The sequence below is a fragment of the Streptococcus sp. M143 genome, from assembly GCF_000162495.1.
GTDB lineage: Bacteria > Bacillota > Bacilli > Lactobacillales > Streptococcaceae > Streptococcus > Streptococcus dentisani.
The window spans coordinates 409825-525167 of sequence record NZ_GG730097.1 but is presented as its reverse complement, the minus strand read 5'-3'; the positions used below and the strand labels follow the sequence as shown (position 1 = coordinate 525167).

Annotated in this window: 107 protein-coding genes and 1 pseudogene (2 of these 108 only partly in view); 56 read left to right on the top strand and 52 right to left on the bottom strand. The window is 39.5% G+C overall.

Annotated elements, in window-relative coordinates:
- The 3 genes from zwf to HMPREF0850_RS09160 form a co-directional block, all read right to left on the bottom strand.
- Positions 1-1259 carry the 5' portion of a glucose-6-phosphate dehydrogenase gene (gene zwf, locus HMPREF0850_RS09170; RefSeq protein ID WP_000096099.1) on the bottom strand. The gene continues 229 nt to the left of window position 1, outside the view, so only the first 1259 of its 1488 coding nucleotides appear in the window; it begins with the start codon at positions 1257-1259; its stop codon lies beyond the left edge, outside the window.
- 149 nt (positions 1260-1408) lie between these two features.
- On the bottom strand, positions 1409-2149 hold the full coding sequence (locus HMPREF0850_RS09165; RefSeq protein WP_001096338.1) for an amino acid ABC transporter ATP-binding protein: 741 nt from the start codon (positions 2147-2149) through the stop codon (positions 1409-1411).
- Positions 2149-3597, bottom strand: a complete 1449-nt coding sequence (locus tag HMPREF0850_RS09160; protein WP_009013994.1) for an amino acid ABC transporter substrate-binding protein/permease — start codon at positions 3595-3597, stop codon at positions 2149-2151. Before HMPREF0850_RS09160 ends, HMPREF0850_RS09165 begins: the two co-directional genes overlap by 1 nt.
- Positions 3598-3776: 179 nt before the next feature.
- Between HMPREF0850_RS09160 and uvrB the strand changes: the two genes are divergently transcribed.
- From uvrB to HMPREF0850_RS09130, 7 genes and pseudogenes are all read left to right on the top strand, one after another.
- A complete protein-coding gene (gene uvrB / locus HMPREF0850_RS09155) occupies positions 3777-5765 on the top strand; it encodes an excinuclease ABC subunit UvrB (RefSeq protein WP_000610428.1) in 1989 nt (662 codons plus the stop codon).
- Positions 5766-5806: 41 nt separating this feature from the next.
- Positions 5807-6844, top strand: a complete 1038-nt coding sequence (locus HMPREF0850_RS09150) for an acyltransferase (protein ID WP_000125534.1) — start codon at positions 5807-5809, stop codon at positions 6842-6844.
- 80 nt (positions 6845-6924) lie between these two features.
- A pseudogene (locus HMPREF0850_RS13280) lies at positions 6925-7124 on the top strand (UvrB/UvrC motif-containing protein); the annotation flags it as partial.
- Between the two features lie 14 nt (positions 7125-7138).
- Positions 7139-7765 (top strand): NAD(P)H-dependent oxidoreductase, encoded by a 627-nt coding sequence (locus HMPREF0850_RS09140; protein ID WP_000699279.1) that lies wholly within the window; start codon positions 7139-7141, stop codon positions 7763-7765.
- A 40-nt stretch (positions 7766-7805) separates the two neighbouring features.
- Positions 7806-8669, top strand: coding sequence for a hypothetical protein (locus tag HMPREF0850_RS09135; RefSeq protein WP_000722316.1), 864 nt, complete (start codon positions 7806-7808; stop codon positions 8667-8669).
- Between the two features lie 105 nt (positions 8670-8774).
- On the top strand, positions 8775-9317 hold the full coding sequence (locus HMPREF0850_RS0103350) for a hypothetical protein (RefSeq protein WP_000798528.1): 543 nt from the start codon (positions 8775-8777) through the stop codon (positions 9315-9317).
- Positions 9318-9340: 23 nt separating this feature from the next.
- Positions 9341-9808, top strand: coding sequence for an 8-oxo-dGTP diphosphatase (locus tag HMPREF0850_RS09130; protein ID WP_000091555.1), 468 nt, complete (start codon positions 9341-9343; stop codon positions 9806-9808).
- On the opposite strand, the gene HMPREF0850_RS09125 is transcribed toward HMPREF0850_RS09130, so the two are convergent.
- The 5 genes from HMPREF0850_RS09125 to coaB all read right to left on the bottom strand — a co-directional run bounded on the left by HMPREF0850_RS09125 (position 9805) and on the right by coaB (position 12902).
- Positions 9805-10320 (bottom strand): transcription repressor NadR, encoded by a 516-nt coding sequence (locus tag HMPREF0850_RS09125; RefSeq protein WP_000159165.1) that lies wholly within the window; start codon positions 10318-10320, stop codon positions 9805-9807. The two genes, HMPREF0850_RS09130 and HMPREF0850_RS09125, sit on opposite strands and share 4 nt — an antisense overlap.
- 11 nt (positions 10321-10331) lie before the next feature.
- Positions 10332-10859, bottom strand: a complete 528-nt coding sequence (locus tag HMPREF0850_RS09120; protein ID WP_000354642.1) for an ECF transporter S component — start codon at positions 10857-10859, stop codon at positions 10332-10334.
- Positions 10860-11102: 243 nt separating this feature from the next.
- Positions 11103-11666: an ECF transporter S component gene (locus HMPREF0850_RS09115; RefSeq protein WP_000747404.1), complete on the bottom strand. Its 564-nt coding sequence runs from the start codon at positions 11664-11666 to the stop codon at positions 11103-11105.
- Positions 11650-12201, bottom strand: a complete 552-nt coding sequence (coaC, locus tag HMPREF0850_RS09110; protein WP_001274061.1) for a phosphopantothenoylcysteine decarboxylase — start codon at positions 12199-12201, stop codon at positions 11650-11652. Before coaC ends, HMPREF0850_RS09115 begins: the two co-directional genes overlap by 17 nt.
- A gap of 11 nt (positions 12202-12212) precedes the next feature.
- Complete coding sequence (gene coaB / locus HMPREF0850_RS09105) at positions 12213-12902, bottom strand: phosphopantothenate--cysteine ligase (RefSeq protein WP_000699522.1); 690 nt, start codon at positions 12900-12902, stop codon at positions 12213-12215.
- 126 nt (positions 12903-13028) lie between these two features.
- On the opposite strand from coaB, the gene HMPREF0850_RS09100 reads away from it, so the two are divergent.
- The 5 genes from HMPREF0850_RS09100 to radC all read left to right on the top strand — a co-directional run bounded on the left by HMPREF0850_RS09100 (position 13029) and on the right by radC (position 20694).
- Complete coding sequence (locus HMPREF0850_RS09100) at positions 13029-14186, top strand: hypothetical protein (RefSeq protein ID WP_000346786.1); 1158 nt, start codon at positions 13029-13031, stop codon at positions 14184-14186.
- Positions 14179-15654, top strand: coding sequence for a hypothetical protein (locus HMPREF0850_RS09095; RefSeq protein ID WP_000070716.1), 1476 nt, complete (start codon positions 14179-14181; stop codon positions 15652-15654). Before HMPREF0850_RS09100 ends, HMPREF0850_RS09095 begins: the two co-directional genes overlap by 8 nt.
- Positions 15655-15827: 173 nt before the next feature.
- A complete protein-coding gene (locus tag HMPREF0850_RS09090) occupies positions 15828-17498 on the top strand; it encodes a formate--tetrahydrofolate ligase (RefSeq protein WP_000845257.1) in 1671 nt (556 codons plus the stop codon).
- Positions 17499-17679: 181 nt separating this feature from the next.
- The gene (gene pcrA / locus HMPREF0850_RS09085) at positions 17680-19971 is read left to right on the top strand and encodes a DNA helicase PcrA (RefSeq protein ID WP_000992903.1); all 2292 of its coding nucleotides are present in this window, start codon (positions 17680-17682) and stop codon (positions 19969-19971) included.
- Between the two features lie 42 nt (positions 19972-20013).
- On the top strand, positions 20014-20694 hold the full coding sequence (gene radC, locus HMPREF0850_RS09080; protein WP_000286939.1) for a RadC family protein: 681 nt from the start codon (positions 20014-20016) through the stop codon (positions 20692-20694).
- Here radC and HMPREF0850_RS09075 read toward each other — a convergent pair.
- The 7 genes from HMPREF0850_RS09075 to HMPREF0850_RS09045 form a co-directional block, all read right to left on the bottom strand.
- Positions 20691-21380: a gamma-glutamyl-gamma-aminobutyrate hydrolase family protein gene (locus HMPREF0850_RS09075; RefSeq protein ID WP_000743326.1), complete on the bottom strand. Its 690-nt coding sequence runs from the start codon at positions 21378-21380 to the stop codon at positions 20691-20693. The two genes, radC and HMPREF0850_RS09075, sit on opposite strands and share 4 nt — an antisense overlap.
- Positions 21381-21395: 15 nt before the next feature.
- Positions 21396-22037, bottom strand: a complete 642-nt coding sequence (locus tag HMPREF0850_RS09070; RefSeq protein ID WP_000653416.1) for a redox-sensing transcriptional repressor Rex — start codon at positions 22035-22037, stop codon at positions 21396-21398.
- A gap of 88 nt (positions 22038-22125) precedes the next feature.
- Positions 22126-22335 (bottom strand): DUF4649 family protein, encoded by a 210-nt coding sequence (locus HMPREF0850_RS09065; protein WP_009013988.1) that lies wholly within the window; start codon positions 22333-22335, stop codon positions 22126-22128.
- Between the two features lie 6 nt (positions 22336-22341).
- Positions 22342-22689 (bottom strand): DUF1831 domain-containing protein, encoded by a 348-nt coding sequence (locus HMPREF0850_RS09060; protein ID WP_000863520.1) that lies wholly within the window; start codon positions 22687-22689, stop codon positions 22342-22344.
- A 4-nt stretch (positions 22690-22693) separates the two neighbouring features.
- Entirely contained in the window at positions 22694-23809 is a 1116-nt protein-coding gene (locus HMPREF0850_RS09055) for a cysteine desulfurase family protein (RefSeq protein ID WP_000639644.1), read from the bottom strand.
- 9 nt (positions 23810-23818) lie between these two features.
- Positions 23819-24778: a ribose-phosphate diphosphokinase gene (locus HMPREF0850_RS09050; protein ID WP_001283842.1), complete on the bottom strand. Its 960-nt coding sequence runs from the start codon at positions 24776-24778 to the stop codon at positions 23819-23821.
- A gap of 67 nt (positions 24779-24845) precedes the next feature.
- Positions 24846-25415, bottom strand: coding sequence for a CYTH domain-containing protein (locus HMPREF0850_RS09045; RefSeq protein ID WP_000681299.1), 570 nt, complete (start codon positions 25413-25415; stop codon positions 24846-24848).
- 128 nt (positions 25416-25543) lie between these two features.
- Here HMPREF0850_RS09045 and HMPREF0850_RS09040 point away from each other — a divergent pair, with 128 nt between their 5' ends.
- From HMPREF0850_RS09040 to HMPREF0850_RS09005, 8 genes are all read left to right on the top strand, one after another.
- Entirely contained in the window at positions 25544-26215 is a 672-nt protein-coding gene (locus tag HMPREF0850_RS09040; protein ID WP_000151563.1) for a GTP pyrophosphokinase, read from the top strand.
- Entirely contained in the window at positions 26199-27017 is an 819-nt protein-coding gene (locus HMPREF0850_RS09035; protein ID WP_000799043.1) for an NAD kinase, read from the top strand. The genes HMPREF0850_RS09040 and HMPREF0850_RS09035 overlap by 17 nt, the downstream gene beginning before the upstream one ends.
- Entirely contained in the window at positions 27014-27910 is an 897-nt protein-coding gene (locus HMPREF0850_RS09030) for an RluA family pseudouridine synthase (protein ID WP_001210020.1), read from the top strand. Before HMPREF0850_RS09035 ends, HMPREF0850_RS09030 begins: the two co-directional genes overlap by 4 nt.
- 42 nt (positions 27911-27952) lie before the next feature.
- A complete protein-coding gene (pta, locus tag HMPREF0850_RS09025; protein ID WP_000451592.1) occupies positions 27953-28927 on the top strand; it encodes a phosphate acetyltransferase in 975 nt (324 codons plus the stop codon).
- 85 nt (positions 28928-29012) lie between these two features.
- A complete protein-coding gene (gene mutY / locus HMPREF0850_RS09020) occupies positions 29013-30179 on the top strand; it encodes an A/G-specific adenine glycosylase (RefSeq protein WP_000886163.1) in 1167 nt (388 codons plus the stop codon).
- Positions 30180-30247: 68 nt separating this feature from the next.
- The gene (gene yycF / locus HMPREF0850_RS09015) at positions 30248-30955 is read left to right on the top strand and encodes a response regulator YycF (RefSeq protein ID WP_000723165.1); all 708 of its coding nucleotides are present in this window, start codon (positions 30248-30250) and stop codon (positions 30953-30955) included.
- On the top strand, positions 30948-32297 hold the full coding sequence (vicK, locus tag HMPREF0850_RS09010; protein ID WP_000568726.1) for a cell wall metabolism sensor histidine kinase VicK: 1350 nt from the start codon (positions 30948-30950) through the stop codon (positions 32295-32297). Before yycF ends, vicK begins: the two co-directional genes overlap by 8 nt.
- Position 32298: 1 nt before the next feature.
- Complete coding sequence (locus HMPREF0850_RS09005) at positions 32299-33108, top strand: MBL fold metallo-hydrolase (protein ID WP_001289487.1); 810 nt, start codon at positions 32299-32301, stop codon at positions 33106-33108.
- Positions 33109-33140: 32 nt separating this feature from the next.
- Here the strand turns inward: HMPREF0850_RS09005 and HMPREF0850_RS09000 are convergent, their stop codons facing one another.
- Together HMPREF0850_RS09000 and HMPREF0850_RS08995 are read right to left on the bottom strand one after the other, a co-directional pair.
- Entirely contained in the window at positions 33141-33488 is a 348-nt protein-coding gene (locus HMPREF0850_RS09000; protein ID WP_001071323.1) for a thiol reductase thioredoxin, read from the bottom strand.
- Between the two features lie 110 nt (positions 33489-33598).
- The gene (locus HMPREF0850_RS08995; protein ID WP_000222124.1) at positions 33599-35317 is read right to left on the bottom strand and encodes a phospho-sugar mutase; all 1719 of its coding nucleotides are present in this window, start codon (positions 35315-35317) and stop codon (positions 33599-33601) included.
- Between the two features lie 154 nt (positions 35318-35471).
- Between HMPREF0850_RS08995 and HMPREF0850_RS08990 the strand changes: the two genes are divergently transcribed.
- The 12 genes from HMPREF0850_RS08990 to HMPREF0850_RS08935 all read left to right on the top strand — a co-directional run bounded on the left by HMPREF0850_RS08990 (position 35472) and on the right by HMPREF0850_RS08935 (position 53334).
- On the top strand, positions 35472-37373 hold the full coding sequence (locus HMPREF0850_RS08990) for an ABC-F family ATP-binding cassette domain-containing protein (RefSeq protein WP_000584899.1): 1902 nt from the start codon (positions 35472-35474) through the stop codon (positions 37371-37373).
- A gap of 3 nt (positions 37374-37376) precedes the next feature.
- Positions 37377-38240: an Rgg family transcriptional regulator gene (locus HMPREF0850_RS08985; RefSeq protein WP_000400531.1), complete on the top strand. Its 864-nt coding sequence runs from the start codon at positions 37377-37379 to the stop codon at positions 38238-38240.
- Positions 38241-38320: 80 nt separating this feature from the next.
- Positions 38321-39499 carry an MFS transporter gene (locus tag HMPREF0850_RS08980; protein WP_001079354.1) on the top strand — a complete coding sequence of 393 codons (1179 nt, stop codon included), beginning with the start codon at positions 38321-38323 and terminating at the stop codon, positions 39497-39499.
- Positions 39500-39590: 91 nt separating this feature from the next.
- Positions 39591-41549 carry an NAD-dependent DNA ligase LigA gene (gene ligA, locus HMPREF0850_RS08975; protein WP_001042562.1) on the top strand — a complete coding sequence of 653 codons (1959 nt, stop codon included), beginning with the start codon at positions 39591-39593 and terminating at the stop codon, positions 41547-41549.
- Positions 41550-41701: 152 nt separating this feature from the next.
- Positions 41702-43987 carry a type I pullulanase gene (pulA, locus tag HMPREF0850_RS08970; RefSeq protein ID WP_000283095.1) on the top strand — a complete coding sequence of 762 codons (2286 nt, stop codon included), beginning with the start codon at positions 41702-41704 and terminating at the stop codon, positions 43985-43987.
- A gap of 196 nt (positions 43988-44183) precedes the next feature.
- Positions 44184-45608 (top strand): NADP-dependent glyceraldehyde-3-phosphate dehydrogenase, encoded by a 1425-nt coding sequence (locus tag HMPREF0850_RS08965; protein WP_000186350.1) that lies wholly within the window; start codon positions 44184-44186, stop codon positions 45606-45608.
- A gap of 275 nt (positions 45609-45883) precedes the next feature.
- Entirely contained in the window at positions 45884-47812 is a 1929-nt protein-coding gene (gene glgB / locus HMPREF0850_RS08960) for a 1,4-alpha-glucan branching protein GlgB (protein WP_001064525.1), read from the top strand.
- Positions 47802-48944: a glucose-1-phosphate adenylyltransferase gene (locus HMPREF0850_RS08955; RefSeq protein WP_000787256.1), complete on the top strand. Its 1143-nt coding sequence runs from the start codon at positions 47802-47804 to the stop codon at positions 48942-48944. Before glgB ends, HMPREF0850_RS08955 begins: the two co-directional genes overlap by 11 nt.
- Positions 48934-50073: a glucose-1-phosphate adenylyltransferase subunit GlgD gene (gene glgD, locus HMPREF0850_RS08950; protein ID WP_000687024.1), complete on the top strand. Its 1140-nt coding sequence runs from the start codon at positions 48934-48936 to the stop codon at positions 50071-50073. The genes HMPREF0850_RS08955 and glgD overlap by 11 nt, the downstream gene beginning before the upstream one ends.
- On the top strand, positions 50070-51503 hold the full coding sequence (gene glgA, locus HMPREF0850_RS08945; RefSeq protein WP_000697318.1) for a glycogen synthase GlgA: 1434 nt from the start codon (positions 50070-50072) through the stop codon (positions 51501-51503). Before glgD ends, glgA begins: the two co-directional genes overlap by 4 nt.
- A 61-nt stretch (positions 51504-51564) precedes the next feature.
- On the top strand, positions 51565-52209 hold the full coding sequence (gene serB / locus HMPREF0850_RS08940; RefSeq protein WP_000616891.1) for a phosphoserine phosphatase SerB: 645 nt from the start codon (positions 51565-51567) through the stop codon (positions 52207-52209).
- Between the two features lie 9 nt (positions 52210-52218).
- Complete coding sequence (locus HMPREF0850_RS08935; RefSeq protein WP_000706403.1) at positions 52219-53334, top strand: glycerate kinase; 1116 nt, start codon at positions 52219-52221, stop codon at positions 53332-53334.
- Here the strand turns inward: HMPREF0850_RS08935 and HMPREF0850_RS08930 are convergent.
- Positions 53331-53777, bottom strand: a complete 447-nt coding sequence (locus HMPREF0850_RS08930) for a DUF1694 domain-containing protein (protein ID WP_000133026.1) — start codon at positions 53775-53777, stop codon at positions 53331-53333. The two genes, HMPREF0850_RS08935 and HMPREF0850_RS08930, sit on opposite strands and share 4 nt — an antisense overlap.
- Positions 53778-53939: 162 nt before the next feature.
- On the opposite strand from HMPREF0850_RS08930, the gene eno reads away from it, so the two are divergent.
- From eno to HMPREF0850_RS08840, 18 genes are all read left to right on the top strand, one after another.
- Entirely contained in the window at positions 53940-55244 is a 1305-nt protein-coding gene (eno, locus tag HMPREF0850_RS08925) for a surface-displayed alpha-enolase (protein WP_000022821.1), read from the top strand.
- Positions 55245-55420: 176 nt separating this feature from the next.
- Positions 55421-55915, top strand: coding sequence for a YkgJ family cysteine cluster protein (locus HMPREF0850_RS08920; RefSeq protein WP_000031476.1), 495 nt, complete (start codon positions 55421-55423; stop codon positions 55913-55915).
- A 203-nt stretch (positions 55916-56118) separates the two neighbouring features.
- Entirely contained in the window at positions 56119-56955 is an 837-nt protein-coding gene (locus tag HMPREF0850_RS08915) for an AraC family transcriptional regulator (RefSeq protein WP_000972216.1), read from the top strand.
- 184 nt (positions 56956-57139) lie between these two features.
- Positions 57140-58054 carry a hypothetical protein gene (locus tag HMPREF0850_RS08910; protein ID WP_001178532.1) on the top strand — a complete coding sequence of 305 codons (915 nt, stop codon included), beginning with the start codon at positions 57140-57142 and terminating at the stop codon, positions 58052-58054.
- A 132-nt stretch (positions 58055-58186) separates the two neighbouring features.
- On the top strand, positions 58187-58726 hold the full coding sequence (locus HMPREF0850_RS08905) for a ClbS/DfsB family four-helix bundle protein (RefSeq protein ID WP_001137923.1): 540 nt from the start codon (positions 58187-58189) through the stop codon (positions 58724-58726).
- 286 nt (positions 58727-59012) lie between these two features.
- Entirely contained in the window at positions 59013-59516 is a 504-nt protein-coding gene (locus tag HMPREF0850_RS13150; RefSeq protein ID WP_025168391.1) for a hypothetical protein, read from the top strand.
- An 89-nt stretch (positions 59517-59605) separates the two neighbouring features.
- Positions 59606-60220 carry a hypothetical protein gene (locus HMPREF0850_RS08895; protein WP_001166737.1) on the top strand — a complete coding sequence of 205 codons (615 nt, stop codon included), beginning with the start codon at positions 59606-59608 and terminating at the stop codon, positions 60218-60220.
- A gap of 30 nt (positions 60221-60250) precedes the next feature.
- Positions 60251-60943 (top strand): YjjG family noncanonical pyrimidine nucleotidase, encoded by a 693-nt coding sequence (locus HMPREF0850_RS08890; protein WP_000120623.1) that lies wholly within the window; start codon positions 60251-60253, stop codon positions 60941-60943.
- Positions 60944-61004: 61 nt separating this feature from the next.
- Positions 61005-61658, top strand: a complete 654-nt coding sequence (locus HMPREF0850_RS08885) for a uracil-DNA glycosylase (protein WP_001164857.1) — start codon at positions 61005-61007, stop codon at positions 61656-61658.
- 9 nt (positions 61659-61667) lie between these two features.
- Positions 61668-62132 (top strand): NUDIX hydrolase, encoded by a 465-nt coding sequence (locus HMPREF0850_RS08880; RefSeq protein WP_001135758.1) that lies wholly within the window; start codon positions 61668-61670, stop codon positions 62130-62132.
- A gap of 12 nt (positions 62133-62144) precedes the next feature.
- Positions 62145-63413, top strand: a complete 1269-nt coding sequence (locus HMPREF0850_RS08875; RefSeq protein WP_000924520.1) for a dihydroorotase — start codon at positions 62145-62147, stop codon at positions 63411-63413.
- 41 nt (positions 63414-63454) lie between these two features.
- Positions 63455-64810 carry an MATE family efflux transporter gene (locus HMPREF0850_RS08870; RefSeq protein WP_000286291.1) on the top strand — a complete coding sequence of 452 codons (1356 nt, stop codon included), beginning with the start codon at positions 63455-63457 and terminating at the stop codon, positions 64808-64810.
- 153 nt (positions 64811-64963) lie between these two features.
- Entirely contained in the window at positions 64964-65932 is a 969-nt protein-coding gene (locus HMPREF0850_RS08865; protein ID WP_000105353.1) for a thiamine pyrophosphate-dependent dehydrogenase E1 component subunit alpha, read from the top strand.
- A gap of 16 nt (positions 65933-65948) precedes the next feature.
- On the top strand, positions 65949-66941 hold the full coding sequence (locus tag HMPREF0850_RS08860; RefSeq protein ID WP_000448714.1) for an alpha-ketoacid dehydrogenase subunit beta: 993 nt from the start codon (positions 65949-65951) through the stop codon (positions 66939-66941).
- A 217-nt stretch (positions 66942-67158) separates the two neighbouring features.
- Positions 67159-68202 carry a dihydrolipoamide acetyltransferase gene (locus HMPREF0850_RS08855; protein WP_000752730.1) on the top strand — a complete coding sequence of 348 codons (1044 nt, stop codon included), beginning with the start codon at positions 67159-67161 and terminating at the stop codon, positions 68200-68202.
- 43 nt (positions 68203-68245) lie between these two features.
- Positions 68246-69949 carry a dihydrolipoyl dehydrogenase gene (lpdA, locus tag HMPREF0850_RS08850; protein WP_001162884.1) on the top strand — a complete coding sequence of 568 codons (1704 nt, stop codon included), beginning with the start codon at positions 68246-68248 and terminating at the stop codon, positions 69947-69949.
- Positions 69950-70007: 58 nt separating this feature from the next.
- Entirely contained in the window at positions 70008-70997 is a 990-nt protein-coding gene (locus HMPREF0850_RS08845; RefSeq protein WP_000873976.1) for a lipoate--protein ligase, read from the top strand.
- Positions 70998-71100: 103 nt separating this feature from the next.
- On the top strand, positions 71101-71742 hold the full coding sequence (locus tag HMPREF0850_RS08840) for a hypothetical protein (RefSeq protein WP_000890072.1): 642 nt from the start codon (positions 71101-71103) through the stop codon (positions 71740-71742).
- Between the two features lie 77 nt (positions 71743-71819).
- On the opposite strand, the gene xerS is transcribed toward HMPREF0850_RS08840, so the two are convergent.
- Positions 71820-72890 (bottom strand): tyrosine recombinase XerS, encoded by a 1071-nt coding sequence (xerS, locus tag HMPREF0850_RS08835; RefSeq protein ID WP_000817861.1) that lies wholly within the window; start codon positions 72888-72890, stop codon positions 71820-71822.
- Between the two features lie 175 nt (positions 72891-73065).
- On the opposite strand from xerS, the gene HMPREF0850_RS08830 reads away from it, so the two are divergent.
- Positions 73066-73341 (top strand): ISL3 family transposase, encoded by a 276-nt coding sequence (locus tag HMPREF0850_RS08830; protein ID WP_009013985.1) that lies wholly within the window; start codon positions 73066-73068, stop codon positions 73339-73341.
- Positions 73342-73385: 44 nt separating this feature from the next.
- Here HMPREF0850_RS08830 and HMPREF0850_RS12595 read toward each other — a convergent pair whose 3' ends face one another.
- From HMPREF0850_RS12595 to ylqF, 5 genes are all read right to left on the bottom strand, one after another.
- Positions 73386-74111, bottom strand: coding sequence for a hypothetical protein (locus tag HMPREF0850_RS12595; protein WP_000182539.1), 726 nt, complete (start codon positions 74109-74111; stop codon positions 73386-73388).
- A gap of 4 nt (positions 74112-74115) precedes the next feature.
- Positions 74116-75660: a dGTP triphosphohydrolase gene (gene dgt / locus HMPREF0850_RS08820; protein ID WP_000163956.1), complete on the bottom strand. Its 1545-nt coding sequence runs from the start codon at positions 75658-75660 to the stop codon at positions 74116-74118.
- A gap of 791 nt (positions 75661-76451) precedes the next feature.
- Complete coding sequence (locus tag HMPREF0850_RS08815; protein ID WP_000392574.1) at positions 76452-78002, bottom strand: ClC family H(+)/Cl(-) exchange transporter; 1551 nt, start codon at positions 78000-78002, stop codon at positions 76452-76454.
- A gap of 12 nt (positions 78003-78014) precedes the next feature.
- A complete protein-coding gene (locus HMPREF0850_RS08810) occupies positions 78015-78794 on the bottom strand; it encodes a ribonuclease HII (RefSeq protein WP_000207527.1) in 780 nt (259 codons plus the stop codon).
- Positions 78781-79632 (bottom strand): ribosome biogenesis GTPase YlqF, encoded by an 852-nt coding sequence (ylqF, locus tag HMPREF0850_RS08805; RefSeq protein WP_000201290.1) that lies wholly within the window; start codon positions 79630-79632, stop codon positions 78781-78783. The genes HMPREF0850_RS08810 and ylqF overlap by 14 nt, the downstream gene beginning before the upstream one ends.
- Before the next feature lie 209 nt (positions 79633-79841).
- Here ylqF and mazE point away from each other — a divergent pair, with 209 nt between their 5' ends.
- Positions 79842-80057, top strand: coding sequence for a type II toxin-antitoxin system PemI/MazE family antitoxin (gene mazE / locus HMPREF0850_RS08800; RefSeq protein ID WP_001098942.1), 216 nt, complete (start codon positions 79842-79844; stop codon positions 80055-80057).
- A complete protein-coding gene (locus tag HMPREF0850_RS08795) occupies positions 80041-80397 on the top strand; it encodes a type II toxin-antitoxin system PemK/MazF family toxin (RefSeq protein ID WP_000560804.1) in 357 nt (118 codons plus the stop codon). The genes mazE and HMPREF0850_RS08795 overlap by 17 nt, the downstream gene beginning before the upstream one ends.
- A gap of 33 nt (positions 80398-80430) precedes the next feature.
- On the opposite strand, the gene HMPREF0850_RS08790 is transcribed toward HMPREF0850_RS08795, so the two are convergent.
- From HMPREF0850_RS08790 to HMPREF0850_RS08770, 5 genes are all read right to left on the bottom strand, one after another.
- Positions 80431-81609 carry a hypothetical protein gene (locus tag HMPREF0850_RS08790; RefSeq protein WP_000174786.1) on the bottom strand — a complete coding sequence of 393 codons (1179 nt, stop codon included), beginning with the start codon at positions 81607-81609 and terminating at the stop codon, positions 80431-80433.
- A 17-nt stretch (positions 81610-81626) separates the two neighbouring features.
- Positions 81627-85280, bottom strand: coding sequence for a helicase-exonuclease AddAB subunit AddA (addA, locus tag HMPREF0850_RS08785; RefSeq protein WP_000802717.1), 3654 nt, complete (start codon positions 85278-85280; stop codon positions 81627-81629).
- The gene (gene rexB, locus HMPREF0850_RS08780) at positions 85277-88552 is read right to left on the bottom strand and encodes an ATP-dependent nuclease subunit B (RefSeq protein WP_000772316.1); all 3276 of its coding nucleotides are present in this window, start codon (positions 88550-88552) and stop codon (positions 85277-85279) included. Before rexB ends, addA begins: the two co-directional genes overlap by 4 nt.
- Positions 88553-88658: 106 nt before the next feature.
- A complete protein-coding gene (locus HMPREF0850_RS08775) occupies positions 88659-89078 on the bottom strand; it encodes an EVE domain-containing protein (protein ID WP_001138496.1) in 420 nt (139 codons plus the stop codon).
- Complete coding sequence (locus tag HMPREF0850_RS08770) at positions 89071-89532, bottom strand: MarR family winged helix-turn-helix transcriptional regulator (protein ID WP_000049668.1); 462 nt, start codon at positions 89530-89532, stop codon at positions 89071-89073. Before HMPREF0850_RS08770 ends, HMPREF0850_RS08775 begins: the two co-directional genes overlap by 8 nt.
- Positions 89533-89678: 146 nt before the next feature.
- Between HMPREF0850_RS08770 and HMPREF0850_RS08765 the strand changes: the two genes are divergently transcribed.
- The 3 genes from HMPREF0850_RS08765 to HMPREF0850_RS08755 all read left to right on the top strand — a co-directional run bounded on the left by HMPREF0850_RS08765 (position 89679) and on the right by HMPREF0850_RS08755 (position 92301).
- On the top strand, positions 89679-90488 hold the full coding sequence (locus tag HMPREF0850_RS08765; RefSeq protein ID WP_000593591.1) for a Cof-type HAD-IIB family hydrolase: 810 nt from the start codon (positions 89679-89681) through the stop codon (positions 90486-90488).
- A 141-nt stretch (positions 90489-90629) separates the two neighbouring features.
- Positions 90630-91538 (top strand): ATP-binding cassette domain-containing protein, encoded by a 909-nt coding sequence (locus HMPREF0850_RS08760; protein ID WP_000859681.1) that lies wholly within the window; start codon positions 90630-90632, stop codon positions 91536-91538.
- 10 nt (positions 91539-91548) lie between these two features.
- On the top strand, positions 91549-92301 hold the full coding sequence (locus tag HMPREF0850_RS08755) for an ABC transporter permease (protein WP_000581973.1): 753 nt from the start codon (positions 91549-91551) through the stop codon (positions 92299-92301).
- A 38-nt stretch (positions 92302-92339) separates the two neighbouring features.
- Here HMPREF0850_RS08755 and HMPREF0850_RS08750 read toward each other — a convergent pair whose 3' ends face one another.
- The 23 genes from HMPREF0850_RS08750 to HMPREF0850_RS08650 all read right to left on the bottom strand — a co-directional run.
- A complete protein-coding gene (locus tag HMPREF0850_RS08750; protein ID WP_000639369.1) occupies positions 92340-93218 on the bottom strand; it encodes a sensor histidine kinase in 879 nt (292 codons plus the stop codon).
- Positions 93215-93916: a response regulator transcription factor gene (locus HMPREF0850_RS08745; protein ID WP_000146579.1), complete on the bottom strand. Its 702-nt coding sequence runs from the start codon at positions 93914-93916 to the stop codon at positions 93215-93217. The genes HMPREF0850_RS08750 and HMPREF0850_RS08745 overlap by 4 nt, the downstream gene beginning before the upstream one ends.
- A gap of 106 nt (positions 93917-94022) precedes the next feature.
- Positions 94023-94760 (bottom strand): TraX family protein, encoded by a 738-nt coding sequence (locus HMPREF0850_RS08740; RefSeq protein ID WP_000759203.1) that lies wholly within the window; start codon positions 94758-94760, stop codon positions 94023-94025.
- A 144-nt stretch (positions 94761-94904) separates the two neighbouring features.
- On the bottom strand, positions 94905-95780 hold the full coding sequence (aguB, locus tag HMPREF0850_RS08735; RefSeq protein ID WP_001246750.1) for an N-carbamoylputrescine amidase: 876 nt from the start codon (positions 95778-95780) through the stop codon (positions 94905-94907).
- A gap of 9 nt (positions 95781-95789) precedes the next feature.
- The gene (gene aguA, locus HMPREF0850_RS08730; protein ID WP_000969481.1) at positions 95790-96875 is read right to left on the bottom strand and encodes an agmatine deiminase; all 1086 of its coding nucleotides are present in this window, start codon (positions 96873-96875) and stop codon (positions 95790-95792) included.
- Positions 96872-97999 carry a carboxynorspermidine decarboxylase gene (gene nspC / locus HMPREF0850_RS08725; protein WP_000764354.1) on the bottom strand — a complete coding sequence of 376 codons (1128 nt, stop codon included), beginning with the start codon at positions 97997-97999 and terminating at the stop codon, positions 96872-96874. The genes aguA and nspC overlap by 4 nt, the downstream gene beginning before the upstream one ends.
- Positions 97999-99258, bottom strand: a complete 1260-nt coding sequence (locus HMPREF0850_RS08720; RefSeq protein WP_000088750.1) for a saccharopine dehydrogenase family protein — start codon at positions 99256-99258, stop codon at positions 97999-98001. The genes nspC and HMPREF0850_RS08720 overlap by 1 nt, the downstream gene beginning before the upstream one ends.
- Positions 99255-100115 (bottom strand): polyamine aminopropyltransferase, encoded by an 861-nt coding sequence (gene speE, locus HMPREF0850_RS08715; RefSeq protein WP_000366717.1) that lies wholly within the window; start codon positions 100113-100115, stop codon positions 99255-99257. Before speE ends, HMPREF0850_RS08720 begins: the two co-directional genes overlap by 4 nt.
- Positions 100116-101576 carry an aminotransferase class I/II-fold pyridoxal phosphate-dependent enzyme gene (locus HMPREF0850_RS08710; protein ID WP_009013982.1) on the bottom strand — a complete coding sequence of 487 codons (1461 nt, stop codon included), beginning with the start codon at positions 101574-101576 and terminating at the stop codon, positions 100116-100118.
- Between the two features lie 547 nt (positions 101577-102123).
- Complete coding sequence (locus HMPREF0850_RS08705; RefSeq protein WP_000420548.1) at positions 102124-102435, bottom strand: hypothetical protein; 312 nt, start codon at positions 102433-102435, stop codon at positions 102124-102126.
- 144 nt (positions 102436-102579) lie between these two features.
- Positions 102580-103635, bottom strand: a complete 1056-nt coding sequence (locus HMPREF0850_RS13145) for a hypothetical protein (RefSeq protein ID WP_001117083.1) — start codon at positions 103633-103635, stop codon at positions 102580-102582.
- 145 nt (positions 103636-103780) lie between these two features.
- Positions 103781-104371 (bottom strand): P-loop NTPase fold protein, encoded by a 591-nt coding sequence (locus HMPREF0850_RS13140; protein WP_332248995.1) that lies wholly within the window; start codon positions 104369-104371, stop codon positions 103781-103783.
- 132 nt (positions 104372-104503) lie between these two features.
- A complete protein-coding gene (locus HMPREF0850_RS13035; protein ID WP_000451081.1) occupies positions 104504-104680 on the bottom strand; it encodes a hypothetical protein in 177 nt (58 codons plus the stop codon).
- Positions 104681-104701: 21 nt separating this feature from the next.
- On the bottom strand, positions 104702-105577 hold the full coding sequence (locus tag HMPREF0850_RS08695; RefSeq protein WP_000831839.1) for a DUF4300 family protein: 876 nt from the start codon (positions 105575-105577) through the stop codon (positions 104702-104704).
- 156 nt (positions 105578-105733) lie between these two features.
- Entirely contained in the window at positions 105734-107473 is a 1740-nt protein-coding gene (locus HMPREF0850_RS08690; RefSeq protein WP_000423943.1) for a glycoside hydrolase family 13 protein, read from the bottom strand.
- Positions 107474-107648: 175 nt separating this feature from the next.
- Complete coding sequence (locus HMPREF0850_RS08685; protein ID WP_001086586.1) at positions 107649-108140, bottom strand: hypothetical protein; 492 nt, start codon at positions 108138-108140, stop codon at positions 107649-107651.
- 63 nt (positions 108141-108203) lie between these two features.
- On the bottom strand, positions 108204-109085 hold the full coding sequence (locus HMPREF0850_RS08680; protein ID WP_000710085.1) for a diacylglycerol/lipid kinase family protein: 882 nt from the start codon (positions 109083-109085) through the stop codon (positions 108204-108206).
- Between the two features lie 163 nt (positions 109086-109248).
- Positions 109249-109875: an SAP domain-containing protein gene (locus tag HMPREF0850_RS08675; RefSeq protein ID WP_000573117.1), complete on the bottom strand. Its 627-nt coding sequence runs from the start codon at positions 109873-109875 to the stop codon at positions 109249-109251.
- A gap of 318 nt (positions 109876-110193) precedes the next feature.
- On the bottom strand, positions 110194-111630 hold the full coding sequence (locus HMPREF0850_RS08670; RefSeq protein ID WP_001140991.1) for a 5-methylcytosine restriction system specificity protein McrC: 1437 nt from the start codon (positions 111628-111630) through the stop codon (positions 110194-110196).
- Positions 111631-111632: 2 nt separating this feature from the next.
- Positions 111633-113342 carry an AAA family ATPase gene (locus tag HMPREF0850_RS08665; RefSeq protein ID WP_000806867.1) on the bottom strand — a complete coding sequence of 570 codons (1710 nt, stop codon included), beginning with the start codon at positions 113340-113342 and terminating at the stop codon, positions 111633-111635.
- A 50-nt stretch (positions 113343-113392) separates the two neighbouring features.
- Positions 113393-113629: a hypothetical protein gene (locus HMPREF0850_RS08660; protein ID WP_004243681.1), complete on the bottom strand. Its 237-nt coding sequence runs from the start codon at positions 113627-113629 to the stop codon at positions 113393-113395.
- A 128-nt stretch (positions 113630-113757) separates the two neighbouring features.
- On the bottom strand, positions 113758-115125 hold the full coding sequence (rlmD, locus tag HMPREF0850_RS08655; RefSeq protein WP_000914617.1) for a 23S rRNA (uracil(1939)-C(5))-methyltransferase RlmD: 1368 nt from the start codon (positions 115123-115125) through the stop codon (positions 113758-113760).
- 74 nt (positions 115126-115199) lie between these two features.
- A protein-coding gene (locus HMPREF0850_RS08650; protein ID WP_001227383.1) for a DUF1002 domain-containing protein crosses the window boundary here: on the bottom strand, positions 115200-115343 show its end. It continues 831 nt past the right edge of the window; only the last 144 of its 975 coding nucleotides appear in the window; its start codon lies beyond the right edge, outside the window; it ends in the stop codon at positions 115200-115202.

Below are 115343 nucleotides of genomic sequence, written 5' to 3'. Positions count from 1 at the left end.
TCGTAGATTAATTTCTCGTAAGGATCTGGTGAGGCCCCAGTAGCTGTAGCATCTGTACGGTAATCCAGAGAGCTTGGTGCCAGGTTAAATTCTTCACCTACTTGTTTCCCATTTAGGCTAAGAGAGAAGCCTTCAGTTGGTTGGATATAGATGGTCAAGATATTTGGTGCTAATGGTTCTCCAAAGATAGAGTCCATTTGCTTAAAGACGATATTGACATGAGTCCCTTTTTCAGTCAGACGTTTACCAGTACGGAAGAAGAAGGGAACGCCACGGAAACGATCGCTGTCTACAAAGAAGGCGCCAGATGCGAAGGTTTCTGTTGTAGATTCAGGATCGACGTTTGGCTCGCTACGATAGGAAATGTATTTCATGCCATCGATTTTACCAGAGCGGTACTGACCACGGATAAACTGTTCTTTCAATTCTTCCTCAGTTGGATGATAGAGGTTTTTAAAGACCTTTATCTTTTCAGCACGAATCTCATCCTTTGTAAAGCTAGCTGGTTTGTCCATGGCTAGAAGAGAGAGGAGTTGGAGAGTATGGTTTTGCACCATATCACGAAGGGCACCAGATTGATCATAGTAGCCACCACGCTCTTCTACACCCAAGCGTTCCGCAAAGGTAATTTGGACATTATCGATGTGTTCACGGTTCCAAACATTCTCAAAGATCATGTTGGCAAAACGAACAGCAAAGATACTCTGAATCATCTCTTTACCTAGGTAATGGTCAATTCGGTAGATTTGCTCCTCATCAAAGGCCGCAAGGAGATCTTCATTGAGTTTGCTTGCTGTTTCGTAGTCTGTACCAAATGGTTTCTCAACGATCAAGCGCTCAAAACCTTTGCCATCGACAATGTTTTCAGATTTGAGGTGCTTGGCAATGGTTCCAAAGAACTGAGGTGCCATAGACAAGAAAAAGAGCTTATTGTGTTCAGCTTGGTATTTTTCATTCAGCTCAGCTTGTAATTGATGCAAAGCAATGTAATGTTCTGTATCATTCACATCATGGCTTTGATAGTAGAAGTGGCTGGCAAATTCTTGGGCTTGCTCGGTACTATCTGCCAAATCAAGGATGGACTCGACAACTACAGATTCAAAATATTCCTTACTCCAAGGTCTACGAGCTGTTCCGATAACTGCAAAATGCTCAGAAAGATTGCCTGATTTATATAGTCTGAAAAGGGAAGGGTAGAGTTTGCGTTTAGCTAAATCTCCACTCGCACCGAAAATTGTAACAATAACCTTTGATGACATCTAGCTACCTAATTTCTATATTTTTTCCTAGTTGGACTAGGGATGAGATTTCCTCATTATCATAGTTTTTATTTTATCATAATTTTCAAAAAAATCAAAAAATCCAATACGCAATTAAAAAACTGTAAGGAGAACCTTACAGTTTTGTTTTATACATTTAAGACCTTATCCAAGAACTCTTTTAGACGAGGGTGTTGTGGGTTATCGAAGATTTGATCTGGAGTTCCATCTTCTAGGAATTCACCATCAGCCGTAAAGATAACACGGTTGGCCACCTGACGAGCAAATCCCATCTCGTGGGTTACGATGATCATAGTCATGCCTTGCTCTGCCAATTCCTTCATAACATTCAGTACATCTCCAACCATTTCAGGGTCCAGAGCGGAAGTTGGCTCATCAAAGAGCATGATATCAGGATTCATGGCAAGTCCACGAGCGATGGCTACACGCTGTTTCTGACCACCTGATAGGCTATCTGGGTTAGCATTAGCCTTGTCTGCAAGACCGACTTTCTCCAGCAACTCCATCCCCAATTTTTCAGCTCCTTCTTTGGTCATCCGTTTGTGTTCAATAGGTGCAAAAGTGATATTCTCTAGGACGGACATGTGAGGAAAGAGGTTGAAGTGTTGGAAGACCATTCCGACGTTTTCGCGAACATGGTCGACATTGGTTGATTTTTCAGTCAGATCATAACCATTCACTGTAATATGGCCACTCGTTACCTCTTCGAGAAGGTTAAGGCTACGGAGGAAGGTCGATTTACCAGAACCAGATGGACCGATGATACAAACAACATCTCCTTCATAGAACTTAGTTGTAATGCCTTTTAAAACTTCGTTTTTTCCATAATACTTATGTAAATCATTTACATCAATTTTTAGTTTTGCCATTAACGAATCCTCTTTTCTAAGCGTTTCGCTAGTCTAGTCAAAAGCGTGATAATTACAAGATAGAAGATAGCAAGGATTGCATACATCTTGAAACTTTGGTAGTTACGAGCGATGATGATTTTACCAGTTTGGAAAAGTTCCACCAAACCGATAGCAGATACGATGGTTGTATCTTTAAGAGCGATAACGAATTGGTTGACGAAGTTTGGCAACATCAATTTAGTTGCTTGTGGCAAGATAATCTTACGCATGGTTTTTCCATAAGAGATACCCAAGCTTCGGCTGGCCTCCATTTGCCCAACTGGAACAGCTTGAATCCCACCACGAACGATTTCAGCGATATAAGCAGCAGCATTGAGTGAGAGGGCGATGGTACCAGCTACAAAGTCGTTAATTGGACTTTGTTGGCCTGTAATGGACTCGATAAAGTTTGGAATTCCCCAGAAGATGAAGGCTGCAAGAATCATCAAGGGAATACCACGGATAACGTCAACGAAGATCTCAGAGATAAGACGAAGAGATTTGTATGGGCTAACGCTAAACATACCAAAGATAATCCCAATTACAATGGCAATCGCAAACGAGATAAGTGCTAAAGCGAGAGTGATTCCAAGCCCGCTAAGGAGTTGTTTGTAGTTGTTTTGAAGCAAGCCCCAGATAGTAGTTTCGTCAACTGTAATTGTAGAAGTAGTTGCTGCTCCGCTAGCTAGATACTTGTCGAGAATTTTTTGAAATTCACCGTTTGCTTTGAGGTTAGCAAGCCCCTTATTGAACATCTGGATCAATTCAGGGTTTGTTCCTTTTTTTACGGCAAAGGCTGTTTCACCGATTGGAGTCCCAGCGATTGGCGTTTTCAATTTTTGTCCTTGACTGATAGAATATTTGAGAACGGGCTCATCATCCATCACGGCATCGATAGCTCCAGTGTTGAGACTGTCATACATAGATGATCCATCTGAAAAGGTTTTAATCTTGTAGCCGTATTTGCTCTGGTTTTCAGTAAGGAACGTTTGAGAAGCTGTCCCGTTTTTAACACCAACTGTTTTATCCTTGAGATCTTCATAAGAAGCAATGGTACTGGATTCTTTCACACCAAGAATAGTATTAGCAGTGTAGTAGGAATCAGAGAAATCAAATGTAGCTTTACGAGCATCCGTAACAGACATACCAGCAATAATACCATCAGCTTGTCCGGCCTGAACAGCACTGATCGCTGCATCAAAACCTGGGTTAGTAATCTCAATTTCGAAACCTTGATCTTTGGCAATAGCTTTAATCAAGTCCATATCAATACCAGTATACTCGTTGTTTGAATTTTGAAATACAAAAGGTGCAAAAGATGAATCACTTGCAATAATATACTTTGATTTAACAGTGTCAGCTTTTGCTATTCCTAGTGAGAAAATGGGAAATAAAATGAGCAAACATGCTAGGATTTTTTTCTTCATTTTTAGTCTCCTTTCTGAATATTTTTTAATTATAACAGAAAAAAAGCCAGAAGGCAAATTTTAATGATTTTTATGTAAGAAGATATGACATAAGAGTGCAAATTTGCTAAATCAATAGATAAAGAATCTAATGGAATTTATGGTAAAATAGAAGGATAGAAAGTGTGTACGAGGTAATTATGATTAATCGGATTACAGACAATCAATTTAAACTAGTATCAAAATACCAACCTTCAGGAGATCAACCCCAAGCGATTGAGCAGTTGGTTGACAATATCGAGGGTGGAGAAAAGGCCCAAATTTTGATGGGGGCGACTGGTACTGGGAAGACCTATACCATGAGTCAGGTCATTTCCAAAGTCAATAAACCTACTTTGGTCATTGCCCATAACAAAACCCTAGCTGGTCAGCTCTATGGGGAGTTTAAGGAATTTTTCCCTGAAAATGCTGTTGAGTACTTTGTTTCATACTATGACTATTACCAACCCGAGGCCTATGTTCCTTCTAGTGATACCTATATTGAGAAGGACAGTTCAGTCAATGACGAGATTGACAAGCTTCGTCACTCAGCGACTTCAGCACTTCTGGAGCGCAATGATGTCATCGTTGTGGCTTCTGTTTCTTGTATCTATGGTCTGGGTTCGCCAAAGGAATACGCTGATAGTGTTGTAAGTCTCCGTCCAGGTCTTGAAATTTCTCGTGATAAACTCTTGAATGACTTGGTGGATATCCAGTTTGAGCGCAATGATATTGATTTCCAACGGGGAAGATTTCGCGTGCGTGGGGATGTGGTGGAGATTTTCCCAGCATCCCGAGATGAACACGCTTTTCGAGTAGAGTTTTTCGGGGATGAGATTGACCGTATCCGTGAGGTTGAGGCTTTGACAGGTCAAGTCCTTGGTGAAGTGGATCATTTGGCGATTTTCCCTGCCACTCACTTTGTGACTAATGACGACCACATGGAGGTTGCTATTGCCAAGATTCAAGCAGAGTTGGAGGAGCAGTTAGCTGTCTTTGAGAAGGAAGGTAAACTGCTAGAAGCCCAGCGTTTGAAGCAGCGCACAGAGTATGATATTGAGATGTTACGTGAGATGGGTTATACAAATGGGGTTGAGAACTACTCTCGTCACATGGATGGTCGTAGTGAAGGAGAGCCTCCTTATACGCTTCTTGACTTCTTCCCAGATGATTTCTTGATTATGATTGATGAAAGTCACATGACCATGGGGCAAATCAAAGGTATGTACAATGGAGACCGTTCGCGTAAGGAAATGTTGGTCAATTATGGTTTCCGTTTACCGTCAGCCTTGGACAATCGTCCTCTCCGTCGGGAGGAGTTTGAGAGTCATGTTCATCAGATTGTTTACGTTTCAGCAACACCAGGCGACTACGAAAATGAACAGACCGAGACAGTGATTGAGCAAATCATTCGTCCAACAGGACTCTTGGATCCAGAAGTGGAAGTTCGTCCGACTATGGGACAGATTGATGACCTCTTAGGTGAAATCAATGCCCGTGTTGAAAAAAATGAGCGAACCTTTATTACCACCTTGACCAAGAAAATGGCAGAAGACCTGACTGACTACTTCAAGGAAATGGGGATCAAAGTCAAGTACATGCACTCGGATATCAAGACCTTGGAGCGGACGGAGATTATCCGTGACCTGCGCTTGGGTGTTTTTGATGTCTTGGTCGGAATCAACCTGCTCCGTGAAGGGATTGACGTTCCTGAGGTAAGCTTGGTTGCTATTCTAGATGCTGACAAGGAAGGTTTCCTTCGTAACGAACGTGGCCTCATCCAGACCATTGGTCGTGCTGCCCGTAATAGCGAAGGGCATGTCATCATGTATGCGGACACGATGACTCAGTCTATGCAACGTGCTATCGATGAAACGGCCCGTCGTCGGAAAATCCAGATGGCCTATAATGAAGAACATGGTATTGTACCTCAGACAATTAAGAAAGAAATCCGTGACCTGATTGCTGTAACCAAGGCAGTTGCCAAGGAAGAGGACAAGGAAGTCGATATCAATAGTCTCAACAAACATGAACGCAAGGAACTCGTCAAGAAACTCGAAAAACAAATGCAAGAAGCCGTCGAAGTACTTGATTTTGAACTGGCAGCTCAGATACGTGATATGATGCTGGAAGTCAAGGCGTTAAACTGAAAAAAATTATAAAGAAATAGAAATATATAGAAAGACATAATATGACAGCAAAAAAAACTAAACACATAGGCATTGAATGTTGTAGAATTTTAGCTATGTTGATGATTTGCAATTTACATGTTTTAGGTATGGGAGGAATTTTGGAGAAAGTTGATAGTCAAAAAGATCTTTACTATATTTTTGCAAATTTTTTAGAAGCTTTCTCATATTCAGCTGTAAATATTTATATTTTAATCAGTGGGTATGTCGGTCTTTATTCACAATTTAGTTATAAAAAAATGTTTAGTTTTTGGGTACAGATTATTTTCTATACTATTTCAATTACTTTTGTATTTGCTATTTTTTCAAAATCATCTGTCAACTTAAGTGATTGGTTTTCAGCTTTAACTCCAATAAGTCATGGACAGTATTGGTATATGAGTTGCTATTTTGGTTTAGTCTTAATAGCACCATTTTTGAATCAAGCAGTGCTGATATTGAAAAAAGAACAATTGCTTCCAATTGTTAGTGGAGCGTTTATATACTTTTCTGTCATACCCACGGTATTTAAACAAGATATTCTGGGCTTGTGGGGTGGTTATAGTGTATTATGGATGATCCTCTTGTACACTTTGGGAGCAATAATTAGAAAATCAAATTACGAAAGTCGTTTTCAAATACGTAATGTTAGTGGATTCATTTTATTTCTAACTAGTTTAACTTTTATATTATGCTGGCTTGGTTTTGAACAGTGGAGAAGTTATATTTCTCCAACGGTCACACTGCAAGGAATAGCAATATTTTTACTCTTTTTGAATATTAAAAATCTTCCCTTAACTTTTAAGAAACTAGTTCTTTTAGTATCTCCACTAACTTTGGGTGTTTATCTGTTTCATGTACATCCTCTTATTTTTAGAAGAATTATACCAACCATCCATACTTTAGTTGAAGAACAAGAATTTTACATGTTTGTCATTATTATTCTAGTTATGACACTGATCCTGTTTTTTTCTGGTGCTATCATTGAGTATTTTAGAAATAAATTAATGGCGTATATTCTTACTTTAATCAAGAGTTTTAAAAATCTTAAACAGACTTAAAACTTTATTGTCTTATTAAAAATAGGAGCAAGAGGCACTAAAATATACACTGTATTGAGAACTTAAGGTTTACTGAGATTATACGTGACCTTATTGCCGTGACCAAGGCAGTTTCCAAAGAAGAGGACAAGGAAGTCGATATCAATAACCTCAAAAACTAAAGCATAAAGAACTCGTCAAGAAACTGGAAAAACAAATGCAAGAAGCCGTCGAAGTGCTTGATTTTGAACTAGCAACTCAGATACGTGGTATGATGCTAGAAGTCAAAGTGTTGGATTAGATAGGAGAAAATGAATGAAAATTTTAGTCATCAATGGACATCCTGACAAGGGAAGTTTCTGTCAAGAAATTTTTCGAACGATTGTAGAAAATATTGACTCAAATCGCCATGAGCTTGAATCTATTAACCTAAATGAGATAGATTTTGATCCTGTATTACGTTGTGGTTATCGAAAACGTATGGAAGAGGACTCTTTCATACGTCGCTCCCAGGAACTAATCCAGTGGGCAGATCATTTCATTTTTGTTTATCCAATTTGGTGGAGTAGTATGCCTAGTCTATTGAAAGGTTGGATTGATCGTGTTTTCACGCCAGGAATTGCATACTCTGCAAATAACCAAGGAAGTTTTATTTGGAACTACTTAAGGGGTCAGCAGTTTAAAAAGTTACTAAAAGGAAAAACAGCCAGTATTTACGCAACATCCATGGCACCAACATGGTGGTACAAAGTATTTTCAGGTTCTATCAATATTCCAGACAGTTATGGAATATCAGTATTAAAGAATGCTGTCCTGAATCATTGTGGTATCAAAACAAAGAAAGTTTCAATTTTAGGTGAGTTAGGGCGTGAGGTGAATACAAATTCTACAAGACAAAAATATCTGCAAAAAGTAGCTGAGGAAGTCAAGGCGTTGGATTAGTGAAATAAATTTAAATATGTTTATCTAGGAGAAGCTAGTAATGAAAAAAATTTTACTGTTAATTTTCTTCATTGTAAATATTGTCCCTTTATTCTTTATTCTACGTTTTGCCTTCCTTATCTTTACAACAACTTATGATATTTTTCCTGAAGCAAATCAAGCGGAAGTAGAGACAGCAGTAAGAAGAACCCTTGATTTGTATGGTTTTAAAGGAGATATGAAGGTTACGAGGTTTTCTAGAGATAAATGGACTTCTGAAAAATACAAAATTGAATACAATTATAGTGAAGAAGTTGATGGAAGTAGAGTCACTGTGAGTCATGCCTTGTTTTATCGTCCAAAGTCCTCAAAATACAATCCCCAAAAGACTGATGAAGAACTAGCCTATGATGGGACTACGAAAACCATGTTACAAGAATTTTCAGACATGGCTCATAAACTACTCAACCAACATCCTGTCAGTATTTCTCACAAAGAGAAGGTAGAGAATTTTTTTAAGCAATATGAAAATCCCAATTTGGAATTCGTAAATAGTTACTGGAGTGTCGATACTGAATCTGGGGATATTCAAGACTATTATGATCTCATTGAAAAGAACCGTAAGGAAGGGAAAGCTTTTCAAGGTTTGTATGATATTCCTATTGATGAATTCTTGGGAAAAGAAATGATTAAAGGATACATCATCTATCGCGATACTGTTTTAGAAGAGGGTGAGAAAGATTATTTTGATAGTGAAGGCGGACTGACAGGATTTATTTCAAATGGGATAGATAATGCCGAGTTGCCAGATGCTTTTTATGAGGTTTCTTACTACTATGGTGCTAAAGGATATCGTTCAGGTAGTAGTGTCCCTTTAAAGATTCAAAACCATAAGATGCTCTATTATGGAAGTAATTTTAACTAAAAATTTTATATGTAATAATTTGTGTTAAAATAATAGACGAGATAATTTAAAAGTGATGGATATTAGTCATTAGTTAGTAGTTTGAATTTAAAGGAGAAATAAATAGTGAAAAATTCAAGTACTTTTAACAAGCTTATTTATACTGTCCTATATTCCTTACTGATAGCATTTGTTATCGCTCATTTCATATTATGGTCATTTGGTTTATCATTTACTCCGATTATTTGGAATATTTGGCTCTTTCTTCTAATTTTTACTCTATTTATTCGCTTTTTGAGGTCCTTTGCAATTCTTGATCTTCTATTTGGGATATTTGGACTGAAATTTATTCCCATAGCGTGGAATACAGGGATTTTTGTTCCAATTATTCTCTCTATTTCGCATATTTTTATTTACTTTTTAAAGGGGAAATATCGCTTCCTTGAAGGAGTGCGCAGTGCGATTTGTAGTTTTTATATTTGGTTATTTGTAATTGTCGTCTTCGCTCTTATTCCAAATCCTCCTGTTCCAATCACTATTGATTATGAAGTTAGGGAACAAGAAATTGTCATAACAAAAGGATATTTGCTTCATGATGTATACTATTATCATGAGCTGATCAATCCCTTTATCATGAAATCTGACATCAAGTCTGAAAAAATTATATAACAACTTAGAAAGTGAGTAAATTTATGTCCCGCTCCCAATTAACGATTTTAACAAACATTTGTCTGATTGAAGACCTTAAAAATCAGCGAGTAGTCATGCAATATCGCTCTCCTGAAGAGAATCGCTGGTCTGGTTATGCCTTTCCAGGAGGTCATGTAGAAAATGGCGAGGCTTTCGCAGAGTCTGTCATTCGTGAAATCTATGAAGAAACAGGATTGACTATCCAAAATCCTCAACTTGTCGGCATTAAAAATTGGCCACTAGATACAGGTGAGCGCTACATCGTCGTTTGCTATAAGGCGACAGAGTTTACTGGAAATCTCCAATCCTCAGAAGAAGGAGAAGTATCTTGGGTGCAAAAAGACCAGATTCCAAACTTGGATCTGGCCTATGATATGCTACCCTTGATGGAGATGATGGAAGCACCTGACAAGTCTGAATTTTTCTACCCCCGCCGTACAGAAGACGATTGGGAAAAGAAAATTTTCTAATCCTTTACCAAATAGCCTAACTGATCCAAGGCCTCCTCGATATAGTGGAGGTCTTGTTGTGTCTCGGCCTCAACAAGGTGGTAATGGATGCCGTCTGTCAATTCAGAAAGTGGTCTAAAGTCTGAATTCTCGACTTGTTCCAGAAAGTGCTGGACATCTCGGCGGCAGGTGAGTTTGAGCAGGGTTTCAATTTCACCATAAACGGGATGATCAATTAAGATATTTTGAACGCGTCCGCCATTATCTACTATAGCCAAAAGTTCCTGACCAATTTCTTCCAGTTCATGTTTCACTTTAAAGAGTTTGTGGACGTAGGGGTTGGCATCATTTTCTTTGTAGATATAACCACGATTGGTTGACAAGATAGGAGCGCCGTCGGCTCGCAAGATGGCAATGTCTTGGACGATGATTTGGCGTGTGACATGAAAGTGTTCAGCCAAGGTTTGACCATTGAGAGCTTTTGGTGACTCTTTTAAAAGTTTGAGAAGAGCTTGTTTGCGATCCTTTGTCATAGTTTTTCCTTTTAGCGACGTTTTCGAAGCACTTTAAAGACAGCTAGTGCTAATGTATAGTCTACCATACTATGGATAATTGTACCAAAACCAACTAGAACAAAGAGAACATAAAACATATTTTCAACATTTGTCCCTGAAGTAGCATAGAAGATGATACAAGCTATTACTTCAGCGATAGCATGAACAACACCCAAAACAAAGTTAAAAATCCAAGATGTCTTTGGTTTATCCAAGGTTTCAGGGAATTTCTTTAAGTACAAAGCCCCCAAAGTACCAAAAACGATGTGAGAGAAGGCGCGCAGGACGATAACCATGGGATAGCCTGCCATCAGGAAGCCAAGACTAGAAGCAATAATCACAAAAGCAGCCATCAAAGGCGAAAGAAACATGGCGATAAAGATGGGGATATGACTTCCCAAGGTGTAAGAAGCCGGTGGGATAACGATTTTAAAAGGCATAATGATTGGAATCAAAATCGCTATTGCAGTGAGTAGGGCAGTCATGGTCATAAACTGCGTTTTTTTCCGTATATCCATAAGAACCTCCATTTAACTGTATATACACAAGTATAGTACAATAAATAGATAGACATGTCAAGAATTTATTTTGATTTTATTGGAAATTTTCAAAAGTATAGGTGGTAAATTCAAAAAATTTTCATATATTTTCAAAATTTTGAACGAATGACTCCTTGGTAAATAACTTTTTATGAGTAGAAGATGAGCCTTTACTTGTGAAAACTAAAACTCCACCTTCAGGACGAAAGTGGAGTTGTTTTTTTATTTCTTCAAGGTTTCGAGACGTGGGACAATTGCTACAGTTAGGATGGCTGAGATGAGGAGTTCAGCAATTGAGTTTGTAGAGATGACAGTTGCTAGGAGTTTTTGGATATTGCCATTGAAGACATTTCCGAAAAGGAAGAAGATTCCCCCAAGGACAAAGACGGTGTTGGTAAGGGAACCGAGAGCTCCGGCAATGATGAGGCCTGTTCTGTTTTTCAATAATTTATAAACTAAATAAGGTGTGAGACCAATCAAAATGCGAGGTAGGATGGCGATCATTGCGGAATAGATGTTTCCGTTTGGTACAAAAGGTGAGAATAGATAGCTGGTTGGAAGGATTGTAATCGTGTTGACCGTCAAGCTAAGTAGCCCCATCAAGAAACCAAGTGTAACACCAACTCGTGGGCCGTAAATAATACTTGCAATAATAACAGGAATATGCACGATAGTTGGTTTGATTGGAAATGGGAAAAGATTAAACAGGATTGAACTTAAAAAGTGGATAACGAGCATAGTTGCAAAAAAGATTGCAATGGGCGCAATATTAGAGCGTTTTTTCATCGAGGGTTTCCTTTATTCTTTCTAAAATAGTATTCAGGTCAGCTAGGGCGCCTTTTCCGTAATCGCCACAGGCTAGTAGAGATTCCTTTGGTGAGATAATCTGATAACCATAGGTCTCTAATGTTTTTAGATTAGCCTGAGTTGCCGGATGGTTATACATTTTTGTGTTCATGGCTGGTGCGACTAACTTTTTGACGTGGTCTGGCAGGGCAAGAGCTGTACTCGTAACCATGTTATCCGCAAAACCATGCGCAAGTTTGGCAATGGTATTAGCGGTAGCGGGGACGACGATAAAAAGGTCGGTTTCTTTGCCTCTTTCAATATGATTGACTTGATCAGTATAGGGTTCCTGCATGACATCAAGGTGGACAGGATTTTGAGAGAGGACTTGTAGTGTCAAAGGTTGGATAAACTCTCTTGCCGACTCAGTCATTAGGACAGTGACATGATGGCCTTGTTTTTTCAAAGAACTGACCAGGTCGGCTGATTTATAGGAGGCAATGGAACCTGTCACTGCGATCAGAATGTTGGCCATGGCTTTCCTTTCTAAGAATCGTATGCTTGAATGTTTTCAAGGAGGAGGCTTGCAATTTCCTCTTTGGTTTGAACAGTTTGAAGATGCTCTCTCTCAACAAAGATTGCTCGATGTTGATTCGCTGAGATTTGAGTAAGGTCATTTGCAATGATTAGGTCTGCCTGGTTCTTGACAAGACTCTTTCGAGCAATCTCAATGAGATAATCTTCAGAGACATCAACCAGCAATTTAAACCCAATCAGATGAATGGCAGGATTCCATTCTTTGACCAGAGAGATGATTTTGGGTGTTTTTTTCAGGAATAAGACCTGAACCTCATCAGTTGAAGAAATCTTAGTCTGATGATTCTGCTTGCTTAAAAATTCTTCTAAATTAGGGCTAGCCTGAACTTCCTCAAGCCCCGTCATATAAACAGGAGTGTAGTCAGAAACTGCCATAGAATGAATCAGAACCTGATAATTTTGAACATGCTCTTTCATCTCTAAAAGAAGATCATTAGTATTTTTGATTTCTCGAATGGTTAAATGGGGACGAGGTTCTGGCTTAAGAGCTCTGTTAGTAGTTATCAAACAAACTTCATGCCCTGCAGCAAGCAAGGTTTCTGTGATGATTTTCCCCAAGCGACCAGTGGAATGGTTCGTAATAGAGCGGACGCTATCAATAGCTTCACTCGTACCGCCCGACGTAACTAAAATTTTCATAGGACTATTGTACACAAAAATAAACGTTAAGTAAAATGAAAGCATTTAAAAGAAAAATATATTATTATTGACATTTATAGTAATAAATAAGATAATGAATCTAAGTAAATTAAAAGGGGTATTACTATGGATTTTTTAAAATTTGCGGACAATATTGTAAAAGAAGCTGGAAAAGTATTGAATGATGTCGGTTCTGCTACTAGCGAAGCCTTAAATGAAGCGAGTAAATTTACTGGAGAAGTTATTACAGAATCTGTAAAAACTATAGGTGAAGTATCAAGCCAAGTTGGTAATGTTGTCTCAGAGAAAGCTGTTGGAGTTGCCGGAGATGTAGCACATCAGATAACAAATGTGACTTCTGAAACATTTAACGAAGCTGGGAAAATAGCGAATAATACAAAAGAACAAATTGAATCGGTAGACCTTTTTAATTCTAAACTAAGACAAGAAGCTGTTGATGGATATAATGAAGCTATTAGTTGTTATAATGAGGAAGCTGATAGCTTGGCTAATAAATCAATAGAGCTTTATCAGGTTAGGGATAAAGCTATCAAAGTTGTAAAAATTGTTGAAGAAAGAATTAACAAACTAGCAAATAAACCAAAAGAGTTTGAAACAAAATTAGAAGCAATTGATGTTGAAATTCAAAATTTTGAAGATAAGCAAATTGCTATTTCACAGTCAATTAAGGAAGCTGAATTAGCAAGTGGTAGCACAGCGGCTACGGCTTCACTTAGCGCATTAGGAGTAACAGTTGCAACTTTAGGGCCTACTGCCGCTATGGGTGTTGCAACTACATTTGGTGTTGCATCAACAGGTACTGCAATTTCAAGTTTGTCAGGTGCTGCAGCAAATAGCGCCGCTCTGGCTTGGTTAGGTGGTGGAAGTGTAGCAGCTGGTGGCGGTGGAGTGGCAGCCGGTAACGCATTTTTAGCATTGGCTGGTCCTGTCGGTTGGGGAATTGCAGGCGCTATGTTGACCGCTTCTATAGGCGCTGGTGTAGTAGCTAATAGGAAAAATGAAGAAGTTGCAAAAGAGGCTATGGAGGAACAGAAAAAGGTAGAATTGTTGGCTAGACAACTTAAAGAAAAAGTAATAGAAGTTACGGAATTAATAGAACTAACTGAAAAACAAACAGAAGGAATTTATTTAGCCAATTTATCTTTAACTGGGATGGACTATAGCTTATTTACTGAAGATGAAAAATATCAGGCAGGTGCTTTAGTGAATTCAACTCTATCATTAACCGCTATGGTAAATAAGGAAATTAGAATAAATGAGTAACCAGATTTTTAATCAAGCTTTTAACCAAGGTATTGGTGCATATGTCAATTGTTTAAATAATTTAAGGATTCAAGACTTACAAATTGCTATGAAAATCATAGAGGATGAAGCGTGTAAAGTCATCTTAAACAAGGATAATGTCTCAAAAATCTTAAACCATACTAGAGATAATATTGAAGATGTTATTCTAAAGAAGCGTGGAGGAGAGAACGGTGGTCACGGCTTTATCGCTGAATTTGCAGAAGCTGGGATTGTAAATGCGAGGAGAGCTATTGAAGGATTAAATCCTATTGTAAAAGTATTGAATGATAATGGACCTGCCGATTTATTAATTGGTAGAAATACCATTCAAATGAAGTTTTATAATAATTTACGTGATGAACTGGATCAATCATTTCTTTACAGTGCAAAAATGAAAATGATGTTTCCAAAAGATCACGTGCTAGTATTTGAAAAAATAATGGCTGGAGCAAAAGAAGTTGAATTTAATGGTAAAAGATTATCTATTAAACAAATTACGGATATACGGCAAACAATCAATGATATTACCAAAAGTAAAGGACTTACTTCATACAAATCTTGGATGAAATCTTCTGTTTTAAATTATAATGATGCTCAAAAAAATTCAATTCATTCTCTTTTAGGTTCTGAAGAGAAGAATATTCGTAAAACAGTTAGACTGAAACAACAAGAATTAAATGGAAAACGATTAGTAGCGCAAAAACATGCATTACCAAATTTAAAAGAAGCTAGCAAGGTTGCAAGAAACGCAGCGTTTTTACAGGGTGGTTTAGCTTTGTTGTCAAGTGTATATGGAAAATACAAAGAAGGAAAAAGTATTTTTGAATTCGAAGAATCAGATTGGTTAGATTGTGGATTGGACACAGCTGAAGGAGTTGTAAAGGGGGCAATATCTGGTTATTCCATTTACGGATTAACAAACGTCTTTGGTATTAGTGCTCCAAATGCCAGTGCTTTAGTAATGGCTACTTATGGAATGATTGATGTTGTTTTGAGATTTAGATCTTCTGAAATAACTCAAGATGAACTTATGAATCTCTTGACATTAAATGTAATAGATGCTTCCTTTGCAACAATTGGTGCTTGTATTGGTCAAGCAACGATTCCTATACCAGTTCTAGGTTCTATAGTAGGTTCAATAGCTAGTTCAATCATTTGGGAAATAGGGAAGGGAATATTAAATGATAGCGAACAAAAAATAATTCAAGACTATAAGGAAAATCTGAATAATTACATAAAAATTTTAGATAAGCATTATCTTACAATTTATAACGAAATCATAGAAAAATATAAAAAACTGGGTGAAATACAAGAGTATTCGTTTGATTTGTCAATAAATACTAAACTTAGATTTGAGTACTCTATTGAGATGGCGGAAAAATTAGAAATCGAAGATAAAAAAATTCTTCATGATTTGACTGAAATTGATAGTTATTTTCTTTCCTAGATCATTTTCAGATTCTTTATAGTCTAAAACTATAAAGCCATATAAAATTTTTCAAAGGGCTCTAAAAATCTTGAAATTTAGGATATTCACGAACGTTTTAAGGGTTTAATAGTGTTAAAAATCTTGTTTTGTGTTATAATGAATTATCACATTAGAGATTAGAGGAGTTTGTTATGAAAACAGATATTGAAATCGCGCAGAGTATTGAGTTGAAGCCGATCGTTGATGTTGTGGAGAAGCTTGGTATTTCTTACGACGATTTGGAGCTGTACGGAAAGTACAAGGCTAAGCTCAGCTTTGATAAAATTCGTGCAGTTGAGAGCAATCCAGTTGGGAAATTGATCTTGGTAACTGCCATCAACCCAACGCCTGCAGGTGAAGGGAAGTCAACCATTACCATTGGTCTTGCAGACGCCTTGAATAAAATTGGTAAGAAAACGATGATTGCTATCCGCGAACCGTCTCTTGGTCCAGTAATGGGGATTAAGGGTGGTGCAGCCGGTGGTGGTTATGCCCAAGTGTTGCCAATGGAGGACATCAACCTCCACTTTACTGGAGATATGCATGCTATTACAACTGCCAACAATGCTCTTTCTGCCTTGATTGACAATCACTTGCACCAAGGGAATGAGCTGGGAATCGACCAACGTCGCATTCTCTGGAAACGTGTCGTTGACTTGAACGACCGTGCCCTTCGTCATGTTACCGTTGGACTTGGTGGCCCTCTAAATGGTATTCCACGCGAGGATGGTTTTGACATTACCGTTGCTTCCGAAATTATGGCGATTCTTTGCTTGGCGACTGATATTGAAGATTTGAAACGTCGTTTGGCTAATATTGTTATCGGTTATCGCTATGACCGTACACCAGTTTCTGTTGGTGATTTGCAGGTTGAAGGTGCTTTGGCTTTGATTTTGAAGGATGCTATTAAGCCGAACTTGGTTCAGACAATTTACGGAACACCTGCCTTTGTACACGGTGGTCCATTTGCCAATATCGCTCATGGATGTAACTCTGTTTTGGCAACAAGCACAGCTCTTCGCTTGGCTGATTATACTGTTACTGAAGCTGGTTTTGGTGCGGACCTTGGTGCCGAGAAATTCCTTGATATCAAGACACCAAACTTGCCAACTTCTCCAGATGCAGTAGTCATCGTCGCAACCCTTCGTGCCCTTAAGATGAATGGTGGTGTGGCTAAGGATGCTTTGACAGAGGAAAATGTAGAAGCAGTTCGCGCAGGTTTTGCTAATTTAAAACGCCACGTTGAGAATATCCGTAAGTTTGGTATTCCAGCAGTTGTTGCGATTAATGAGTTTGTCACTGATACAGAAGCTGAAATCGCAGCTTTGAAGGAACTTTGTGCCTCAATCGATGTTCCAGTAGAATTGGCTAGTGTCTGGGCTGATGGTGCAGAAGGTGGCGTAGCGCTTGCCGAAACGGTTGTTAAGACTATTGCTGAAAATCCAGCCAACTACACTCGTCTTTATGACAATGACCTTTCTGCCCAAGAAAAGATTGAAAAAATTGTCACTGAAATCTATCGTGGTAGCAAAGTGAACTTTGAGAAGAAAGCTCAAACGCAAATTGCTCAAATCGTTCAAAATGGATGGGACAAATTGCCAATCTGTATGGCTAAAACTCAGTACAGTTTTTCTGACAATCCAAATGCACTTGGAGCACCAGAAAACTTTGAAATTACCATTCGTGAATTGGTACCAAAATTGGGGGCAGGCTTCATCGTTGCCCTAACTGGTGATGTTATGACCATGCCAGGCCTTCCAAAACGACCAGCCGCTCTCAACATGGATGTTGAAAGCGATGGAACCGTTCTAGGATTGTTCTAATATTTAGATGATATTTAAAGAGTTTGGAAATGCTATTCAAGCTCTTTTTCTTATCTAGATATAAGGCCTTGTCTTCAGCTGATGAGAGAGTTTTCTTCTACAAGCAACCAGTCTAGGTAAAGATATTTTCCCTGATTTCTGATATAATAGAAACATTGACTTCAAGAGTAAGGAAGAGAAAATGAACGCATTATTGAATGGAATGAATGACCGTCAGGCTGAGGCGGTGCAAACGACAGAAGGTCCATTATTGATCATGGCTGGGGCTGGTTCTGGGAAGACTCGTGTTTTAACTCACAGAATCGCCTACTTGATTGATGAAAAAATGGTTAATCCTTGGAATATCTTGGCCATTACCTTTACCAATAAGGCTGCGCGTGAGATGAAGGAGCGTGCCTATGGGCTCAATCCAGCTACTCAGGACTGTCTGATTGCGACCTTTCACTCTATGTGTGTTCGTATTTTGCGTCGTGATGCGGATCATATTGGCTACAATCGTAATTTTACTATTGTAGATCCTGGGGAACAGAGAACTCTCATGAAACGTATTCTCAAGCAATTAAACCTAGATCCGAAAAAATGGAATGAACGGACTATTTTGGGAACCATTTCCAATGCTAAGAATGACTTGATTGATGATGTGGTTTATGCTGCTCAAGCTGGTGATATGTATACGCAAATCGTAGCCCAGTGTTATACAGCCTATCAGAAAGAGCTTCGTCAGTCTGAGTCTGTTGACTTTGATGATTTGATCATGTTGACCCTGCGCCTCTTTGATCAGAATCCCGACGTCTTGACCTACTACCAGCAGAAGTTTCAGTACATCCATGTTGATGAGTATCAAGATACCAACCATGCCCAGTACCAACTGGTCAAACTCTTGGCTTCACGCTTTAAAAACATCTGCGTGGTCGGTGATGCGGACCAGTCTATCTACGGTTGGCGTGGGGCTGATATGCAGAATATCTTGGATTTTGAGAAAGATTACCCTAACGCCAAGGTGATTTTGCTAGAAGAAAATTATCGTTCAACCAAAACCATACTTCAAGCAGCCAATGACGTTATCAAAAATAATCAAAATCGCCGCCCCAAGAATCTCTGGACTCAGAATGCGGATGGAGAGCAGATTATTTACTATCGTGCAAATGACGAACAAGACGAGGCTGTTTTTGTAGCAAAAACCATCGATGAACTTGGTCGAACTCAAAACTTCCTCCACAAGGATTTTGCAGTTCTTTATCGGACTAATGCACAATCCCGTACTATTGAGGAAGCCCTCCTAAAGTCCAATATTCCTTATACTATGGTCGGCGGGACCAAGTTCTACAGCCGTAAGGAAATCCGTGACATTATCGCTTATCTTAACCTCATTGCCAATTTGAGTGATAATATCAGTTTTGAGCGCATTATCAACGAGCCAAAACGTGGAATCGGCCCAGGAACGGTTGAGAAAATCCGTGATTTTGCTAATATGCAAGACATGTCCATGCTAGATGCTTCAGCCAATATCATGTTGTCTGGCATCAAAGGGAAAGCAGCCCAGTCTATCTGGGATTTTGCAAATATGATTCTGGATTTGCGGGAGCAACTGGATCAATTAACTATCACCGAGCTAGTGGAGGCTGTTCTAGAAAAAACAGGTTATATCGATATTCTTAATGCTCAGGCAACCTTGGAAAGTAAGGCGCGGGTTGAAAATATCGAAGAGTTCCTATCTGTTACCAAAAACTTTGATGACAACCCTGATAGTCAGGAAGAAGAAACTGGTTTGGACAAACTCAGTCGATTCTTGAATGACTTGGCTTTGATTGCAGACACGGATTCGGGCAGTCAGGAGACATCTGAGGTGACTTTGATGACACTCCATGCAGCTAAGGGACTCGAGTTCCCAGTTGTCTTTATCATCGGGATGGAGGAAAATGTCTTTCCGCTTAGTCGCGCAGCTGAAGATCCTGATGAGCTAGAAGAAGAACGCCGTTTGGCCTATGTAGGTATTACGCGCGCAGAAAAAATCCTCTATCTGACCAATGCCAACTCACGTTTGCTTTTTGGGCGTACTAGCTACAATCGTCCAACTCGTTTTATCAATGAAATCAGTTCGGACTTACTTGACTATCAAGGCTTGGCTCGGCCAGCGAATACCAGTTTTAAGGCATCTTATAGCAGTGGTGGAGTGGCATTTGGTCAAGGTATGAGCTTAGCTCAGGCCCTTCAAGAACGGAAACGCAATGCCGCACCAAGCTCTATCCCGTCAAGTAGTCTTCCATTTGGACAGTTTGCAGCTGGAAATAAAAAAGATTCGACTGATACAAGCTGGTCTATTGGAGATATTGCACTTCACAAGAAATGGGGAGAGGGAACTGTTCTGGAAGTCTCAGGTAGCGGTGATACTCAGGAACTAAAAATCAATTTCCCAGAAGTAGGGCTGAAAAAACTCCTAGCCAGTGTAGCCCCAATTGAGAAAAAAATCTAATTTTCCATCCTTCTCACGAATAATAAAGTGAGGAGGATTTTTATGTATAGTATTTCATTCCAAGAAGATTCACTTTTACCGAGAGAAAGACTGGTTAAAGAAGGAGTAGAGGCTCTGAGCAATCAAGAGTTACTAGCTATTCTGCTCAGAACAGGAACGCGTCAAGCAAACGTTTTTGAAATTGCCCAAAAAGTCTTGAATAGTCTCAACAGCTTAACTGATTTGAAAAAAATGACTCTGCAGGAATTGCAAAGTCTGTCTGGTATTGGACGTATTAAAGCCATTGAACTACAAGCTGTGATTGAACTGGGACATCGTATTCACAAACATGAAACCCTTGAGATGGAAAGTATTCTCAGTAGTCAAAAGCTAGCAAAGAAAATGCAACAGGAACTTGGTGACAAAAAACAAGAGCACCTAGTGGCGCTCTATCTCAATACTCAAAATCAAATCATCCATCAGCAAACTATTTTTATCGGCTCTGCGACACGCAGCATTGCTGAACCGAGGGAAATCCTTCACTATGCTTTGAAGCATATGGCTACCTCTGTGATTCTCGTTCACAATCATCCATCTGGTGCTGTATCTCCTAGTCGAAATGATGATCATGTCACTAAGCTAGTCAAGGAAGCCTGCGAACTGATGGGGATTGTTTTCTTGGACCACCTGATTGTCTCTCACTCGGATTACTTTAGTTACCGTGAAAAGACGGATTTGATTTAGAGTTCGTTAACAACATAGTCAAATAGTGTTTTATCCTTGGGGCGGTTCTCAAAGAGAAATTCAGGATGCCATTGAACACCAAGATAAGGAAATCCGTCCGTAGTTGTCACAGCCTCAATTATTCCATCTTTAGGATCATGTGCTACAACCTTAAGATTAGGAGCTAGATCTTTAATGCTCTGATGGTGGAAGGAGTTGATATGAGAGATTTCTCCGTAGATTTCTCGGAGAATGGTATCAGGTTCCGTTACGAGGCGTTGGGTCGTGTATTCGGCTGAACAGTCCTGCCAATGATCTTCAATATCTTGGTGAAGTGTGCCCCCCATAGCAACATTGAAAAGTTGAGTACCCCGACAAACAGAGAAAATTGGTTTCTTCTGCTTGATGGCTTCTTTGATAAGTGCTAGTTCAAAAATATCTCTTTGAAGGTGATAGTCATCACTATCAATAGCCTTTGGTTCACCATAGAATTTTGGATCAACATTTTGCCCACCCGTTAGGATAAGCTTATCAATGATACTGATGTAATAGGCAGCCATTTCTTGATCACCAATCGGTAGGATGATTGGAATTCCGCCAGCGTCCTTGACTCCTTCAACAAAGCCTTTTGCCGCATAGCTCATCATGACATCATCATCTGGATGAGCTTTTTCATTTCCTGTAATCCCAATAACTGGTTTTTTCATAAATGCTTTCGCTTTCTAATCCTCTTTACGCATAAAATAGAGGAGAGTTTGGAGTTCGCTTGTCAAATCGACATACTGAACGACTACATCTTTTGGAAGGTGGAGATGGACGGGTGAAAAACTAAGAATACCTTTTATACCCGCATCGACCAAAAGATTAGCAACTTCCTGTGATTTAACACTTGGAACAGTTAGGATAGCAGTTTTGACATCTGCTTCTTTGATCTTTTCTTTAATCTGAGAGATACCATAGATTGGAATTCCATCAGGTGTCTGGCTCCCAACTTCTGGATGGTCATCTAGGTCAAAGGCCATGATAATTTTCATCTTGTTACGCTCGTGGAAGCGGTAGTGGAGAAGGGCGTGTCCCATATTTCCGATTCCAACCAACATAACATTAGTAATCGAGTTATCATTTAGGAGATCAGCAAAAAACGTCATCAATTTTTTGACATCATAACCAAATCCACGACGACCAAGTTCACCAAAATAGGAGAAATCTCGACGGACAGTCGCAGAATCGATACCGATAGCCTCTGCAATTTGCTTAGAGTTGGCACGTTCAATTTTTTCTGCATGAAATCTCTTGAAAATTCGATAGTAAAGAGAGAGTCTTTTTGCTGTTGCTTTTGGAATAGCAGACTGTTTATCTTTCACAAAATCACAACCTTTCTATTCTTCTATTTTATAGAAACCTTGTGAAAAAAATCAACAAAAACAAGAAAAAACTAAGAAAATCTTAGTTTTAATCTGAAAAATTAGTTTGTGATAAAAAACGGTAGAGATCGCCAACTAATCCTTGATAAATCACTTTATCATTCAGTGTTAAGGAGCTGATTAGGAGAGTGTCGGGCAGGGTGACACAGCCTGATAGTGATAGCATAAGCTCTTCGTAATCGGAAAATTCAAGTGTGCGTTCTACCTGATAGCTATCTTTATATGTGAGACGATACATAGCAAACTATCTTTCTTCTTTAGTGAAGATACCGCGTTCTACTAAACTGTCCATGAGGAAGTAGAATTTCTCTTGGTGGATATGGTGTTCTTCAGATTTAAAGATATTGACCAAACGAAGACCTGATTTGTCAGTGATATTAATTTTAACACCTGTAAGCTCTTTGTTGATGATAATTTTTAGTAGGAAACCTTCACCACTATTAGGAACTTTTTCAAGTAGACGAGTCAGTTCGTAGTTTCCGACTTTTGTTTCAAAGAAAGTATTGTCTTTTAGTGTAAACTTTTTTACAGATGGACTAAGTGTATAGTCGTAGCGGCAGTTTTGTAGTTTAATGGTTTTTTCGAATGCCATTAGGTTAATCTCCAATAATATTTTTTAAGGTTTGTGCCAGTTGTTTCAGTTCGTTCTCGGTATTAAGAGGGGACAGACTAATACGGACAGACTCTTTTAAACGATGGGAATCCGATTCATAAAGAGCTTCGAGTACATGACTGGTCTGCACAACACCAGCAGTACAGGCTGAACCAGTTGAGATTGAGATTCCTTCAAGGTCTAACCGAAGCAAGAGTAAGTCATTTTTTTGACCAGGAAAGCCAATGTTGAAAACATAAGGAAGTTGGTGTTTGCTTTCGTTGAGATAGAAGTCGAGTTCCGCAATTTCACCAAGAAAAGCAGTTTTTAATCCCTCTAGTTTTTGGTAATGCTCGGCCTGATGATCCAAGTCTTCTTTGAGGGCAGCAACCATACCGACGATGGCAGCAAGGTTTTCTGTTCCAGCCCGTTTCTTTTGTTCTTGATCGCCACCGTGAAGGTAGGAATCAAAGCCCGTGGAAGAAGCATAAAGAAAGCCAACTCCTTTTGGTCCATGGAACTTGTGAGCGGAAGCACTAAGGAAATCAATTCCTAATTCTTCAGGATGGATAGGGATTTTTCCGATAGCTTGAACAGCATCAACATGATAAGCAGCAGGATGCTCTTTTAAAATATGTCCAATTTCAGCGATAGGTAAGAGACTACCCGTTTCATTATTGGCATACATGGTAGAAACTAGAATGGTATCGTCACGTAACGCTTCTTGAATTTGCTGCGCAGTGATTTCTTGATTTACTGGTTGGATGATGGTCGTTTCAAAGCCAAAATGTTGCACCAGGTAATCAATGGTCTCAAGCACAGAATGGTGCTCAATAGCTGTCGTGATGATGTGTTTTCCACGCTCTTGATGGCGGAGACAATAGCCGATAATAGCGGTATTGTTACTTTCTGTACCGCCAGATGTGAAAAAGATTCGTTGTGGCTTGGTTCCAAGTAGGTGAGCCAACTCCTGACGGGCTTCACGGAGCAGTTTACCAGCCTGCCGACCATGACTATGAATACTAGAAGGATTACCATGAGTTTCTTGCATGACCTTGGTCATTTCTGCGATAGCTACTGCTGACATTGGAGTAGTGGCAGCATTGTCCAAATAAATCAAAGAATCACCTTATTCCTTTTTATTATATGCAAAGAGTGGGCTAACTGGTTTTCTTTCGTGGATACGGACGATGGCATCACCAATCAATTCGCTAGCGGTAATGTAGCACACATTTTTCGGAGTTCTTTCTTTTGTGGCTACTGAGTCTGTCACAAGGATTTCTTTGATGTTAGTAGCATCAAGAAGGTCAGCAGCGCCTTCTACAAAGAGACCATGACTGGATACCGCATAGATTTCAGTTGCACCTTCACGTTCGACGATTTTTGCTGCTTCTGAGAAAGTACGTCCAGTATTTAGGATATCGTCAATCAAGATGGCCTTCTTGCCTTCAACATCACCGATGATATAGCCTTGGCTACGCTCTGAATCGTCTTGAGCATAGTCGATGATTGCGATTGGTGCATCTAAATATTCAGCTAAGCTACGGGCACGTTTGACACCAGAGTTTTTTGGACTTACAACAACGACATCTGATCCCAGCAACCCTTTATCGCTGTAGTGTTTAGCAAAGAGAGGAATTGTATAGAGGTTATCTACTGGAATGTCAAAGAAACCTTGAACCTGAACAGCGTGCAAATCAAGAGTTAGAACACGACTTACACCAGCCTTGACAAGCATATTGGCAACCAGTTTTGCAGTGAGAGGTTCGCGAGAAGAAGCGATACGATCCTGACGAGCATAACCAAAGTAAGGAAGAACAACGTTGATACTATGAGCACTTGCACGTACACAAGCATCGACCATGATTAACAACTCCATCAAGTGGTTGCTAACGGGGTAGCTGGTTGATTGGATGATGTAGACATCGTAACCGCGGACACTCTCTTCAATGTTGACCTGGATTTCACCATCAGAAAATTGGCGAGAAGATAATTTTCCGAGAGGTACCCCAACCGTTTCTGCGATTTTTTGTGCAATTTCATGATTGGAATTAAGTGCAAAAAGTTTCATGTTGTTTCTATCTGACATTATAGACCGTCCTCTGTAAACTCTAAATATTTTATCTCCATTATTTTACCAGAAAATGGAGATTATTTCAGCATTTTTTCATGCTTTTAATAAAACGAATTAATTTTGAAGGAGCTTTCTGATAAGTGATCTGATTTTCTTCTAAGAATTTCTGAAAATCAGCTTTCCCTTTTTCATGGTCTGTGACTTCAAGCTCGAGTTCATAGTCTGTATGATCAAAGTAGTGACTTTCATCTAGTGCCATTAGACCAATCGACGTTTCCATTTCGTAACGAAGAGTTGAAAGACAACCCAGAACAAACCAGTCTTGGCTTTCAATACCAATCTTAGCAAGTTCCTCTAGAACGAGTCCTTGAGGAAGTATTTGTTTTTCTAGGTAAGATTCAGCCTCTGGAAGAGTTAGTTTCTGGTTGTATTCCATATTTCCTACGGTTTGAGGTACTTTCAAGGTCAACTCTGCCCAATCTGAAAAGGTGCGAATGCGCATGGCAACCCTCTTTTCTCGCAATTTGAAATCTGGCGTATCAATGTAGTAGTTTTTCTGTAGGACGGGTTGGATATGGGAAAACTGCTCTTTTAAATGATCGTAATCCTCTTTTTTCAGTAGTGTTTTCAGTTCAATTTCTAAATGTTTCATTTTTCTAACCTTTTTTCTATCTTTGAAAGCGATTTATGGTATAATGGACAATGTATTTATTGTATATGATTGTAGTGAAAAAATCAAAAATTTTCAACAACACAATCACATACCAAAAGGGAGAAAATATGACCATAGAATGGGAAGAATTTTTAGATCCTTACATTCAAGCTGTTGGTGAATTGAAGATTAAACTTCGTGGGATTCGCAAACAGTATCGTAAACAAAACAAGCATTCTCCGATTGAGTTTGTTACTGGACGGGTGAAGCCGATTGAAAGTATTAAGGAAAAAATGAATCGCAGAGGGATTGGCTACGATACTTTGGAACATGACTTACAGGATATCGCGGGTTTGCGGGTCATGGTGCAGTTCGTCGATGATGTTCAGGAAGTTGTTGCGATTTTACGCAAACGCCATGATATGAGAGTAGTACAGGAACGTGACTACATCACGCATCGGAAGGCTTCGGGCTATCGCTCCTATCATGTGGTGGTAGAGTATACAGTTGACACCATCAGTGGTGTTAAGACGATTCTGGCTGAAATTCAAATCCGGACTTTAGCCATGAATTTTTGGGCTACGATTGAGCATTCGCTCAATTATAAGTATCAGGGGGATTTCCCAGAGGAGATCAAGAAACGCTTGGAGATTACAGCTAGAATTTCCCATCAATTGGATGAAGAAATGGGGAAAATTCGTGATGATATTCAGGAAGCACAGGCGCTCTTTGATCCTTTGAGTAGAAAACTAAACGACGGTGTAGGAAATAGTGACGATACAGATGAAGAATACAGGTAAACGAATTGATCTGATTGCAAATAGAAAACCGCAGAGTCAAAAGGTTTTGTATGAGCTGAAAGACCAGTTGAAAAAACATCATTTTATACTCAACGACACCAATCCTGACATCGTCATATCAATTGGTGGGGATGGGATGCTTTTGTCTGCATTTCACAAGTACGAGAATCAGTTAGATAAAGTTCGATTTATTGGCGTACATACAGGACATTTAGGATTTTATACGGATTATCGTGACTTTGAGTTGGACCAGTTGGTTACCAATCTCCAACTGGATACTGGTGCCAAGGTTTCCTATCCTGTTTTGAATGTCAAGGTGACACTTGAAAACGGAGAAATTAAGACCTTCCGTGCATTAAACGAAGCCAGCATCCGCAGGTCTGATCGCACCATGGTTGCGGATATCATTATTAACCACGTTCCATTTGAACGTTTTCGTGGAGATGGTGTGACTGTTTCAACCCCGACCGGAAGCACTGCCTATAACAAGTCCTTGGGTGGAGCTGTCTTGCATCCTACTATTGAGGCCTTGCAGTTGACTGAAATAGCGAGTCTTAACAACAGAGTTTATCGAACACTTGGTTCTTCGATAATCGTTCCGAAGAAAGATAAAATTGAGCTTTTACCGACTCGTAATGACTATCACACGTTATCGGTTGACAATAGCATCTATTCTTTCCGAAATATAGAACGGATTGAGTACCAAATCGACCATCACAAGATACACTTCGTAGCGACGCCAAGTCACACTAGTTTCTGGAATCGCGTCAAAGATGCCTTCATCGGCGAGGTGGACGAATGAGGTTCGAATTTATCACAGATGAACATGTCAAAGTCAAAACTTTTCTGAAGAAACACGAGGTTTCTAAAGGACTTTTAGCTAAGATAAAGTTTCGAGGCGGTGCTATTCTGGTCAATGACCGACCTCAAAATGCGACTTATCTCTTAGATATTGGAGACAGGGTAACTATTGACATTCCAGCAGAGGAAGGATTTGAGAGCCTTAAAGCCATTGATCGACCACTAGATATCTTGTATGAGGATGACCATTTTCTGGTTTTGAATAAGCCTTATGGAATAGCATCCATTCCCAGTGTCAATCACTCTAATACCATTGCCAATTTCATCAAGGGCTACTATGTCAAGAGGGGATATGAAAACCAGCAGGTTCACATTGTGACCAGGCTTGATAGAGATACATCTGGTTTGATGCTCTTTGCTAAGCACGGCTATGCTCATGCACGTTTAGACAAGCAACTGCAACGAAAGTCTATCGAAAAACGTTACTTTGCTTTAGTTAAAGGAGCTGGTGTCTTGGAGCCTGAAGGGGAAATTATCGCCCCGATTGCGCGTGATGTGGACTCCATTATCACGAGACGGGTCGCCAAAGGTGGGAAATACGCCCATACATCTTACAAAGTTGTGGCTTCTTATGGAAATATTCACCTAGTCGATATTCGCCTGCATACTGGTCGAACTCATCAGATTCGAGTGCATTTTTCTCATATTGGCTTCCCCTTGTTGGGAGATGATCTCTATGGAGGCAGCCTAGAAGATGGTATTCAACGCCAGGCCTTACATTGTCATTCCTTATCCTTTTATCATCCCTTCTTAGGGCGTCAGCTGGAGCTGGAAAGCCCTTTGCCAGATGATTTTAACAATCTTATTATTCAGTTATCAACTAATACTCTTTAAAATCTATTTTGAGTATAATTAATTATCTTAAAGGAGAAACTCATGGAAGTTTTTGAAAGTCTAAAAGCCAGTTTAGTTGGCAAAAATGCTCGTATTGTTCTACCTGAAGGGGAAGAACCACGTATCCTTCAAGCAACGAAACGCTTAGTAAAAGAAACGGAAGTTGTTCCTGTTTTGCTTGGAAATCCTGCAAAAATTAAAATTTATCTTGAAATCGAAGGGATCATGGATGGTTATGAAGTGATTGATCCACATCATTATCCTCAATTTGAAGACATGGTGGTTGCACTCGTAGAACGTCGTAAAGGAAAAATGTCGGAAGAAGAAGCACGTCAGGTCTTACTAGAAGATGTCAACTACTTTGGTGTTATGCTTGTCTATATGGGCTTGGTAGATGGAATGGTATCAGGTGCTATTCACTCAACAGCTTCGACAGTTCGTCCAGCTCTTCAAATTATCAAAACTCGTCCAAATGTAACTCGTACTTCAGGAGCTTTTCTTATGGTGCGTGGTACAGAACGTTACTTGTTTGGTGACTGTGCCCTTAATATTAATCCTGATGCAGAAGCTTTGGCTGAAATTGCTATTAACTCAGCAATTACTGCCAAAATGTTTGGGATTCAACCCAAAATCGCTATGCTAAGCTATTCTACAAAAGGTTCTGGTTTTGGTGATAGTGTTGATAAGGTGGTTGAAGCAACTAAATTAGCACACGATCTACGTCCAGACCTTGAGATTGATGGGGAATTGCAATTTGACGCAGCTTTCGTCCCAGAAACAGCAGCACTAAAAGCTCCAGGTAGCAATGTAGCAGGTCAAGCAAATGTCTTCATCTTCCCAGGTATCGAAGCAGGAAATATCGGCTACAAAATAGCTGAACGTCTAGGTGGTTTTGCAGCTATCGGTCCCGTTCTACAAGGATTGAATAAACCAGTCAACGACCTATCACGTGGATGTAACCCAGATGATGTTTACAAATTAACGCTCATCACAGCAGCTCAAGCAATCAATCAATAAGAAATGGAGTCTCTTCTACTAAAGGAAGAGGCTTTTTTAGCACAAAGAAAAGGACAGTTAGAAGCTTCTATGTTATACTAGATATATGTTAGATTTGAAAGAATACGGTGTTGACATGTGGCCGGAGGAGAAGATTTCCTCTTTCCGTGAGAAACTCCTCAACTGGTACGATGAAAACAAACGGGATTTACCATGGCGTAGAAGTAAAAATCCTTATCATATCTGGGTTTCTGAAATTATGCTTCAACAGACTAGAGTAGACACAGTTATTCCCTACTATGAACGATTCTTGGACTGGTTTCCAACTGCTGAAAGTCTGGCGAATGCGCCTGAAGAGCGTTTGCTAAAAGCATGGGAGGGGCTGGGCTATTATTCTAGAGTGCGTAATATGCAGGTTGCGGCCCAGCAGATTATGACTGACTTTGGTGGTCAATTTCCAAACACCTGTGAAGGAATTTCTAGTTTAAAAGGGATTGGTCCTTATACTGCGGGAGCAATTTCCAGTATCGCTTTTAATTTACCTGAGCCCGCGGTCGATGGCAATGTTATGCGGGTTTTGGCACGTTTATTTGAGGTTAATCATGATATAGGAGTTCCCAGCAATCGAAAGATTTTTCAGGCTATGATGGAAATCTTGATTGATCCAGAACGGCCAGGTGACTTTAACCAAGCTCTGATGGATTTAGGCTCTGACATAGAGGCTCCAGTTAATCCTCGACCAGAAGAAAGCCCTGTTAAGGAATTTAGCGCAGCCTATCAGAATGGAACTATGGATTCTTATCCAATTAAAGAACCCAAGAAAAAGCCTCTCCCAATCTATCTCAAGGCTTTGGTTGTGCGCAATAATCAAGATCAATATCTACTCGAGAAAAATGAAAGTGAGAAACTGCTAGCTGGTTTTTGGCATTTCCCCTTGATAGAAGTAGAGGAGTTCTCACAGGAAGAAGAACAGCTGAATCTGTTTACTCAGGTTGCTGAAAAAAGCGTTGCTTTTGGTCCAACACCCCAAGAAAGTTTTGAGCAGGATTATGATTTAGAAGTTGATTGGTCCCATCAAGCATTTGATCAGGTCAAGCATGTCTTTAGCCATCGAAAATGGCATATTCAAATCTTAGCGGGTCAGGTGACAGATTCGAAACAGTTTGATGACAGAGAAATTCGCTGGATCTCCCCTCAGGAATTTTCTGATTATCCATTTGCTAAACCTCAACAAAAGATTTGGCAGGCTTATAAAACAGTTCTTGAAGATTAGGGCCGATATTAGCCATTTGTGCCTTCTTTACATTTTTTTGTTATAATAGATAGAGAAAAGGTGAACATATGAAAAAAATATTAGTTGTAGATGATGAGAAACCAATCTCAGATATTATTAAGTTCAATATGACCAAGGAAGGCTATGAGGTTGTAACAGCCTTTAACGGTAGAGAAGCCATCGAGCTATTTGAGGCGGAGCAACCTGATATTATTATTCTAGATTTGATGCTTCCTGAGATCGATGGTTTAGAAGTTGCTAAGACCATTCGTAAGACTAGCAGTGTGCCTATCATTATGCTCTCAGCCAAGGATAGTGAGTTTGACAAGGTTATCGGTTTAGAACTTGGGGCAGATGATTATGTCACAAAGCCCTTCTCAAACCGTGAATTGCAGGCGCGTGTGAAGGCTTTACTTCGTCGTACAGACCTCGCTTCAGTGGATAGTCAAGAAACTGATGAAAAGAAATCCCAACCCCTTCAGATTGGCGATCTGGAAATCGTTCCAGATGCTTATGTGGCTAAGAAATACGGTGAGGAACTGGATTTGACTCATCGTGAGTTTGAGCTCTTGTACCACTTGGCCTCTCACATTGGTCAAGTTATTACGCGTGAACACTTGCTTGAGACTGTCTGGGGTTATGACTATTTTGGTGATGTTCGTACAGTGGATGTGACCATCCGACGTTTGCGTGAAAAAATCGAAGACACTCCAAGCCGTCCAGAATACATCCTAACACGTCGTGGTGTGGGTTACTATATGAGAAATAATGATTGAAGATATTAGACAAACGATTCTGACCAGCGATTTTATCTTTATCCTGATTTTACTTGGCTTTATCTTGGTGGTAACCTTGTTGTTACTGGAAAATCGTCGGGATAATATTCGTCTAAAGCAGATTAATCAAAAGGTCAAGGATTTGATTGCAGGGGATTATTCTCGAGTTTTGGATATGCAAGGAAGCTCTGAAATCACCAACATCACCAATAACCTCAATGATTTGTCTGAGGTCATTCGTTTAACACAGGAAAATCTGGAGCAAGAAACAAAAAGGCTTAACAGTATTCTTTCTTATATGACAGATGGAGTTCTTGCAACCAATCGCCGTGGTCAGATTACCATGATTAACGATATGGCTAAGAAACAGCTGGGTATCGTAAAAGAAGAAGCATTGAACAAAAGCATCCTAGAATTGCTTAAGATAGAGGATGAATATGAACTGCGTGACCTCATTACACAGATTCCTGAATTGATGATTGATTCCCAAAATGCTAATGGAGAATATCTTAGTCTTCGTGTGCGTTTTGCACTTATTCGTCGTGAGTCTGGATTCATTTCTGGTTTGGTTGCCGTTTTGCACGATACGACTGAACAGGAGAAGGAAGAGCGTGAACGGAGACTCTTCGTGTCCAATGTGAGCCATGAGTTGCGTACTCCTTTGACCAGTGTTAAATCTTATCTTGAAGCCTTAGATGAGGGAGCCTTGTATGATCCTGTTGCTCCTGATTTTATCAAGGTTTCGCTCGATGAAACCAACCGTATGATGCGGATGGTGACAGATCTTTTGCATCTCTCTCGTATTGATAATGCGACCACTCGGTTGGATGTGGAATTGATTAATTTTACAGCCTTCATCACCTTTATCCTCAACCGCTTTGATAAGATGAGGAGCCAGGATGAAGAGAAAAAATATGAGCTGGTTAGAGATTACCCAATCAATTCAGTTTGGATCGAGATCGACACTGATAAGATGACTCAGGTGATTGATAATATTCTCAACAATGCCATCAAGTACTCACCAGATGGTGGGAAAATCACTGTCAGCATGAAAACAACTGATGATCAGATGATTTTATCCATCAAAGACCAAGGTTTAGGTATTCCAAAACAAGATTTGCCGAAGATTTTCGACCGTTTTTACCGTGTGGATCGTGCAAGAAGTCGTGCTCAAGGTGGAACTGGTCTAGGTCTGGCTATTGCAAAAGAAATCATTAAACAACACAATGGCTTTATTTGGGCCAAAAGTGAATACGGTAAGGGGTCAACCTTTACCATCGTGCTCCCTTATGATAAGGATGCCGTAAAAGAAGAAGTCTGGGAGGATGAAGTAGAAGACTAGAATGAGTGAAATAGGCTTTAAATACAGTATTTTAGCATCAGGCTCCAGTGGAAATTCCTTTTATCTGGAAACGCCAAAAAAGAAGATATTAGTGGATGCAGGCTTGTCTGGTAAGAAAATTACAAGCCTCTTGAGCGAAATCAATCGCAAGCCTGAAGATTTGGATGCGATTTTGATTACGCATGAGCATTCAGACCATATTCATGGAGTCGGTGTCTTGGCTCGCAAATATGGCATGGATCTTTATGCCAATGAAAAAACTTGGCAGGCTATGGAAAATAGCAAGTACCTCGGTAAGGTGGACTCATCGCAGAAGCACATTTTTGAGATGGGTAAAACCAAAACCTTTGGCGATATCGACATTGAAAGTTTTGGGGTCAGCCACGATGCGGCAGCACCCCAGTTTTACCGCTTTATGAAAGACGACAAGAGCTTTGTCATGCTGACCGATACAGGTTATGTTAGTGACCGTATGGCAGGAATTGTCGAGAATGCTGACGGTTACCTCATCGAGTCCAACCACGATGTGGAGATTTTGCGAGCAGGTTCTTACGCTTGGCGACTCAAACAGCGAATCCTATCTGATCTTGGTCACCTCTCTAACGAAGACGGTGCTGAGGCCATGATTCGTGCAATGGGAAATCGGACTAAGAAAATCTACCTTGGACATTTGTCTAAGGCGAACAATATCAAAGAACTGGCTCATATGACCATGGTCAATCAGCTAGCCCAAGCTGATTTGGGTGTAGGAGTAGACTTTAAGGTTTACGACACTTCCCCAGACACCGCAACTCCACTGACAGATATATAAAAAAGAAGGCGAGTGCCTTCTTTTATTGTCTTTTACAATCCTGCAAATTCTTTGATTTCTTGTGCTGACATTGAAGAGTCGCAACGGACATTGATTTGACCATCTGCAACGTGGACAAAGCCTGGTACAGTTGGAATTCCATAACGTGAACGGAATTCTTGCAACTCATTGAGTTGACTTGGTTCTTCACTGTTGATGAAGTAGATGTGTGCTTTAGTTTCAGCTAGGACACCTGCCAATGTGCCAGCAAATTTACGACAGTAAGGACAAGTTTTGCGACCGATGAAGAAGGTTGCTGTTTCATTATTATCGAGTGCTTCTTGTGCACGTGCAACTGTAGTCACTTCAAGGTCTTTAATATCTTCTAAAAACTGATTCATAAGAATACCTCTCTTTTTTTGATAAAACTAGTATGCCACAAAGTTTCTAAAATTGCTCGGATTTGATACGAAAAAAAGATGAGATCGTTTTATCTCATCTTTCATCTTGCTTATTTTACAAAGGCATTGATTTCTGCTTCGATGTTGGCGATCTTAGCTTGAGAATCTTCGTTGCTTTGACCCACCACGGCAATGTAGAACTTAATTTTTGGTTCTGTACCTGAAGGGCGAACAGCGATCCAAGAGCCATCCGCAAGAGTGTATTTCAAAACATCACTTGGAGGAGTTGTTAAGGCAGTTACAATACCATCAGCAGTAGTAGAAGTTTGTGCCTTGAAGTCTTCTGTGATTGAGATAGCAGTAGCGTTAAATTCTTTCGGACCATTGTCACGGAACTTAGCCATGATTGCTTTGATTTGCTCAGCTCCATCGACACCTGAAAGAGTAACAGAGATGGTCTTTTCAGCATAGTAGCCATACTCTTTGTAAATTTCTTCAATACCGTCAGCGAGTGTCAAACCACGTGAACGATAGTAGGCAGCAAGTTCAGCAACGACAAGAACGGCTTGGATCGCGTCTTTATCACGTACGAATGGCTTGATCAAGTAACCGAAGCTTTCTTCAAATCCCATCATGTAAGTGTGATTGTGTTTTTCTTCGAATTCTTGGATCTTTTCAGCGATAAATTTGAAACCTGTCAAAACGTTGAACATGGTTGCGCCGTAGCTTTCAGCAATCTTCGTTACCAAGTCAGTTGATACGATGGATTTACAAAGGGCTGCATTATCAGGAAGAGTTCCAGCATTTTTGTGGGCTTCCAAGATGTATTTTGCCATGATAGCTCCAATTTGGTTACCTGAAAGGTTGAGGTAGCTTCCATCTTTTTGAAGGACTTCAACACCAACACGGTCAGCATCAGGGTCAGTTGCGACAAGTACATCAGCACCAACTTGACGACCAAGTTCTTCAGCAAGGGCAAAGGCTGCTTGGCTTTCTGGGTTAGGAGACTTAACAGTTGAGAAGTCAGGATCTGGAGTTGCTTGCGCTTCAACAACTTGAACAGAGTCAAATCCTGCTTGAGCAAGAGCACGACGAGCCAACATTTCACCAGTACCATGAAGTGGTGTGTAGACAATCTTCATGTCTTTACCAAATTCTTCGATCAAGGCTGGGTTGATGTTAACATCTTTGACTTCTTTAAGGTATTCTACATCGACAGCTTCGCCGATAACTTCAATCAAGCCAGAAGCTTTTTCCGCTTCTACATCGGCAACTTCAACAGCAAATGGATTTTCGATTGCACGGATGTAAGTTGTCAAAGCATCCGCATCATGAGGGGGCATTTGTCCACCATCTTCACCGTAAACCTTGTAACCATTAAATGGAGCTGGGTTGTGGCTAGCAGTGATCATAATACCTGCGAAACAGTTGAGATGACGAACTGCAAATGACAGTTCTGGAGTCGGACGAAGGCTTTCAAAAACGTAAGATTTGATACCATGTTTTGCAAGAACTGCAGCAGATTCAAAGGCGAATTCTGGAGAGAAGTGACGGCTATCGTAGGCAATTGCCACACCGCGTTCTTTTTCATTTCCACCTTTTGACTCAATTAAACGAGCTAAACCTTCAGTCGCTTGACGAACAACATAGATATTGATGCGGTTTGTACCAGCACCGATCAATCCCCGCATACCAGCAGTACCGAATTCAAGATTGGTATAAAAGGCGTCTTCCTTTGTTTTTTCATCCATGTTTTCCAAATCCTGACGAAGGTAGTCAGGAAGGTCGGCAAAATCGAGCCATTTTTGATAATTTTCTTGGTAAGTCATAGAGCATCTCCTTTTTTGTATATTCTTTTAATCGCTTTCATTATATCACGATTTATCATTTTAGTAAAACGTTAGCATAACTTTCTGAAAAAGCTTGAAATGAAATGGATTCTATAGTCTTGAACCCCTTAGGGAAACATGCTATACTACCTATATGATTATTTTACAAGCTAATAAAATTGAACGTTCATTTGCAGGAGAGGTTCTTTTTGATAATATCAATCTGCAAGTTGATGAACGAGATCGGATTGCCCTCGTTGGGAGAAATGGAGCGGGTAAGTCTACTCTTTTGAAGATTTTGGTTGGAGAAGAGGAGCCAACTAGTGGGGAAATCAATAAGAAAAAAGATATTTCTCTGTCTTATCTAGCCCAAGATAGCCGATTTGAGTCTGAGAATACCATCTACGATGAAATGCTCCATGTCTTTGATGATTTGCGTCAGACTGAGAAACAACTTCGTCAGATGGAACTGGAGATGGGTGAAAAGTCTGGCGCTGAATTGGATAAACTGATGGCGGATTATGATCGTTTGTCAGAGAATTTTCGTCAGGCTGGTGGCTTTACCTACGAAGCTGATATCCGTGCTATCTTAAATGGATTCAAGTTTGACGAATCTATGTGGCAGATGAAAATTGCTGAGCTTTCTGGTGGTCAAAATACTCGTCTGGCACTGGCTAAAATGCTCCTTGAAAAGCCCAATCTCTTGGTCCTGGACGAGCCAACCAACCATTTGGATATCGAAACCATAGCCTGGCTAGAGAATTACTTGGTAAACTATAGCGGTGCCCTCATTATTGTTAGCCACGACCGTTATTTCTTGGACAAGGTTGCGACGGTTACACTCGATTTGACTAAGCATTCCTTGGATCGTTATGTAGGCAATTACTCTCGTTTCGTTGAACAAAAAGAGCAAAAGCTAGCAACGGAAGCCAAGAACTATGAAAAGCAGCAGAAGGAAATCGCTGCTCTGGAAGACTTTGTCAATCGTAATCTAGTACGAGCTTCAACAACCAAACGTGCCCAATCTCGTCGGAAACAATTGGAAAAAATGGAGCGTTTGGACAAGCCTGAAGCTGGCAAGAAATCAGCCAATATGACCTTCCAGTCTGAAAAAACGTCGGGGAATGTCGTTTTGACCGTTGAAAATGCAGCCATTGGCTATGATGGGGAAATACTCTCAGAACCTATCAACCTTGACCTTCGTAAGATGAATGCTGTTGCGATTGTCGGACCAAATGGTATTGGGAAATCAACCCTTATCAAGTCAATAGTAGACCAGATCCCTTTTATCAAGGGAGAGAAGCGTTTTGGTGCCAATGTTGAGGTTGGATACTATGATCAGACTCAAAGTAAGCTAACAGCAAGTAATACTGTACTCGATGAACTCTGGAATGATTTTAAATTGACTCCAGAAGTTGAGATACGCAACCGTCTTGGCGCTTTCCTCTTCTCAGGGGATGATGTTAAAAAATCAGTTGGAATGCTGTCTGGTGGCGAGAAAGCTCGTTTGCTTCTTGCAAAACTTTCAATGGAAAACAATAACTTCCTGATTCTTGACGAGCCGACCAACCACTTGGACATTGATAGCAAGGAAGTTTTGGAAAATGCCCTGATTGACTTTGATGGAACCCTTCTTTTCGTCAGTCACGACCGTTATTTCATCAACCGTGTGGCAACTCATGTTTTGGAATTATCTGAGGATGGCTCAACCCTCTACCTTGGAGATTACGACTACTATGTTGAGAAGAAAGCAGAAGTAGAAGCGAGCCAGACAGAAGAAGTTTCAACTAGTAATCAAGCAAAAGAAGCAAGTCCAGCTAATGACTATCAGGCCCAGAAAGAAAGTCAAAAAGAAGTTCGCAAACTCATGCGACAAATCGAAAATCTAGAAGCTGAAATCGAAGAGTTAGAAGCTCAAAGTCAAGCCATTTCTGAACAAATGTTGGAAACCAACGACGCCGAAAAACTCATGGAATTGCAGACTGAACTGGACAAAATCAGCCATCGTCAAGAAGAGGCCATGCTTGAGTGGGAAGAATTATCAGAGCAGGTGTAAGAAATGGAACATCTTGGAAAGGTATTTCGTGAATTTCGAACAAGTGGGAAATACTCTTTGAAAGAGGCGGCAGGTGAATCATGTTCAACCTCTCAATTATCTCGCTTCGAGCTTGGGGAGTCTGACTTAGCGGTTTCCCGTTTCTTTGAGATACTGGATAATATTCATGTGACTATTGAAAATTTCATGGACAAGGCTAGAGATTTTCAAAATCATGAACATGTTGCCTTGATGGCACAGATTATTCCGCTTTACTACTCAAATGATATTGCTGGTTTTCAAAAGCTTCAAAAGGAACAGCTCAAGAAAGCGAAGAGTTCGACCAATCCCCTCTATTTTGAGCTGAATTGGATTCTGCTACAAGGTCTGATTTGTCAAAGAGATGCTCATTATACGATGAGGCAGAGTGATTTGGAAAAAGTAGCAGATTATCTTTTTCAAACAGAAGAATGGACCATGTATGAGTTGATTCTTTTCGGAAATCTCTATACTTTCTACAATGTGGACTATGTGGCTCGGATTGGCAGAGAAGTCATGGAGCGAGAAGAGTACTACAAAGAAATTGGTCGGCATCGTAAACTTGTTTTGATTTTAGCTCTGAACTGTTACCAGCATTGTTTGGAAAACCGTTCCTTTACGGATGCGGACTATTTTGAGGGCTATGTGGAGAAGTTGATTGGAAATGGTATCAAGCTTTATGAGCGCAATATCTTCCACTATCTCAAAGGTTTCGCCCTCTACCAGAGAGATTTGAAAGAAAAAGGTTGTAGTCAGATGCAGGAAGCCATGCATATTTTTGATGTGCTTGGACTTCCAGAGCAAGTGGCTTACTATCAGGAACATTATGAAAAATTTGTAAATGCTTAAATTTCCCAAATAAGGGAAATTTAAAGAGACTCCTTTCAGTTTTGATACAATAGTTTCAAAATTTGAGAGGAGCTTTTTATATGAATCGACATGCAATCCAGTTGATTAGTCGTGGGGCTATTAATAAAATAGGGAATATGCTCTATGACTATGGAAACAGTGTTTGGTTGGCATCGATGGGGACGATAGGACAGACTGTTCTTGGAATTTATCAGATTTCTGAACTCGTCACATCGATTCTGGTCAATCCCTTTGGCGGAGTGATTTCAGACCGCTTTTCGCGTCGCAAAATTTTGATGACGACAGACTTGATTTGCGGTATTCTCTGTTTAGCTATTTCCTTAATCAGAAATGATAGCTTGATGATTGCTGCTCTGATCTTCGCAAATATTGTTCAGGCGGTTGCCTTTGCATTTTCTCGTACAGCCAATAAAGCCATTATAACTGATGTTGTAGAAAAGGACGATATTGTGACCTATAATGCTCGCTTAGAGCTCGTTTTGCAGGTTGTGGGTGTTAGCTCCCCTGTACTTTCTTTCCTTGTTTTACAATTTGCCAGTCTCCATATGACGCTCATTTTAGATGCCATTAGTTTTTTTATCGCATTTACCTTAGTAGCTTTCCTTCCCCAAAAAGAGACTCAGGAACAAGAGAAAAAGACTTTTAGCTGGAAAAATATTCTTTCTGATATGAAAGAAGGAATTCGCTATATTTGGCGCCAGCAAGAGATCTTTTTCCTTTTGTTAGTAGCTTCCAGTGTTAATTTCTTTTTTGCAGCCTTTGAATTTCTCCTCCCCTTTTCAAATCGACTTTACGGGGTAGAAGGAGCTTATGCAACTATTTTAACTATGGGCGCTATTGGTTCCATTGTGGGAGCTCTTCTAGCTAGTAAAATAAAGGCAAATGTTTATAATCTTTTGATTCTATTGGCTTTGACTGGAGTTGGAGTTTTTATGATGGGATTACCACTGCCAACTTTTCTTTCCTTTTCTGGAAATTTAGTTTGTGAACTGTTTATGACGATTTTTAATATTCACTTTTTTACTCAGGTGCAAACCAAGGTTAAGGGGGAATACTTGGGGAGAGTGCTAAGTACAATTTTTACCTTAGCCATCCTATTTATGCCAATTGCAAAAGGCTTTATGACGGTGCTGCCAAGTGTACATCTCTCTTCTTTCCTGATAATCGGAAGTGGAGTTGTCTTCTTGTCTTGTATATCTCTCATTTATGTTCAAAATCGTTTTGAAAAAGAGGTATAAATCCCCTTGCCTTAAAAAAATATTTCACTATTAATTATTTTTCAGTCCTTCTCCATTGTGAGGAGGGCTTTGTTTGTGGTAAAATGGTTTTATGAATAAAAGAATGAATGAGTTAGTTGCCTTACTCAACCGCTATGCGAGCGAGTACTATACGAGTGACAATCCCTCGGTTTCAGATAGTGAGTATGATCGCCTTTACCGAGAGTTGGTCGAGTTGGAAGCTGCCTATCCAGATCAAGTTTTAGCAGACAGTCCAACCCATCGTGTTGGTGGTAAGGTTTTAGATGGTTTTGAGAAATACAGTCATCAGTATCCTCTTTATAGTTTGCAGGATGCTTTTTCACGTGAAGAGTTAGAAGCTTTTGATGCGCGTGTTCGCAAGGAGTTACCCCATCCCACCTATATCTGTGAGCTAAAAATCGATGGTTTGTCTATCTCTCTTACCTATGAGAAGGGGATTTTGGTCGCTGGGGCGACTCGTGGTGATGGTTCTATTGGTGAGAATATCACTGAAAATCTCAAGCGCGTCAAGGATATTCCTTTGACCTTGCCAGAAAAACTTGATATTACCGTTCGTGGGGAGTGTTACATGCCTCGTGCGTCCTTTGATCTGGTCAACCAAGCTCGCCAAGAAAATGGAGAGCCTGAATTTGCCAATCCTCGTAATGCGGCGGCTGGAACTTTGCGTCAGCTGGATACGGCAGTAGTGGCCAAGCGCAATCTTGCCACTTTCCTCTATCAAGAGGCAAGCCCTTCTACTCGTGATAGCCAAGAAAAAGTCTTGAAGCACCTAGAACAACTAGGTTTTGTGGTCAATCCTAAGCGAATCTTGGCTGAAAACATAGATGAAATCTGGAATTTTATCCAAGAAGTAGGACAGGAACGGGAGAATCTCCCTTATGATATCGATGGGGTGGTAATTAAGGTCAATGACTTAGCAGGTCAAGAAGAACTTGGTTTTACAGTTAAAGCGCCTAAGTGGGCAGTAGCCTATAAGTTCCCTGCTGAGGAAAAAGAAGCCCAACTACTCTCAGTTGACTGGACAGTTGGCCGTACTGGTGTTGTGACCCCGACTGCCAATCTCACACCTGTTCAGCTTGCTGGTACAACTGTTAGCCGTGCGACCCTGCACAATGTGGACTATATTGCTGAAAAAGATATCCGCAAAGACGATACAGTTATCGTATATAAGGCTGGGGACATCATTCCTGCTGTTTTGCGTGTGGTAGAGTCTAAGCGTGTTTCTGAAGAAAAACTAGATATTCCTACTAATTGTCCAAGTTGTGACAGTCAGTTGCTTCATTTTGAAGATGAAGTGGCCCTCCGTTGTATCAATCCGCGTTGCCCTGCCCAAATCATGGAAGGCTTGATTCACTTTGCTTCTCGAGATGCCATGAATATTACAGGGCTTGGTCCATCTATCGTTGAAAAGCTTTTTGCTGCAAATCTAGTCAAGGATGTGGCAGATATTTACCGTTTGAAAGAAGAAGATTTCCTCCTTTTAGAGGGCGTCAAGGAAAAGTCAGCCTCAAAACTGTATCAGGCTATTCAAGCGTCTAAGGAAAACTCTGCTGAAAAGCTCTTGTTTGGCTTGGGAATTCGCCATGTCGGAAGTAAGGCTAGTCAGCTCTTGCTCCAACATTTCCACTCTATTGAAAACTTGGCTCAAGCTGATCCAGAAGAAGTGGCAAGTATCGAAAGCTTGGGAAGCGTAATCGCCAAAAGTCTTCAGACCTTTTTTGCTACCGAAGGATCTAAAATTCTCTTAGATGAATTGAAAGAAGCAGGGGTCAATCTGGACTACAAAGGACAGACGGTAGTAGCAGATGCAGCCCTGTCGGGTTTGACCGTTGTACTGACAGGAAAATTGGAACGTCTCAAACGCTCAGAAGCAAAAAGCAAACTCGAAAGTCTAGGAGCTAAGGTAACCGGCAGCGTATCCAAGAAAACAGATCTAGTCGTAGCAGGTGCGGATGCAGGAAGTAAACTCCAAAAAGCTCAAGAACTTGGTATCGAAGTTCGAGATGAAGCATGGTTGGAAAGTTTGTAATGATAGTAAAAACTAGGTGTCAGATAATCTGAAACTGTCTCTCCTGATGTGTTTTGGCATGGTTAAAATCTGTTGTCCATCGTGATGAAATGCCAACTGAATCCATCAGCACCAAATAAAATTAAAATAGAAATTAGAAATTAGGAAAAAACATGTACAATTATCCCGTTCTTCTCCATTTTCATAGAAAAAATGGAGATTATACAGCTTGCTCATTTAGCACAGACCGAGATGAAAACAAATGCTCTTTAACTTCAGAGACCACTTATTTTGGTCTTCAGTTTTCTTTTACCGTGACCAGTCAGGAGAAGGTAGATAGTTTCACCTTCAAAGCCGAGATAGATGGTGTATTAAAAGAATATCTTGTACGTTTTAACTACTATCCCTTGCTGACAGAAGCATGGATTTTAGAGGGAGATGAGACTGTGTATTATTCAGAAAATCCAGCTATTGCTAGTCCATATTATAAGGATCAGAATCCATTTGCCTTTGATAAAGCCATCCATAGCGCAAGCTTTGATCATCACTGGGGATACCAAGGAGAACTAGGTTACAGCCTTTCAGATTATCAGACAAGCTTTAAACTTTGGGCTCCAACAGCTACAGCTGTTCAGGTGGTTGTCTATGAAAACACTAGTAACGATGCACCGATTTGGAAAACATTTAATCTAGAGCGTGGGAATAGCTATTCATACAGTCATAAGTACAATACCATTGGTGTTTGGAGTGTAGACCTGGATGAAAATCTTGCAGGTAAAGCTTATCAGTATCAGATTGAATTTCCTCACCACCAGACTTTGACGAGAGATCCGTACACGATTGCCACAAGTCCTGACGGCAAACGTTCCGTAATTCTTTCTCATCAAGACAGACAAGTAGAAGGATTCGAAGTCAAACATGGTACGAAAGCTCCTTGGCGTTTGGAAAATCCATGTAAAGCAGTTATCTGTGAAATGCATATTCGTGATTTTACCAAATCGTCTACATCTGGTGTTCCTGAAGAACTCCGTGGAACCTTCTTGGGTGCTGCTCAGACTGGAACGGTTAACCAATACGGTCAAGCAACCGCCTTTGACTATATCAAAGAACTTGGTTGTAACTATGTTCAACTTCAACCTATCTTTGATCGCCATAAGGAATATGACGAGAACGGAAATGTAACCTATAACTGGGGCTATGACCCTCAAAACTACAATGCTCCAGAAACAAGTTTCTCTAGTAATCCAGATGATCCCGGACAAGTTATTCGAGACCTCAAGACCATGATTCAGGCTTATCATGATGCGGGAATCGGTGTCATTATGGATGTGGTTTATAACCATACCTTCTCAACAGTGGACGCTCCATTCCAGACAACTGTTCCCGATTATTTCTATCGTATGAATCGTGATGGAACTTTTCAAAACGGTACGGGGGTAGGAAATGAAACTGCAAGTGAACATGAGATGTTCCGCAAGTATATGATTGATTCCATTCTCTATTGGGTGAAAGAATACAATATTGACGGTTTCCGTTTCGACTTGATGGGCATTCATGATGTCAAAACTATGCAGGCAATTCGTTGGGCACTGGATGAGGTTGATCCGCGTATTCTCACTTATGGAGAAGGCTGGGATATGGGAACAGGTCTTGCTCCTTATGACAAGGCTAAGAAGGATAACGCCCACCAGATGCCAAATATAGGTTTCTTCAACGATAATCAGCGTGATGCGATCAAAGGAGGAGAAGTTTATGGAGCAATCAAATCAGGATTTGTGAGTGGTGCTGCTACAGAACCAATCGTCGCCAAGGCTATTCTTGGTAGCCGAGAGTTGGGATCTTATCTCAGTCCAAACCAGGTTCTCAACTATGTTGAAGCTCATGACAATTACAATCTTCATGACTTGCTAGCAACCCTTCATCCTGATAAGAGTTCCGACCAGATTATGCGCAAGGTTGAGACAGCGACAGCTATGAATCTTCTCATGCAAGGTATGTCCTTTATGGAACTTGGTCAAGAGTTTGGACGAACTAAGTTGATTCCAACTGGTGAACATGGAGAACTAACTCCTGCAGACCGAGAACGTGCTATGAATAGCTATAATGCTCCGGACAGTGTTAACCAAGTCAACTGGGATCTGATCAATGAACGCCAAGACAGTATCGAGTTTATTCGTCAGATTATCCGCCTAAAAACGCAAATCTGTGCCTTCTCTTATCCAACATATGAAGAAATTTACCGTCATGTCTTTGTCCACACGGCTGCTGAAAATAGTGGCTGGATTGTTTACGAGATTCACGGTGGATCAGAACATCTATTAGTGGTATTTAATGCTAAGGGAACCTCCTTCTACTTTGAAAATGCAGGTAAGCTTGAAATGTTCCTTACCAACAGTCGTTCAAAACAAGAAAATGTTATTGATGATATTAGTGTCGCAGTTTTAAAAGTGCTCTCATAAATTAATGTAGTAAAAAGGGTTAGATTATCTAATCCTTTTTGTCATTTATGAGGTTTTTAATGAAGAGTAGAATTAAGTTTCAAATAATTTGAAGGATCAAGATTGTGAAAATAATCTCAATTTTTTCACAAAAAGGGTTGTAATTTTCTGAAAATTTGATAAAATAAGTCTTAATCATTTTCAGGAGGAAGAGAATTTGACAAATTATCAGAATTTAGTAAATGGAAATTGGAAATCATCTGAAAAGGAAATTACAATCTATTCACCCATTAATCAGGAAAAGCTGGGAACAGTACCAGCTATGAGTCAAGCTGAAGTAGATGAGGCTATGAAAGCTGCGCGTGCAGCTCTCCCAGCATGGCGTGATTTAGCACCAGTTGAGCGTGCAGCCTATTTGCATAAGACAGCAGACATTTTGGAACGTGATAAAGAAAAAATTGGTACAATTCTTGCCAAAGAGGTTGCTAAAGGGATAAAAGCAGCCATTGGAGAAGTAGTACGTACAGCAGATTTGATTCGTTTTGCTGCAGAAGAAGGTCTCCGTATCACTGGACAAGCAATGGAAGGTGGCGGTTTTGAAGCTGCAAGTAAAAACAAACTAGCCGTTGTCCGTCGTGAGCCAGTTGGTGTCGTTTTAGCTATCGCGCCATTTAACTATCCAGTTAACCTTTCTGGATCTAAGATTGCTCCAGCTTTGATTGCAGGGAATGTCGTCATGTTTAAACCGCCAACACAAGGATCTATCTCAGGTCTGTTATTAGCCAAGGCTTTTGATGAGGCAGGTATCCCAGCAGGAGTATTTAATACGATAACTGGACGTGGTTCTGAAATCGGTGACTACATCATTGAACACAAGGAAGTGAACTTCATTAACTTTACAGGTTCAACACCGATCGGTGAGCGAATCGGTCGTTTAGCTGGAATGCGTCCTATCATGCTTGAACTTGGTGGGAAAGATGCAGCTATCGTTCTCGAAGATGCAGACTTGGAACACGCAGCTAAACAAATCGTCGGTGGAGCCTTTAGCTATTCAGGACAACGTTGTACTGCCATCAAGCGTGTCTTGGTTGTGGAAAGCGTAGCAGACAGATTGGCTGAATTGCTCCAAGCTGAAGTTGCTAAGCTAACAGTCGGTGACCCATTTGACAATGCAGATATCACACCTGTTGTTGACAATGCTTCAGCTGATTTCATCTGGGGATTGATTCAGGACGCTCAAGAAAAGGGTGCCAAAGCGCTCAGTCCAATCAAACGTGAGGGCAATCTCATTTGGCCAGGACTTTTTGATTATGTCACAAGAGATATGAAATTAGCATGGGAAGAACCGTTTGGACCTGTTCTCCCAATTATCCGTGTCGCTGATGCAAATGAAGCGGTAGCAATTGCCAACGAATCTGAGTTCGGTCTTCAATCCTCTGTCTTTACAAATGACTTTAAGAAGGCATTTGAAATCGCTGAAAAGCTTGAAGTCGGTACTGTTCATATTAATAACAAAACACAACGTGGACCAGATAATTTCCCATTCCTTGGTGTAAAGGGTTCTGGTGCAGGAGTGCAAGGGATTAAATACAGCATTGAAGCAATGACAAATGTCAAATCCATTGTTTTTGATGTGAAATAATTTCTAAAATCAGGAAATAACATTCCTGATTTTTATTTTTACTAAAAAATCCAGTTAAAAATTGAAAAATAACGAATGTTTTGATATTATACTAAGAAAATATATGCAAATCGTTTATTTTTTCAACAATTAAATGAAAAATTATATAATGTTAAGATATATTTTCTAAAATTTTCAAGATATTTTTTAAGAAATTCCGTAAACTGCTTGAAAGTTCTTTTAAAAGATAGTATAATAGAATTATAGAAAACGCTTACAAAAAGAAAGGGGATTGGATGAATAATCAAGAAGCATTGAGAACCTTCACTACTGGAGAAAATTTTCATCTCCAGCACTATCTAGGAGCACATAAAGAGGAAAAAGACGGAGAAATTGGTTTTACTTTCCGTGTTTGGGCACCTAACGCTCAGGCTGTGCACTTAGTTGGTGATTTTACAAACTGGACAGAGCACCAAATTCCTATGGTACGGAATGAATCGGGTGTTTGGGAAGTCTTCACAAGTCTGGCTCATGAAGGGCAGATTTATAAGTATCATATCACGCGTGCAAATGGGCACCAGATTATGAAAATTGATCCATTGGCGGTTCGTTTTGAAGCCCGCCCAGAGACTGGAGCCATCCTGACTGATATTCCAGAGAAAAAATGGAAAGATGGTCTTTGGCTAGCTAGGAGAAAACGCTGGGGCTTTTTTGAGAGACCAGTCAATATTTATGAAGCCCACGCTGGATCTTGGAAGAGAAATCCAGATGGTAGTCCATACAGCTTTGCACAACTCAAGGAAGAACTCATTCCATACCTTGTTGAGATGAATTACACTCACATCGAGTTTATGCCTTTAATGGCTCACCCGCTTGGATTGAGTTGGGGCTACCAGCTTATGGGTTACTTTGCTATGGAGCATTCTTACGGGCGACCAGAGGAATTCCAAGATTTTGTTGAGGAATGTCATTTAAACAATATCGGTGTAATTGTGGATTGGGTTCCAGGTCATTTTACCATCAATGATGACGCTCTTGCTTATTACGATGGAACACCAACTTTTGAATACCAAGACCACAACAAGGCCCATAACTACGGTTGGGGAGCTCTTAACTTTGACCTTGGGAAGAATGAAGTCCAGTCCTTCTTGATTTCTAGCATTAAATTCTGGATTGAATTTTATCATTTAGATGGTATTCGAGTGGATGCAGTCAGCAATATGCTCTACCTAGACTATGATAATGCTCCTTGGACTCCAAACAAAGACGGTGGCAATCTCAACTACGAAGGCTACTATTTCCTTCAACGTTTGAACACTGTTATCAAGTTAGCTCATCCAGATGTGATGATGATTGCAGAAGAAAGTTCATCAGCAACAAAGATTACTGGTATGAAAGAAATGGGCGGTCTAGGATTTGACTACAAGTGGAATATGGGGTGGATGAACGACATTCTCCGTTTCTACGAGGAAGACCCGATTTATCGTAAGTATGATTTTAATTTGGTAACCTTCAGCTTCATGTACGTTTTCAATGAAAACTACCTCTTACCTTTCTCACACGATGAAGTCGTGCATGGTAAGAAAAGCATGATGCACAAGATGTGGGGAGATCGATACAATCAATTTGCAGGTTTGCGAAATCTCTACACTTATCAAATTTGTCATCCAGGTAAGAAACTCTTGTTCATGGGAAGCGAATATGGTCAGTTCTTAGAGTGGAAGTCTGAGGAACAGTTAGAATGGTCTAACTTGGAAGATCCAATGAATGCTAAAATGAAATACTTCACTTCTCAACTCAATCAATTCTATAAAGAGCATCGTTGCCTTTGGGAAATTGACACCAGCTACGACGGCATCGAAATTATTGATGCGGATAATAGAGATCAGAGTGTCCTTTCCTTTATTCGTAAGAGTAAAAAGGGTGAAATGCTAGTCTGTGTCTTTAATATGGCGCCTGTTGAACGAAAAGACTTTACAATCGGACTTCCTGTCGCGGGAGTTTATGAAGAAGTTTGGAATACAGAATTGGAACAATGGGGTGGTGTCTGGAAAGAATACAACCAAACGGTTCAAACTCAAGAAGGATTATGGAAGGATTATGAGCAGACCTTGACCTTTACCTTGCCAGCTATGGGAGCAAGTATTTGGAAGATTAAACGTCGCTTGAAACCAACTAAAATTGTCACAAATAAAACCCAAAAAGGAGTAGAAAATGAAGAATGAAATGCTAGCTTTGATTCTTGCTGGTGGGCAAGGAACACGTCTCGGAAAACTCACTCAAAGCATTGCTAAACCAGCAGTGCAATTCGGTGGGCGCTACCGCATCATTGACTTTGCGCTTTCAAACTGTGCTAACTCTGGGATTCATAACGTTGGTGTTATTACGCAGTATCAACCTCTTGCCTTGAACAACCATATTGGAAATGGTTCGAGCTGGGGTCTGGATGGGATTAACACAGGTGTTTCTATCCTTCAACCCTACTCTGCAAGCGAGGGAAATCGTTGGTTTGAAGGAACTAGCCACGCTATCTACCAAAACATTGACTACATCGACAGTATTAACCCAGAATATGTTTTGATCCTTTCTGGTGACCATATTTACAAGATGGACTATGATGACATGCTCCAATCACATAAGGACAACAACGCCAGTTTGACAGTAGCTGTTCTAGATGTACCTCTCAAAGAAGCTAGTCGCTTTGGTATCATGAATACAGATGCCAACAATCGTATCGTTGAATTTGAAGAAAAACCTGCACAACCTAAGTCTACTAAGGCTTCTATGGGGATTTATATCTTTGACTGGAAACGTCTCCGTAATATGCTAGTTGCTGCTGAAAAGAACAAAGTAGATATGTCAGACTTTGGTAAAAACGTTATTCCAAATTACCTCGAGTCTGGAGAAAGCGTCTATGCTTATGAATTCAAAGGCTACTGGAAAGACGTTGGTACTATCGAGTCTCTATGGGAAGCAAATATGGAATACATTGATCCAAACAACGCTTTGGATAGTCGTGATCGTCATTGGAAAATCTACTCACGGAACTTGATTTCACCACCAAACTTTATTGGAAAACACGCTCATGTAGAAGATTCTTTAATTGTGGATGGCTGTCTCGTGGATGGAACTGTTAAGCATTCCATTCTCTCAACAGAAGCGCAAGTACGTGAGGGTGCTGAAGTAGTAGACTCTGTAATCATGAGTGGTGCCATTATCGGAAAAGGTGCAAAAATTAAACGTGCCATTATTGGTGAAGGTGCTGTTATTTCTGAAGGTGTCGAAATTGATGGAACAGACGAAGTACAAGTAGTAGGATATGATGAAGTAGTGGGGGTAGCAACAGATGAAGATTGATAAATATTCAGCCATTTTAGGGAACACCGTTGGTTTTCACGATATGTCAACTTTGACGGATCATCGTCCAGTAGCCAGTTTGCCATTTGGAGCAAAATATCGTTTGATCGACTTCCCTCTTTCTAGCCTTGCAAATGCTGGTGTCCGTAGTGTCTTTGGGATTTTCCAACAAGATAATATCAGTTCAGTCTTTGACCACATTCGTTCAGGACGTGAGTGGGGCTTATCTACCCTTCTCAGTCACTACTATCTAGGTATTTATAGTACGCGTGTTGAAAGTAGCACGGTTGGGAAAGAATATTACCAACAGCTTCTCACTTATTTGAAACGTTCAGGGTCAAATCAGACGGTTGCACTTAACTGCGATGTCGTGGTGAATATTGACCTCAATCAAGTATTCCATTTACATACTACTGCCGGTCGTCCGATTACAGTTGTTTATAAGAAATTACCTAAAAAGGATATTTCAGATGTTAATGCCATCTTGGAAGTCGATGAAACAGACCGTGTTCTTTCTCATAAACTTTTTGATGCCAAATCAACAGATGAACTTTTCAACATGTCTACAGATATATTCGTTGTTGATACTCCGTGGTTGATTAAGCGTTTGGAAGAAGAAGTTCAAAAAGAATACCCAGAAAAATTACGCTATGTTTTACGTGAGTTGGCAGCTAAAGAAGGTGCTTTTGCTTATGAATACACTGGCTACCTAGCCAATGTTCACTCTGTTCAATCCTATTATCAAGCCAATATTGATATGCTAGAGTCTCAAAAATTCTACTCTCTCTTCTCACCTAACCAAAAAATTTATACCAAGGTTAAGAATGAAGAACCAACTTACTACTCAAACACCTCTAAGGTAAGTACTTCGCAGTTCGCCTCTGGTAGTATCATAGAGGGTGAAGTAGTTCAGTCGGTCCTATCACGTAATATTCACGTTCATAAGGATAGTCTAGTTAAAGACAGTCTTCTCTTCCCACGTGTTGTGATTGGTCAAGGTGCCCAAGTTGAATATGCCATCTTGGACAAAGGGGTTGAAGTTGCTGACGGTGTCGTTATTCGCGGTACTGCAGAACACCCAGTTGTAGTCAAAAAAGGCGAAAAAGTTACAGAGGATATTCATTCATGAAAATTTTATTCGTAGCAGCAGAGGGTGCGCCCTTTTCAAAAACAGGTGGTTTGGGAGATGTCATTGGCGCTCTTCCAAAATCACTGGTAAAGGCAGGGCACGAAGTTGCGGTTGTCTTACCTTACTATGACATGGTAGAGGCTAAATTCGGCGACCAGATTGAGGATGTTCTTCACTTTGAAGTGAGTGTAGGATGGCGTAGACAGTACTGTGGTATTAAGAAGACCGTCTTGAATGGTGTTACCTTCTACTTCGTAGACAATCAAACGTATTTCTTCCGAGGTCATGTTTACGGAGATTTCGATGATGGTGAACGTTTTGCCTTCTTCCAACTGGCTGCTCTTGAAGCCATGGAGCGAATTGATTTCATTCCAGATATTCTCCATGCCCATGATTATCACACCGCTATGATTCCTTTTCTCTTGAAGGAAAAATACAGATGGATTCAGGCATATCAAGGAATCAGAACCGTTTTAACTATTCATAATTTGGAATTCCAAGGTCAGTTTTCTGAAGGAATGTTGTGGGATTTGTTCGGTGTAGGATTTGAACGCTATGCTGATGGCACCCTTCGTTGGAATGACTGTCTTAACTGGATGAAAGCAGGTATTCTCTACGCGGATCGTGTCTCAACCGTATCTCCTAGCTATGCACACGAGATTATGACTAGTCAGTTTGGTTGCGGTTTGGATCAGATTCTTCGTATGGAGTCAGGTAAGGTTTCGGGTATTGTTAATGGAATCGATACTGATCTCTATAATCCAGAGACAGATGCTCTTTTAGACTATCATTTTGATAAGGATGACTTGTCAGGAAAAGCACAAAACAAAGCAAAATTGCAAGAGAGAGTTGGTCTACCAGTACGAGCAGATGTTCCACTAGTTGGGGTTGTCTCTCGCTTGACACGCCAAAAAGGTTTTGATGTTGTTGTAGAAAGCTTGCATCGTTTCTTACAAGAGGACGTTCAAATAGTCCTTTTAGGGACAGGAGATCCTGCTTTTGAACATTCCTTCTCATGGTTTGCGCAAGTCTATCCTGACAAGCTATCAGCAAATATCACTTTCGACGTCAAACTTGCTCAAGAAATCTACGCAGCTTGTGATCTCTTCCTCATGCCAAGTCGTTTTGAACCATGTGGCTTATCTCAAATGATGGCAATGCGCTACGGAACTCTACCATTGGTTCATGAGGTTGGCGGACTAAGAGATACAGTTCAATCCTTCAATCCAATCGAAGGAACTGGTACTGGATTTAGCTTTGACAATTTAACACCATACTGGCTTAACTGGAGTTTCCAAACAGCCTTGGATGTTTATAAGAACCAGCCAGATGTTTGGAGAAATCTACAAAAGCAAGCTATGGAATGCGATTTCTCATGGGACACAGCTTGTAAGTCTTATCTTGACTTGTACCATAGTTTAGTCAACTAATAGATAAAATCGTATGATTCTTTCATACGATTTTTGGGCTGTTTAGAGAAAAGGAGAAGTGATGATCCAAGTAAAAGGCCTGTGTGTCATGGATGTTGATGGCACCCTGATAGCAGAAGAAGTGATTGATCTTTTAGGAAAAGAAGCAGGTTGCGAAGAAGAAGTATCGCAGATTACAAGACAGGCAATGCGAGGTGAACTGAACTTTGAAAGGAGTTTACGAGCGAGAGTGGCTTTGTTAAAAGGTCTTCCGATTTCGGTCTTTGATACTGTCTTCAAATCCATTCATCTGTCCAAAAATGCCCAAGAATTTATCTCCGTACTTCAAAAGAAGGGCATTCTAGTCGGTCTAGTGTCTGGTGGATTTACACCAATAGTTGAGAGATTAGCAGAATCCCTTGGCATCTCCTATTTCTCTGCCAACCAGTTGGAAGTCAAAGACAACTTTTTAACAGGTCGACTAGTTGGTGAAATTGTTACAGCCCAAGTAAAACAAGCTACTCTTGAGAATTGGAGAAAGGAATTAGAACTGCCCAAAGAAAGAACGATTGCCATCGGTGATGGTGCCAATGATCTCTTGATGTTAAAGTCAGCAGGCCACGGTATAGCCTTTTGTGCCAAAGAATTCGTAAAAGTTGAGATAGCTTGTCATGTAGATACAAGGGATCTTTTAGAAGTTTTGCCTTTGATTGATTTCTTAGAATGAGAGGGAACTATGAAGATTGTAATTGCACCTGATTCTTTTAAAGAAAGTTTGACGGCAGAAGAGGTCGCTCAAGCTATAAAAAGAGGATTCCAAAAATCGATAGCAGATGTAGAATGTCTGCTCTGTCCTGTTGGTGATGGTGGGGAAGGAACTGTAGACGCTATTCGCCATTCTCTTGAACTCGAAGAAAAATGGCAAGAGGTGACGGGACCTTTTGGTCTAAAAGAAGCAATGCGCTACTTTCAGAAAGATCAAAGGGCACTCTTTGAAGTTGCTGACTTGGTTGGTTTAGGGAAGATTCCGCAGGAGAAACGAAATCCCCTCCACATCCAAACACGTGGTATCGGAGAGTTGATTCGTCACCTCATAGAACTTGGAATGAAAGAAATCTATATCGGTGTTGGCGGTACCGCAAGCAATGATGGTGGAATTGGCATTGCTGCTGGTCTGGGTTATCGCTTTTATGATAAGAATGGAAAAGAATTGCCAGCTTGCGGTCAGACTTTGCTTGAGTTCGAGTCAATTTCAGACAGCGAGTTGTATAGGATTCCTGAAGATGTGAAGATTCGCATTTTAGCAGATGTCGTGAGTCCTCTATGTGGCCACCAAGGAGCGACCTATACATTTGGAAAACAAAAGGGCTTGGAACCTGCATTGTTTGAGACAGTAGATCTGGCTATACAGGGGTTCTATGAAAAATTCTCACCTTCAACCCTATCTCTGAAGGGAGCAGGAGCTGGTGGTGGGATTGCTGCTGGGCTATGTGCTTTTGCTGAGGCCTGTATCGTATCTGGGATTGATACTTGCTTGGATTTGATTGACTTTGATAAGAAAGTTGCAGGTGCTGACTTGGTTATTGTCGGAGAGGGCAGACTGGACTGTCAAAGCTTTGCTGGAAAAGCTCCTATCGGTGTAGCAAAAAGAACCCCTAACGGAGTTCCTATTATCGCTATTTGCGGTAGTCTTGCTGACGATTTGCCTCCCCTACCATTCGAAAATATACAGGCAGCCTTTTCTATTTTAGAGAAAAGTGAACCACTAGAAGATAGTCTGAAAAATGCAAGCCTCTATTTGGAGCACACAGCTGCTAATATTGGTCGTTTATTAAAGTTGAGGAAGGATTAACCCAACCATTTTTTCCAGATGGATTTTTTCGGAGTTTCTGTCTTTTTCTCCTCCCAGAGATTCGAGAATGCAAGTCTAAGGTCCTTTTCATCTACTTGAACAGGTTCATTCGTGTGAATAACTAGACCAAAAGGAGAGGTGATATGATCGTCTGAAACAATAGTCGCCTGGCAGTTGCTTTCCTTTGCTTGTTTTAAGTAAAAGACCTGTTTGTCAAACTCAATATTTGGTGAGATTTTCACAAAAAGTTCCTCTACCTTTTCTTGAAAGCCCTCTAAAATAGAGAAAAATCCATGTTCTAATTCAGGACTATTGGCAGTATTGATATCCGCGTAGCCAAGAACTCTTTCCTCGAAAGTACCGAGGTAGCGGCGTTGTTCATCTGGGTTTAATTTCGGCCCACCATGAGCTTTTTCTAGGATTTGTTTTGATACATCAGTCATAAAAATAGTATATCATAAAATAAAGGAGAAAACAGATGAAAGAAAGCGATTACTTTATAAACTTAAGGAAAATTTGCACAAAGATAACGTTTTTTCTTGAAAAACGCTTATTTTTAAGGTATCATAGAGGTGTAAAAAATTTAACTCAAAGGAGAGTAAAAAATGTCAATTATTACTGATGTTTACGCTCGCGAAGTCCTAGACTCACGCGGTAACCCAACACTTGAAGTAGAAGTTTATACTGAATCAGGTGCTTTCGGACGTGGTATGGTTCCATCAGGAGCTTCTACTGGTGAACACGAAGCAGTTGAACTTCGCGACGGTGACAAATCTCGTTACGGTGGTCTTGGTACACAAAAAGCTGTTGACAACGTAAACAACATCATCGCTGAAGCTATCATCGGCTACGATGTACGTGACCAACAAGCTATCGACCGTGCTATGATCGCACTTGACGGTACTCCTAACAAAGGTAAATTGGGTGCAAACGCAATTCTTGGTGTGTCTATCGCTGTAGCTCGTGCTGCTGCTGACTACCTTGAAATCCCACTTTACAGCTACCTTGGTGGATTCAACACTAAAGTTCTTCCAACTCCAATGATGAACATCATCAACGGTGGTTCTCACTCTGACGCTCCAATCGCTTTCCAAGAATTCATGATCGTACCTGCTGGTGCACCATCATTCAAAGAAGCTCTTCGTTGGGGTGCTGAAATCTTCCACGCTCTTAAGAAAATCCTTAAATCACGTGGTTTGGAAACAGCCGTAGGTGACGAAGGTGGATTCGCTCCTCGTTTCGAAGGAACTGAAGACGGTGTTGAAACTATCCTTGCTGCAATCGAAGCTGCTGGATATGTTCCTGGTAAAGACGTATTTATCGGATTTGACTGTGCTTCATCAGAATTCTACGATAAAGAACGTAAAGTTTACGACTACACTAAATTCGAAGGTGAAGGAGCTGCTGTACGTACTGCTGCAGAACAAATCGACTACCTTGAAGAATTGGTAAACAAATACCCAATCATCACTATCGAAGATGGTATGGACGAAAACGACTGGGACGGTTGGAAAGCTCTTACTGAACGTCTTGGTGGTAAAGTTCAATTGGTTGGTGACGACTTCTTCGTAACAAACACTTCTTACCTTGAAAAAGGTATTGCAGAAGGTGCTGCTAACTCAATCCTTATCAAAGTTAACCAAATCGGTACTCTTACTGAAACATTCGACGCTATCGAAATGGCGAAAGAAGCTGGTTACACTGCCGTTGTATCACACCGTTCAGGTGAAACTGAAGATTCAACAATCGCTGACATCGCAGTTGCAACTAACGCAGGACAAATCAAGACTGGTTCACTTTCACGTACAGACCGTATCGCTAAATACAACCAATTGCTTCGTATTGAAGACCAACTTGGTGAAGTAGCTGAATACCGTGGATTGAAATCATTCTACAACCTTAAAAAATAAAATAGTTCAGTGAACTATTTTATCCCGAACCTTGAAATTCAAAAGTTCGGCCGTTGATTTAACAACGTTATAAGCCCCTCGGATTTTATCCGAAGGGCTTTTTTTCTGTTCAGGGGGCAAAAAGGGGACAGTGTTTATGGTATAATAGACAAAAACACTTGTATTAGGAAGAAATTATGTCTAAAGAGATTGATATTGAGTATTACCACCAGCTAGCTTTGCAAAAGCAGAAGGAGCACCGCAAAGTGTTAGCTAATCTAAAGAAAAAACCTCCTAAAAACTTAGATAAGATTGCCCAGCAGATCCACCAAGAAGTCTTTGCTGAGATTGATTGCACCGCTTGTGCTAACTGCTGCAAGACTTTGGGGCCCGACTTCAAAGAAGCAGATATTACCCGTATTGCTAAGTACTTTAAAATGAAATTACCAGCTTTTGAAGCGGAATTTCTGCAGGTGGATGAAGATGGGGATAAGGTTTTCAAATCCATGCCTTGCCCCTTTCTAGGAGGAGACAATCTCTGCTCCATCTATGATGTTCGTCCCAAGGCCTGCCGAGAATTTCCTCATACAGATCGTAAGAAGATCCATCAAATCAACCATTTGACGATTAAGAATACCTTGACCTGCCCTGCAGCTTATCTCTTTGTTGAGAAATTAAAAGATAAGTTATAAGGATTTGAACCTTTAAATCTTGTACAAAGATTCTAGGGTGGAAGTATCTTGTATTTGTTAGACTATAGTTAGAATTGAACACGGCCTAAAAGCTGTGTGAAAAAGATGAAATTTTCTCGGAGCAGGAGCCCCTCCGTCAATTTTCCTATTTTCACTTTAGTTTTATCGCCCTTTGTATCTTGTGGAGGAGAGAAGAAAAGAATATGATGCATCAATTCAATCAAACCATGGATTATTTGGAGCAGCAACTTTCTGAAGAAGTGGATTTGCAGAAATTCCAGCAGCTATCAGGCTATTCTTATGCTCTCTTTAGCAGGCTCTTTTCCATCCTAGCAGATATGACTTTAGCAGAATACTTGTGCAATCGCAGGCTGTCAGAAGCTGTGACGGACTTGCGGGAAAGCTCTGAGAAAGTCATTGACATAGCACTGAAATATGACTACGACTCTGCGGATGCTTTTAGTGCGGCCTTTAAGAAATTCCATGGTGCAACTCCCTCAGAAGTTCGAAATGGAAAACCTTATCGGGTCTTTCCTAGACTTCAATTATCCTTAAAGATTACAGGAGGAAAGAACATGGATATCAAGATTCAAAAGAAGCCTGCATTTATCGTGGCAGGTGTCCTATTGGAAGCTATTGACAATAGCCAGTGCCCATCTGCTTGGGAGCAGCTCTATGCAAATCACAGCTTTGAAAGCCTAGAAAGTCTGGGCAGTGGCCAATCCTTTGGCCTCTGCTCTGATGTCAAAGAGGGTGAAATCATTAACTACATGGCGGCTTATGATGTGACGGATAAAGCGAAAGCAGAAGCCCTAGGCCTTTCTATCAAGGAAATCCCAGCAGCTGAATATGCCATCGTACCAGTCAAGGGGGCTATACCTGCCAGCATCCACCATGCTTGGAAATATGTTTTGGAAGTCTTCTTCCCAGAAACAGGTTATCGCCACTCAGGAGCACCAGACTTTGAAGTTTACACCGAGGGAGACATGTCCTCGCCAGACTATCAAATGGAACTCTGGATACCAGTGATCAAGGGCTAGATAATTTTCTGATTTTTTATAAAGATGCAAATCGAACTCTGTAGAAAGAATCTCTACAGAGTTTTTAATTGTTGACATTCATGTCCGTAAATCACAAATACCCATATTTTTTGTTTGGATTTTATGGGGCATGAGAATAGTTTTCTCGGTATAATAATCCCATAGAAGATAAGGAGGCATGAATATGCAGATGTATTTTGGAGATGTGTCACTTTGCTATAGTTATTCATTGGTAATGGCACTGGATGCCTATGGTTATGACTTTAAAGCAGAGTTTTTAGAGGCAATTATGGTGATGGGAAATAGCGCTAGTATCGTGAAGGAAGATGAGGATCACCCTTTAGTATTCTTTGATAATGGAATGCCAGACCTTTCCATCTCTCATTCCTTAAAAATACTTGGGTTTGACTATGAGGATTTCTATTTAAAAGATGGAGCGGAAGTAGATTTGGAAGAGGTTAAAGGAAAGTTGGAAACACTTCTGTCCAATGGACCTGTCGTACTGGGACCTCTTGATATGGGGCATCTGACCTACAATCCCAATCACACAATCCTTTATGGTGTGGATCACTTCGTAACCGTGTATGACATTGATGATCAGTACCTTCATTTGCACGATCCAGCTGGTTTTGCCTGTATGAAGGTTGCTTTTAAAGACATCTTAGAAGCCTGGAAGGCAGAGGCTATTGACTATAAGCGTGGAGCTTACTCCATGTGGGGAAATTTTAAGAAAGTCAAGAGTCCTAGTCAAACTGAAATCTATCAGGAAACAGCAAGGATTATGAAGAACCGATATCTGAATGGCCAAAACGGTGTTTTGGAATGTTATGCAAAAGCAGTTGCTGAAAACGGCTTAAATACGGAGCAAAAACAATTGCATCAGTATTTCAGCTTTAAACTTGCTGCTGTTCGAAATCTCTATCTCAGTAAATTCTTAAAAGACCATGATCCCGAAGGGGCAAGATTAAAAGAAGAATTAGCTTCTTTATTTGGTCAAGCCCACCTTTCGTGTTTAAAAGAAAATTATCAAGAACTATCCCACTTGCTCTATCAGATAGCAGAAGTGGATTGTCGCTTTAGAGATTTATATGTAAAGTAGTGACTATAAGCATAAAAAAATAGTTAGTAAAAGCAGTTTTTCGTAACATGAAGAACTGCTTTTTGATTATGGTTATGGTATAATGAAGTAAGAAAATAGCTTATTCTACTTAGAAATGAAGGGAGAACTCCTATGCCTAGACCAAGAACAAAAGAGGAGCTAGTGTTAGCCTCTAAGGAAAACTATGAAAAGCTCAATCACTTTATATCTAAATTAAGTGAAGAGGAACTACAGACTCCTTTTGATTTTTCAAAAGACCAAAAGAAAAAAGAAGCTCACTGGAAAAGAGATAAAAATCTACGGGATGTCCTGATCCATCTCTATGAATGGCATCAGTTACTTTTGACCTGGGTACATTCCAATCAAAAGGGTCATGAAAGACCTTTTCTCCCTGAACCTTATAATTGGAAAACTTATGGGGAAATGAATGTCGCTTTTTGGAAGAAGCACCAGAGTACGTCCTTAGAAGAAGCGACCAAACTCCTCAATCAATCGCATAAAGAGGTTTTAGAGTTGATGGAAGGCTTCAGCAATGACGAATTGTTCACAAAAGGTGTCTATAAGTGGACGGGAGGAACAAGTCTAGGTTCCTACTTTGTGAGTGCCACTTCCAGTCACTATGATTGGGCTATTAAAAAACTCAAAGCTCATCAGAAAAATTGTAAGTCCTAGTAGTTAAGGTCGTATGGAGTTTACAAAAGGTTCTTCTAAGCTTCGAATAGCTTGGTTCTTGTTATTTTAGAGCTATTCTAACTTTAGAATCCTTCAAAAATTAAAATTTAAGGTTATCATAGACTTAGAATAGACCTAAAACATTTATTTTAATGTAATTCTAAGTTTAGAATTACAATGATATTAAAGTAATAGAGCTGTTCGATGCTTAGAATGTCTTGATTCTGAGAAATCTTGACTAGAAAATGCCTCGAATGGCTTTTTTCTGATATAGGTTGATAGATAGATGGGTGAGATGATGCACATACAAAAAGAGAAAGTTAGAAAAGAGTTGGTGTCCCTCTGTTTGGGAGAGTTCACAGCCGTCCTATCCTTTTGGTTTTGTTTTTTCTTTTTGAAAAATCGGCTTGGTGATGAGAATAGTCTAGTAACCATTCTCTATCCTTTGTCTTTACTGACATTTATTTTGCTTCAAGGTTCAATCTATTGGGCAATTTTGATTAGAAGACTGTCGAATCCCCAGTTCGGAAGCAGTAGTGTCCACAAACTATATGGTGGTTTCAGAATACTAGATCTTATTTTACTTATTTCAGGCTTTCCTTTTATAGTCTGGAACACACAGAGTGTCCAAGTGGCTATCTTAGCCACACTGATACAGCTTTTTGCCCTTATCGAATGGGTAAATTATTTCCTCCTACGCCTATCTTATAGTTTGAACCCACTTGTTTTATGGAAACGAATTACTAAGGGAAAACTTGAAAAGAGCAGAATAGCCAAGGAATTGGGGTAGGGGAGAATAAAGAGGTTACCCATTCGTTTTGTAATATGCTATAATTAATCTATCAAATTTTTTGAATAACTACTTGAAGTGAGATAGATATGCAAATAAACTACAATAGAAAACAGAAATCAGATATTGTTATTTTAAAACCTTCAGCCATTGAAGTTGAAAAATACTTAAAATCGTGGAAAAATCTTAAAAATTATAAGTTGCAAGAAGATGCTTTAGATAAATTGTTTTTTGAGCTATTACCAAGTAACGAAGAAATTTCTGATATTTTATTAAAGGTTGCTACATTAAATGATTTTTATAGCACAAATATTTTTTCAGTTTATCCAGTTGCAGAGCATATTCTGAGTCTTAAAATTGACGAGAGGTTGAGACAAGGTGATGTAACTTTAGTCAATGAAATTCAGAATGTTACTATCAATGGAGTAACTAGAAAGTTCTATTCTTTTTCTACTAAATACTGTTCCCATCATAATCCTAAAGAATACCCTATTTATGATAGCTATGTAGAAAAAGTATTGAAATATTTTAGAAAAACAGATAAATTTTCCAACTTTAAGAATGCAGATCTAAAAGATTATCAAAAATTTAAAAATATAATTATTGTTTTTAGAGAATACTACGGATTAGAAGAATTTAATCTTAAAGAGATTGATCAGTATTTATGGCAGTTGGGAAAAGAATATTTCCCAAATAAATATTAGCGACTTTTTCTCACTCAGAAAGGAAATTTAATGTCCTACAAATTTTTACTCTTCGACCTCGACCACACCTTGCTTGATTTTGATGCTGCTGAGGATGTGGCTCTGACGCAACTTCTAAATGAAGAAGGGGTTGCGGATATCCAAGCCTACAAAGACTATTACGTTCCCATGAACAATGCTCTCTGGAGGGACTTGGAGCAAAAGAAAATCAGTAAACAAGAACTGGTTAACACGCGCTTTTCTCGTTTATTTGCTCATTTTGGGCTGGAGAAGGACGGTGTTTTACTTGCCCAGCGTTACCAGTTTTTTCTAGCCCAGCAGGGGCAAACTCTTTCGGGGGCTCATGAACTTTTGGACGGTCTCATTGAGCGTGATTATGAGCTGTACGCTGCGACAAATGGGATAACTGCTATTCAGACAGGGCGTTTGGCTCAATCAGGTCTGGCTCCCTATTTCAATCAAGTCTTTATCTCCGAGCAATTGCAAACGCAAAAGCCTGATGCACTATTCTATGAAAAAATTGGTCAGCAGATTGCTGGATTTGATAAAGAAAAGACCCTGATGATTGGAGATTCCCTAACAGCTGATATTCAAGGTGGCAATAATGCTGAGATTGATACTATCTGGTACAACCCTCATTATCTGGAAAACAAGACACAAGCCCAGCCGACCTATGAAGTCCATTCTTACCAAAACTTGCTGGATTGTTTAGATAAACTGTAAAAAGTGGTTTAGAAAGCCACTTTTTGCTATAATAGAGGCAGGAAAAACGAAGGAGTTGGCTATGCAACACTCATCTTGGCATGCTTTGATTAAGGAGCAATTACCTGAGGGTTATTTCAGGAAAATCAATCAATTTATAGAGCAGGCATATGCACAGGGAACTGTTTATCCACCCAAGGAAAAGGTTTTTCAGGCTCTCTTGACTACACCGCTTGAAGAGGTTAAGGTGGTGATTCTAGGGCAGGATCCCTATCATGGGCCAGGTCAGGCGCAGGGCTTGAGTTTTTCTGTACCGGATACCATTCCAGCTCCGCCATCCTTGCAAAATATTCTGAAAGAATTAGCAGATGATCTTGGCGTTAAGAAATCCCATGATTTGACGGCTTGGGCTGAGCAAGGAGTCTTACTTCTCAATGCTTGCTTGACGGTTCCTGCCGGCCAGGCCAATGGTCATGCTGGGCAGATATGGGAGCCTTTTACAGATGCTGTGATTCGGGTTGTCAATAATCTAGACAGACCTGTAGTCTTTGTACTCTGGGGCGCTTATGCACGCAAGAAGAAGGCCTTGGTTACCAATCCTCATCACTTGATTATCGAATCAGCCCATCCTAGTCCTTTATCGGTTTATAGAGGATTTTGGGGTTCCAAGCCTTTTTCCAAGGCCAATGCATTCTTAACAGAGACCGAACAAGAGCCAATCGATTGGCTTAGATAAGGAGAAAATATGCCTCAGTTAGCGACGATTTGCTACATTGATAACGGAAAAGAACTGCTTATGCTCCATCGCAATAAGAAACCCAATGATGTCCATGCTGGTAAATGGATTGGCGTGGGGGGGAAGCTAGAGCGAGGGGAGACTCCACAGGAATGTGCAGCGCGTGAAATGCTCGAAGAAACCGGGCTCAAAACCAAGCCAGTTCTAAAAGGTGTTATCACTTTTCCAGAGTTCACGCCAGATTTAGACTGGTACACCTATGTTTTTAAGGTAACGGAGTTTGAGGGGGACTTGATTGACTGCAACGAGGGAACATTAGAATGGGTTCCCTATGATGAGGTCTTGAGCAAGCCGACTTGGGAAGGTGACCACACCTTTGTTGAGTGGCTCTTAGAGGACAAACCCTTCTTCTCAGCCAAGTTTGTTTATGATGGGGATAAATTGTTGGATACCCAAGTTGATTTCTATGAATAAAGGAGAAAGCAGATGCTACTAATCAAAAATGGTCGTGTAATGGATCCTAAGTCTGGTTTGGATCAAGTGTGTGATGTTTTAGTCCAAGATGGGAAAATTGTCAAAATTGCTCCGGAAATCAAGAAAGAAGAAGCAGAACTGATTGATGCTACTGGTCTTGTAGTTGCACCTGGCTTGGTCGATATTCATGTCCATTTCCGTGAACCTGGTCAGACCCATAAGGAAGACATCCATACTGGTGCCCTAGCGGCTGCTGCAGGTGGTTTTACAACGGTTGTCATGATGGCTAATACTAGTCCAACCATTTCGGATGTGGAGACTTTGCAAGAAGTTCTCCAGTCTGCTACCAAGGAAAAGATTAACGTCAGAACGGTTGCAACTATTACCAAGAACTTTAATGGCCAAGACTTGACAGACTTTAAGGCGCTCTTAGAAGCTGGTGCGGTTGGTTTTTCTGATGACGGTATTCCACTTGAAAGTAGCAAGGTTCTCAAAGAAGCCTTGGAGACTGCTAAGAAACTTGGCACCTTTGTTTGTCTACACGAGGAAGATCCAGGCTTGAATGGGATTCTTGGCTTTAACGAAAACATCGCTAAAGACCACTTCAAGATCTGTGGTGCGACAGGGGTGGCAGAATACGCCATGATTGCGCGTGATGTCATGATTGCCTACGCAACTAAGGCACATGTTCACATCCAGCATTTATCTAAGGAGGAAAGTGTCAAGGTAGTGGAGTTTGCCCAAGGCTTAGGAGCTCATGTCACCGCAGAAGTAGCTCCACAGCATTTCTCTAAGACAGAGGCCCTCCTCTTGACGCAAGGTAGTAATGCCAAAATGAATCCTCCGCTTCGTTTGGAGTCAGATCGTCGTGCTGTGATTGAAGGTCTCAAGTCAGGCGTCATCACTGTGATTGCGACAGACCACGCACCTCACCATGCAGATGAGAAAAATGTAGAGGATATCACTAAAGCACCATCTGGTATGACTGGTTTAGAAACCTCTCTTTCTCTCGGCTTGACTTATTTGGTCCAAGCTGGTGAGCTAAGCTTAATGGAATTGCTAGAAAAAATGACCTATAACCCAGCCAAGCTTTATAACTTTGAAGCAGGCTACTTAGCTGAAAATAGTCCAGCGGATATCACCATCTTTGATGACAAGGCTGATCGTACTGTTGGTCCAGACTTTGCTTCAAAATCATCAAATTCACCATTTATCGGCGAAACCTTAAAAGGGCAGGTCAAATATACTATCTGTAAGGGACAAATCGTCTACCAAAACTAGATGGGACTCTGCTCTATAAACTATAAGAATAGAGAGCGTATATGTATCGAACCCATCAATTTAAAGATAAGTTTGTCTTATTTCTTAAGATATTTTTCCCCATCCTGATTTATCAGTTTGCCAATTATTCTGCCTCTTTTGTTGATACAACCATGACGGGGCAGTACAATACCATGGACTTGGCTGGTGTATCGACTGCAACGAGTCTATGGAATCCTTTTTTCACCTTTTTAACAGGGATTGTTTCAGCCATTGTGCCCATCATAGGCCATCATCTAGGACGAGGCAAAAAGGAAGAAGTAGCATCTGACTTTTACCAATTCATCTACCTAGCTTTCGGACTGTCTTTGGTCTTGCTTGGAATGGTAGTATTCTTAGCACCCCCAGTCTTAAACCATATCGGGCTAGAATCCCAAGTGGCGGCAGTTGCAGTTTCCTATCTTTGGTACTTGTCTATCGGAATTATTCCCTTGTTGCTTTTCAGTGTTATCCGATCGCTACTTGATTCACTCGGTCTGACCAAACTATCTATGTACCTCATGCTCTTATTACTACCTTTAAATTGTGGATTTAACTATTTATTGATCTACGGTGCCTTTGGGTTTCCAGAGTTAGGTGGAGCAGGTGCAGGCTTAGGTACTTCCCTAGCTTACTGGTGCCTCCTTGGAATCTCTGCCATCATCCTTTTAAAGCAAGACAAGTTAAAAGAGTTTCATTTGGAAAAACCGCTTCCGCTTGACCTAGTAAAGATCAAAGAAGGGATTCGCTTGGGTTTACCAATCGGTGGTACTGTTTTTGCTGAGGTCGTCATTTTTTCAGTCGTTGGTTTGATTATGGCTAAGTTTTCGTCTATGATTATTGCCAGCCACCAGTCAGCCATGAACTTCTCAACTCTCATGTATGCTTTTCCCATGAGTATTTCTTCTGCCATGGCCATCGTTGTTTCTTATGAGGTAGGGGCTAAGCGCTTTTATGATGCTAAGACCTATATCAAACTTGGACGTTGTATAGCACTGATATTTGCAGGCTTTACATTGAGCTTTCTCTATATTTTGAGAGATGTCGTAGCCAGTTTATATGGAAATAATCCTGACTTCATTGAACTAACATCTACCTTCCTAACTTATAGTCTATTTTTCCAGTTAGCTGACACCGTTGCAGCTCCTTTACAAGGAATACTGAGAGGCTATAAGGATACGGTTGTTCCCTTCTATCTAGGAGTAATTGCTTACTGGGCTGTTTCCATTCCATTAGGCTTATTCCTAGATCATGTGACAACTTTGGGAGCCTATTCTTACTGGATTGGTCTAATAGCGAGTTTGGTCGTTAGTGCTATCCTCTATCAATGGCGTTTGCAAAAAATTATGAAAAGATTTGAAGTTTCCAATGTCAAATGAACTTTGTGAAAAAATAATCTAACTAAAGAAAATCCCTGTTAAAACGGGGATTTATTTTTTTACCTTGTGAAATTTTATCGGTCATATACTTTGACAGTGTATACTAAAAAAGGTAAAATAGTAAGGTAAGTACAAAGTTAGAAAGGCAAGATTATGTCAACTTTAGATAAGAATCTTTTGCTAGAGATGTTCCGTAAGATGGAAGAAATCCGTCGCATGGACTTAAAAATTGCTCAGTTAGTGAAAAAGGGAAAAGTCCCTGGTATGACTCACTTTTCTGTTGGAGAGGAAGCTGCTAACGTCGGAGCTATGCTGGCCCTCAATCCAGATGATCTGATTACCTCCAACCACCGTGGTCATGGACAGGCTATTGCCAAAGGGATTGACCTCAACGGAATGATGGCTGAAATCCTTGGGAAATACACTGGAACCTGTAAAGGAAAAGGTGGTTCCATGCACATTGCTGACCTTGATGCTGGTAACCTTGGTGCCAATGGTATCGTAGGTGGTGGTATGGGAATCGCTGTTGGTGCAGCTCTCAGTCAGCAAATGCAACATACTGGTAAAATCGTTGTCTGCTTCTTTGGAGATGGCGCGACCAACGAAGGTGTCTTCCATGAAGCAGTTAACATGGCTTCTATTTGGAACCTGCCAGTCATTTTCTACTGTATTAATAACGGTTATGGTATCTCTGCGGATATCAAGAAAATGACCAATGTAGAACATATCCATCATCGTAGCGCAGCTTATGGTATTCCTGGAATGTTTATCGAAGATGGCAACAACGTCATCGACGTTTATGAAGGATTTAAGAAAGCAGTAGACCATGTTCGCGGAGGAAATGGACCAGTCTTGATCGAAAGTGTAACTTATCGCTGGCTTGGTCACTCATCATCTGACCCTGGTAAATATCGTACCCGTGAAGAAGTGGAATTGTGGAAACAAAAAGACCCAATTGAAAACCTCCGCAATTACCTCATTGAAAATACTATTGCAAGTGCCGAAGAATTGGAAGAAATTCAAGCACAAGTCAAGGAAGCAGTAGAAACTTCTGTTAAATTTGCAGAAGAAAGCCCATTCCCACCGCTTGAATCTGCATTTGAAGATATTTACGCAGACTAAGGAGAAAGAGATAAAAATGGAAACAAAAACAATGTCCTTCCGTGACACCATTATCCTTGCTATGTCTGAGGAAATGCGTCGCGATGAAAATGTATTCTTGATGGGAGAAGACGTCGGTGTCTTCGGAGGAGACTTCGGAACTTCTGTTGGAATGCTCGAAGAATTTGGTCCAGAACGTGTCCGTGACTGTCCGATTTCTGAAGCTGCTATCTCAGGTGCAGCAGCAGGAGCAGCTATGACGGGACTTCGCCCAATAGTTGATATGACCTTCATGGACTTCTCGGTTATCGCCATGGACAATATCGTCAACCAAGCTGCTAAAACACGTTATATGTTTGGTGGTAAAGGTCAGGTTCCAATGACTGTCCGTTGTGCTGCTGGTAATGGAGTTGGTTCTGCCGCCCAGCACTCGCAATCTCTAGAGTCTTGGTTTACTCACATTCCTGGTCTTAAGGTTGTAGCTCCGGGTACACCTGCGGATATGAAAGGACTGCTCAAGTCTTCTATCCGTGATAATAACCCTGTTATCATTCTTGAGTACAAGTCAGAATTTAACCAAAAAGGGGAAGTGCCAGTTGATCCAGACTACACAATCCCACTTGGAGTTGGGGAAATCAAACGTGAAGGTACAGATGTAACAGTTGTTACTTACGGTAAAATGCTTCGCCGTGTGGTTCAAGCAGCTGAAGAATTGGCAGAAGAAGGAATTTCGGTTGAAATTGTGGACCCACGTACCCTTGTACCGCTTGATAAGGATATCATCATTAACTCAGTTAAGAAGACTGGAAAGGTCGTTCTGGTCAACGATGCCCACAAAACAAGTGGCTATATCGGCGAGATTTCAGCAATTATTTCAGAATCAGAAGCATTTGACTATCTAGATGCACCAATCCGCCGCTGCGCTGGTGAAGATGTGCCAATGCCATATGCACAGAACTTGGAAAATGCAATGATTCCAACCGTTGAAAGCATCAAAGATGCCATCCGTAAGACATATAACAAAGAATAATACATAATATAAATTATGTAAACAAAATAAAAAAGACGAGAAACTTTGTATCTTTTAGGTGCAGAACTCTTTTCGTTCTTAATATCTTAGATTAGAGCACGGGCTAAAAGCTCGGAAAAAAGATAAATCTCCTTGGCTTCATCGAAGCCAGCATCGATTTCCTATTTTTCGGTCGCTTTTAAACGCCCTTTGTATCATAAATAGAATTGGAGAGGTCATGGCTGATGACAAGCTAAGAGCGACTCCTGCGGCTAGAAAGTTAGCGAATGATCTAGGGATCAACCTCTACGACGTTTCTGGCTCAGGTGCAAATGGTCGTGTCCACAAAGAAGACGTGGAAACTTATAAAGACACAAACGTGGTTCGCATTTCGCCACTTGCAAAACGAATTGCCCTCGAACATAACATTGCTTGGCAGGAAATCCAAGGAACGGGTCACCGTGGTAAGATCATGAAGAAGGACGTTTTGGCCTTGCTTCCTGAAAATATCGAAAACGATACTATCAAGTCTCCTGCTCAAATTGAAAAAGTAGAAGAAGTTCCAGACAATATCACTCCTTATGGAGAGATTGAGCGTATTCCAATGACACCAATGCGTAAGGTTATCGCCCAACGAATGGTTGAATCCTACCTAACTGCGCCAACCTTCACACTCAACTACGATGTCGATATGTCTGAGATGCTGGCTCTTCGTAAGAAGGTTCTTGAGCCAATCATGGAAGCAACTGGTAAGAAAATCACGGTTACAGACCTTCTTTCACTCGCTGTTGTGAAGACACTGATGAAACACCCTTATATCAATGCTTCATTGACTGAAGATGGCAAGACTATTATAACTCACAACTATGTCAACCTTGCAATGGCAGTTGGTATGGATAATGGTCTAATGACACCAGTTGTTTACAATGCTGAGAAGCTGAGCTTGTCAGAGTTGGTTGTTGCCTTCAAAGATGTCATTGGCCGTACATTGGATGGTAAATTGGCTCCAAGTGAACTGCAAAATTCAACATTCACAATCAGTAACTTGGGAATGTTTGGTGTTCAGTCCTTCGGTCCAATCATCAACCAACCAAACTCAGCAATCCTCGGGGTTAGTTCAACAGTTGAGAAACCTGTAGTTGTCAATGGTGAGATTGTTATTCGTCCTATCATGAGCCTAGGATTAACCATTGACCACCGTGTCGTAGATGGTATGGCTGGTGCTAAGTTTATGAAAGATTTGAAAGCCTTGATTGAGAATCCAATCTCAATGTTGGTTTAAGTAGCTATTGTTATTTTAGAGTTTTAGATAAAGGAAGTAAGACATGGCCTTAGAAGTAATTATGCCAAAAGCCGGCGTGGATATGACAGAAGGACAAATCGTCCAATGGAATAAAAAAGTCGGTGAATTTGTAAAAGAAGGAGAAATCCTTTTGGAAATCATGACTGACAAAGTCAGCATGGAATTGGAAGCCGAAGAAGATGGATACTTGATTGCCATCCTCAAAGGAGATGGTGAAACTGTCCCTGTAACGGAAGTTATTGGTTACCTTGGGGAAGAAGGGGAAAACATCCCAACAGCTGGAGCTGCTGCGCCAGAATCAAAACCAGCGCCTGCAGTTAGTGCTTCAAACGACGATGGTAAGAGCGATGATGCCTTTGATATCGTTGTGATTGGTGGTGGTCCTGCTGGATATGTAGCGGCCATTAAAGCTGCTCAACTCGGTGGTAAGGTTGCCCTTGTTGAAAAATCAGAACTCGGTGGAACCTGCTTGAACCGTGGCTGTATCCCAACTAAGACATACCTTCACAACGCTGAAATTATCGAAAACATCGGTCATGCAGCAAATCGTGGTATCGTCATTGAAAATCCAAACTTCACTGTAAATATGGATAAACTCCTTGAAACCAAGTCTAAGGTTGTCAATACTTTGGTTGGCGGCGTTGCAGGTCTTCTTCGTAGCTACGGAGTTACTGTTCATAAGGGAATTGGTACCATCACTAAAGATAAGAATGTCTTGGTAAATGGTTCTGAATTGCTTGAAACCAAGAAAATTATCCTTGCTGGTGGTTCAAAGGTTAGCAAAATTAACGTTCCTGGTATGGAATCTCCACTTGTGATGACCAGTGATGATATTCTTGAAATGAACGAAGTGCCAGAAAGCCTCGTTATCATCGGTGGTGGGGTTGTCGGTATCGAACTCGGCCAAGCCTTCATGACATTTGGTTCAAAAGTAACTGTTATCGAAATGATGGACCGTATCGTTCCAGCTATGGATGCGGAAGTTTCTAAGAATCTTCGCTTGATTCTTGAGCGTAAAGGTATGACCATCTTGACAGGTACAAAACTGCAAGAAATCATCGAAGAAAATGGTCAACTTCGTATCAAGGTTGAAGGAAAAGACAATATCATCGCAAGCAAAGCTCTTCTTTCAATCGGTCGTGTACCAGATCTTGAAGGAATTGGCGAAGTTGAGTTTGAATTGGATCGTGGACGTATCAAGGTCAATGAATACATGGAAACTTCTGTTCCAGGTATCTACGCACCAGGTGACATCAACGGTACTAAGATGTTGGCGCACGCGGCTTTCCGCATGGGTGAAGTTGCCGCTGAAAATGCCCTTAAAGGAAATCACGCTGTCGCCAAATTGAACTTGACTCCTGCAGCTATCTACACTCTTCCTGAAGTAGCAGCAGTAGGTTTGACAGAAGAACAAGCCCGTGAGAAATACGATGTTGCCATCGGTAAATTCAACTTTGCAGCGAACGGTCGCGCGATTGCTTCTGATGCAGCTCAAGGTTTCGTAAAAGTCATTGCAGATAAGAAATACGGAGAAATCCTTGGTGTTCATATCATTGGTCCTGCAGCTGCAGAATTGATCAACGAAGCGTCAAGTATTATTGAAATGGAAATCACTGTTGAAGAAATGCTGAAGACTATCCACGGACACCCAACCTACTCTGAAGTTATGTACGAAGCATTTGCGGATGTACTAGGAATGGCCATCCATTCACCTAAGAAAAAATAATTGAGGATAGATTAGACTGGAAAGGTATTTTCCAGTCTCTATCGTATAAAGGGATATCATGAAATATATTATCAATCATTCAAACGACACTGCCTTTAATATTGCCTTGGAAGAATATGCCTTTAAACACCTTTTGGATGAGGACCAAATCTTCCTACTTTGGATTAATAAACCATCTATCATTGTCGGGCGTCATCAGAACACTATCGAAGAAATCAATCGTGATTATGTCCGAGAACATGGCATTGAGGTAGTTCGCCGTATCAGTGGTGGTGGAGCTGTTTACCACGATTTAAACAACCTCAACTACACCATCATTTCAAAAGAAGATGAAAATAAGGCCTTTGACTTCAAGAGCTTCTCAACTCCGGTAATCAATACCTTAGCTCAACTCGGTGTTAAAGCTGAGTTCACAGGTCGTAATGACCTTGAGATTGATGGCAAAAAATTCTGTGGCAATGCCCAAGCCTATATCAATGGGCGTATCATGCACCACGGTTGCTTGCTCTTTGACGTTGATCTGTCAGTCCTAGCAAATGCCCTTAAGGTTTCAAAGGACAAGTTTGAGTCAAAAGGTGTGAAATCCGTCCGTGCCCGTGTAACCAATATTATTAATGAATTGCCAGAAAAAATCACAGTTGAAGAATTCCGTGATTTGCTATTGGAATACATGAAAAAAGAATACCCTGAGATGACTGAATACGTTTTTTCTGAACAAGAATTGGCGGAAATCAACCGTATCAAGGATACCAAGTTTGGAACTTGGAACTGGAACTACGGTAAATCACCTGAATTTAACGTCCGTCGTGGAACAAAATTCACTAGTGGTAAGGTTGAAGTTTTTGCCAACGTCATTGAATCAAAAATCCAAGATATCAAGATCTATGGTGACTTCTTTGGTATCGAAGATGTTGCTGCAGTAGAAGATGTCCTTCGTGGAGTGAAATACGAACGCGAGGATGTTCTTAAGACTCTAGAAACCATTGATATTACACGCTACTTCGCTGGTATTAGCCGAGAAGAAATCGCTGAAGCAGTAGTAGGATAATAAAAGAATCCATTTAAGATGGATTCTTTTATTACATTTAGACTTGATAATCAAGCTGATTAGAGTATAATAGAGAGGAAAAATGAAAAGGAGTTATTCATTAATGTTAGAAATTCCAGTAGAAAGTCTTAATCTATTTGAACAGTTAGACCGCAATGTTGTTGCTTTTTATAGAAATGAAGAAATTTCCCAAACAGAAAGTTTAAATATAAGTATCACACAAGAACATTATGATAAGAAAAATAAAGAGCTGCAGCCTTTAGGATACCAAGCTGTTCAAATACCTTTAGGAATGGCTTTAGATAATGTAATCCAGCAAGCCTATTTCCAAAATCTTATAATTGGCGGTCTTCTTCCCGATGAAATCAAAGTAAAGAAAGAGGACTTAATGCCTTTGAAAGACATTGTTGATAGTTTTTGTATTATGTACGCTGCAGCAAATAACCGACTGGAAAATGGTAAAGCTTATGAACTGATGAAGGATAAGACAGTGTATTTTATTGGTAAACTGTTGACTGACAGTCTTAAAAAAGGTGACGAAATTTCGTATATGGGAATCGAAAGAGAATCAGCTGATGGAACTTCTTATGAAGCAGTAAAATGCTTTCTAACTAAAGAGAGCGCTGAGCAATATAATGATGCAAAAAGACCAGTAAGCCACGCAAATTTAGCTTATCTGAAAGCCTTTTGGGGTAATCCAGTAATAATCGAGCCCCATCGTAACTACTGGATTGAGTTTAAATAAACAAAAAACGAAAGATAATAGGAATTGGTCTTTCGTTTTTAAGTAATCTTTAATTTACATAATTAATTTTATGTATTTTACAAACTATCCAAAGCATTCTTTTGTTCATCATTGACGATATGGGTATAGAGGTCAGTGACTTGTGTGCTGGCATGTCCTAGCTGATGGCTAACCAAAACTTGCGATTTAGTTGCATCATAGAGTCTAGTTGCTAGCGTATGGCGCAGTTTGTGGGGAGTTACACGGACTTTGAAGTCCTCAGAGTACTTAGCAACCATTTTCTCAACGCTGGAAGTATCGATACGATTGGGAACACCTCTGTAAAGTGTCAAAAAGAGAGCTATATCTGTCTTTTCTGTCTTATAGCGTTGATTTCGAATTGCTAGATAATTCTCTAGGTAAGGCTTGGCAAAGGCAGCGACATTGACAGAATCGCGTTTTCCGCCCTTACGTGTGACATCAATGACCATCATTTTGAGATTAAGGTCTCTTAGATCTAGATTAACAGCTTCAGATAAGCGGACACCGGATGCTAGGAGAAGGGCGATAATGGCCAAATCACGTTCTTTATTTTTATTGAATGACGAGAGAGCGCGATTTGAGAGTTGTTGTGGGTACTCTTGGTCGATATAAGTCAGAAAACCTTCTGTTTCATCGCCTAGAAAGAGTTTTTGCTTGATGTTTTCAGCTCTGGAAGCAAGGGTTTCTTTCTTTTTCTTAGTTGAAACTTTCTTCATTACATTACGATAGAAATAAGGTTCTCCCTGGTCGTTTTCAACTTCCTCGGTTAGATACTTATAAAGACTAGAAAGTGCCGATAAGGTCCGATTGATAGTTGTCTGTGAAACGCCCTGTTTGGTTGTATTAGCATTCAGCAAAGGTCGTTCTCGTAGATATAGGATAAAGGATTCCATGTCTTTCTTAGACATATTTTCCAAGACTGATAAAGGAATGTCAGACATTTTATCAGCATTTGAAATACCAGACTCCAAAACCCAGCTGAAAAATCGATCGTATTCCTTGAGGTATTCGTACAAGGTCGTAAAACTGTAGGGAACAGCAAGCTTTGATTGGTAGTATTCCAGAACATACCAGGGCATGATTTGTTTTAGTTTGTCAATTCGTTCCAGTAAAATCTCACGTTTCATGTATTTTCTCCATAATTAAGTCTACTAGTAGTATAGCATAGACTCATATATTTTTCAAGAAAATTATAGTTTTTCGGAAAAATGTTGTAGAGGATATATTGGAATGCAAGATTCAATCACTAATCTAATAATTAGAATCTCTTAGTTCATGATTGACAAAAATGATAACGCTTGAGTGTTAAGAAAAAAACGATTATTTATGGATCTATCTAAAGCAGGTCTATTTTTTTTCCAGACTGTCTTTAAAACCTTTCTCAAGGATAAATACAAGATTATTAAGGCCCTTCAATTACCTTATTCCAATGCCAAATTAGAAACAACGAATAATCTCATCAAACTTACCAAGCGTAATGCCTTTGGTTTTAGGAACTTTGACAACTTTAAGGAACGAATTTTTATCGCTCTGAATATAAAAATGGAGAAGACATCAATTATCCTCTCCAGAACTTAGCTTTTATTCAACCCGCTACATACAGTTGACAAAGAGCTGTTAATTTAAAATTTAAATGAATCAACTAATTTTTTGAGTTCAGAAAGTGTAAAATATTCTTTTTTATATTTTCTAAGTTGCTTATCATATAGAATTTGTAAATTATTATTCTTTCTTAAATTTATATATTCTTGTTGGATTGATTTATCAAATTTAAACTCAGGGAGATAGTTTTCATATTTTTTTCTGTAAACTAAAAGTTTAGCAAGAATAAGTTCCTTATCTGGATTGACTTTAGATACGTGTTTTACATATGTATATTTTTGAGTTTTATCTATTTTAAAAACAGAAGAGATTTCTAGACTTCCTGTAGAATAATTAAAAGCTATTGAATCCATATTTGTGTAAACAGTATTTGTTAGTTCACGCCATTTAGGATTTCTAACAGGTTGTTGGTTATGTTTAAATGCCCAAGTATCTTTTAATTCCCAAATATCTACCTCTATTTTTTCAAAAAATATTTTATATCCGCCAAATGCATTAATACGAATATTTTTATTTGTTTCTTCTCTTATAATATCGTATAAACTTACTTTTTTGTCTTTTAAAATTACTACAATATCAATATCCCTAGATTGTTCTTTAACATGCAAATATTTATCTCTAATATATCCGCCAAAAATAATTACTTCACTCACTTTGTTCAATTTTTCAATAAAGTAAGCGATATTTAAGTTCTCTAAATCTTTCTTTATATTAATTTGAATATCTGAATTCAATTTATTTGTCATGATATTACATTCTACCGTTCATAAGTTTTTTATGTAAAGATACAGCATAAGAATCTGTCATTCCCGAAATATAGTCAACAACGATTTGAATTTTTTCATAGTCTGTTAATTCTTTAATATGTATACGCCAGTCTTTATCTTTTAATAACTTAGGTAAACACTGAACATAGAGGAAATTATCCGAAATAAGTCTTACTAACTTCTCTTCTTTTTTAGTTTTAGTAGAATTTTTACATGAAATTTTTAATATAGCAGGGATAAATAAATCTAATAATTTAGTAATTACCGTATCGCCAACTAATTCTAATTCCAAAACTTCAGCTGATGAGAAAGCTTTTTTAAAAATTAAATCTTTTATATGCTTTAATATATTTTCCAGTGGTTCAATATTAAGGAGCGCTTCATTTTTGAAATTACCAGACATTATTTGGTCATAAACTTCATCAGTAAATCTATCAATTACAACATAAATCATTATTGATTGTAAAAATGATTTTAAATTTTGGGAACAAATTAAATCATAATCAGGAATATCTTTACTGAGCTTGTTGATTGTATTAGAAAAATTATCAAAACGTTCCTGATATTTAAATCTACCAATTTTATCAAAGTGTTTAGCTAACTCAGAAATTGAATTTTCTATAACACTTTTGAATTCTTTACTATAAATATCATTCCAAGTGATTAAACGTTTTTTTACACTATCTTCTAAATCAGCCATAATATATGCGATATCATCTGCTGCTTCTAAAATAAAAGTTGCTGGATGTCTGACTTCTTCTTTATTATTCATCATATTTTCAAGTATAAACTGATTAATTGTTTTCTCAGAATACATATATCCAAACTTTTCTTTCCCTATATTTTTATTTTCACCCTTGCACTTTACATTTGAAGAAGACCATGGATACTTCATAAGTGTTGCTAAAGTTGCTAAAGTTAAATTAGCTCCAAATTCATCATTCAAAAGCTGCAATCGTGATAAAATTCTAATACCTTGTGCATTACCATCAAAGTATTTAAAATCACATTTTTGCTCTTCTGTTATCATATTTTCTTCTGATTTTAAAGTACTATAGTTTAGTTTATTATTTTCTTTTGAATCTTCATTAAAAAAATTTGAGAACCAATTTTTGATAACATATTCGCCAAAATGACCAAAAGGAGGATTTCCTAAATCATGTAATAATCCTGAGACCTTCAATAGAGAAGGGAGACGCTTTAGTTGTTTTAAATCTTCAAATCCTTCTACATTTCTTGTATGTAAAATGTGAGCTATTTGCCACCCCATAGATTCACTTAGTGAAGATACTTCTAAAGAATGTGTTAACCTAGTTCTAATAAAATCATTTTGCTGTAGTGGAAAAACTTGAGTTTTATCTTGAAGTCGTCTAACCGACGAAGAATATATAATTCTAGCATAGTCTCTATCAAATTCATTCTGTATATCAACAATGTTTGAGGAAAATTTATTATTATTATTATTATGATTATAAAGATCACGAATTCTAACATCAAAAAAAAGTTGTTCCCAATTTAACTTGGTCATATTATCTCCTTTACAAATATAAAAAAATTAACTAAATATTTTAGTTGGAATTAAAAATAAACAACCTTAAGTAAGGTAAGCATTTAGTCGTAAATTGATAAAATATGAAGACGTTATTTAATTGAATTCTTTTATCTAACTTTTGAATGTAGTACTCAACAATTCACTCATTCTCTTTAATATTTAAATGAAAGTTTCTTTAAAGTTTAAACAATTACCTTCATAGGAAATTTCCCAATTTATACGATACTTTATTATACCATACTAGATGTATGAAGAGTGTATGAAAAGTAATGAAAACTCTATAATATAATTTACTATCCAATATTCCTAAAATTATATAGTAAATCTTCTATTAAATAAATGTTCATAGTTTTCTATTAACAATTGAAAGAAAATTTTACGTTTCAATGCCCCCCTTATTATTCAGACAAAGCAAGACTCTATCCATCACTGTGTATAATGGAAAGGAATACGTCCGCTTTAAGAAATACCTGCATATTCTTTCCCCAAAAAAACTGTTCTTCTTTAAAAAATTGACACACAAATAGCTACTTAAAGTAATCGTTATAACGACTCCTAAAGAAGTCGCCTACATCGAAAATTGGATTAACAACAATCCTAAAAAGTGTTTGGACTACAAGTCACCTAGATAATTTTTTCTTTCTGGATAACTTGAACTTGAAATTTAGCTTAATTTTATCTTTTATGCTGATGATTTGCTATTTAACCATAAAATTTTTTTCCTTATTTTTAAATATACGTAATAAAATTTATGTAAACACATTATCCTACAGCAACAAATCTTTTACTTTCCCAATTTCACTTTTTGGAATCACTAGGTGAATCATATCACCCAGATACATTCTAGTTGAGCCGTTAACGGTTTGACTTTTGCCATTATGGACTTGGGTGGTGATGAGTACGTTATGTGGCAAGTTGAGCTCATGAACCTGTTTTCCAGCGATTTTGTCAGACACAGGGATTTCTATGAGGGTGACTTCTCCTTCATCTGTCGCTTCTTCTGGCAGCATTTTTTCTAGCATGGCCTCATAGACTGGCGCACCTTTAAGTAAATCCATGATGATATAGGCAACTAGGGTTACCAATCCAAGTGGCATGAGATTGCGAATGTCCCCTACCATCTCGGTTACGAGTATCATAGCAGTTAAGGGAGCCTTGGATATTGCTCCAAAGTAGCCACTCATTCCTAAAATGACAAATATAGGGAATTGCTCCTGACTGACAAGCCCGAGATTGACACAAATGACACCAACTAGGGCACCAAGTAAGGAACCAAGCGCCAGAATGGGAAGGAAAATTCCTCCTGGGAGGCCACTTCCATAGCTAATCATGCTCCAAACAAATCGAATCAAAAAGTAAGCTAATAAAACCTGAAAACTAAAATCTTGCTCAGTCAAAGAAAGAACGACCTGATTTCCACCACCAAGGATTTGTGGCAAGAAAATCCCGACTGGTATGATAAGGATAAAGGCTAGGATTGGATAATAAGCTCTATCCAAATGGATTTTTTGACCAAGCCAATCATAAATTCGACCAACATTGAGTACAGCTTTTTCATAGAGAAAACCAGAGAGCCCGAGAAAAACTCCCATAACTAGGTAAATCCAATACTGGTCTAGAGTCATGAGAGGAATGTTGTCTGGCATATCCAGTACGGGTGTTAGGCCAAATATGAGTAGTGAGACAAAGTTTGCTACGAGACTGGCTGCTAGAGTTGAGACCCAGAAAAAGCGGGAAAAATGGTGATAGACTTCTTCTACAACAAAGAGGAGGCCTGCAATCGGTGCATTAAAGGCAGCTGCTAATCCTGCTGCAGCACCACTGGCAATCAAGGAGCGTTCTTCAACTGGACTGGATTTTAGCCACTTAGCAATGCCTTTACCACCAACTGCTCCAAGTTGAATACTTGGCCCTTCTCGTCCCAGCATAAGGCCACTGGCAATAGCAAGAATCCCTAGAATATATTTTTTCCAGAGAACACTCCACCAGTTAAGAGTCATGAGCCCTTTTAATTCTGCTTCGACTTGAGGAATTCCTGAACCCTTGATATCTTTTTCTGACCGAGTTAGTTTCGCACTGAGCCAGCAAACTATTACATAAAATAGACCAATGAAAAAAAGATTGCGCACTAGGTGCGCTTGATCTTGATAGAGTCCTTGTATCAGATGGAAGCCCTTTTCGATTAAGAAACGAAAGGATCCGACGATTAGCCCGACAACGAGACCAACAATGATTCCTCGTCCAACTTGGGATAATATGGTACTTGAGGCAAAGGCGAATTCTTTCTTGGAACTGAGTGTTTCTGACTGTTCCTCCATAATCATTTCCTCTTACTTATCTTTCTTAGTTGAAACCAGTGTTTTGACAGGTTCAAAACTGGTTCGATGAATGGGAGTAACTCCTAGTTTTTCGAGACCTTCTAAGTGTTTAGCAGTTCCATATCCAGCATTGGCAGCGAAATCATATCCAGGATATTGGTTGTCATAGTCCTTCATAATATTATCCCGTGTCACCTTGGCCACTATAGATGCAGCTGCGATAGAGAGGGAGTTAGCATCTCCTTTGATAATTGCTGTTTGTGAAATTGGTAAATCAAGCTGCATGGCATCAATCAAGAGGTGCTCAGGTTGGGGGCTGAGTTGAGAGATTGCTTCTTTCATGGCCAGTTTGGTCGCTTCATAGATATTGACTTGGTCAATGATTTGATTATCCATAATACCGACACCGATTGCCAAGGCTTGGTCTTGAACAGCTTGGAAAATTTCAAGATGTTTCTTTTTAGGAATTTTCTTGCTATCGTTGAGACCTTTAATCTTACAATTTTTAGGTAAAATAACGGCTGCAGCGACTACAGGACCAGCAAGAGGACCACGGCCGACCTCGTCAACACCTGCTATAAAGGTCATTCCTTGCTTGTAAAGTTCTTTTTCATAGGACAGCATGGATTCCAAACGATGATCCTCATCCAGTTCTGCCTGAATGGCTTTTTTACGCTTGTTGATTTCCTTTTGAACTCCAGAGCGAGTATCTTTTTCGAATTCCAGAAAAAGAGGATTGTCTAAGTCTTTGACAGTAGCAAGAAGTTCTCTGATTTCTTTAATCGTCGTCATCGATGTCGTCCAATGTATCTAAGGTGTAGTTACCGAGTTTTCCATCACGGACTTCCTTCACGAAGAGACTGTAAAAGCGGTCGTAGTCATCTCGGAAACCGAGGGCACGTGTCATATCCATGATGATAACAGGAGCTTCTTCTTCAATTTTCATTTGTTTAAAACGTTCAGCTAGCTTATCAGGATAATGTTCTTTGAAATAATTGAGACCAAAAATGGTCACTTCATCCATAGGAAGCAACTGGTCTTTAATGGCTCCTGTTAGGGCTAGTTTGAGTGCGACAGCATCATCCTCAAACTTAGGCCAGAGAATCCCTGGTGTGTCTAAGATTTCAAGGTCTTTATTAGTTTTGAGCCATTGTTGCCCCTTGGTAACACCTGGTTTATTGCCGATCACCGCAATCTTTTTTCCAGCCAAACGGTTCATCAGGGTTGATTTGCCAGCATTTGGAATTCCGATAATCATGGTACGCAAGGTTTCAATTTGAATACCACGTTCTTTCTGACGAGCAATCTTGTCAGCCATGAGTTTTTTCGCTGCATCTGTCACAACTTTTACAGTCACTTGCTCTTTGGAATTGATAGCCAGTGTTTGAATTCCCTGTGATTCAAAGTACTGACGCCATTCTTTGGTCATTGCTGGATCAGCCAGGTCTGCCTTGTTCAAAATCAAGAGTTTTGGTTTATCACCAACAATTTTATTTAACATAGGATTTTGACTAGATAAAGGTAGACGCGCATCCACCAAAATTGTCACAAAATCAACAAATTTTAAATTCTCCTGAACCTGTCGCCGAGCCTTAGACATGTGGCCCGGAAACCATTGAATAGTAGCCATAATATTTTCCCCTTCCGACTAAAAAAACGTAATAAAACGTTTTCTTTCTCACCATCTATTCTATCATAAATTAGGTGCTTTTGCACAGGCTTTGACTAAAATAAAATCATACTATAGCACATAACTTAATTTATGTAATTAAACGTTTGCTTGACTTTATTTTCCGTTTGGTATATACTTTGTATATACGATTTCGTGGAGGTAGAGTGATGAATACAGTAAAGACTCGGAAGGTGGGAAATTCTCTCACTGTGACCATTCCTAAAAATTTAGGTATGACAGAAGGTCAAGAAATGGTTGTCTACAAAGGGATTGACGGAGTCATTGTCTTAGCTCCAAAACTGAAAGATCCTTTTGATGGGATTACTGATTTGAGAATGACAAACGATTTTGAAGGGGTAAGGTCACTTGATAGCGAAATCTGAGTATATTCCTGAAAAGCAGGATATCATTTGGCTGGACTTTGATCCATCAATTGGTCGGGAGATTCAGAAACGGCGCCCTGCCTTGGTTGTGTCTAGGAGAGAATATGCCTTGCAAACTGGTTTTGTGGCTGTCTGTCCCATCACTCATGGCCAACAACGTTTGGCAGAAAAAGGCTTATTCGTTCCTGTCTCGTCGGATAAGGTAGATGGCGCTGTCAATCCATTTCAACTATATACATTTGATTTTCGGATTCGTAATGCTCAAAAAATAACAAGAATGGACACACAATGTTTTCAGAAAGTCGTCCAACTTTACCAGTACATATTTGGTGATACTTAAATCCTACCATGCATAGACAAGGTAGGATTTTTTCTATATAAGTAACCTATTTAAGAACGGGTGAAGGCAATTGAGAAGAATTCCTCTAATCCAGCTTTCTTGTGCAGATGATAGATGTTCTGCCTGAAGGCATTCTTTTAGAAAATCGCGGACTTGTTCTGGTGCAATTTCAAACTCAAAGGCTTTCATCTTGTAGAAAAAATCGATGAGATGCTCAGATAAGTAATCATCTGAAAAGGGTATTTCTCCCCTTTTTCGATATTCTAATAGGAGTCGAGAAAATCTAGCTTTTTCATCAGGTAAATCCCGAAAATAAGAATTAAGAAGCCAAGTCTGCTTCTGCTTTCGTTCAATAGGATCTTGATTTGCAATTCGCTGATCCTTTTCCAGCTCCTTCTGGTTTTGTTTAGCCTTGATAGCCCGTTCGTCTCTATTTTTTCCAAAGAGGATTTTTTCCCACTTTCGTTCTTCTAGGGTCAAGGTTTCTGTAAAGCCAAAATAATCTTGGTAGGCACGTTCTGCCGGCCCCATGGCAAGAATGAGATTGTCAGCGTATTGCTTGGCGATTTTATCTCTTTTCTTGCGTTCCTTCTCTGCCTGAATCCGTAAATGCTGCTCGTAGTCGATTTTCTCCTTGCCTAGTTTGACAAGGTAGAGTTGGTCATCGGTCTTACCAAGTAGAAAAGGTTTGATACACTTTTCCAGCACTTCTTCCATACGAGCCTTCTTCTTTGGATCTGCCTTGGTCCAACTTCCGCCCTGAAAGACCTCTAGGAAGAGCTGATAATCTTTCTCAGGTGCAAATTGATTGCCACGATTGGCTTTGAAAACACCTTTTTCCCAAAACCATTTTAAAAGTCGTTCGTCAAAATCGCTTTTATTGACCTTGATTTTTTCCTTTTTCTGAGCCTTTCTAGTCAGATTTTCAAGTTTTCTGAGAAGCTTATCTTCCTCTTCGAGTTGCTGCTCTAAAGTCAGTCGATGAAAATGACGAACACAGTCGCTTCCGATAGGAAAGAGACGTTGACCAGTGACATTGTTAAAGAGTTCGTAGGCGTATTTTATAGCATTACCGCAGACACAATTGCTACGGCCAATGCCATTAAAAATCAAGGAAACTTCATTCCATTCCTTGGTAGCTTGTTCCCAAGTATCGGCTTTTGAAGCCTGTAAAACCGCATCGTGCAGGGATTTTCTAACTGGAAGTGTCATGAGGTCTCCTTTCTAGGTTATACTTTTACAACTTGAACCTCGTCTTTGCCGAGTAAGATCAAGTATTTTTCAATATTTTCAATCGAATAGGCTCGTGATAATGCTTCTCCGTATAAGGCTAACTGACCACGATAGCGGTCTATGAGTTGACTTGGTTCATCATAACGGTCTGTTTTGTAGTCGAAAAGAACGATACGATTCTCATAAAGCAGATATCCGTCCAAGATCCCACGAACAACGAAGTCTTCCTGACTCTTTTGATCTTTTTTGAGCATGGAGAAAGGTTGCTCGCGGTAGAGATGGTCGGTATTAGCGAGAATCTCCTGACCAAGTGGTGTGTCAAAGAAAGCTAGGATTTTAGAAAGGTTGATCTTTTCCCTAACAGCTGGACTAGTCTGAACCTGTTTGAGTATTTCTGTCAGGCTAGCAAGTGTTGGTTGCTGACTGAGGTCAATTCTCTGCATAAGTTCATGAGTGCCACTACCAATTTCTGCTCCAGTTACCTTTTCTTTGGTTGAAAAATCTGGTAAATCAAAGCTGATTTTCTTCTCTGGTGATTGACTTTGACCAGCAATTTCTACCCCTTCCATATCCATAACCGGTTCGTAGAATTTCTTGATCTGACTTGGAGTTTGGACACTAGGAAGCTCAATGGCTGCGCGGTGAAGAGTATTATAAACTTCTACCTCTTTCAGCATTTCCAAAGCTTCTTTGATGGTTTCTGACTGGCGGTTGTCTGCTTGAGAACTATCTTGTAGAGGGCTCTTGTTTTCCAATTCTCCGATAGCTTCTCTAGTCAACTGGTCTTCACCAACAAAACGATAGCTAAAGTTGAGATTGTCCTTGGTAAATACTTTACTGATAGCCCAGATCCAATCTTGGAAATTTCTTGCTTGCAGTCTGGTATTGCTATCTAATTTTCCGTTATTTGCTGCCGGGTATTCCTTTGCTTCCAGCTTTTCACGAGAACCCTTGCCAACAAGATAAAGTTTTCTCTCCGCCCTCGTCATGGCAACATACAGCAAACGCATCTGCTCTGAATAGCTAGCCAATTGCAGTTCTTTCTCATTCTGCGTATAAGTTAAGCTAGGAATGGAGAGTTTGATGGTTTTAGGATAGTGTGCTTCCACTGCTCCTGTTTCTACCTTGGCAATGTATTTGACACCAAGCCCATTTTGACGACTGAGAATGACGTCTGACATCGAATCTTGCTTGTTGAAGTCCTGATCCATGTTGAGGATAAAGACATAAGGAAACTCCAATCCTTTGCTCTTGTGAATGGTCATGAGTTCAACAGCATCCTTGGGTGGTGCGACAGCGACGCTTGCAAGGTCATGCTGAGCTTCTAGGACTTGGTCAATCATACGTATAAAACGCGACAAGCCCTTGAAATTACTCTTTTCAAACTGATCAGCTCGCAGAGCTAGGGCATAAAGATTGGCCTGTCTAGCAAGCCCATTTGGCAAAGCACCAACATAATCGTAATAAAAACGGTCGTTGTAAATTTTCCAAATCAAGTCATAGAGAGAGTGGGTTTTAGCATACAAGCGCCAAGAATCCAAAATATCCATGAACTGATTTAGTTTCTCAGCTAGTTCTGTGTGAATCAAGTCTTTTTCAACGGTATCCTGTTTTTGAGCATTGACCAGTTTCTCATAGAGATTTTCTTGGACTTTGTCCTCTGCTTTCTGAAGGGACAAGCGTGCTAACTCGTCCTCATCAAAACCAAACATAGGAGACTTCATCAGCGCAACAAGAGCATAGTCTTGCAGAGGATTGTGGATGACACGAAGCGTATCCAACATAACTTGTACTTCTAGGGATTGGAGGTAATTGTTTTGCTCACCGTCGGTTTTAACTGGAATTCCGTACTCTGACAGGGCAAGTAGAATCTGGTCATTTCGACTGCGACTGGAAGTTAAAAGGGCAATTTCCTTAAATGCCACACCTTTTTCCTGATGAAGCTTCAAGATTTCCTTGATGACCAGGCGCATTTCCCCAGTGAGTTTCGTGTCTTCATCACTTTCTTCTTTCTCTTGCCCACTATCGCCCTTATCGTAGAGGAGAAATTCTGTCTTGTTGCATGGATTGGGCGTTAGTTTGGTATTGGCAAAAACAAGCTGGTGCATGCTGTCATAGTTGATTTCGCCGACCTCTTGGTCCATAAGGCGCGCAAAAACATCATTGGTTGCTGACAGAACTTCTGAACTACTACGGAAATTTTCCTTGAGGAGGATTAGCTTGCCTTCTTGAGGATTTTGCGCATAACGTTGAAATTTTTCATTAAAAATCTGTGGATCTGCCTGACGGAAACGGTAGATGGACTGCTTGATATCCCCCACCATAAAGCGATTGTGACCATTCGACAGCAATTCCAACATCCTCTCTTGAATGTGGTTGGTATCCTGATACTCATCGACCATGACTTCGTGGAATCGTTCCTGATAAGCCTCGCAGACTTGTGGGAAATTCTCTAAAATCTCAATGGTGTAATGACTGATATCAGCGAATTCAAAAGCATTTTCCTGGCGTTTACGTTCTCGATAAGCCTCTACAAAATCGCTCATAAAGGTTTGGAAGGTTTTAGCTAGATTCCATGTGTCTTCATGATAATGTTCTTGGTAGTCGAGAACCGTTATCTGGTCTGCTAGTTGTCCTAGTTTAGCAAACTGCGCCTTTCTCTTATCGTTATAGGCATCAGCTAGTGGTTTTAAATCGGCCTTACGACTGGAGTTAGCCAGAGCTCGACCATTTTTCTCCTTCGAGATGGCGACAACACGAGCAAGCACTGCTTGATAAGCCTGACTATCGGACTCTTGATTTAAGGAGCTAATTTCATCCAGAACCTGTTGAACAGCTTCTAAATAGGCAACTTTGGGAAACTCCTTGGCATCGTTATCCAGATGATAACGGAAGAAACTTTCCAAGTCCCAAAGCGCCTGCTTGATTTGCTCAGTTAGTTTCTCTTTTTCATTTGCAAAGTCAGCTTCCTCAAACCCTTTGAGGAAAGACTCGTTCAGCCATTTTTGGGGACTGCTGGTGGATTGGAGAAAATCATAGATTTTGTAGACTTGCTGGCGTAGACCTCGTTCATCCTTGCCACGTCCAGCAAAGTTTTTCACCAAACGGCTAAATTTCTCTTTATTCTCACCTTGGTAATGCTCTTCAAAAACCTGATGAAAAACTTCGTTTTTTAAGATTAACTGTTCACTTTCATTTTGTAGAATACGAAAATTTGGTGCGATATCAATCAGATAACCATGCTTGCCAAGGAATTTTTGCGTGAAGGAGTCCATGGTTCCGATGGCAGCGTTTGGCAGGTCTGCCAACTGACGCCCCAAGTGTTGTTTGAGATCAACATCGCTACTTTCTTGGATTTGTTGGCTGATTTTTTTCTCCAAACGTTCTTTGAGTTCGGTCGCAGCCTTAACAGTAAAGGTCGAGATAAAGAGTTGGCGAATTTCCACACCACGCGCTAATTGGTCAAGAATGCGCTCGGCCATAACAAAGGTTTTACCTGAACCAGCTGAAGCTGAAACTAGGATATTTTGCCCCGCCGTATAAATGGCTTCGATTTGCTCGGCAGTTTTCTTTTGTACCTTGCTCGAATGCGCTTCTGCTTCTTGCAGTTTTTGAATCTCTTCCTCAGTTAAAAAGGAAATGGGCTTCATCTATTCAACTCCTCTCTCATTTTCTCAAACCAAGCTTGCTTGAGTTTTTCTCCGACCAGACGCTTGCCGTCAGCTAAGTCCAACTTCTCTAGGAAACGGGCTTGTCCCAAGTGGTAATTGGCTTCAAAACCTGTAATGGCTTGATGTTGCTGAACGTACGGGGCAATACTTCTGCCATTTTCGGTATAGGGATTAATGGCGAACTGCCCTTCTAAAATCTTCTCAGCTGCCTTCTTGTAAAGATGGGCATTATAGTCTAGTAAGAGCTGGAACTCCTCATCTGTCAACTGGTTGGCCTTGTTTTTGTTGTAAAATTCGCCCAAATGACTGCTTTCTTTTTCTAAAAAGAGCCCCTGGTATTTCATTGACTTGCTGGCTTCAGCTACTGCTCCAGCCAAACTCTTAACAGCTAATAAAGATTGGACAGGCTCAGCCATTTCCAAGTACATGGCTCCGAAAAAGTTCTGTTCCCCTTCCTTTTTAAGGGCAGCAAGATAGGTAGGCAACTGGGAATTAAGTCCATTGAAGAAATGAGGAAACTGGAACTGGGTCAGACTAGACTTGTAGTCTACCACTCCTATCGCTCCATCAGCTTTCAGGCGGTCAATACGGTCAACCTTGCCTCGCACATGGACACTCCGACCATTATCCAATTGAATAAAGGCCTGATCTTTGCCGCCAAATGTTGCTTCCTCTTGAATGGTTTCAATGGCTGGATTATGACGAAGGATGTGGCCAGTAGTCCGAGCCACATCAAGTAAAACTTCCTTGGTAAATTGGGCTTCCAAACTTTCTTGATAAATAGCTTCAAATTCGCGTTCTTGGCTGGTTTCCTTAATGGCTTGTTCCAAACGCTGGTCAAATGGATTTTCAGCAGGGAGTTTCAAGGCACGTTCAAAAATACGATGCAAGAAATTCCCATGACTACGAGCATCTGGACGCAGGCGCAATTCTTCCTGCAAACCTAAGACATAACGGAGGAAATAACTGTATTCATTGCGGTAAAACTCCGTCAAACCAGACGTAGACAGGTAAAACTCCTTGTCAGCGGGATAGAGAGCCTGCAAGGTCTCTTTTTCTAATGGCTTGCTGCTTGGGCTAGTTGGGAGTGCAGGATTTGTAAGACCTTTCTGATCAAGTTTTTTCCCCATGACACGCGCTAGAACCTTGACAAAGGTCACATCTTGTTCATTTTCACTAGAAGCAGCTTGCTGATGATAGGCAACAAGGCTAGACAAGAGACTATGATATGATCCCATATCTTCCTTAGACATACCTTTGTGATGAATCTTCTTCTCTGTCCGATTAAAGCCAAAACTCACCAGTTCCTGAAGATAAGCTGATTCCTTGCTCTCATTTTCATTGAGGAGACTTGGAGCGGATAACACCAACTGCTTACGAGCAGCATTGACCAAGGAAAGCATGGTATAGCGATTTTTCTTGAGGTTTTCACTACTTGCAATCAGTAATTGCGCTCCCTCCTCAGTTGCTTGGTTTAAACTTTGTCTTTCTTCGTCTGTCAAAAGACTGGTGTTTTGCGCGATTTTTGGTAAATGATCCTGAGTCAGCCCGATGGCGTAGACAAAGTCAGCTGTCAGAGGTGAAATTAGATCGTAACTCTGCACCAGAACGGTGTTCACTGTCGCTGGAATGGTGCGATACTGGGACAAACTCATTCCAGAATGGAGCAAGGATAGGAAATCCTCTAGACTAACTTGTGAACCAGCAAAAACCGTCGCAAATTGTTCTAAAACATGGCAGAAGGTTTTCCAAACTTCGGCTTGTCTTTCCTGTTCAAGAGCTTCCATAGTAGCTGTCAACTCTTGCAGTTGCTTGGTCACCGATCCTTCTTTTAGAAAGCTATTCCACTTTTGCAAGAGATTTTCAGTCTTTTGCTTCCGACTAGCAAATAAGGTTTCAAGTGGCGCCAAAACGCGCAGACGAATAGCGTTCAAACGTTCCAAATCGAATTTTCCGTGGTGGGATTTGGTGAAGGTCTGCTGAAAAGCTGGCAAGCCATTGATGCCAAGATAGCGGAGATATTGCTCAAAAGCATCAATATCTGCCTGGCTAAGGTCAGTATACAGACCAGTTCTGAGGAGATTAATCAAATCCTCCTGACGGAAACGGTAGCGTTTCAAACGCAAAATAGACTCCACAAACTGAGTCAAAGGGTGGTGGGTCATGGCTTCACTTCTACCAAGATAAAAAGGAATCTGGTACTGGTCAAAAATGGTCTTAAGAGACAACTGGTAAGAAGCCACATCTCCAAGCAGAATACGGAAATTCTTGTAACTCAGATCTGGATTGTCATGTAATTTCTGACGAATGCTACGGGCTACCAGCTCCAACTCCTCTTTTTGCGTCAAGCAAGACCAGATTTGCAGATTTTCACGGTCCTTCTCATAGACATCTAAAGCGAGTTCTGAAAAATCATAAGAAGACTCCAGCAAACGAGAGGCCTTGTCAAAACTATCTATTTTCACATGGGTCTGAGAACGATCCTGAGCAGGTGTTTGGTATTTTGCCCCCAAATGATGAAGAAATTCCACACTGGCTTGGTAGAGATTCCCTTCAGAGAACGGACTGGTATAAGCCTTCTTGCTTGCATAAGCCCCAATAACAATCTCGACACCTTTTCGATGAAGTAGATCCACTACACGCTCTTCCTCGGCAGAAAAACGGGTAAATCCATCAATAACCAAGGCAATCTGGCTGAAATCACTACTTACCTTATCATTCTCAATAGCCTCAATCAAATGGGATAACTGACTTCCCTGAGCCAACTGGCTTTGATTGAGATAAGCAGTCACTTTCTCAAAAACCAAGAGTAAGTCTGCTCGTTTATCCTCATCAGTCAAACTTTCCAAGTCTAAAAAGTTCATCTGAGCAGTCGTCATCTCATGATAAAGTTCAACCAACTGCTGGATAAATTGAGGATCCTGCTTAATCGCACCATAAACACGCAAGTCCTTGGGATCGAGTTCGGCAAGGCATTTATAAAAAGCCATCCCAAGCCCGATGTCATCTAGACTCGTCTTAGCTGGCAAATCATTTAAAACCAGGTAACGAGCCATCTGAGCGAAACGCGTAACGGTAATCGCAAAAGAAGCCTGCTGGGACAAGCATTCCAGCACGGCGCGTTCCTTTTCAAATGAAAGAGAGTTGGGGGCAATATAGAAGACCCGCTTGCCTGCAGCAACTAGCTCTTCTGCCTCTCTGGTCAAGATTTCTGTCAAAGAAGTCCGAATATCAGTATACAGTAATTTCATCTCAGCCTCGTTTGGTTTATCAAAGTTTCTTACTCTATTATAGCAAAGTTCGCTTCACAGTCCAAATCCAAAATTCTAGTTGACAATCATTTAATTAGCAAATCAATCATGCTTCATCATCCACTTTCATATGCTGAAAGATATGGAGGAAAAAGTCTTTGGAAATTTCAAAATGCCCATAGCGGAGGCGAGAAGTATAGTCTTTCCATTCAGGATGTTGTCTGGCTACTTCTATGGAACAATCTTTGACTGGCTGATAATACTCGACATTTCGTCTAAAGGGAAAGAATCCTTCAAATTGCTCTACTTGATAGGCCTTGTCGTCTATAATTTTACCTACGGCCACAAAAGCCTGTAACTTATCTTGACCGTTCATATCGTATTTTGGACTATAGTATAAAAGGTAGTCGCCTTTTTTCATACGGTTTAAGGGGCCACCCTTTCCATGACAGACCTGGCAAAAATTCCCTTCAACTCCTCTTAAAACATGGTTCTTTGAAACAACTCCGACCCAATATCTAGGCATTTTTATCCTCCAACTCTATTAACATGCGATTAAAAACTTCTCTATTGTTAGATAGTTTTTCAAAAAATTCTTCATCAATCCCTTCTACTAAAGGTAAAGCTTGATTGACCTTCTCCGTGCCAGACTTCGTCACTGAGACCAGTTTTGCCCGACTATCCTTTGGGTGTTGATCACGTCTAATGTAGTCCTTATTCTCCAGTAGCCTAACAATCTGGGAAACCGTCATGACATCCATACCGGTGAACCGAGCGATATCAACTTGCGTTACATATTCCTCTCTATTGCTCAGAAACAAGAGCGAGGTTAAAACGATAAATTGAGGCAAAGTGAGACCAACTGATTTCAAGACTCTTTTTAAATTGCTTTCCCACTTGTTGTAGACTTTGATGAACAGAAGACCTGTAGACTCTGTTTCATCATTTTTGTAAATTGAATTAAAGTGATACTTTGACATTTTTTCTCCTAAAATATTAAGTATACATATTATATAAGAATTTATTTTGTTTTTCAAGAAAAGGAAAGTCGAATGTTACAATTCTGTCAGACATTTTATAGTCTATATGCTATAATAAAAGCAAAACAGCTAGAAAAGGAAGTCTTATGATTAAACTACTTGCCTTGGATATGGACGGAACTCTCCTCAATGAAGCCAAGGAAATCCCACAAGCTCACATCACTGCCATTCACCAAGCCATTGAAAAAGGTGTCAAACTGGTTCTCTGTACGGGTCGCCCGCTTTTCGGTGTCCTCCCCTACTATAAAAAACTAGGACTTGACCTCCAGAACGAGTACGTCATTGTCAATAATGGTTGTTCAACCCACCAGACCAGTGACTGGGGTCTAGTTGACTGGCAAGAACTCAGTCCAGCTGACATTGAATACCTCTATGACTTAGCAGAAAAAAGCGACGTCCAGTTAACTCTTTTTGATGAGAAACATTATTTTGTCCTCGGTGGCAAGCCAAATGAAATTGTTCAAAATGATGCCAAGCTAGTCTTTTCAGACCTGACTGAAATCTCCCTTGAGGAAGCCACCAGTGGTAAGTACCGTATGTTTCAGGGTATGTTTTTAGGCACCAAAGAGCAAACAGACGATTTTGAACAACGGTTCGCTGAGGAACTCTGCCAACGATTCAGTGGAGTTCGTTCGCAGCCTGTCATTTATGAAGCCATGCCTCTTGGGACTACTAAGGCTACTGCTCTTTCTCGACTAGCTGCGATTTTGAAGATTGAGCCCTCAGAGATTATGGCCATGGGCGATGCCAATAACGATATCGAAATGCTTCAGTTTGCAGGACTTGGCATTGCTATGGGAAATGCCAGCGACCATGTCAAATCCCTTGCTAATGACGTCACAGCCAGCAATGAAGAAGAAGGCGTTGCGCGTGCGATTGAGAAGTATATTTTATAGTAAAAAAGCCCAGTCATGTCAACTGGGTTTTGTTTCTTTTAAGAATTACAAAACTTTAGAAACTCTTTAGAATTACTTGATGTTTCTTTGATTTCTATACCTTATACTAAAGTTAGTAAAACAAATCAAAAGGAGAAAATCATGAAAACAGTACTCGAAATTCATGGACTGACCAAACAATTCGGACAACAAGCTATTCTTCAAGATCTTAGTCTAACCATAAAAGAGGGAGATATTTATGGTCTAATTGGAAAAAATGGAGCAGGTAAAACTACTCTTATTAAAATCATTACGCAATTATTGTTTGCGGACAAAGGTACAGTTTCCCTCTTTTCTAGCCAAGAAGAAAATGAGTGGACAAAGGCTTTATCTCGAGTGGGTTCTGTTATTGAATCACCTGTAGCTCATAATCACTTAACGGCTTATCAAAATCTGAAATATTATTGTATGATACGTCATATTCCAAATGCTGATAAGGTAATTCATGAGACCTTGGACTATGTTGGGTTATCAGATACAGGAAAAAAAGTCTTTCGTGATTTCTCACTAGGAATGAAACAACGACTTGGCATCGCCATTGCCCTCCTATCCAAACCTGATTTCCTGATTCTTGATGAACCCATTAATGGCCTCGACCCAATTGGAATCAAAGAATTTCGCCTCATGATCCAGCGACTCAATCAGGAGAAAGGAATAACCATTCTCATCTCTAGTCATATATTATCAGAACTCTATCTCCTAGCTAATCGCTTTGGAATTTTGGACCAAGGTAAGATTATCCGTGAAATCAGTAAAGCTGAGTTTGAAACACTGAGTGAGGATTATATTGTACTTAAAACAAGCGATAAAGAAAGAGCTTGTCAGGTATTGAAAGAACAAATCCAGCTCCAGTTTAAGGTTGTCAATCCTGAAAATGAAATCCATATCTTTGGTAATGAACAAGATGTCAAACAGATTCTCAAGCAACTAACTTTGGCCGATGTTGCTATTGATGAGATATACTTTGCCCGTCAAAACCTAGAAGAATACTTCACACAATTGGTAGAATAGGAGAAAAATCATGATACATACCATTCAAGCAGATTTTTACCGTCTTTTCCGCTCCAAAGGATTCTGGATTACCGAATTCATTCTCTTTGTACTTATGTTACTGGGTGCTACTATTGGCGCTACAGGACATCTAATGTCAGTTCAGACAGCACCACCAGAGACTCCAACCCATGGTTGGGACGGCGTTCAAGCTCTTATCAACACGTCTAGCAATGGTTCAAACCTCGTTTTTCTCTGCATTGTTCTAGCATGTCTCGTTCTCGGAGTTGATCTAATCGGCAAGCTCTATAAAAATAGTTTGACTGTTGGCGTTTCTCGTACAGAGTTTTTCTTCGCTAAATCCTTTGTACTAGCAAGTATCGCTCTCTTGCAACTCATCGCCAGCCTTGTGATTGCTTTTGTTCCCTCAACTCTACTAAACGGACTTGGTACGATGCCTGATGGTTTTATTACAAACCTTCTCTTAACGATTTCCCTCCAATTTCTCTGCCTCCTCGCTTGGCTTTCGATTATTTCCTTTATTCTCTATGTGACTCACTCCTATCTTGCCGTATTTATCGGCTATCTAGTTACCTCTATCATCCTTTCTATGCCGATGCTTATCTTTCCAAATATCGAAATTTTACGATATCTGAGCTTAAATTTTGCCTATGCCATGACTGCTGATAGTCAATCAGTTCTCTATACCATAACGGTTTGCATCGCTATCATACTTTTCTTCTCTCTCAGTGGACTGACTGTTTTCAAGAAGAAAAGCTTATAAAAAGGACCTCCTCTAGGATATAGAGGAGGTTTCTTCTGTTAAAAATAGATAAATACCGAAAACCATTCTCCATCAGTGGCTAGCTTCATATCCGCTCCAAGAAGATGAACTAATTCCTCAGTAATATAGAGACCTAAACCAGAGGATTCTTCTGTATCCGACATATTTTCAGAATAAAAACGATTGCTGAGATTATCTATATTCTTGATAGGCTTTTTGACTAGATTATCAATTTCCAAAACAAGCCCCTTTTCTTCCTTTTTCAAGGAAAGTCGAGCCTTCTCCTTGCCGTGCTTGAGAACATTTCCAAGAAGGTTTTGTATAATTCGATCAAGCAAGTCCTCATCAGTCATCGTTTTCAATCCTGGTTCAACATTAAAATCCAGAACAATATGTGAAGTTTGAAAAACATCGTAATAGGCTAAAGTCTTTTTCGTTATAAAAGTTGATAAATCAAGCTCTTCCAGTTTCGGTTTGACTGCTCCTTCCATCAAATGACGGTATTCGAGGAGAGCTTCCAAACGTTTGGAAACCAAATCCTGATGATGGGCTATTTTATTTAAGGTTTCTGAACTATTATCGGGGTGTTTTATTAGTTGCTGAGTGTATCCTGAAGCGATTGTCAAAGGTGTACGAATATCATGAGCAATGTTACTGATTGCCATATCTAGGGTGCGTTTTTCACGCTTCATGATTAGCTGATTTTGCTCCACTTCTTGAAATAGATTCTCAATTTGGTTATGTAGACGCAAAATGGTCTTTGAAAAGAAATTTACCCCAATCCTCTTCATGCTACCAGAGCGAATCTTTTCTTCGATTTGTCTGCTTAAATCTCTAATTGCTATATGATAGCGAATCAAAGAAATCGCTAGAATGATGTTGATAAGGAGCAACAAAGATATCAAAATGTAAATCATTGTTTATCTCCTTTTAATCGGACACCAACTCCCCAAATGGTTTCGATGTACTCGTGATTTGGATCCAGTTGATGTAGTTTCTTACGGAGATTGCTTAAATGAGTGTTGAGCGTATTGTCTCCAGGCAGGTAACTTTCTTCCCAAATCAATTCATAGAGTTCTTCTTTTGTGAAGATTTTTTTAGGATGATGGAGCAACATTTGAAGAATCTGGCACTCTTTCTTTGCGAGACGAATGGTTTCAGTTGCGCTACTTATTTCAAAACTATCCGCATCGAACTGGATATTTTTAAAGTTTTGTACGAAGTTATCAATTTCTCTTCGCTCTCCTGACTGATGTTCACCACTTTGGCGCAATTGCACAGTAACTCTGGCAGAGACTTCGTCCAAATCAAAAGGCTTCACTATGTAATCATTGGCACCATCTAGGAGATATTGGCTGATGAGCTTTTTATCACCTAAAGCAGTAAGCATGATGACCGGAGTCTGACTAGTTTGTCGAATAGCTTGCAAGACTTGGTCGCCATTTTTCCCAGGGAGCATGATATCTAGCAAAACGAGATCAATGCCACCTTTCTCAAATTGCATTATACCTTCTGTGCCAGAAAATGCTTGAATCACCTCGTGTTCCTCTGTAAGAAGAGTTCTCAAGATTTCCTGGATTTCATTATTATCTTCAATTACAAGTATGCTCGCCATAAACCTCGTCCTTTCTAAAACTATTATAACATGTTTTGCTAGGAATTCCAGATACAGAAAAGCTCCTCTCACATTTTAAGCAAGAAGGAGCTAATGAATATTGAATCTACTTAACCAAATAAGCAATCAAAGTTATGATCCATAAATGAGCTGGGTAAAAAATATAAAAGAAATATTTATTCCAACTGGTTTCCTTACCTCGCTGTCCATTATACAAGGCCAGAAAAGGAAAGACGGTGATAAAGAGCCAGTCAGAATTGTAAAGCATCATTTCCAAGGTTTGGTACCAAGTATCATAGGTATGGATGGAAGTCACTAATAGGAAGGCCCAAAGGAGAGTATAGAGGAGATTTCGCAATCCCTTACGATTTCGGCAAGAGTAACTAATCAAGAGAAATGGTAGCATGGTGATACCACCCTCAGTAAAAAGACAACCGAAAATCAAGAGAACAGCAACCCCAATCCGACGCCACAACTTCTCTTTTTTATCCAGCTCTTTTCTGGGAAAACCAATCCAAAGCATGGTGACACCAATGGCCAAAGTCAGGAAAATGTTGTTATTGACCATTACTCCTTTAGATGCAAATAAGGCATTGAGTAGGCTATTTCCAGAAAACATGATAAGCGCCCCACTCCAGAGACGGATGAGATAGTCTTTCAGATTTAGAGTATGAATAAAGCCTTCCATAGCCATATAGGCAAACCAAACTCCCACACAACGGGTCAAGGCGTGAAAGATACCTTCCCACAAAGGAGAAACGATTCCGGTAATATGCGGAATATGGTCTAGAACCATTACTGCCGCCATCAGATACTTCAACTGCGTCGCATTCCATTTTTTCATAATAAACCTCTTTCTTTTTGATCTACATAGAGTATAGCATACATTTTTACGTATAATCGTACACCCATCTTACATTTAAAAAGCCTATCTTACATTTTTGTAAGACAGGCGTGAATATCAAAAATTTATTATGAAATTTATCTTCTAGTCGGTAATCCGTTGGTACATTTCTGGTCTTCTATCTCGAAACAGTCCCCAGTTGAGGCGTTCACTTGCTCCCTTATCAAGGTCATAAGTTGCTAACAGAACAGCTTCTCCTTGTCTTTCAGCTCGCTCTAGAATAGCTCCTGTTTCATCCGTCATAAAGGACGAACCGTAAAAGTCAAGACTGGAACTCTGTCCACCATTTTCTTCACTAGGAGTGACTTCCTCCAAACCGTAGCGATTAGCTGCAATGACCGGGACAATATTGGCTGCTGCGTGCCCCTGCATGGTACGTTGCCAATGACCACAGCTATCTGTATCCAAGATTGGTTCTGAACCAATAGCTGTTGGATAAAAGAGCAATTCAGCACCATTTAACGCAAGACAACGGGCTGTTTCAGGGAACCATTGATCCCAACAGATGCCGATGCCAATCTTAGCGTAGCGCGTATCCCAGACCTTGAAACCAATGTTACCAGGCGTGAAATAAAACTTTTCTTGATAGTAATGATCATCTGGTATGTGGGTCTTCCGATAGACGCCCAGCACTTCCCCATCTGCATCAATAACGGCAATAGAGTTATACAAGACATTACCATCTTTTTCATAGAAACTAATCGGCAGAACAACCTGTAGTTCTTTAGCAATCACCTTAAAATGCTGAATGGCTGTATTTTCTGTCACTGACTGGGCATACTGGTAGTAGTCATACTGGCGTTCCTGACAGAAATAAGGACGTTCAAATAACTCTGGTAAGAGAATGATTTGTGCGCCTTTGTCTGCAGCTTGACGTACTAAACGCTCCGCTGTTTGGATATTTGTTGCCACATCCTTGGTACATTGCATCTGGATTGCTGCAACTCTTACATTTCTCATCTTTTTCTCCTATTCAGGGATTTGTTGGGTGATACAGTGGATATTGCCACCACCTAAAAGAATATCTCTAGCTGGGATTCCGACAACTTTACGATCTGGGAAATAGTTGCTGAGGATATCTAGGGCCACTTGGTCGTTTTTATCTTGAAATTGGGGAACAAGGACAGCCTTGTTGGCAATATAGAAATTGACATAGGAAGCCGCAAGACGCTCGCCCTCATAACGCTCCTCTTCCCCTTCTTCATAGGTATAGCCTGGTAAATCTTCTTTAGTGACAACCTGACGAATAGCTGGGATAGGCAATTTATGAATAGTGAAGGGACGACCTTTTGCATCCATCTCTTTCTCTAAAAGAGCTAAATCAGCTGCAGACATGGCATACTGGGGATCGTTTTGATCATCTGTCCAAGCTAAGACAAGTTCCGCAGGACCAACGAAAGCGGCAACATTGTCAACGTGTTCATTGGTTTCGTCCTGATAAATACCATAAGGCAGCCAGATAACTTTTTCAGCGCCAAGGCTCTCTAATAAGGTGTTTTCAATTTGCTCTTTAGACAGGTGGGGATTGCGTCCAGGACTTAGAAGACAACTTTCAGTCACAAGAATGGTTCCTTGACCATCACTATGGATCGCGCCGCCTTCCAGTACAAAAGGTTTGGCATCATAGACAGGCATTTCCAAGACCTCAGCAAACCGACTGGCTACTTGGTCATCATCTTCATAATCTTGGTAGAGACCATCTACAGCCCCACCCCAAGCATTGAAAGACCAGTCTACTGCCAACTTTTCTCTTTTATCATTGACGAGAATAGTCGGACCCGTATCACGCGCCCAGGCATCATTAGTAGGAATGTCTAGATAAACAACCTTGTCTCCAAGATAGGATTGGGCTTCAGATAGATAGTCCTGCTCCACCAAAAGATAAACAGTTTCCCCTTCTGCTATGGTCTTTATAATTTGGCTAAATGCTCTTTTGGCCGCCTTTCCTTGGAAGGGCCATGAACCTGGTCGAGTCGGCCAGATCATGAGGGTTCCATGATGTGGTTCGTACTCTGCTGGCATACGATAGCCTAATTTCTTTGGACTGTCCATCATGATAATCTCCCTTTAAAGTCTTGATAACCGAAGGCTTTGACTAGACTACAGTCACCTCGCTCGTCCATGAGATAGAGACTTGGGAGGCCAATACCATTAAAGGTATTATTTTTGACAAAGGAATAGATTGCCATGTCTTCAAAGTAAAGTCTATCACCGATTTGGACTGGATTTTCAAAACTATAATCACCAATCACATCGCCCGTCAGACAGGTATTGGAAGAAAGTCTGTAGGTATGGATTTTTTCCTGCGCCTCAAATCCATTTCTCAAAGGTGGACGATAGGGCATTTCAAGTACATCTGGCATATGGCAGGTCGCGGAGGCATCTAAAACCAGGATTTCCATACTGTTTTCGACAATATCCAATACTTTAGTTGCTAGATAACCCGCATTGAGCGCAATAGCTTCACCCGGCTCGATATAGACTTCAAGATTGTAAGTTTCTCGAATTCTTTTAATCTCAGAAATCAGCAAATCCACATCATAATCTTCTCTTGTGATGTGGTGTCCTCCACCCATATTGAGCCATTTTACCTCATGTAAATAAGGACCAAACTGCTCTTCTACTGCTTTCAAGGTTGTCTCTAAATCATCTGCCCCTTGCTCACAAAGGGTATGAAAATGAAGGCCATCCACCAAGTCCAGCAAATCACTCGGTATCTTGTCTAGGGTAACTCCAAAACGGGAGCCAGGTGCACAAGGATCGTAGAGCGCGTGATCTCCTTGAGTTGAACACCGAGGATTGAGGCGCAAACCAACACTGATACCAGCCGCTCGACAACGAGCCCCATGTTTACGCAATTGTCTCTCAGAGTTAAAAACGATATGGTCTGTTATCTCAAGCAATTCCTCCAAGTCCGCATCCTTGAAAGCTGGCGCAAAGACATGGACTTCCCCTGGGAACTCTTCTCTAGCGAGCTTAGCCTCATAGAGACCACTAGCCGTCGTACCAGAGAGATACTGGCTGATCAAGGGATAGGTTTTGTAGAGTGAATAAGCCTTCTGAGCAAGTAAAACCTTGCAACCGGCCTCTTCTTGTACATATTGCAAAATACGACAGTTGGCTTCTAACTTTGCCAAGTCAATCACATAAGCTGGTGTGGGTACCTGTTCTAACTTCATTAGTCCACCATTTGTGGGTTTTCTACCACAACCCATGGCAAACCGTATTTGTTCAAAGCTTCCATGAATGGATCTGGATCCAATTCTTCAAGGTTGTAAACTCCAGGTTGTTTCCAAGTACCGTTCATAACCAATTTTGTCCCAATCATGGCTGGAACTCCTGTCGTGTAAGAAATTGCTTGTGAACCAACTTCTGCGTAACATTCCTGATGGTCGCAAACATTGTAGATGTAGATAGTCTTTTCAACGCCGTCTTTGACACCTGTAAAGATACAGCCGATATTGGTTTTTCCAACTGTATGTGGGCCAAGGCTGGCAGGATCAGGAAGCAAGGCTTTTAAGAATTGAATCGGCACGATGTCTTGTCCATTAAAGTTAATAGCATCCGTACGAAGGAGTCCGACATTTTCCAAGCATTTCATGTGCGTTAGATAAGATTGACCAAAAGTCATAAAGAAACGAATCCGTTTAACACCTGGAATGTTTTTCGCCAATGATTCAATTTCTTCGTGGTGAAGGAGATACATATCTTTTTGTCCAACTTGTGGGAAATCATACTCACGTTTGATAGACATAGCTTCAACTTCTACCCATTTTCCATCTTCCCAGTAAGAACCTGGCGCAGAAACCTCGCGGAGATTGATTTCTGGGTTAAAGTTTGTCGCAAATGGATAACCGTGATCTCCACCATTACAGTCTAAAATGTCGATATAGTGGATTTCATCAAAATAGTGTTTGAGAGCATAGGCTGAAAAGACACTAGTCACACCGGGGTCAAAACCAGATCCAAGCAGAGCAGTTAGGCCAGCTTCTTTGAATTTCTCCTGATAAGCCCACTGCCATGAGTAGTCAAAGTAGGCTGTAAATCCAAGTTCCTTACAACGTTTCTCATAAATAGCACGCCATTCAGGGTCTTCTGTATCCTCAGCCTCATAGTTGGCAGTATCTATATAGTGGACACCTGTCGCCAAACAAGCATCCATGATAGTTAAGTCTTGGTATGGCAGAGCTACGTTCAAAACGGCTTCTGGTTTGTAGCTTTCAATCAAAGCAATCACTTCTTCTACCTTATCAGCATCAAGAGCAGCCGTTTCAATCTTAGTACTTGTTTTTCCTTCTAATTTAGCCTTTAAGTCATCACATTTCGACTTGGTACGGCTGGCAATCATAATTTCTTTAAAAGTTTCGCTATCTTGGCAAATCTTTGAAATAGCAACTTGAGCAACGCCCCCACATCCAATAACTAGTAAACGACTCATTTTTTTCCTTCCTCTTCTTCTAAAATGTCCTCAACATACTTGGGCAACATAAAGGATCCAACGTGCAAGTTTGCAGTATAGTATTCCGTGAAAAGCTGGCGTTTTTTCCAGCCTTCCTTGTCAAAATCTTTGACAGGGTGGTATTTTTTCGACGCAAATCCAAACAACCAATAGCCCGCTGGACTGGTCGGAATATGGGCCTGATAAACCCGGCTGATTGGAAAGGCTTGATTGACCTTACGGTGCATGCTTCGGCAAGCTGACTCATCTTCGTCAAAGAAAGGACTACCATGCTGATAAATCATGATACCGTCTTCTTTGAGAGCTCTGTAACTGTTTCCATAAAATTCCTTGGTAAAGAGCCCTTCCGTATGTCCAAATGGATCCGTCGCATCGTTGATAATGATATCGTAATCATCCTCACAGTTTCTCAAAAATCTCAGTCCATTTTGATAATAAATCGTAACACGAGGGTCATCTAGCCCTGCAGCAAAGTCTGGGAAATACTCACGACAAACCTCAACAAGCATTTCATCTGGTTCCACGATATCGATTTGCTCCAGTTCGGGATAGAGTGTTAATACTTGGGCAACTCCGCCGTCGCCACCCCCTATAACCAAGACTTTCTTTGGATTGGGATGGACAGCCATCGGTACGTGGACGGTCATTTCATTGTAGACAAAATCATCTGCATCTGAAAACAAGACATGGCCATTTAAGATTAATATTTTCCCAAAAGCGGGAGTATCTAATACTTCTATATCCTGCCATTCACTTTTTCCAGCGTAGAGTTGCTTAGCTGTTCTCAAAGATAATTTCACATCTGGAGTATGAACTTCAGAAAACCACAAATCCATCTAGTTCTCCTTTCTATCAATAACGTTGATGTGATTGACTTCTGGATCTTCCGTCCCTTGGAGGGAGCAACCACGTTCTTTGGCAAATTGAATATAATCCACAATGTCTCGTGTAATGCGTTCACCTGGTGCTAGGATTGGGATGCCTGGAGGATAGCACATGACAAATTCCCCACAGACTTGTCCAACAGAATCATCCAAGGTTAAACTTCTTCTCTCTGAATAAAAGGCATCCTGAGGAGATAGCACTAACTCTGGTTGGATATATTCTCCAGCAATCAAGTCTTTTCCATCTCTTGAATAAAGTCTCTTGATATCCGCCAAAGCACCGACCAGACGCTCAATGTCTTGGATGCGATCACCGATGGAAATATAAGCCAAGATATTGCCAATATCGCCAAACTCGATCTGAATATCATATTCATCTCGCAAGAGGTCATAAACCTCGATACCTGTCAGACCAATCCCCTGAGTGTAAACTGACAGCTTGGTCACGTCAAAATCACAGACCGACACACCGTCTATTAACTCTTTTGAGTAGGCATAGTAACCACCGATAGCATTGATTTCACGACGAGCATACTCGGATAGTTCAATAACCTTCTCAAAAGACTCTTTACCACGAAGAGCTAGATTACGACGTGAAATATCAAGACTTGCCATAAGTAGGTAAGAGGCAGATGTAGACTGGGTCAGGTTGATAATCTGACGAACGTACTCAGGATTCATACGCTCCCCGATAAGAAGGATGGAGCTCTGGGTCAAACTCCCACCAGACTTATGCATAGAGACCGCCGCCATATCAGCGCCAGCGTCCATAGCAGATAGTGGCAATTTGTCTGTAAAATGCAAATGCGCTCCATGAGCTTCATCTACTAAAACAAGCATGCCAGCTTCATGAGCCATTTCCGTCAAACCTTTAAGGTCTGAACAAATCCCATAGTAGGTAGGATTGTTGATTAGGATAGCTTTAGCATCCGGATGTTCCTTGATGGCCTGTGCAACACGGTCATTTTCAAGACCTAAAGCGATGCCGATTTTAGGATCTACACTCATCTCGATATAGATGGGAATGGCACCACATAGAACCAGCGCATTGATAGCAGATTTGTGGACATTACGTGGCAGAATAATCTTATCTCCTGCCTTGCAGGTGGAAAGAATCATGGTTTGAACAGATGATGTTGTTCCACCAATCATGAGAAAGGCATGCGCTGCTCCAAAAGTATCAGCTGCTAGTTCCTCTGAATCCCGAATAATCGAAATGGGATGGCCTAGATTATCCAAGGGTTTCATAGAATTGACATCAATGCCAACACATTTTTCTCCCAACAATTCAACAAGTTCTGGATTTCCCCGTCCGCGTTTGTGACCTGGTACATCAAAGGGAACAATCCGTTTCTTTCTTAGCTTAATCAGACCTTCATAAATAGGGGCCTGATTTTGATCTAACTTTTTCAAGACATACTCCTTTACCGTATTTTTAGCGCCTAAAAAAATGAAGGCGACCAAAGCTTGACTTATGAAAAAAGAGCAGGTTTTCACCTGCTCTGCAATCTTCTGACGTGTTTATTTTGGTTTCTGTTGAGTATGTCTGTTCCTGATGTTTCCTAACTCTCTAGTAGCAAATATTACGTACTTTATTGATCGTTTCACAAGATGACGTGTGCTTTCACCACACTAAAATTTATGAATTAGGACAAGCGTCCTAACATCAACTTATAAAAGTAGGCTTTTAACCCTATCAATAATGTGGCTTTTCAACCACGCTTCGGCATTCAACCCTGCCTGTCCGTAGGCATTTTTTACTCGGGTTTATATTTGCTAGAAAACATCATCTCATTTTCTAAGCCTTATAACTATATCATGTTTACAAGAACTTGTAAAGTGTTTTTTAAAGATTTTTTAAATCTTTGTTCGTAAATAGCCAAAATATCGTCAATAAGTTACATTTCATATAATTGAAAACGGTTATAAAAGGAACTAATTCTTGTAGTTCCTTTCAACATTATTTTATTCTATGCTTATTCATTTTTTCTTGAAAAATATCTGTAATGATTTGGCGCAATTCTTCTCGTTCCTTCTCAGGAATCTCACCACTTCTCTTGGCAACTGCGTAGAGCTCTGGATATTCAATAGAAATTCGCTTTATTGTCCGAGTTGTTGCGTGTTTTCGCACGAAAAAGGGAATGCGTTTGATCCATTCCTGAGGCACTAGGGCAAGGATTTTCGCAGCGGTTTCCTTATCGCTAATTTCAGATGTTGTCAGTCCCTGCTTTATCATGTCCTGTTCTTTTTCAGTAAAATCTTTTAATTCCATTATCCCTCTCCTATCTAGAAATCACTCTATATTAAATTATATACCAATATTAGAGAAACTACAAAGAATAAACTTTGTAAAATATGCGCAATGATGAGATTGCATTGCTTAGTCAACTAGTGAAATCAAAAAGCACTAAAAAAGTTAAAAATATTTTTTTGCATCCTCTAAGAGACTTGAAAAATCACTTAAAAAAGTTTTTTCAAATTCGTCATATTTTTGGAGATTCTGTCGTAACGTTTTAGCTTTAAAATGTTTATAGGTGTTTCTATTAATCTTTCCTACTAGTTTCTTATTAACATAGATTTGTATACCATCATTATTTATATTTCCATAAGTATCACCTGATATATAAATTGAGTTCGATTTATTATTTTGAGAGTAAATATTTAATCCTTGTCCTTTTCCTTGTGTTAATCGAACTATATTATATTCATTAGCTATCTTTATAAAATCTAATGAAATTGGCTTTTCGCGTTCTTCCTTCTTCTCTTTTCCAAAATACTCTGGTTTCGAAAGGTCGAAATGATTTGTATTAACCAGTGTATTAAATAATTTGCGAATAACGAATTGAACATCTTCATTCGGTGAATGATTTTGAGTTGAGGTTTTATTTATATCTATATCGAAGTTTCCGGTTGAAATTGTATTTGAAAAGCTCATTCTTTTCATCAAATTTTCGAACTCTTCAACTTCTAATTTATCAACATTATATTTAAGCAATAATTTTAAAGTATTAAAAAATTTTCTGAAAGATTCTAACTCTTTTTGATTTTTAAAACTAAAGATACCATAGCGAGACACAAGAGAATTATAATCAGCATCGTCAGATATTTCAAATGAATTTTCAAGTAAATCAATGAGAAAATATTTGGTTTCTTCAGAATCTTCTGGACTATTGTTATATGAAGTCAATAAATAGTCATAAGCTTCATCAAATCGTAATTGAAAACATACTGTAGCTATGATTAGTAATTTGTCATCATTTTCTAACTCATTATTTGAATTTATAATATGCATTAAAAGGCTAACAGAATTGAATAATCTGTTAACACTGCGAGGATTATTTCCGATTGAGTCTCTAATTAATTGAGTTACATTCTGTGTAACGTCATCATTAAAATAAAAATTAATTTTTTTCAAAGAGACTTTAACAAAGTTCTCCATATGATAATTTGCAACAGGTACAGTAAAAGGCACTTGAATTATTTTCTCAAAAAAGCTTTTCCTTTTTCGTTGTCCAAATCATCACCATACTTACTTTTTGTTCCTCTTAAAACAACATTATAATCAATAGCTAAAACAAAGACACAATTTCTGCAATCTAAGAAAAGTTTTAAAATTTCTAGGAATTCAATCGCTTTTTTGGAACCAATCTGTCAAGGTCATCAATGAAAATTACTATCTTTTCATAATTATTTTCTTTAACAAAGTCATCAATGATACTTTGTAGATTTTGTTTCAGATTTTTTAAATTATTAGCTTTTTCCTCATTGCTTATTAATTTTAGAAGTTGATTATTAATTTTTTCAATGTTTAAGAGACCAAAATCTAGTTTTAGATATTCCATACTTTTTGTAATAACTGCCAAAGATTTTTTAAAGTTCTCTCTTTTATCTACATCAGTTACTTCTAATTCATCAATTAAATCTGTAATTAACGTGACTGCTAAATCCTTATCCATATCAAATTGTGAATATTGCCAAGTATTAAAAAATATTGTTTTAATTTTTCTTTTTGAATTACTTGACGATTTTTCTTTAAGTTTTTCTTCAACTTGATACATGATGCTGGTTTTTCCGGTTCCCCAATCGCCTTGAATAGCTAGTGTTAAAGGAGTTTCGCATCCAGTAATAAAATTTGATAACCCAAGAATGTATTTGTCAATCATAAATTCGTCTTTTACAGTTGGAATATCAGAAAATGAATTGTACATATAATTTCCTTTCAAAATGTTTCATCTAGAGTATACTAAATTAAGAATGACACTCAATTTATATTATGTTAGTAGCATTTAATATTACGGTTTTAAAAAGCAATTGTTGTTGTAGATATGTCACAAAAGATGCTATTCCTCATCTTCTGTCACTTCCCAGACTTCTGACTGATAACCCTCACCATCTATGTCATAGCGCTGCATATAGCCTAAAAATCTTTCTTTTTTATTTGCCTTACGAGGCTTGAGAATGTTTACAGCCCAGAATCCGATAAGAATGACAACTAAAAGTGCTACTACTGTCTCCATACTACTTCTCCCTTGCCTAGCTTAATATCCTTCAATCCACTTTTCATTGTCCATAATGAAAGGCTTAGCTAGTCCATCACCTGTGTAATCCGCATATTTAGTGGATAGATACTTGTAACAATCTTCCTTGCTGGCAAACTTAATAGCTTGATAGGGCTCTTCAAAAGTCAGTTTCTCTACAAATAAGAAACCCTCCTCAGCTGGCACTAAAACACCTACGTGCCCAATAAAAAGAAACTCTCCATCCAAATTGTCATGCAATACAACAGACAACATTCGAGCTTTGTCATTGAATTGAAACTGGGAGAAGAATTTCTCCATCTTCTGCGCGTGAACTTTTACATCCGTTGTCGCTTCCGTCTCCACCCTAGAAAATAGAATATCAAACTCTTCCTTATCTTTCGCGTCAAATACTTTTCCCTTATCGATAGCATCGTTATCCACAAAAAGTAGCTGGTCATTCTTTTCAAGTTTTGGGATCGTGACTGAATTTTTTAATAACGCATAGCTATTGATACGGCAGTTGGTCCCGACAAAGTCACCCTTTTTTTGATTCCAAAGATTGCTGATTTTCTCTACATCGTATTCTGTCTTTGTAAAGGAAGCAAAATCACCACTTAAGCCAGTGGAGCCGACAGTCGCATTATAGTCTGTGACAAGATTGAAAAATGCATCAACACTATTTGTATCCAAATGAGCTGATAAGAGAGATTTGACCTCTTCGATACTGACCTGATTGTTCAGATTGGTATATGAAGCCATCCAAGGAACTTTATCTGAACTGGTCTGTGCTTGATTTGTAGCTTCAGTGCTCGTATTATTTTGGTGACAAGCAGCCAATCCAAATAATAAGGGCAAGCACATTCCAAAGGCTACTACTTTTCTCGTTCGTTTCATGCAATTCTCCTTCTAGAGTACAAGTCTCTTTTTCATTTTAAACAGTATTCATTAATCATGCAGCTAGTAATCGTTGACTTAGCTATATTATACTACATAAGTCAAAAAAAGACTGCACGAATCACCTATTCATAACAGTCTTTTTGAGTACGATTTTTATCGGATTATAAAACCTTTAGGCAATATCACCAGTTGCTGTTCCAATTCTTGGCAATGACTTGCTAGTACTACAGAATCACTATCTACAAGATAATTTTCTGCTGATTGGTTAAAAATAGCTCGAACCTTTTGTCCATCATAATTCCATTCCAAGGACACTACATCAGGCTTGATTTCTTTGAGACTGTATTTCCCATGCTGAATGATTGATGAAGCATCCTTACGAAGCTGAATCAATTTCTTCATGAAATTAAGCATCTCATTGCTTTCGGAAACACGTTCCCAAGGCATAGCACGACGACAATCTGGGTCTGGCCCTCCGTCTAACTCTAACTCGGTTCCATAGTAGAAACACGGTGTTCCTCTTTGTAAAAAGAGGCAGGCTAGGGCAGACTTAACAAGTTGGCTATCTCCCTTGGCAGTAGCCAAAATACGCTCCGTATCATGCGAATCCAAGAGATTGAACATCACTTCCGAAATCTGCTGTCTATAGTACATAGATTGGCTATTGATCTCATCAATAAATTGATGAGGTTTCTTAACCCCTCGCAAGAAATAATCCTTGATACTATCAGACAGAGGATAGTTCATAACTGCGTGGAATTCATCGCCATTTAACCAAGGCTGGGAGGTGTGCCAGACCTCTCCAAGAATATAAAGGTCGGGCTTTTTAGCCAAGACAGCCTTACGGAAATCTCGCCAAAATTGGTGGTCGACTTCATTCGCAACATCTAGGCGCCAAGCATCGATATCAAACTCTTCAATCCAGTAGGTCGCAACGCTCAACAAATAGTCTCTCACTTGAGGATTTGCCGTATTGAGCTTAGGCATATAGCTCTCAAAGGCAAAGGTGTGGTAGGATAGTTCTCTTTTATTAACAAGATTTTCTTTAACGACTGGAAAGTCTTGAATATGGAACCAGTCTTTATAAATAGAATCTTCACCATGTTTGAGAACATCCTGCCACTGTGGAGCTTGGTCTCCGATATGGTTGAAAACAGCGTCCAGCATGATTTTCATGCCTCGCCGATGGGCCGCCTCCACCAGTTTACGGAAGGTTTTCTTGTCTCCAAAATGACGGTCAATTTCGAAATAATCCGTCGTATTGTACTTGTGATTGCTTGGGGATTCAAAAATCGGACAGAGATAAAGACCTGTAATACCTAAGTCTTGCAAGTAATCCAGATGGTCAATAATCCCCTGTAAATCCCCACCAAAGAAATCCTTACTTTTAGGTTTGATAGACGAATCCCAAGCTAGCGCCCATTCTGGAGAAATCTCAGGATTGCCATTAGCAAAGCGTTCTGGGAAAATCTGATACCAAACTGTATTTGATACCCAGTCAGGAACATGGCAGGCATCAATCTCATGGATATAAGGAATTTTAAAGCCGTTTCCTTCGTAATGAAGATTTTCTAGTGTGTTTTCAACACATCCCTTATCGCCAAACAAAATACTCTGACCTTGCTTATCTTTAAGTTCAAAGAGATACTGGAGTCGGGCATAGCCAACCGTAACTTCCGATTGCCAGTAATCAAATAAGGCATCGGAAGTCACTTTGACCATCGCCTTGCTTGCTTCATAATGGTCCTCTATAAAAATAAAAGGATCTCCATAATGTAAGTTGATGCTTTCAATATCTCCCTTTTTCGTTCGAATGCGAATGTGCATTATCTTGTCTTTATAAAGATATGCATACTCTGACTCTGGTCTGTGGTAAATGGCTGTTAATTCCATTGTTCTGTCTCCTGATTTACTTGGTTGCATTTATGATGCAAACGTTTTCATAATTGTGATTCTAGTATACTACTTTCGTATTTTATTTGCAAGGCTTGTCCGTAGTTTCAAGTGGTTTGTTTCTATAAATAAAAAAGCAGCCAGTCATACAACTTACTACTTTTCATATGATAATTTACAAATGTCTTTCCAGCCACTCAATTTTTTTAAAATCCTTATTGTTATTGTGATCATTTCGATAGGAGTCTTGGGAAGAAGCCTTGTAAATACTTAAATACTGTTCTAGATTTGGAACACGAAAAGTGATGTCATCGAGATGAATCAGCTCAGTATCAGATTCCGAAACTCCTGCAAAATCAGGTAAAGAATCGATACTTCCGAATTCAACACTCAGACCATCCTTTTGGAATTCATGCTCATGAATATCTATTAAGGCATAGCCTAAGTGTTTCATCACTTTCATTATCTTGTCCCACTCATAAATTCTGAGATGATCAGGCGCTTCCCAACCTCTAGGGTCACCAGGCACATGAATGTCAATGTCAGACGGCCCCCATTCTTCATTTGAACGGTATTCAAACCCCAAAGACCCCATGAGCGTCGGTGTGATTCCGACTCGGTTTAAATGAGAACAAATTGTTCGAAATTCATCAAATAGAGAATTCATTCCTCCTCCAATCGTTGATATAGAACTTGATTTCGTTGTGAAAAATAAACTAATTTTTATCTTCTACTCTTTCGGTTTTGAAAATACTTCTACTCGCTGAGCTAGGACTTTGATTTCTACAGGTAGGTTATCCGATTTATCGCCGTCAACATCTGACTCCAATTCACTATCTGAAGAGATCTTAATATTACGCGCTCTGATATACTCAATATTAGCATTGCCGACAACATCCCCTTTTAGTAAATCAGGAATGACGGATAATTTTGAGAATATAGAAGCATCTTTTAGAATCAAAATATTGGCATAGCCATCTTTGTCTTCTTCAAAGATTTTCTTATCAGCGAAGTAATTTGTCAAGAGAACCAAAACATGACTAGCTTCACCTACATAATTTCCATTTTCTGTCTCGACATTAATATTAAAGACCTGATCCGTCATCACAGACTTCATGGTATTTACAGCATAGGCTAAAATACCGAATTTTGTCTTGTCTTCGATTTCAACATTGTGAATCGCCTCAGGCAGAGAACCGATACTAAAGATATAACCAAAATAGTTATCATTTGCTTTACCGATATCAATCTTATTGGTTAAGTTAAAATCGAGTTCATCAATTGCACCATCGATGTCTTGATTGATTTCCAAAAGTTTCGTAATGAGGTTACCCGTACCGCCTGGAATAATCCCTAACTTAGGAATGTAGTCTCTCTCAGCAATACCCGAAATGACTTCATTGACAGTCCCGTCTCCACCAAACACAACCACTGCATCGTACTGCTCACGAGAAGCTTCTTCAGCAAAGTGTGTCGCATCCAGTGCTTTTTCGGTAATTTTGGTTTCCACATGCTCAAAATAATCTTTGGCTTTATTCTCCAGCTTGTCCTTATAATCCAAAGCCTTTTCCCCACCAGAGGTAGGGTTGATAATTAACATTGCTTTTTTCATTGATTTTCTCCTTGAATTTTAAATAGAAATATTAGCGTAGCTACATTTATCATTACATATAATGCTATTATATAATGAAAACTCAGAAAAAAGAACTTTGACGTACTGGGCATTAATGTATAATAGCTAGTTTAAAATTCAGATTATCAAAATCAAGTCACTTCTATTGAACTACCTCGCCATATTCTTTTATTTTAGCAGCATATTCAGTCAAAAGATTCTTTGAATAAATTTTTTCATTACTTGAATTTCTAACTTCTTTCCAAAGAATAGAAGCTACTTTTAGTTTATTCGAGTAATTTCGACTATTTTCGTCTGCACAGAAATCCTTTAAAAATTGGTTCCATTGACAAACCGAATGATCATACTTGGCATAATCTGAATTTCCATAATAAACTTTTAGCATATCTTGGATTGTAAAACTCAAATCATTTTCTCTTTTTACTTTTCTCCAAGCTGTAGCCATATCAGCAGTAAATTTAAATGGCGAAACATCTGTTAAAGTTGAGAAATATTCTCTAAAGTGTGCATTAAAGGAGAATCCACATTCAAGCAAGGGCGTATTTAAGGTAAGGACTTCTACTCGTTTCTTTTTCCTTTTTATTGATGATTTTTTAATCAAATTCCCCTTAAAGTACTGCTCAATAATGTCATTGAGTTCTTGTTTTGTACCTCTATATTCAAGTCCTAATGACTTGCATATCTGTGAAAGTTCATCCCGGTACCAATAGTATTTATTAAACTCATCAAACGATGCGATTTTATCAAACTCAGGTCGGCTCTCTATCAATATAATACCTCCTTAAAACCAATTTAGGTTTTCATCTCAAAATAATGGAGTTTGAATTTCCAAAAGTATATTTAAGTTTTTTCGTCTATGAATAGAGCTACATAGTTATGAATTCAGAGGAAGTTCTACCTTTTATTTATTCTTCTATTTTACGATTATGATATTCTTCATTTTGAACTAACCCAATTACACAATCTCTTTCCTCATCATTCCCTCTTTCTAATTTAAGATTCAATTATCTACATTAAGTTTGTAATGAACTAGCGTAATGGCTCTTCTCTCAGTTTCGGCGGTAACTTCATGCTTTTGGATTACCACTCATGATTCATCACCTATAAATAATTTTAATTCTTCAATGAAATATTCTTCATTTCCAATTATTGTTTCATCACCTGAGGGATCTTTAATAGTAAATACACCAAACTTTTGAACTAAGCCATCGATTCCATACATAAAATCTACATTTACTTTATTTTGAGGGATACGTTCCTTCGCTGGGTAAATCAAACCTGCCCCTCTGAACTTATCTCCATATTGCAAATGATAATAATAAGAATATCCATGAAGTTGTCTGATGTCTGCATTGTCAACATCACGTCCATTAAATTCCATGTTTTTAAATTTGGCATCTAATACTACAATTTCTCCAGTCAATCTATGACGTAATACAAAATCCGGATAATTATCTTTCGCATAAAATGTTTGCTCATAAAAATGCAATTCTTCTTGTGCATCGACTTCCCAATCATGAAGATGAATTTTCATCAAATTATATATATACATCTCCCACAAGAATGAGGCATCTACTAAATACCCACTTACGCTATTAGATTTGTTTGTATTACCATCATTAAGCTCTCTCAGATTTAATATGTACTGAGCGTATTGAAGTGGCTTCTTGTAATTTGCGTATAAACTATTTTTCAGAATCTTATCTTTTAAAATATTATTAACAGTATACTTTGATGGTCTTCGTCCAGAAAAACTTTCAGCCAAATAATTTCTTACACTCAAAATATCAGGTAGCACAGCTTGTTCAACACTACACTCTTTAATAGCACAATATAAAATATCGATAATATTTTGTGCATTTTCTCTTTCAGGATATCTGAAACTAATTTTTTTGTCTGATGATACTAAGTCATTAGTTATATAACGTTCAATATCAATATTCCCTCGGATGCTATAATCTCTGTCCTTTTTATACACATATTTTTTAGGGAGATTCGTTCCTGCAACTTTTCGAAGAGAGACTAAAAATAAATATTGAACAATAAGAGAATATACTCCACTGCTGTCACTACTTGTTTCGGATGTATCGATATCGACATAAATCCCACAACAAAAATTTATTATTCTTCGAAAAAACAAATCAGAGCATTGGGTTTTGATTTCTAATTTATCTTTTCCAACATTAACAATACCAGTATACAGACCCGCCATTATTGCGAAGTCATCACCATTTTGATTTATACGATAAATTAACTGTGGCTTTTCTTCTTTATCGATATCGCGTTTATGTGCATGATACTCAGAAAATGAAATTAATTTTAATCCATTTTCTTTATCAAACACTTCTGACGTCATTTCTTTTATTGCAATCTTTTTACAAGCATTATTAACTAAACGTTCTCTATCCTCATCACTTTTTGCTCCTTTTACTAATGACAGCCCTACAACAGTATCGTGAGCATATTTAAAACTCCCAATTAATTCCGTATTTACTTTGGTCACTATCTTTTCAACTTTTGCCATAGTTAAATACCAAACTCATTTTGAGCTTTCTTCACATAATCATTTACTTCACTTTCATCTGCTACTTGTCGTATGTATTCCTGTAGCGTACCAAGAATGAAATTTTCAAAAACGATATTCTTAGCAGTTTTTGTTATCCTTTTCTGATTTGATACATTTAATATTTTTAAGAAAAATGCATGCCCTATCTCATAACTTCTGCCTAATCCCAGTCCTTTGTTACATATATAGTCATTTAACTTTTTGCACGACTCGATATAATCAGAAACAGTCTCTTCATTAAATCCTTTCTCAATCAATAAATCTTCGATGATTTCATAATTGCAGAACATAGGAACCCATTTAAATCTTCTTCTTAACGCGAGATCAAACGGATCAATACTTCTATCAACATCATTCATTATTCCAACAAAATGAATATTAAACGGAATTCCAAAGAACGCTCTATCATTAATTTTTTTATAAATAAGCTCATCATTATTATCGACTGTTTCTATCACTCTTGATAAAGCGGTAGAAACTAAATTAGAAGATGGCTTTGTATATTCTCCAGAAAAATCATAATCTCTATTTTCAAGTAAAGTAAATGTTTCTCCGAAGATATTAGACAGATTGCCTCGATTTATTTCATCAACAACATAAAAATATTGTGGCCAGTTTTCGAAAGTTATGCTTTTTTCAGCATCTGTTTTATGCTCCTCATAATGCTCCGAATAATACTTTTCATTTTCTTTTTTTACTCTAATACAAAAGTCTTTAAAAGTACCGTTAATTACCTTTAGATCTAAACTTCCTCCAACAATACCTACCGGTTTAATTCCTTCTATAAAATCTTGGTACGTATACGATGGATGAAACTGAGTAAATAAAGCATCTTTATATAATGTACTGTTTATTGACTGAAGCTTTTCAATTCCATTTGATACGCTATACGTCTTCCCTGTACCTGGAGCACCATGAAATATTATGTTGTTTACATTAATATCAGAAAGTTCTTTCACATTATATGAGGTGTCTGTGAGGAACCATAAAAATTCGGTCAGCTTTATATGAGCCAATAAATCTGATGACTCTCCAATTTCAGCCCATATCTTCGCTCGAGAATATATATGGTTATTTAGCTGAAGCTTTGTCTCGCATTCATTTGTATCAACATCAAGAATTTCTGCAATACTATATAGGCTTTCATCTCTATAAATCCATGTTAACTCATATTTATAGTTTGTGGTTTCTAGCATTGACATTAATACTGAGATTTTTCTAAGTAGCTGTTTCCCAGAAAACTTTTGATATTCATCGCTCTTTTCAATCTCATATATTTCTTCAAGAGAAACCGCATGTATCAGCTTCATTATTAACTTAGATATATTTGAGTTATAATCATTTTCTATCTTACTAATATCATCAAAAAACTTGTCCTTTTTCTGATAACCATCGTAAAATTGACCTTTTGAATGCTTATAAATCATATAACCATTTGAAGATAGCCCTGGTCTAGCATGTCCGAATAGTTTTTCTTGATGTTCCAAATAGCTAGGCAGATATGTTTTATCATTTTCATCTTGTTTGATCCATTTATCTATAGGAAATTCTTCGATATCTCCGAGCTCATCAACATATTTTTTCCAGTAAGTTAAATTCTTTTGATAATTCCCTATTTGAAATTGACCATCAAATTTATCATATAATTCTTTAAATATTTCTTGTTTCATAAAATTCTATTTCCTTTCCTTAGAATGTCAATCTCATCTGCCAGTGCTCCCTAATCCTTCTTTGCGCGTGCTAAGATAAACAGTTCTTTTTGTTTCTCCTTCATAAGCATATTGATGCGCTCCATTCCCTCTGAACTATCTTCTGCAAGCACCCTTTCTATATTTTTTGTCAGTGTTTGAAGAACTGAATCAGAACAGTGTACCAACTGATTGATTACTTTCAAGGTTGCTTCCTGAAGTTCTGATTCTGTTACTGTTGGAGCATCACATGCAATTGGACCATCCAATAGAATCAACTCCCAGTTATTAACCAGTTCTTACAGTGACGATAAAACGGCTAAAATAAGGCTTTGTGGCAGCATCTATATCATTTAACGATTATTCACGATAAGACCTGATATATTCAGCGGTTTATTCACTTGCCCGGGTTCGCTTTTGACATCAAAACTACTGCCTCGACATGGTGCGTTTGTGGAAATAAATCAACCGGCTGGACTTTCTTCAATTCATATCCTAACTCTTGATAGAGTTTGATATCACGCGCCATAGTTGCAACATTACATGAAATATAAGCGATGCGGTCAGCTCCTGTTTGACTGCTTGCTTTGATAAAGCTCTCGGTCAAGCCCTTGCGTGGTGGGTCGACCAAGATAACGGTTGGTTGAATACCTTCCTTGAGCCAATTCTTCATTGCATTTTCAGCTGTGTCACAGACATAGTGAGCATTTGTAATATTGTTTAATGCAGCATTCTTTTTGCTATTCTCAACCGCTTCTGGAATCACTTCAACACCGTAGACTTCCTTAACATGTTTCGCAACAGATAGGCCAATCGTCCCAATCCCCGAATAGGCATCGATCACCACATCATCTTCTCTTAACTCCGCAAAGTCAATGGCCGTTTGATAGAGTTTCTCTGCCATTTGAGTATTGACCTGGTAAAAGGCTGGGCCAGCGATTTGGAAATCATTGCCCAACATCTGATCCGTAATATAGTCTTGACCATAAAGAGTCTTCCATTCCTTACCAAAAATCGCATTGGTATTCTGGTCGTTGATATTTTGCATGACAGACACAATCTCTGGAAACTGCTTGATTAGTTGCTCGATCAACTGTTCAATACGAAAAACTTTGGGACGAGTTGTCACCAAAATGACCATGATTTGTCCTGAAAAGTGACCACGACGCACCACAAGATTCCTTATCAAGCCAGACTGTTCCTTTTCGTCATATGGTTTCAAATCATAGCGACGGAGCAAATTTCGAAGAGCTACTACGACTTGGTCAATGACAGGATCTTGGATAAAGAAATCTTCAAGGGGCATAAGGTCATGCGAATTCTTACGGAAAAAGCCAGTTTCCAAGACACCATTCACTCGACGAACAGGCACCTGAGCCTTATTTCGATACTTGACAGGATTTTCCATACCAAGCGTTTCAGCAACTTCTACATCGGTAATGCCAGCAATCTTGTAGAGACTGTTTTTGACTTGCTTGGTTTTAAACTTGAGCTGCTCTGGATATGCAAGATGCCCCAAATCAGCGATACCTGAACGTAGATAAGCTAGGTCAAGGTCTTGGTTACGATGCGGAGAATATGTAAGGTATTCTTCAACTTTCCCGTAGCCAATCTTTTTATTGACCTTAAGGACACGCATGAGGATTTTCTCAGTTGGTAGAGCATTCTCTACAAAGAAAACCAAACCTTCTATCCTGGCGACTCCAGCCCCTTCATGGGTCAAATCAACAATTTCAACTTTAACAATATCATTTTTCTTTAACATATTTTTCACTTTCTATCGGCCGACAAAAAAAGACGGCAACATTTCTGTTACCATCTATTATATCATGAAATGACCTAAGCACCAAAACTCTTGAAGAAGTTGACAATGGCTTGCCAAAGAGAACTCAAGAAGTTGCCCCCATCTTCTAGCGCTTTATTGGCATCAAAGTTGAGGTTGATATTTTTAAAGCTATCTCCAGCTTGAGAGACAATGCTTTC

Excerpts from the sequence above, each read along its gene's own strand:
- HMPREF0850_RS09165 (WP_001096338.1), bottom strand. The coding sequence starts at position 2,149 with ATGGCAAAACTAAAAATTGATGTAAATGATTTACATAAGTATTATGGA.
- HMPREF0850_RS09160 (WP_009013994.1), bottom strand. The coding sequence starts at position 3,597 with ATGAAGAAAAAAATCCTAGCATGTTTGCTCATTTTATTTCCCATTTTC.
- uvrB (WP_000610428.1), top strand. The coding sequence starts at position 3,777 with ATGATTAATCGGATTACAGACAATCAATTTAAACTAGTATCAAAATAC.
- HMPREF0850_RS09150 (WP_000125534.1), top strand. The coding sequence starts at position 5,807 with ATGACAGCAAAAAAAACTAAACACATAGGCATTGAATGTTGTAGAATT.
- HMPREF0850_RS09140 (WP_000699279.1), top strand. The coding sequence starts at position 7,139 with ATGAAAATTTTAGTCATCAATGGACATCCTGACAAGGGAAGTTTCTGT.
- HMPREF0850_RS09135 (WP_000722316.1), top strand. The coding sequence starts at position 7,806 with ATGAAAAAAATTTTACTGTTAATTTTCTTCATTGTAAATATTGTCCCT.
- HMPREF0850_RS09130 (WP_000091555.1), top strand. The coding sequence starts at position 9,341 with ATGTCCCGCTCCCAATTAACGATTTTAACAAACATTTGTCTGATTGAA.
- HMPREF0850_RS09125 (WP_000159165.1), bottom strand. The coding sequence starts at position 10,320 with ATGACAAAGGATCGCAAACAAGCTCTTCTCAAACTTTTAAAAGAGTCA.
- HMPREF0850_RS09120 (WP_000354642.1), bottom strand. The coding sequence starts at position 10,859 with ATGGATATACGGAAAAAAACGCAGTTTATGACCATGACTGCCCTACTC.
- HMPREF0850_RS09115 (WP_000747404.1), bottom strand. The coding sequence starts at position 11,666 with ATGAAAAAACGCTCTAATATTGCGCCCATTGCAATCTTTTTTGCAACT.
- coaC (WP_001274061.1), bottom strand. The coding sequence starts at position 12,201 with ATGGCCAACATTCTGATCGCAGTGACAGGTTCCATTGCCTCCTATAAA.
- coaB (WP_000699522.1), bottom strand. The coding sequence starts at position 12,902 with ATGAAAATTTTAGTTACGTCGGGCGGTACGAGTGAAGCTATTGATAGC.
- HMPREF0850_RS09100 (WP_000346786.1), top strand. The coding sequence starts at position 13,029 with ATGGATTTTTTAAAATTTGCGGACAATATTGTAAAAGAAGCTGGAAAA.
- HMPREF0850_RS09095 (WP_000070716.1), top strand. The coding sequence starts at position 14,179 with ATGAGTAACCAGATTTTTAATCAAGCTTTTAACCAAGGTATTGGTGCA.
- HMPREF0850_RS09090 (WP_000845257.1), top strand. The coding sequence starts at position 15,828 with ATGAAAACAGATATTGAAATCGCGCAGAGTATTGAGTTGAAGCCGATC.
- pcrA (WP_000992903.1), top strand. The coding sequence starts at position 17,680 with ATGAACGCATTATTGAATGGAATGAATGACCGTCAGGCTGAGGCGGTG.
- radC (WP_000286939.1), top strand. The coding sequence starts at position 20,014 with ATGTATAGTATTTCATTCCAAGAAGATTCACTTTTACCGAGAGAAAGA.
- HMPREF0850_RS09075 (WP_000743326.1), bottom strand. The coding sequence starts at position 21,380 with ATGAAAAAACCAGTTATTGGGATTACAGGAAATGAAAAAGCTCATCCA.
- HMPREF0850_RS09065 (WP_009013988.1), bottom strand. The coding sequence starts at position 22,335 with ATGTATCGTCTCACATATAAAGATAGCTATCAGGTAGAACGCACACTT.
- HMPREF0850_RS09060 (WP_000863520.1), bottom strand. The coding sequence starts at position 22,689 with ATGGCATTCGAAAAAACCATTAAACTACAAAACTGCCGCTACGACTAT.
- HMPREF0850_RS09050 (WP_001283842.1), bottom strand. The coding sequence starts at position 24,778 with ATGTCAGATAGAAACAACATGAAACTTTTTGCACTTAATTCCAATCAT.
- HMPREF0850_RS09045 (WP_000681299.1), bottom strand. The coding sequence starts at position 25,415 with ATGAAACATTTAGAAATTGAACTGAAAACACTACTGAAAAAAGAGGAT.
- HMPREF0850_RS09040 (WP_000151563.1), top strand. The coding sequence starts at position 25,544 with ATGACCATAGAATGGGAAGAATTTTTAGATCCTTACATTCAAGCTGTT.
- HMPREF0850_RS09035 (WP_000799043.1), top strand. The coding sequence starts at position 26,199 with ATGAAGAATACAGGTAAACGAATTGATCTGATTGCAAATAGAAAACCG.
- HMPREF0850_RS09030 (WP_001210020.1), top strand. The coding sequence starts at position 27,014 with ATGAGGTTCGAATTTATCACAGATGAACATGTCAAAGTCAAAACTTTT.
- pta (WP_000451592.1), top strand. The coding sequence starts at position 27,953 with ATGGAAGTTTTTGAAAGTCTAAAAGCCAGTTTAGTTGGCAAAAATGCT.
- mutY (WP_000886163.1), top strand. The coding sequence starts at position 29,013 with ATGTTAGATTTGAAAGAATACGGTGTTGACATGTGGCCGGAGGAGAAG.
- yycF (WP_000723165.1), top strand. The coding sequence starts at position 30,248 with ATGAAAAAAATATTAGTTGTAGATGATGAGAAACCAATCTCAGATATT.
- vicK (WP_000568726.1), top strand. The coding sequence starts at position 30,948 with ATGATTGAAGATATTAGACAAACGATTCTGACCAGCGATTTTATCTTT.
- HMPREF0850_RS09005 (WP_001289487.1), top strand. The coding sequence starts at position 32,299 with ATGAGTGAAATAGGCTTTAAATACAGTATTTTAGCATCAGGCTCCAGT.
- HMPREF0850_RS09000 (WP_001071323.1), bottom strand. The coding sequence starts at position 33,488 with ATGAATCAGTTTTTAGAAGATATTAAAGACCTTGAAGTGACTACAGTT.
- HMPREF0850_RS08995 (WP_000222124.1), bottom strand. The coding sequence starts at position 35,317 with ATGACTTACCAAGAAAATTATCAAAAATGGCTCGATTTTGCCGACCTT.
- HMPREF0850_RS08990 (WP_000584899.1), top strand. The coding sequence starts at position 35,472 with ATGATTATTTTACAAGCTAATAAAATTGAACGTTCATTTGCAGGAGAG.
- HMPREF0850_RS08985 (WP_000400531.1), top strand. The coding sequence starts at position 37,377 with ATGGAACATCTTGGAAAGGTATTTCGTGAATTTCGAACAAGTGGGAAA.
- HMPREF0850_RS08980 (WP_001079354.1), top strand. The coding sequence starts at position 38,321 with ATGAATCGACATGCAATCCAGTTGATTAGTCGTGGGGCTATTAATAAA.
- ligA (WP_001042562.1), top strand. The coding sequence starts at position 39,591 with ATGAATAAAAGAATGAATGAGTTAGTTGCCTTACTCAACCGCTATGCG.
- pulA (WP_000283095.1), top strand. The coding sequence starts at position 41,702 with ATGTACAATTATCCCGTTCTTCTCCATTTTCATAGAAAAAATGGAGAT.
- glgB (WP_001064525.1), top strand. The coding sequence starts at position 45,884 with ATGAATAATCAAGAAGCATTGAGAACCTTCACTACTGGAGAAAATTTT.
- HMPREF0850_RS08955 (WP_000787256.1), top strand. The coding sequence starts at position 47,802 with ATGAAGAATGAAATGCTAGCTTTGATTCTTGCTGGTGGGCAAGGAACA.
- glgD (WP_000687024.1), top strand. The coding sequence starts at position 48,934 with ATGAAGATTGATAAATATTCAGCCATTTTAGGGAACACCGTTGGTTTT.
- glgA (WP_000697318.1), top strand. The coding sequence starts at position 50,070 with ATGAAAATTTTATTCGTAGCAGCAGAGGGTGCGCCCTTTTCAAAAACA.
- serB (WP_000616891.1), top strand. The coding sequence starts at position 51,565 with ATGATCCAAGTAAAAGGCCTGTGTGTCATGGATGTTGATGGCACCCTG.
- HMPREF0850_RS08935 (WP_000706403.1), top strand. The coding sequence starts at position 52,219 with ATGAAGATTGTAATTGCACCTGATTCTTTTAAAGAAAGTTTGACGGCA.
- HMPREF0850_RS08930 (WP_000133026.1), bottom strand. The coding sequence starts at position 53,777 with ATGACTGATGTATCAAAACAAATCCTAGAAAAAGCTCATGGTGGGCCG.
- eno (WP_000022821.1), top strand. The coding sequence starts at position 53,940 with ATGTCAATTATTACTGATGTTTACGCTCGCGAAGTCCTAGACTCACGC.
- HMPREF0850_RS08920 (WP_000031476.1), top strand. The coding sequence starts at position 55,421 with ATGTCTAAAGAGATTGATATTGAGTATTACCACCAGCTAGCTTTGCAA.
- HMPREF0850_RS08915 (WP_000972216.1), top strand. The coding sequence starts at position 56,119 with ATGATGCATCAATTCAATCAAACCATGGATTATTTGGAGCAGCAACTT.
- HMPREF0850_RS08910 (WP_001178532.1), top strand. The coding sequence starts at position 57,140 with ATGCAGATGTATTTTGGAGATGTGTCACTTTGCTATAGTTATTCATTG.
- HMPREF0850_RS08905 (WP_001137923.1), top strand. The coding sequence starts at position 58,187 with ATGCCTAGACCAAGAACAAAAGAGGAGCTAGTGTTAGCCTCTAAGGAA.
- HMPREF0850_RS13150 (WP_025168391.1), top strand. The coding sequence starts at position 59,013 with ATGGGTGAGATGATGCACATACAAAAAGAGAAAGTTAGAAAAGAGTTG.
- HMPREF0850_RS08895 (WP_001166737.1), top strand. The coding sequence starts at position 59,606 with ATGCAAATAAACTACAATAGAAAACAGAAATCAGATATTGTTATTTTA.
- HMPREF0850_RS08890 (WP_000120623.1), top strand. The coding sequence starts at position 60,251 with ATGTCCTACAAATTTTTACTCTTCGACCTCGACCACACCTTGCTTGAT.
- HMPREF0850_RS08885 (WP_001164857.1), top strand. The coding sequence starts at position 61,005 with ATGCAACACTCATCTTGGCATGCTTTGATTAAGGAGCAATTACCTGAG.
- HMPREF0850_RS08880 (WP_001135758.1), top strand. The coding sequence starts at position 61,668 with ATGCCTCAGTTAGCGACGATTTGCTACATTGATAACGGAAAAGAACTG.
- HMPREF0850_RS08875 (WP_000924520.1), top strand. The coding sequence starts at position 62,145 with ATGCTACTAATCAAAAATGGTCGTGTAATGGATCCTAAGTCTGGTTTG.
- HMPREF0850_RS08870 (WP_000286291.1), top strand. The coding sequence starts at position 63,455 with ATGTATCGAACCCATCAATTTAAAGATAAGTTTGTCTTATTTCTTAAG.
- HMPREF0850_RS08865 (WP_000105353.1), top strand. The coding sequence starts at position 64,964 with ATGTCAACTTTAGATAAGAATCTTTTGCTAGAGATGTTCCGTAAGATG.
- HMPREF0850_RS08860 (WP_000448714.1), top strand. The coding sequence starts at position 65,949 with ATGGAAACAAAAACAATGTCCTTCCGTGACACCATTATCCTTGCTATG.
- HMPREF0850_RS08855 (WP_000752730.1), top strand. The coding sequence starts at position 67,159 with ATGGCTGATGACAAGCTAAGAGCGACTCCTGCGGCTAGAAAGTTAGCG.
- lpdA (WP_001162884.1), top strand. The coding sequence starts at position 68,246 with ATGGCCTTAGAAGTAATTATGCCAAAAGCCGGCGTGGATATGACAGAA.
- HMPREF0850_RS08845 (WP_000873976.1), top strand. The coding sequence starts at position 70,008 with ATGAAATATATTATCAATCATTCAAACGACACTGCCTTTAATATTGCC.
- HMPREF0850_RS08840 (WP_000890072.1), top strand. The coding sequence starts at position 71,101 with ATGTTAGAAATTCCAGTAGAAAGTCTTAATCTATTTGAACAGTTAGAC.
- xerS (WP_000817861.1), bottom strand. The coding sequence starts at position 72,890 with ATGAAACGTGAGATTTTACTGGAACGAATTGACAAACTAAAACAAATC.
- HMPREF0850_RS12595 (WP_000182539.1), bottom strand. The coding sequence starts at position 74,111 with ATGACAAATAAATTGAATTCAGATATTCAAATTAATATAAAGAAAGAT.
- dgt (WP_000163956.1), bottom strand. The coding sequence starts at position 75,660 with ATGACCAAGTTAAATTGGGAACAACTTTTTTTTGATGTTAGAATTCGT.
- HMPREF0850_RS08815 (WP_000392574.1), bottom strand. The coding sequence starts at position 78,002 with ATGGAGGAACAGTCAGAAACACTCAGTTCCAAGAAAGAATTCGCCTTT.
- HMPREF0850_RS08810 (WP_000207527.1), bottom strand. The coding sequence starts at position 78,794 with ATGACGACGATTAAAGAAATCAGAGAACTTCTTGCTACTGTCAAAGAC.
- ylqF (WP_000201290.1), bottom strand. The coding sequence starts at position 79,632 with ATGGCTACTATTCAATGGTTTCCGGGCCACATGTCTAAGGCTCGGCGA.
- mazE (WP_001098942.1), top strand. The coding sequence starts at position 79,842 with ATGAATACAGTAAAGACTCGGAAGGTGGGAAATTCTCTCACTGTGACC.
- HMPREF0850_RS08790 (WP_000174786.1), bottom strand. The coding sequence starts at position 81,609 with ATGACACTTCCAGTTAGAAAATCCCTGCACGATGCGGTTTTACAGGCT.
- addA (WP_000802717.1), bottom strand. The coding sequence starts at position 85,280 with ATGAAGCCCATTTCCTTTTTAACTGAGGAAGAGATTCAAAAACTGCAA.
- rexB (WP_000772316.1), bottom strand. The coding sequence starts at position 88,552 with ATGAAATTACTGTATACTGATATTCGGACTTCTTTGACAGAAATCTTG.
- HMPREF0850_RS08775 (WP_001138496.1), bottom strand. The coding sequence starts at position 89,078 with ATGCCTAGATATTGGGTCGGAGTTGTTTCAAAGAACCATGTTTTAAGA.
- HMPREF0850_RS08770 (WP_000049668.1), bottom strand. The coding sequence starts at position 89,532 with ATGTCAAAGTATCACTTTAATTCAATTTACAAAAATGATGAAACAGAG.
- HMPREF0850_RS08765 (WP_000593591.1), top strand. The coding sequence starts at position 89,679 with ATGATTAAACTACTTGCCTTGGATATGGACGGAACTCTCCTCAATGAA.
- HMPREF0850_RS08760 (WP_000859681.1), top strand. The coding sequence starts at position 90,630 with ATGAAAACAGTACTCGAAATTCATGGACTGACCAAACAATTCGGACAA.
- HMPREF0850_RS08755 (WP_000581973.1), top strand. The coding sequence starts at position 91,549 with ATGATACATACCATTCAAGCAGATTTTTACCGTCTTTTCCGCTCCAAA.
- HMPREF0850_RS08750 (WP_000639369.1), bottom strand. The coding sequence starts at position 93,218 with ATGATTTACATTTTGATATCTTTGTTGCTCCTTATCAACATCATTCTA.
- HMPREF0850_RS08745 (WP_000146579.1), bottom strand. The coding sequence starts at position 93,916 with ATGGCGAGCATACTTGTAATTGAAGATAATAATGAAATCCAGGAAATC.
- HMPREF0850_RS08740 (WP_000759203.1), bottom strand. The coding sequence starts at position 94,760 with ATGAAAAAATGGAATGCGACGCAGTTGAAGTATCTGATGGCGGCAGTA.
- aguB (WP_001246750.1), bottom strand. The coding sequence starts at position 95,780 with ATGAGAAATGTAAGAGTTGCAGCAATCCAGATGCAATGTACCAAGGAT.
- aguA (WP_000969481.1), bottom strand. The coding sequence starts at position 96,875 with ATGATGGACAGTCCAAAGAAATTAGGCTATCGTATGCCAGCAGAGTAC.
- nspC (WP_000764354.1), bottom strand. The coding sequence starts at position 97,999 with ATGAAGTTAGAACAGGTACCCACACCAGCTTATGTGATTGACTTGGCA.
- HMPREF0850_RS08720 (WP_000088750.1), bottom strand. The coding sequence starts at position 99,258 with ATGAGTCGTTTACTAGTTATTGGATGTGGGGGCGTTGCTCAAGTTGCT.
- speE (WP_000366717.1), bottom strand. The coding sequence starts at position 100,115 with ATGGATTTGTGGTTTTCTGAAGTTCATACTCCAGATGTGAAATTATCT.
- HMPREF0850_RS08705 (WP_000420548.1), bottom strand. The coding sequence starts at position 102,435 with ATGGAATTAAAAGATTTTACTGAAAAAGAACAGGACATGATAAAGCAG.
- HMPREF0850_RS13140 (WP_332248995.1), bottom strand. The coding sequence starts at position 104,371 with ATGTACAATTCATTTTCTGATATTCCAACTGTAAAAGACGAATTTATG.
- HMPREF0850_RS13035 (WP_000451081.1), bottom strand. The coding sequence starts at position 104,680 with ATGGAGACAGTAGTAGCACTTTTAGTTGTCATTCTTATCGGATTCTGG.
- HMPREF0850_RS08695 (WP_000831839.1), bottom strand. The coding sequence starts at position 105,577 with ATGAAACGAACGAGAAAAGTAGTAGCCTTTGGAATGTGCTTGCCCTTA.
- HMPREF0850_RS08690 (WP_000423943.1), bottom strand. The coding sequence starts at position 107,473 with ATGGAATTAACAGCCATTTACCACAGACCAGAGTCAGAGTATGCATAT.
- HMPREF0850_RS08685 (WP_001086586.1), bottom strand. The coding sequence starts at position 108,140 with ATGAATTCTCTATTTGATGAATTTCGAACAATTTGTTCTCATTTAAAC.
- HMPREF0850_RS08680 (WP_000710085.1), bottom strand. The coding sequence starts at position 109,085 with ATGAAAAAAGCAATGTTAATTATCAACCCTACCTCTGGTGGGGAAAAG.
- HMPREF0850_RS08670 (WP_001140991.1), bottom strand. The coding sequence starts at position 111,630 with ATGGCAAAAGTTGAAAAGATAGTGACCAAAGTAAATACGGAATTAATT.
- HMPREF0850_RS08665 (WP_000806867.1), bottom strand. The coding sequence starts at position 113,342 with ATGAAACAAGAAATATTTAAAGAATTATATGATAAATTTGATGGTCAA.
- rlmD (WP_000914617.1), bottom strand. The coding sequence starts at position 115,125 with ATGTTAAAGAAAAATGATATTGTTAAAGTTGAAATTGTTGATTTGACC.